The 111,838-nt window shown below is 72.4% G+C and carries 104 protein-coding genes, 6 tRNA genes and 4 pseudogenes (2 of these 114 running past the window's edge); 57 read left to right on the top strand and 57 right to left on the bottom strand.

Annotated elements, in window-relative coordinates; all coding sequences use genetic code 11:
* The 3 genes in view from ACQEVZ_RS37235 to ACQEVZ_RS37225 are tightly spaced (each overlapping or abutting the next) and all read right to left on the bottom strand, a layout consistent with a single transcriptional unit that may run on beyond the window.
* On the bottom strand, window positions 1–820 hold the 5' end (the start) of the coding sequence (locus ACQEVZ_RS37235) for a xanthine dehydrogenase family protein molybdopterin-binding subunit (RefSeq protein WP_433375295.1). The gene continues 1,295 nt to the left of window position 1, outside the view; only the first 820 of its 2,115 coding nucleotides appear in the window; its start codon is at window positions 818–820; its stop codon lies beyond the left edge, outside the window.
* The gene (locus ACQEVZ_RS37230) at window positions 817–1,803 is read right to left on the bottom strand and encodes an FAD binding domain-containing protein (RefSeq protein WP_433375293.1); all 987 of its coding nucleotides are present in this window, start codon (window positions 1,801–1,803) and stop codon (window positions 817–819) included. The genes ACQEVZ_RS37235 and ACQEVZ_RS37230 overlap by 4 nt, the downstream gene beginning before the upstream one ends.
* Complete coding sequence (locus ACQEVZ_RS37225) at window positions 1,800–2,318, bottom strand: (2Fe-2S)-binding protein (protein ID WP_344503645.1); 519 nt, start codon at window positions 2,316–2,318, stop codon at window positions 1,800–1,802. The genes ACQEVZ_RS37230 and ACQEVZ_RS37225 overlap by 4 nt, the downstream gene beginning before the upstream one ends.
* Window positions 2,319–2,435: 117 nt before the next feature.
* On the opposite strand from ACQEVZ_RS37225, the gene ACQEVZ_RS37220 reads away from it, so the two are divergent.
* Window positions 2,436–3,107 carry a class I SAM-dependent methyltransferase gene (locus ACQEVZ_RS37220; protein WP_344503382.1) on the top strand — a complete coding sequence of 224 codons (672 nt, stop codon included), beginning with the start codon at window positions 2,436–2,438 and terminating at the stop codon, window positions 3,105–3,107.
* Between the two features lie 43 nt (window positions 3,108–3,150).
* Complete coding sequence (locus ACQEVZ_RS37215) at window positions 3,151–4,086, top strand: zinc-binding dehydrogenase (RefSeq protein ID WP_433375289.1); 936 nt, start codon at window positions 3,151–3,153, stop codon at window positions 4,084–4,086.
* Here the strand turns inward: ACQEVZ_RS37215 and ACQEVZ_RS37210 are convergent.
* A complete protein-coding gene (locus ACQEVZ_RS37210; protein WP_433375286.1) occupies window positions 4,072–4,503 on the bottom strand; it encodes a rhodanese-like domain-containing protein in 432 nt (143 codons plus the stop codon). The genes ACQEVZ_RS37215 and ACQEVZ_RS37210 overlap by 15 nt on opposite strands.
* A 71-nt stretch (window positions 4,504–4,574) precedes the next feature.
* On the opposite strand from ACQEVZ_RS37210, the gene ACQEVZ_RS37205 reads away from it, so the two are divergent.
* The 5 genes from ACQEVZ_RS37205 to ACQEVZ_RS37185 are packed head-to-tail and all read left to right on the top strand — an operon-like array spanning window position 4,575 to window position 8,670.
* The gene (locus ACQEVZ_RS37205; protein ID WP_344503379.1) at window positions 4,575–5,543 is read left to right on the top strand and encodes a helix-turn-helix domain-containing protein; all 969 of its coding nucleotides are present in this window, start codon (window positions 4,575–4,577) and stop codon (window positions 5,541–5,543) included.
* 11 nt (window positions 5,544–5,554) lie between these two features.
* A complete protein-coding gene (locus tag ACQEVZ_RS37200; RefSeq protein ID WP_344503378.1) occupies window positions 5,555–6,349 on the top strand; it encodes an ABC transporter permease in 795 nt (264 codons plus the stop codon).
* Entirely contained in the window at window positions 6,342–7,124 is a 783-nt protein-coding gene (locus tag ACQEVZ_RS37195; RefSeq protein WP_433375282.1) for an ABC transporter permease, read from the top strand. Before ACQEVZ_RS37200 ends, ACQEVZ_RS37195 begins: the two co-directional genes overlap by 8 nt.
* Entirely contained in the window at window positions 7,121–8,041 is a 921-nt protein-coding gene (locus ACQEVZ_RS37190; protein WP_433375278.1) for an ABC transporter ATP-binding protein, read from the top strand. Before ACQEVZ_RS37195 ends, ACQEVZ_RS37190 begins: the two co-directional genes overlap by 4 nt.
* Window positions 8,038–8,670, top strand: coding sequence for a maleylpyruvate isomerase N-terminal domain-containing protein (locus ACQEVZ_RS37185; RefSeq protein WP_433375275.1), 633 nt, complete (start codon window positions 8,038–8,040; stop codon window positions 8,668–8,670). The genes ACQEVZ_RS37190 and ACQEVZ_RS37185 overlap by 4 nt, the downstream gene beginning before the upstream one ends.
* A gap of 172 nt (window positions 8,671–8,842) precedes the next feature.
* Here ACQEVZ_RS37185 and ACQEVZ_RS37180 read toward each other — a convergent pair whose 3' ends face one another.
* Window positions 8,843–9,709: a transposase gene (locus tag ACQEVZ_RS37180; protein WP_433377181.1), complete on the bottom strand. Its 867-nt coding sequence runs from the start codon at window positions 9,707–9,709 to the stop codon at window positions 8,843–8,845.
* A gap of 234 nt (window positions 9,710–9,943) precedes the next feature.
* Here ACQEVZ_RS37180 and ACQEVZ_RS37175 point away from each other — a divergent pair.
* From ACQEVZ_RS37175 to ACQEVZ_RS37140, 8 genes and pseudogenes are all read left to right on the top strand, one after another.
* Window positions 9,944–10,126, top strand: a pseudogene (locus ACQEVZ_RS37175) (transposase); the annotation flags it as partial.
* Between the two features lie 77 nt (window positions 10,127–10,203).
* The gene (locus ACQEVZ_RS37170) at window positions 10,204–10,326 is read left to right on the top strand and encodes a hypothetical protein (RefSeq protein ID WP_433377307.1); all 123 of its coding nucleotides are present in this window, start codon (window positions 10,204–10,206) and stop codon (window positions 10,324–10,326) included.
* 211 nt (window positions 10,327–10,537) lie between these two features.
* Entirely contained in the window at window positions 10,538–11,503 is a 966-nt protein-coding gene (locus ACQEVZ_RS37165) for a LacI family DNA-binding transcriptional regulator (protein WP_433375272.1), read from the top strand.
* On the top strand, window positions 11,500–13,104 hold the full coding sequence (locus tag ACQEVZ_RS37160; protein ID WP_433375269.1) for an FAD-dependent oxidoreductase: 1,605 nt from the start codon (window positions 11,500–11,502) through the stop codon (window positions 13,102–13,104). The genes ACQEVZ_RS37165 and ACQEVZ_RS37160 overlap by 4 nt, the downstream gene beginning before the upstream one ends.
* 26 nt (window positions 13,105–13,130) lie before the next feature.
* Window positions 13,131–14,411, top strand: a complete 1,281-nt coding sequence (locus tag ACQEVZ_RS37155) for an ABC transporter substrate-binding protein (protein ID WP_344503372.1) — start codon at window positions 13,131–13,133, stop codon at window positions 14,409–14,411.
* A complete protein-coding gene (locus ACQEVZ_RS37150) occupies window positions 14,408–15,292 on the top strand; it encodes a carbohydrate ABC transporter permease (protein ID WP_433375265.1) in 885 nt (294 codons plus the stop codon). The genes ACQEVZ_RS37155 and ACQEVZ_RS37150 overlap by 4 nt, the downstream gene beginning before the upstream one ends.
* Window positions 15,282–16,112 carry a carbohydrate ABC transporter permease gene (locus ACQEVZ_RS37145; RefSeq protein WP_344503370.1) on the top strand — a complete coding sequence of 277 codons (831 nt, stop codon included), beginning with the start codon at window positions 15,282–15,284 and terminating at the stop codon, window positions 16,110–16,112. The genes ACQEVZ_RS37150 and ACQEVZ_RS37145 overlap by 11 nt, the downstream gene beginning before the upstream one ends.
* A gap of 13 nt (window positions 16,113–16,125) precedes the next feature.
* Window positions 16,126–17,115: a LacI family DNA-binding transcriptional regulator gene (locus tag ACQEVZ_RS37140; RefSeq protein ID WP_433375260.1), complete on the top strand. Its 990-nt coding sequence runs from the start codon at window positions 16,126–16,128 to the stop codon at window positions 17,113–17,115.
* 131 nt (window positions 17,116–17,246) lie between these two features.
* Here ACQEVZ_RS37140 and ACQEVZ_RS37135 read toward each other — a convergent pair whose 3' ends face one another.
* Together ACQEVZ_RS37135 and ACQEVZ_RS37130 are read right to left on the bottom strand one after the other, a co-directional pair.
* The gene (locus ACQEVZ_RS37135; protein WP_344503368.1) at window positions 17,247–17,603 is read right to left on the bottom strand and encodes a histone-like nucleoid-structuring protein Lsr2; all 357 of its coding nucleotides are present in this window, start codon (window positions 17,601–17,603) and stop codon (window positions 17,247–17,249) included.
* A gap of 289 nt (window positions 17,604–17,892) precedes the next feature.
* On the bottom strand, window positions 17,893–18,225 hold the full coding sequence (locus ACQEVZ_RS37130; protein ID WP_433375256.1) for a TIGR02611 family protein: 333 nt from the start codon (window positions 18,223–18,225) through the stop codon (window positions 17,893–17,895).
* Window positions 18,226–18,680: 455 nt separating this feature from the next.
* On the opposite strand from ACQEVZ_RS37130, the gene ACQEVZ_RS37125 reads away from it, so the two are divergent.
* Window positions 18,681–19,112, top strand: coding sequence for an SsgA family sporulation/cell division regulator (locus ACQEVZ_RS37125; protein WP_344503366.1), 432 nt, complete (start codon window positions 18,681–18,683; stop codon window positions 19,110–19,112).
* A 237-nt stretch (window positions 19,113–19,349) separates the two neighbouring features.
* Here the strand turns inward: ACQEVZ_RS37125 and ACQEVZ_RS37120 are convergent, their stop codons facing one another.
* Window positions 19,350–19,637, bottom strand: coding sequence for a DUF4873 domain-containing protein (locus ACQEVZ_RS37120; protein WP_433375253.1), 288 nt, complete (start codon window positions 19,635–19,637; stop codon window positions 19,350–19,352).
* Window positions 19,638–19,684: 47 nt separating this feature from the next.
* On the opposite strand from ACQEVZ_RS37120, the gene ACQEVZ_RS37115 reads away from it, so the two are divergent.
* Entirely contained in the window at window positions 19,685–20,584 is a 900-nt protein-coding gene (locus ACQEVZ_RS37115) for an AurF N-oxygenase family protein (protein ID WP_433375250.1), read from the top strand.
* Window positions 20,585–20,826: 242 nt separating this feature from the next.
* Here the strand turns inward: ACQEVZ_RS37115 and ACQEVZ_RS37110 are convergent, their stop codons facing one another.
* From ACQEVZ_RS37110 to ACQEVZ_RS37095, 4 genes are all read right to left on the bottom strand, one after another.
* Entirely contained in the window at window positions 20,827–21,471 is a 645-nt protein-coding gene (locus ACQEVZ_RS37110) for a class F sortase (protein ID WP_433375247.1), read from the bottom strand.
* A gap of 18 nt (window positions 21,472–21,489) precedes the next feature.
* Window positions 21,490–22,365, bottom strand: coding sequence for a DUF4397 domain-containing protein (locus tag ACQEVZ_RS37105; RefSeq protein ID WP_433375244.1), 876 nt, complete (start codon window positions 22,363–22,365; stop codon window positions 21,490–21,492).
* A gap of 240 nt (window positions 22,366–22,605) precedes the next feature.
* Window positions 22,606–23,541, bottom strand: a complete 936-nt coding sequence (locus ACQEVZ_RS37100; RefSeq protein ID WP_433375241.1) for a CAP domain-containing protein — start codon at window positions 23,539–23,541, stop codon at window positions 22,606–22,608.
* A gap of 106 nt (window positions 23,542–23,647) precedes the next feature.
* Entirely contained in the window at window positions 23,648–24,259 is a 612-nt protein-coding gene (locus ACQEVZ_RS37095) for a TetR/AcrR family transcriptional regulator (protein ID WP_344503360.1), read from the bottom strand.
* A gap of 108 nt (window positions 24,260–24,367) precedes the next feature.
* Here ACQEVZ_RS37095 and ACQEVZ_RS37090 point away from each other — a divergent pair, with 108 nt between their 5' ends.
* Entirely contained in the window at window positions 24,368–25,036 is a 669-nt protein-coding gene (locus ACQEVZ_RS37090; protein ID WP_344503359.1) for a pentapeptide repeat-containing protein, read from the top strand.
* On the opposite strand, the gene ACQEVZ_RS37085 is transcribed toward ACQEVZ_RS37090, so the two are convergent.
* From ACQEVZ_RS37085 to ACQEVZ_RS37075, 3 genes are all read right to left on the bottom strand, one after another.
* Window positions 24,981–25,439 (bottom strand): STAS domain-containing protein, encoded by a 459-nt coding sequence (locus ACQEVZ_RS37085; protein WP_344503358.1) that lies wholly within the window; start codon window positions 25,437–25,439, stop codon window positions 24,981–24,983. The genes ACQEVZ_RS37090 and ACQEVZ_RS37085 overlap by 56 nt on opposite strands.
* Before the next feature lie 73 nt (window positions 25,440–25,512).
* Complete coding sequence (locus tag ACQEVZ_RS37080; RefSeq protein WP_344503357.1) at window positions 25,513–26,013, bottom strand: hemerythrin domain-containing protein; 501 nt, start codon at window positions 26,011–26,013, stop codon at window positions 25,513–25,515.
* Between the two features lie 67 nt (window positions 26,014–26,080).
* Entirely contained in the window at window positions 26,081–26,635 is a 555-nt protein-coding gene (locus tag ACQEVZ_RS37075; protein WP_433375234.1) for an O-methyltransferase, read from the bottom strand.
* A 51-nt stretch (window positions 26,636–26,686) separates the two neighbouring features.
* On the opposite strand from ACQEVZ_RS37075, the gene ACQEVZ_RS37070 reads away from it, so the two are divergent.
* Complete coding sequence (locus ACQEVZ_RS37070) at window positions 26,687–27,400, top strand: hypothetical protein (RefSeq protein WP_344503355.1); 714 nt, start codon at window positions 26,687–26,689, stop codon at window positions 27,398–27,400.
* Between the two features lie 15 nt (window positions 27,401–27,415).
* Here the strand turns inward: ACQEVZ_RS37070 and ACQEVZ_RS37065 are convergent, their stop codons facing one another.
* From ACQEVZ_RS37065 to ACQEVZ_RS37040, 6 genes are all read right to left on the bottom strand, one after another.
* Window positions 27,416–28,669 carry a serine hydrolase domain-containing protein gene (locus tag ACQEVZ_RS37065; RefSeq protein WP_433375230.1) on the bottom strand — a complete coding sequence of 418 codons (1,254 nt, stop codon included), beginning with the start codon at window positions 28,667–28,669 and terminating at the stop codon, window positions 27,416–27,418.
* A gap of 186 nt (window positions 28,670–28,855) precedes the next feature.
* On the bottom strand, window positions 28,856–29,431 hold the full coding sequence (locus ACQEVZ_RS37060) for an ATP-dependent Clp protease proteolytic subunit (protein WP_363403981.1): 576 nt from the start codon (window positions 29,429–29,431) through the stop codon (window positions 28,856–28,858).
* Window positions 29,432–29,737: 306 nt separating this feature from the next.
* Window positions 29,738–31,615, bottom strand: a complete 1,878-nt coding sequence (locus ACQEVZ_RS37055) for a propionyl-CoA synthetase (protein WP_344503352.1) — start codon at window positions 31,613–31,615, stop codon at window positions 29,738–29,740.
* Window positions 31,616–31,625: 10 nt separating this feature from the next.
* Entirely contained in the window at window positions 31,626–31,904 is a 279-nt protein-coding gene (locus tag ACQEVZ_RS37050) for a DUF6295 family protein (RefSeq protein ID WP_344503351.1), read from the bottom strand.
* Between the two features lie 2 nt (window positions 31,905–31,906).
* The gene (locus ACQEVZ_RS37045) at window positions 31,907–32,656 is read right to left on the bottom strand and encodes a dienelactone hydrolase family protein (RefSeq protein WP_354895289.1); all 750 of its coding nucleotides are present in this window, start codon (window positions 32,654–32,656) and stop codon (window positions 31,907–31,909) included.
* 1,076 nt (window positions 32,657–33,732) lie between these two features.
* Window positions 33,733–36,291 (bottom strand): FHA domain-containing protein, encoded by a 2,559-nt coding sequence (locus tag ACQEVZ_RS37040; RefSeq protein ID WP_433375225.1) that lies wholly within the window; start codon window positions 36,289–36,291, stop codon window positions 33,733–33,735.
* Window positions 36,292–36,397: 106 nt separating this feature from the next.
* Between ACQEVZ_RS37040 and ACQEVZ_RS37035 the strand changes: the two genes are divergently transcribed.
* The 16 genes from ACQEVZ_RS37035 (at window position 36,398) to ACQEVZ_RS36960 (ending at window position 52,075) form a co-directional block, all read left to right on the top strand.
* Window positions 36,398–37,570, top strand: a complete 1,173-nt coding sequence (locus ACQEVZ_RS37035; protein ID WP_433375222.1) for a S8 family peptidase — start codon at window positions 36,398–36,400, stop codon at window positions 37,568–37,570.
* Window positions 37,571–37,700: 130 nt separating this feature from the next.
* Window positions 37,701–38,270, top strand: a complete 570-nt coding sequence (locus tag ACQEVZ_RS37030) for an RNA polymerase sigma factor (RefSeq protein ID WP_344503347.1) — start codon at window positions 37,701–37,703, stop codon at window positions 38,268–38,270.
* A gap of 139 nt (window positions 38,271–38,409) precedes the next feature.
* On the top strand, window positions 38,410–38,856 hold the full coding sequence (locus ACQEVZ_RS37025; protein WP_354895295.1) for a hypothetical protein: 447 nt from the start codon (window positions 38,410–38,412) through the stop codon (window positions 38,854–38,856).
* A 50-nt stretch (window positions 38,857–38,906) separates the two neighbouring features.
* Entirely contained in the window at window positions 38,907–39,314 is a 408-nt protein-coding gene (locus ACQEVZ_RS37020; protein WP_344503345.1) for a VOC family protein, read from the top strand.
* Window positions 39,305–39,377, top strand: a tRNA-Ala gene (locus ACQEVZ_RS37015). Before ACQEVZ_RS37020 ends, ACQEVZ_RS37015 begins: the two co-directional genes overlap by 10 nt.
* A 21-nt stretch (window positions 39,378–39,398) precedes the next feature.
* Window positions 39,399–39,474: transfer RNA gene (locus ACQEVZ_RS37010), tRNA-Gly, on the top strand.
* Window positions 39,475–39,509: 35 nt separating this feature from the next.
* The gene (locus ACQEVZ_RS37005) at window positions 39,510–40,769 is read left to right on the top strand and encodes an SDR family NAD(P)-dependent oxidoreductase (protein WP_433375217.1); all 1,260 of its coding nucleotides are present in this window, start codon (window positions 39,510–39,512) and stop codon (window positions 40,767–40,769) included.
* On the top strand, window positions 40,763–41,875 hold the full coding sequence (locus ACQEVZ_RS37000; protein ID WP_433375214.1) for a gala protein: 1,113 nt from the start codon (window positions 40,763–40,765) through the stop codon (window positions 41,873–41,875). Before ACQEVZ_RS37005 ends, ACQEVZ_RS37000 begins: the two co-directional genes overlap by 7 nt.
* Entirely contained in the window at window positions 41,872–43,470 is a 1,599-nt protein-coding gene (locus ACQEVZ_RS36995; RefSeq protein WP_433375211.1) for an ankyrin repeat domain-containing protein, read from the top strand. Before ACQEVZ_RS37000 ends, ACQEVZ_RS36995 begins: the two co-directional genes overlap by 4 nt.
* On the top strand, window positions 43,467–44,882 hold the full coding sequence (locus ACQEVZ_RS36990; protein ID WP_433375208.1) for a hypothetical protein: 1,416 nt from the start codon (window positions 43,467–43,469) through the stop codon (window positions 44,880–44,882). Before ACQEVZ_RS36995 ends, ACQEVZ_RS36990 begins: the two co-directional genes overlap by 4 nt.
* 27 nt (window positions 44,883–44,909) lie before the next feature.
* Window positions 44,910–46,298: a hypothetical protein gene (locus ACQEVZ_RS36985; protein WP_433375205.1), complete on the top strand. Its 1,389-nt coding sequence runs from the start codon at window positions 44,910–44,912 to the stop codon at window positions 46,296–46,298.
* A 210-nt stretch (window positions 46,299–46,508) separates the two neighbouring features.
* Entirely contained in the window at window positions 46,509–47,696 is a 1,188-nt protein-coding gene (locus ACQEVZ_RS36980; protein WP_344503339.1) for an AAA family ATPase, read from the top strand.
* 326 nt (window positions 47,697–48,022) lie between these two features.
* On the top strand, window positions 48,023–49,198 hold the full coding sequence (locus tag ACQEVZ_RS36975) for a vWA domain-containing protein (RefSeq protein ID WP_354895308.1): 1,176 nt from the start codon (window positions 48,023–48,025) through the stop codon (window positions 49,196–49,198).
* Between the two features lie 65 nt (window positions 49,199–49,263).
* On the top strand, window positions 49,264–49,944 hold the full coding sequence (locus ACQEVZ_RS36970) for a YqeB family protein (protein WP_433375200.1): 681 nt from the start codon (window positions 49,264–49,266) through the stop codon (window positions 49,942–49,944).
* On the top strand, window positions 49,941–51,419 hold the full coding sequence (locus ACQEVZ_RS36965; RefSeq protein ID WP_433375197.1) for a histidine kinase: 1,479 nt from the start codon (window positions 49,941–49,943) through the stop codon (window positions 51,417–51,419). The genes ACQEVZ_RS36970 and ACQEVZ_RS36965 overlap by 4 nt, the downstream gene beginning before the upstream one ends.
* Entirely contained in the window at window positions 51,416–52,075 is a 660-nt protein-coding gene (locus ACQEVZ_RS36960) for a response regulator (RefSeq protein ID WP_433375194.1), read from the top strand. Before ACQEVZ_RS36965 ends, ACQEVZ_RS36960 begins: the two co-directional genes overlap by 4 nt.
* Window positions 52,076–52,179: 104 nt before the next feature.
* Here the strand turns inward: ACQEVZ_RS36960 and ACQEVZ_RS36955 are convergent, their stop codons facing one another.
* On the bottom strand, window positions 52,180–53,109 hold the full coding sequence (locus ACQEVZ_RS36955; RefSeq protein WP_354895317.1) for an SDR family oxidoreductase: 930 nt from the start codon (window positions 53,107–53,109) through the stop codon (window positions 52,180–52,182).
* An 83-nt stretch (window positions 53,110–53,192) separates the two neighbouring features.
* On the opposite strand from ACQEVZ_RS36955, the gene ACQEVZ_RS36950 reads away from it, so the two are divergent.
* The gene (locus ACQEVZ_RS36950) at window positions 53,193–53,810 is read left to right on the top strand and encodes a TetR/AcrR family transcriptional regulator (RefSeq protein WP_344503332.1); all 618 of its coding nucleotides are present in this window, start codon (window positions 53,193–53,195) and stop codon (window positions 53,808–53,810) included.
* Window positions 53,811–53,868: 58 nt separating this feature from the next.
* Window positions 53,869–54,783, top strand: a complete 915-nt coding sequence (locus ACQEVZ_RS36945; RefSeq protein WP_344503331.1) for a proteasome assembly chaperone family protein — start codon at window positions 53,869–53,871, stop codon at window positions 54,781–54,783.
* A 219-nt stretch (window positions 54,784–55,002) separates the two neighbouring features.
* Here the strand turns inward: ACQEVZ_RS36945 and ACQEVZ_RS36940 are convergent, their stop codons facing one another.
* Window positions 55,003–56,994 carry an FAD-dependent oxidoreductase gene (locus tag ACQEVZ_RS36940; protein ID WP_433375189.1) on the bottom strand — a complete coding sequence of 664 codons (1,992 nt, stop codon included), beginning with the start codon at window positions 56,992–56,994 and terminating at the stop codon, window positions 55,003–55,005.
* 75 nt (window positions 56,995–57,069) lie between these two features.
* Here ACQEVZ_RS36940 and ACQEVZ_RS36935 point away from each other — a divergent pair, with 75 nt between their 5' ends.
* Complete coding sequence (locus ACQEVZ_RS36935; RefSeq protein WP_344503644.1) at window positions 57,070–57,909, top strand: phosphoribosylaminoimidazolesuccinocarboxamide synthase; 840 nt, start codon at window positions 57,070–57,072, stop codon at window positions 57,907–57,909.
* A gap of 58 nt (window positions 57,910–57,967) precedes the next feature.
* Here ACQEVZ_RS36935 and ACQEVZ_RS36930 read toward each other — a convergent pair whose 3' ends face one another.
* The 5 genes and pseudogenes from ACQEVZ_RS36930 to ACQEVZ_RS36910 form a co-directional block, all read right to left on the bottom strand.
* Complete coding sequence (locus ACQEVZ_RS36930) at window positions 57,968–58,642, bottom strand: Rv0361 family membrane protein (RefSeq protein ID WP_433375186.1); 675 nt, start codon at window positions 58,640–58,642, stop codon at window positions 57,968–57,970.
* Between the two features lie 106 nt (window positions 58,643–58,748).
* The gene (locus tag ACQEVZ_RS36925) at window positions 58,749–59,819 is read right to left on the bottom strand and encodes a D-alanine--D-alanine ligase family protein (protein ID WP_344503322.1); all 1,071 of its coding nucleotides are present in this window, start codon (window positions 59,817–59,819) and stop codon (window positions 58,749–58,751) included.
* Window positions 59,812–60,924: an alanine racemase gene (gene alr, locus ACQEVZ_RS36920; protein ID WP_433375182.1), complete on the bottom strand. Its 1,113-nt coding sequence runs from the start codon at window positions 60,922–60,924 to the stop codon at window positions 59,812–59,814. Before alr ends, ACQEVZ_RS36925 begins: the two co-directional genes overlap by 8 nt.
* A 57-nt stretch (window positions 60,925–60,981) precedes the next feature.
* Window positions 60,982–61,722, bottom strand: coding sequence for an ABC transporter permease (locus tag ACQEVZ_RS36915; RefSeq protein ID WP_433375179.1), 741 nt, complete (start codon window positions 61,720–61,722; stop codon window positions 60,982–60,984).
* A 53-nt stretch (window positions 61,723–61,775) separates the two neighbouring features.
* Window positions 61,776–62,438, bottom strand: a pseudogene (locus tag ACQEVZ_RS36910) (ABC transporter ATP-binding protein); the annotation flags it as partial.
* A 133-nt stretch (window positions 62,439–62,571) separates the two neighbouring features.
* On the opposite strand from ACQEVZ_RS36910, the gene ACQEVZ_RS36905 reads away from it, so the two are divergent.
* Window positions 62,572–64,401 (top strand): sensor histidine kinase, encoded by a 1,830-nt coding sequence (locus tag ACQEVZ_RS36905; RefSeq protein ID WP_433375176.1) that lies wholly within the window; start codon window positions 62,572–62,574, stop codon window positions 64,399–64,401.
* On the top strand, window positions 64,365–65,006 hold the full coding sequence (locus ACQEVZ_RS36900; protein ID WP_344503318.1) for a response regulator transcription factor: 642 nt from the start codon (window positions 64,365–64,367) through the stop codon (window positions 65,004–65,006). Before ACQEVZ_RS36905 ends, ACQEVZ_RS36900 begins: the two co-directional genes overlap by 37 nt.
* On the opposite strand, the gene ACQEVZ_RS36895 is transcribed toward ACQEVZ_RS36900, so the two are convergent.
* The 5 genes from ACQEVZ_RS36895 to ACQEVZ_RS36875 all read right to left on the bottom strand — a co-directional run bounded on the left by ACQEVZ_RS36895 (window position 64,974) and on the right by ACQEVZ_RS36875 (window position 71,723).
* A complete protein-coding gene (locus ACQEVZ_RS36895) occupies window positions 64,974–65,915 on the bottom strand; it encodes a WxcM-like domain-containing protein (RefSeq protein WP_433375172.1) in 942 nt (313 codons plus the stop codon). The genes ACQEVZ_RS36900 and ACQEVZ_RS36895 overlap by 33 nt on opposite strands.
* On the bottom strand, window positions 65,915–66,880 hold the full coding sequence (locus tag ACQEVZ_RS36890; protein ID WP_433375169.1) for a glycosyltransferase family 2 protein: 966 nt from the start codon (window positions 66,878–66,880) through the stop codon (window positions 65,915–65,917). The genes ACQEVZ_RS36895 and ACQEVZ_RS36890 overlap by 1 nt, the downstream gene beginning before the upstream one ends.
* Complete coding sequence (locus ACQEVZ_RS36885) at window positions 66,868–67,980, bottom strand: DegT/DnrJ/EryC1/StrS family aminotransferase (RefSeq protein WP_433375166.1); 1,113 nt, start codon at window positions 67,978–67,980, stop codon at window positions 66,868–66,870. The genes ACQEVZ_RS36890 and ACQEVZ_RS36885 overlap by 13 nt, the downstream gene beginning before the upstream one ends.
* Window positions 67,977–70,238, bottom strand: coding sequence for a hypothetical protein (locus tag ACQEVZ_RS36880; protein WP_433375163.1), 2,262 nt, complete (start codon window positions 70,236–70,238; stop codon window positions 67,977–67,979). The genes ACQEVZ_RS36885 and ACQEVZ_RS36880 overlap by 4 nt, the downstream gene beginning before the upstream one ends.
* Before the next feature lie 141 nt (window positions 70,239–70,379).
* Window positions 70,380–71,723, bottom strand: coding sequence for a hypothetical protein (locus tag ACQEVZ_RS36875; RefSeq protein WP_433375160.1), 1,344 nt, complete (start codon window positions 71,721–71,723; stop codon window positions 70,380–70,382).
* A gap of 96 nt (window positions 71,724–71,819) precedes the next feature.
* On the opposite strand from ACQEVZ_RS36875, the gene ACQEVZ_RS36870 reads away from it, so the two are divergent.
* Window positions 71,820–72,839: an ROK family protein gene (locus tag ACQEVZ_RS36870; RefSeq protein WP_433375157.1), complete on the top strand. Its 1,020-nt coding sequence runs from the start codon at window positions 71,820–71,822 to the stop codon at window positions 72,837–72,839.
* Here the strand turns inward: ACQEVZ_RS36870 and ACQEVZ_RS36865 are convergent.
* Window positions 72,836–73,402: a hypothetical protein gene (locus tag ACQEVZ_RS36865; protein ID WP_433375154.1), complete on the bottom strand. Its 567-nt coding sequence runs from the start codon at window positions 73,400–73,402 to the stop codon at window positions 72,836–72,838. The two genes, ACQEVZ_RS36870 and ACQEVZ_RS36865, sit on opposite strands and share 4 nt — an antisense overlap.
* Before the next feature lie 56 nt (window positions 73,403–73,458).
* Here ACQEVZ_RS36865 and ACQEVZ_RS36860 point away from each other — a divergent pair, with 56 nt between their 5' ends.
* The gene (locus ACQEVZ_RS36860; protein WP_433375152.1) at window positions 73,459–74,358 is read left to right on the top strand and encodes a pirin family protein; all 900 of its coding nucleotides are present in this window, start codon (window positions 73,459–73,461) and stop codon (window positions 74,356–74,358) included.
* Here ACQEVZ_RS36860 and ACQEVZ_RS36855 read toward each other — a convergent pair.
* The 5 genes from ACQEVZ_RS36855 to ACQEVZ_RS36835 all read right to left on the bottom strand — a co-directional run bounded on the left by ACQEVZ_RS36855 (window position 74,355) and on the right by ACQEVZ_RS36835 (window position 80,683).
* Entirely contained in the window at window positions 74,355–77,276 is a 2,922-nt protein-coding gene (locus tag ACQEVZ_RS36855; protein WP_433375150.1) for an RICIN domain-containing protein, read from the bottom strand. The genes ACQEVZ_RS36860 and ACQEVZ_RS36855 overlap by 4 nt on opposite strands.
* Window positions 77,277–77,365: 89 nt before the next feature.
* Window positions 77,366–78,313, bottom strand: coding sequence for a hypothetical protein (locus tag ACQEVZ_RS36850; RefSeq protein WP_354895359.1), 948 nt, complete (start codon window positions 78,311–78,313; stop codon window positions 77,366–77,368).
* Between the two features lie 70 nt (window positions 78,314–78,383).
* Entirely contained in the window at window positions 78,384–78,947 is a 564-nt protein-coding gene (locus tag ACQEVZ_RS36845; protein ID WP_363403911.1) for a sigma-70 family RNA polymerase sigma factor, read from the bottom strand.
* 73 nt (window positions 78,948–79,020) lie between these two features.
* A complete protein-coding gene (locus ACQEVZ_RS36840) occupies window positions 79,021–79,647 on the bottom strand; it encodes a hypothetical protein (protein ID WP_433375145.1) in 627 nt (208 codons plus the stop codon).
* A gap of 19 nt (window positions 79,648–79,666) precedes the next feature.
* Window positions 79,667–80,683 carry a potassium channel family protein gene (locus ACQEVZ_RS36835; RefSeq protein WP_433375142.1) on the bottom strand — a complete coding sequence of 339 codons (1,017 nt, stop codon included), beginning with the start codon at window positions 80,681–80,683 and terminating at the stop codon, window positions 79,667–79,669.
* 86 nt (window positions 80,684–80,769) lie between these two features.
* Between ACQEVZ_RS36835 and ACQEVZ_RS36830 the strand changes: the two genes are divergently transcribed.
* The 5 genes from ACQEVZ_RS36830 to ACQEVZ_RS36810 all read left to right on the top strand — a co-directional run bounded on the left by ACQEVZ_RS36830 (window position 80,770) and on the right by ACQEVZ_RS36810 (window position 85,921).
* On the top strand, window positions 80,770–81,882 hold the full coding sequence (locus ACQEVZ_RS36830; protein ID WP_354895365.1) for a polysaccharide pyruvyl transferase family protein: 1,113 nt from the start codon (window positions 80,770–80,772) through the stop codon (window positions 81,880–81,882).
* On the top strand, window positions 81,879–83,318 hold the full coding sequence (locus tag ACQEVZ_RS36825) for an FAD-dependent oxidoreductase (RefSeq protein WP_433375138.1): 1,440 nt from the start codon (window positions 81,879–81,881) through the stop codon (window positions 83,316–83,318). Before ACQEVZ_RS36830 ends, ACQEVZ_RS36825 begins: the two co-directional genes overlap by 4 nt.
* 79 nt (window positions 83,319–83,397) lie before the next feature.
* Window positions 83,398–84,399, top strand: a complete 1,002-nt coding sequence (locus ACQEVZ_RS36820) for a hypothetical protein (protein ID WP_433375135.1) — start codon at window positions 83,398–83,400, stop codon at window positions 84,397–84,399.
* 347 nt (window positions 84,400–84,746) lie between these two features.
* Window positions 84,747–85,394 (top strand): 4'-phosphopantetheinyl transferase family protein, encoded by a 648-nt coding sequence (locus tag ACQEVZ_RS36815; protein ID WP_433375132.1) that lies wholly within the window; start codon window positions 84,747–84,749, stop codon window positions 85,392–85,394.
* Complete coding sequence (locus ACQEVZ_RS36810; protein ID WP_433375129.1) at window positions 85,391–85,921, top strand: HD domain-containing protein; 531 nt, start codon at window positions 85,391–85,393, stop codon at window positions 85,919–85,921. Before ACQEVZ_RS36815 ends, ACQEVZ_RS36810 begins: the two co-directional genes overlap by 4 nt.
* Here the strand turns inward: ACQEVZ_RS36810 and ACQEVZ_RS36805 are convergent.
* From ACQEVZ_RS36805 to ACQEVZ_RS36770, 8 genes are read right to left on the bottom strand one after another with little or no spacing between them, the layout of a single operon-like run.
* Entirely contained in the window at window positions 85,906–87,273 is a 1,368-nt protein-coding gene (locus ACQEVZ_RS36805; RefSeq protein ID WP_433375126.1) for a rhamnulokinase, read from the bottom strand. The genes ACQEVZ_RS36810 and ACQEVZ_RS36805 overlap by 16 nt on opposite strands.
* Complete coding sequence (locus tag ACQEVZ_RS36800) at window positions 87,270–89,255, bottom strand: bifunctional aldolase/short-chain dehydrogenase (protein WP_433375123.1); 1,986 nt, start codon at window positions 89,253–89,255, stop codon at window positions 87,270–87,272. Before ACQEVZ_RS36800 ends, ACQEVZ_RS36805 begins: the two co-directional genes overlap by 4 nt.
* Window positions 89,252–90,430 (bottom strand): L-rhamnose isomerase, encoded by a 1,179-nt coding sequence (gene rhaI, locus ACQEVZ_RS36795; RefSeq protein WP_354895377.1) that lies wholly within the window; start codon window positions 90,428–90,430, stop codon window positions 89,252–89,254. The genes ACQEVZ_RS36800 and rhaI overlap by 4 nt, the downstream gene beginning before the upstream one ends.
* On the bottom strand, window positions 90,427–90,750 hold the full coding sequence (locus ACQEVZ_RS36790; RefSeq protein WP_344503297.1) for an L-rhamnose mutarotase: 324 nt from the start codon (window positions 90,748–90,750) through the stop codon (window positions 90,427–90,429). The genes rhaI and ACQEVZ_RS36790 overlap by 4 nt, the downstream gene beginning before the upstream one ends.
* 11 nt (window positions 90,751–90,761) lie before the next feature.
* Window positions 90,762–91,814 carry a rhamnose ABC transporter substrate-binding protein gene (rhaS, locus tag ACQEVZ_RS36785; protein ID WP_344503296.1) on the bottom strand — a complete coding sequence of 351 codons (1,053 nt, stop codon included), beginning with the start codon at window positions 91,812–91,814 and terminating at the stop codon, window positions 90,762–90,764.
* A gap of 52 nt (window positions 91,815–91,866) precedes the next feature.
* Window positions 91,867–92,883, bottom strand: coding sequence for an ABC transporter permease (locus tag ACQEVZ_RS36780; RefSeq protein WP_344503295.1), 1,017 nt, complete (start codon window positions 92,881–92,883; stop codon window positions 91,867–91,869).
* A complete protein-coding gene (locus ACQEVZ_RS36775; RefSeq protein WP_433375117.1) occupies window positions 92,880–93,899 on the bottom strand; it encodes an ABC transporter permease in 1,020 nt (339 codons plus the stop codon). The genes ACQEVZ_RS36780 and ACQEVZ_RS36775 overlap by 4 nt, the downstream gene beginning before the upstream one ends.
* Window positions 93,896–95,407, bottom strand: coding sequence for a sugar ABC transporter ATP-binding protein (locus tag ACQEVZ_RS36770; protein ID WP_344503293.1), 1,512 nt, complete (start codon window positions 95,405–95,407; stop codon window positions 93,896–93,898). The genes ACQEVZ_RS36775 and ACQEVZ_RS36770 overlap by 4 nt, the downstream gene beginning before the upstream one ends.
* 115 nt (window positions 95,408–95,522) lie before the next feature.
* Here ACQEVZ_RS36770 and ACQEVZ_RS36765 point away from each other — a divergent pair, with 115 nt between their 5' ends.
* The 4 genes and pseudogenes from ACQEVZ_RS36765 to ACQEVZ_RS36750 all read left to right on the top strand — a co-directional run bounded on the left by ACQEVZ_RS36765 (window position 95,523) and on the right by ACQEVZ_RS36750 (window position 100,131).
* A complete protein-coding gene (locus tag ACQEVZ_RS36765; protein WP_433375113.1) occupies window positions 95,523–96,566 on the top strand; it encodes a LacI family DNA-binding transcriptional regulator in 1,044 nt (347 codons plus the stop codon).
* Window positions 96,567–96,569: 3 nt separating this feature from the next.
* Window positions 96,570–97,295, top strand: a complete 726-nt coding sequence (locus tag ACQEVZ_RS36760) for a (Fe-S)-binding protein (protein WP_344503291.1) — start codon at window positions 96,570–96,572, stop codon at window positions 97,293–97,295.
* Window positions 97,292–98,746 (top strand): annotated as a pseudogene (locus ACQEVZ_RS36755) (LutB/LldF family L-lactate oxidation iron-sulfur protein); the annotation flags it as partial. The gene ACQEVZ_RS36760 and the pseudogene ACQEVZ_RS36755, both read left to right, overlap by 4 nt.
* A 764-nt stretch (window positions 98,747–99,510) precedes the next feature.
* Window positions 99,511–100,131 carry a LutC/YkgG family protein gene (locus ACQEVZ_RS36750; protein WP_433375110.1) on the top strand — a complete coding sequence of 207 codons (621 nt, stop codon included), beginning with the start codon at window positions 99,511–99,513 and terminating at the stop codon, window positions 100,129–100,131.
* 649 nt (window positions 100,132–100,780) lie between these two features.
* On the opposite strand, the gene ACQEVZ_RS36745 is transcribed toward ACQEVZ_RS36750, so the two are convergent.
* The 4 genes from ACQEVZ_RS36745 to ACQEVZ_RS36730 form a co-directional block, all read right to left on the bottom strand.
* On the bottom strand, window positions 100,781–101,707 hold the full coding sequence (locus ACQEVZ_RS36745; protein WP_433375107.1) for a type II secretion system protein GspK: 927 nt from the start codon (window positions 101,705–101,707) through the stop codon (window positions 100,781–100,783).
* Window positions 101,708–102,159: 452 nt separating this feature from the next.
* Window positions 102,160–102,612, bottom strand: a complete 453-nt coding sequence (locus ACQEVZ_RS36740) for a hypothetical protein (protein WP_433375104.1) — start codon at window positions 102,610–102,612, stop codon at window positions 102,160–102,162.
* 32 nt (window positions 102,613–102,644) lie between these two features.
* On the bottom strand, window positions 102,645–103,160 hold the full coding sequence (locus ACQEVZ_RS36735; RefSeq protein ID WP_354895397.1) for a M15 family metallopeptidase: 516 nt from the start codon (window positions 103,158–103,160) through the stop codon (window positions 102,645–102,647).
* 25 nt (window positions 103,161–103,185) lie between these two features.
* Window positions 103,186–104,001 (bottom strand): cyclase family protein, encoded by an 816-nt coding sequence (locus ACQEVZ_RS36730; protein WP_363403873.1) that lies wholly within the window; start codon window positions 103,999–104,001, stop codon window positions 103,186–103,188.
* A gap of 246 nt (window positions 104,002–104,247) precedes the next feature.
* Between ACQEVZ_RS36730 and ACQEVZ_RS36725 the strand changes: the two genes are divergently transcribed.
* From ACQEVZ_RS36725 to ACQEVZ_RS36715, 3 genes are all read left to right on the top strand, one after another.
* Complete coding sequence (locus ACQEVZ_RS36725) at window positions 104,248–105,114, top strand: DUF929 family protein (protein WP_433375099.1); 867 nt, start codon at window positions 104,248–104,250, stop codon at window positions 105,112–105,114.
* A 2-nt stretch (window positions 105,115–105,116) separates the two neighbouring features.
* A complete protein-coding gene (locus ACQEVZ_RS36720; RefSeq protein ID WP_344503283.1) occupies window positions 105,117–105,581 on the top strand; it encodes a vitamin K epoxide reductase family protein in 465 nt (154 codons plus the stop codon).
* 80 nt (window positions 105,582–105,661) lie between these two features.
* Complete coding sequence (locus ACQEVZ_RS36715) at window positions 105,662–106,366, top strand: YcnI family protein (RefSeq protein ID WP_433375091.1); 705 nt, start codon at window positions 105,662–105,664, stop codon at window positions 106,364–106,366.
* 137 nt (window positions 106,367–106,503) lie between these two features.
* Here ACQEVZ_RS36715 and ACQEVZ_RS36710 read toward each other — a convergent pair whose 3' ends face one another.
* The gene (locus ACQEVZ_RS36710) at window positions 106,504–107,097 is read right to left on the bottom strand and encodes a TlpA family protein disulfide reductase (protein ID WP_433375088.1); all 594 of its coding nucleotides are present in this window, start codon (window positions 107,095–107,097) and stop codon (window positions 106,504–106,506) included.
* A gap of 176 nt (window positions 107,098–107,273) precedes the next feature.
* On the opposite strand from ACQEVZ_RS36710, the pseudogene ACQEVZ_RS36705 reads away from it, so the two are divergent.
* Together ACQEVZ_RS36705 and ACQEVZ_RS36700 are read left to right on the top strand one after the other, a co-directional pair.
* Window positions 107,274–108,085 (top strand): annotated as a pseudogene (locus tag ACQEVZ_RS36705) (site-specific integrase); the annotation flags it as partial.
* Window positions 108,086–108,285: 200 nt separating this feature from the next.
* Window positions 108,286–109,320: an IS630 family transposase gene (locus ACQEVZ_RS36700; RefSeq protein ID WP_433362362.1), complete on the top strand. Its 1,035-nt coding sequence runs from the start codon at window positions 108,286–108,288 to the stop codon at window positions 109,318–109,320.
* Between the two features lie 316 nt (window positions 109,321–109,636).
* Here ACQEVZ_RS36700 and ACQEVZ_RS36695 read toward each other — a convergent pair.
* The 4 genes from ACQEVZ_RS36695 to ACQEVZ_RS36680 form a co-directional block, all read right to left on the bottom strand.
* Window positions 109,637–109,711, bottom strand: a tRNA-Val gene (locus ACQEVZ_RS36695).
* Between the two features lie 36 nt (window positions 109,712–109,747).
* A tRNA-Cys gene (locus ACQEVZ_RS36690) sits at window positions 109,748–109,818 on the bottom strand.
* Between the two features lie 17 nt (window positions 109,819–109,835).
* Window positions 109,836–109,908 (bottom strand) — tRNA-Gly (locus ACQEVZ_RS36685).
* 100 nt (window positions 109,909–110,008) lie between these two features.
* Window positions 110,009–111,055 carry a CapA family protein gene (locus ACQEVZ_RS36680; protein ID WP_344503642.1) on the bottom strand — a complete coding sequence of 349 codons (1,047 nt, stop codon included), beginning with the start codon at window positions 111,053–111,055 and terminating at the stop codon, window positions 110,009–110,011.
* Between the two features lie 84 nt (window positions 111,056–111,139).
* Between ACQEVZ_RS36680 and ACQEVZ_RS36675 the strand changes: the two genes are divergently transcribed.
* A tRNA-Gly gene (locus ACQEVZ_RS36675) sits at window positions 111,140–111,215 on the top strand.
* Between the two features lie 56 nt (window positions 111,216–111,271).
* Here the strand turns inward: ACQEVZ_RS36675 and ACQEVZ_RS36670 are convergent.
* Window positions 111,272–111,838, bottom strand: partial view of a hypothetical protein gene (locus ACQEVZ_RS36670; protein ID WP_433375085.1) — the end only. Its footprint extends 1,131 nt past the window's final position; 567 of the gene's 1,698 nt are visible here — the last part of the coding sequence; its start codon lies off the right edge, out of view; its stop codon occupies window positions 111,272–111,274.

The following is a 111,838-nucleotide window of genomic DNA, read 5'->3' as shown; positions in this document are numbered from 1 at the left end:
CGAAGACCTGCTGCCGGGTCAGCGACAGCTTCACCGGCCGGCCCACGAACCGCGCCGCCATCGCCGCGAGGATCGTGTTGGCCGCGGTCGCCGCCTTGCCGCCGAAGCCGCCGCCGACGTGCTCGTTGACGACGCGCACCGCGGACGGCGGCAGCTCGAACAGGCCGGCGAGCACGTCGTGGACCGACGTGGAGGCCTGGGTCGCGTCGAACACGACGAGGCAGCCGCGCTCCCAGAACGCGGTCGTCGCGTGCGGCTCCATCGCGCAGTGGTGCTCCGCCGGCGTGCGGTAGGTCGCGTCGACCCGCACCGCCGAGGCGGCGAGCCCGGCGTCGACGTCGCCGATCGCGGACCGGGCCGGGTAGCCGGCGTTGACCTGCACCGGCTGGTACAGCGCGGGATGGTCGATCCGCAGCACCGTGTCGGCGATGGTCCCGCCCTCGCTGACCCGCACGAGATCGGCGCCGGCCCGGGCGGCCTCCGGCGACGTCGCGACGACGACGGCGACGACCTGCCCCCGGAACGAGATGCGCGGCGACTGCAGGAGCAGCAGCTCCGGATCGCCGATGGGCTCCAGGCGGGGCGCGTTGCCGTGCCACAGGACCGCCAGGACGCCGTCCTCCGCGAGCGCCCGCGACGTGTCGACGCCGGTGACGACCCCGCGGGCGACCGTCGACTGCACCACCCACGCGTAGGCGGCGCCGGGCACCGGATGGTCGATGGCGTACGGCGCGCGGCCGGTGACCTTGTCCCACGCCTCGACGCGCGGGCTCGCCACCCCGATCGCGGGTGGCGCCGTCCTTCTCACCGCGGTGGTCACCAGCTGGCCTCCGTCATCCCCCGCAGGACCCCGACCGTCAGGTTGCGGATCAGGGGCACCTTGTACGCGTTGTCCCGCAGCGGTCTCGCCGCGGCGAGCTCCTCGTCCGCGGCCCGTTCGAAGCTGTCGACGGTCGCGGTCGCGCCGCGCAGCATCCGCTCCGCCGCGTACGCCCGCCACGGCCGGTGCGCGACCGCCCCGTACGCCAGCCGGACGTCCCGCACGATCCCGTCGCGGACGTCCAGGGCGGCGGCGACCGACCCGGCGGCGAACGCGAACGACGAGCGGTCGCGGACCTTCCGGTACGTCGACAGCCGCGCGATCGGGCTGGCCGGCAGCACCACGGCGGTGATCAGCGCACCCGGCGGGAGGTTCGTGTCGCGTTCCGGCCGTTCGCCGGGCAGCCGGAAGAACTCGTGCACGCTCATCTGCGCGGGCCCGTCCGGCGTCAGCAGCTCGACCCGGGCGTCGACGAGGACCAGGGCGACCGCGAGGTCCGACGGGTTCGTCGCGACGCACTGCGGGGAGGCGCCGAGGATCGCGAGGTCGCGGTGCTCGCCGTCGCGGGCGTCGCAGCCGGACCCCGGCTGCCGCTTGTTGCACGCCTTGGTGACGTCGGTGAAGTACCGGCAGCGGGTGCGCTGCAACAGGTTCCCGCCGAGGGTGGCCCGGTTGCGCAGCTGCGCCGACGCGCCGGACAGCAGCGCCAGGGCGACCGCCGGGAACCTGGTCCGCACCATCGGGTCGGCGGCGAGGTCGCTGTTGGCGGTGAGCGCGCCGACGCGGATCCCGCCGTCGGGCAGCTCCTCGATGTCCCGCAGCGGCAGGCCGGTCACGTCGACGAGCAGGTCGGGCGTGGTGACGCCGAGCTTCATCAGGTCGACGATGTTGGTGCCGCCGGCGAGGAACGCGGCACCGGGGTGCGCCATCTCCGCGACGGCGGACCCGGCCTCGCCGGCCCGCTGGTAGGCGAACGGTCTCATCGCGCGGCCACCCCGATCGACGACTGGATCGCGGCGACGATGTTGGTGTACGCGCCGCAGCGGCAGAGGTTGCCCGACATCCGTTCCCGGATCTCGTGCTCGTCCAGCGTCACGCCCTCCTGTGCCGACCCCTCCCCAAGGGCCTCCTCGAGCATGCCGACGGCGGAGCAGATCTGGCCGGGCGTACAGAAGCCGCACTGCATCGCGTCGTGCGCCACGAACGCCTCCTGCATCGGGTGCAGCGCCGGGCGCTCGTCCGGCGGCGCCGCCGTGTGGGTCGCGGTGCGGCTGCTGAGCCCCTCGACCGTCGTCACCTCGGCGTCCTGGCAGGTGACGGCGAGGATCAGGCAGCTGTTCACCCGCCGGCCGTCGAGCAGGACCGTGCACGCGCCGCACTGGCCGTGGTCGCAGCCCTTCTTCGTGCCCGGCAGCTGCAGCTGCTCGCGGAGCACGTCGAGCAGGGTCGCCCGGTTGTCGGTCCGCAGCTGCTGCGGGTGACCGTTGACGCTGAGCATGACGTCGCTGGTGAACTGGCTCTCCACGGACGACCTCCTGCCCAGCCGGGCCCCACCCATGCACGCCCCACCCTTCGGGGTCCGCGAAGTCACCCGAACTGTGGGACCGTGAGTGGTGTGAACGGCGCAGTCACCCGGGACGGCTGTCCCGTCGACCTGTATCGCCTGCTCCCGGCGACCGGCGAGCCCGCGCTCGTCCATGCGGCGGTCCCGCCCGGCGCGGAGATCCTCGAGCTGGGGTGCGGCGCCGGCCGGCTCACCCACCCGCTGACCGGCCTCGGCCATCCGGTGACGGCCGTCGACAACTCCGCCGAGATGCTCGCCCACGTGCGCGGCGCCACCACCGTCCTCGCCGACATCGAGACGCTCGACCTCGACCGGCGGTTCCCGGTGGTCCTGCTGGCGAGCCACCTCTGCAACACCCCCGACGACCGGCTGCGCGGCCGGCTCCTCGCCGCCTGCCGCCGGCACCTCGACGCGGCCGGCCGGGTCGTGGTCCAGTGGCTGCCGCCGGCGTGGTTCGACCGCGTGTTCGCCGACATGCGCCCCGTCAGCGGCCGCATCGGCGACATCGAGGTGACCGACAGCCCGCTCTCCCACGACGGCACGGTCCTGCAGGCGATGTGCACGTACCGCGACACCGGGTCGCCGGACGCCGCCGTGTGGACACACCGCTTCGCCACCCGCCGGCTGAGCCGCGCCGAGCTGCACGCCGCCCTGACCGGCGCGGGCCTGCGCTTCGAGCGCCACCTCGACCCCGGACGGCGCTGGTTCACCGCGGTGCTGTGACGCCCTTGACCTCAACGTCACTTCATGTTCGACGCTGGTGCGCATGAAGGCGATCGAGGTCGCCCGCTTCGGCGGGCCGGAAGTCCTGCAACTGCGTGAGGTGCCCGACCCGGTCCCGGGCGACGGCGAGGTGGTCGTCGAGGTCGAGGCCGCCGACACCCTGTGGCTGGAGACCCAGGTCCGGGCCGGCCGCAGCGCCTACTTCCCGGTGACGCCGCCGTACCGGCCGGGCGTCGGCGTCGCCGGCACCGTCGGCGGCCGGCGGGTCCTCGCCCGGCTCGGGCACGCCGGCGGCGGCTACGCGACCCGGGTCGCCGTCGTCGCCGCCGATCTCGTCGACGTGCCCGGCGGGGTTGGCCCGCGGGAGGCCGCCGCGATCCTGCACGACGGCGTCACCACCCTGGCGTTGCTGGACGTCGTGAAGATCGTCGCCGGCGACCGGGTGCTCGTCACCGCCGCCGCGGGCGGGATGGGCGCGCTGCTCGTCCAGGCCGCGAAGGCCGCCGGCGCGACGGTGGTGGCGGCGGCCCGCGGTGCCGCCAAGCTCGGTGCGCTGCGGACGCTCGGCGCCGACGTCGTCGTCGACTACAGCGTCGCCGACTGGACGGACGCGGTGTGGGAGGCGACCGGCGGGCTCGACGTGGTCCTCGACGGCGCCGGCGGCGACTACGGCCGCGCCGCGTTCGACCTCGTCGTGGAGGGCGGCCGGTTCTCCGCGCACGGCACCCCCGCCGGCGCGTTCGCCACCGCCGACCCCTCGGTCGCGCGGTCCCGCGGCGTCACCGCGACGGGGATCGACGAGGTCCAGCTCCCCCCGGAGCGCTTCCGCGCCTACCTGGCCCGCGCCCTGGACGACGTCGCCGCCGGGCGGCTCGCGCCCCTCATCGGCCAGGCGTTCCCGCTGGCCCGCGCCGCCGACGCGCACGCCGCGATCGAGTCGAGGACGGCCGTCGGCAAGACGGTCCTAACAGTCACATGAGACGGCCCAGCGCGGGGCGGTCAGCTCGTCGGCGGGGCGCCGGTCGGGCCCGGCCGGCGACACGAACGTGAAGCCTTCCCGCACCCAGTACTCGTAGCCGCCGAGCATCTCCTTGACGTCGTAGCCGAGCTTCGCGAACTCCAGGGCCGCCCGGGTGGCGCCGTTGCAGCCCGGGCCCCAGCAGTACGTGACGACCTGGGTGCCGGGCGGGACCAGCTCGGCGGCGCGGCCGGCGATCTGCGCCGTCGGGAGGTGCACGGCGCCCGGCAGGTGCCCCTGCGCCCAGGCCTGCGCGCCGCGCGAGTCGACGACGACGTAGTCCGTGGTGCGGGCCTCCAGCGCGGCGTGGACGTCGCTGACGTCGGTCTCGAAGCGCAGGCGTCCGGCGAAGTGCTCGATGGCGGCGGTGTTGGTCATGCGTTCATGGTGTCGCCGCCACCGGGCGGCGGAACAGTGGCGTGAATGCCACCCTCCGCTAAGATACCGCCATGCTCGACGTCTCCGTTCTGGTGTATCCGGGCATGTCGGCCTTCGAGACCGGGATCGTCACGGAGGTGTTCGGGCTGCCCCGCCCGGAGTTCGACCGGCCCTGGTATCGCCTGGTCGTGTGCGCGCCGAGCGCCGCGCCGGTGCCGATGATCGGCGGGGCGACGCTCACCACCCCGTTCGGCCTGGCGGACTTCGCCGCCGCCGACACCGTCATCGTGCCCGGCGTCGCCGACGTGCACCGGGACCCGCCGGCCGCGGTCCTCGACGCGCTGCGCGCCGCGCACGACCGCGGCGCCCGCATCCTGTCGATCTGCTCCGGCGCGTTCGCGCTCGCCGCCGCCGGGCTGCTCGACGGCCGGCGCGCCACCACCCACTGGCGCTACGCGGACCTGCTGCGGCGCCGGTTCCCCGCCGTCCACGTGGACCCCGGCGTCCTCTACCTCGCCGACGGCGACGTGTGGACGAGCGCCGGCAGCGCCGCCGGCCTCGACCTGTGCCTGCACGTCGTGCGCGCCGACCACGGCGCCGCGATCGCCAACGCCGTCGCCCGCCGGCTCGTCGTGCAGCCGCACCGCGACGGCGGCCAGGCGCAGTACATCGAGGCGCCGATGCCCGCCGACGTCGGCGACGACCGGATCGCCCGCAGCGTCGACTGGGCCCTCGCGCACCTCGCGGAGCCGCTCAGCGTCGACGTGCTGGCCCGGCAGGCGCACATGTCGCCGCGCACCTACCTGCGGCACTTCACCCGCACCACTGGCACGAGCCCGATCCGCTGGCTGATCCGGCAGCGGGTCCAGGCGAGCCTGGCGCTGCTCGAGTCGACGGACACGCCGATCGAGCAGATCGCGGCGGCGGTCGGGTTCGACACACCGGTCACGTTCCGGCACCACTTCGCCGCGACCATGCGCACCTCGCCGTCGGCGTACCGGCAGGCGTTCCGGACAGAAAGGAGCGCCGCCGGCAGGTAGGGTGACGCGCTGTGCGCCTCTGGTTGACGCTCGTCGGCATCGGCTTCCGGCGATGGTCGACCTACCGGCTCGCGGCGTTCGCGGGCGCGTTCACCAACAGCGTCTTCGGGCTGATCCGCGCCGGGGTCGTCACCGCGACGGTCGCCGTGGCCGGCGGCACCCTCGGCGGCTACGACACGCTGGCGGGCGTCACCTACGTGTGGCTCGGGCAGGCCCTCATCGGCCCGGTCTACTTCTTCGCGTGGAGCGAGCTGGCGCAGCGCATCCGCTCCGGCGACGTCGCCGTCGACCTGGCCCGCCCCGTCGACCCGATGCTCGCCTACCTCGCCGCCGACCTGGGCCGGGCGGCGTTCGTGTTCCTGCCCCGCGGCCTGCCGCCGCTCGCCGTCGGCGCGCTGGTGACGGGGCTCGCCCTGCCCGGCGACCCGCTCGGGTACGCCCTCGGGGTGCTGAGCGTCGCCCTCGCGGTCGTGGTGTCGTTCGCGTGCCGCTGGCTGGTCAACCTGACCGCGTTCTGGCTGCTGGACCTGCGCGGCCCGATGACGCTGTACCTGCTGGTCACCAACATCCTGTGCGGCCTCGCGGTGCCGGTGCACTGGTTCCCCGGCTGGCTCGCCGCCGTCGCCGCCGCCAGCCCGTTCCCGTCGATGCTGCAGACCCCGATCGACGTGCTCATGGGCCACGCCGCCGGCTGGGACGCGGTGCGGCTGCTGGCCGTGCAGGCCGCGTGGGCCGCCGCGCTGCTCGCCGCCGGCCGGGTCGTCTTCGGCTTCGGCACGCGCAAGCTGGTGATCCAGGGTGGCTAACCCGTACGTGGTGCTCGTCCGGCTGCGGATGCGGGCGCAGACGGTGTACCGCGGCTCGTTCGCGGTCGAGATCCTCGCCAGCCTCGGCGCGACGGTCAGCGGCTTCGGCGAGCTGTACGTCATCTTCGCCAACGTGCCCGCGCTCGGCGGCCTCGACTTCGCCGCCGCGGTGCTCGTCTTCGCGATCGGGCACGTCTCGTTCAGCCTCGCCGACCTGGTCGTCGGGCACCTCGACGCGCTGCCGACCTACCTGCGGGCCGGCACGCTCGACGCGTTCCTGCTGCGGCCGCTGCCGGTCCTCGCCCAGCTGATCACCGCCGACATCTCGTTGCGGCGTTTCGGCCGTACCGTCGCCGGCACCGCCATCGCCGTCATCGCCCTGGCTTCGTCCGATGTGGACTGGACGCCGGCGAAGGGTGCGCTGCTCGCGGTGACCGTCTGCTCCGGCGCGGCCCTGTTCGCCGCGTTCTTCGTCGGCGCCGCCGCCGTGCAGTTCTGGCTCGTCGAGGGCACCGAGTTCACCGCGTCGTTCGTGTACGGCGGCAACTACGCCGCGCAGTTCCCGGCGAGCGTGTTCGCCACGCCCGTCCGCGTGCTCTTCACGTTCGTCGTGCCGGCGGCGTTCGTGGCCTACCTGCCGGTGCTGACCCTGCTCGACCTGCCGGGCGGGGGCGCCCTCGGCTGGTGCTCGCCCGTCGCCGCCGCGGCGGTCTGGATCGTGGCGCTGCTCGGCTGGCGGGCGGGCCTGCGGCACTACACGGGAGCGGGATCGTGAACATCATCTCCGTGTCGAACCTGAGCCGCGCGTTCGGCGCGAAGACGGCCGTGGACGACCTCTCGTTCGACGTCCCGCGCGGCGCCGCCGTCGGCTACATCGGCGCCAACGGGGCCGGCAAGTCGACCACCATCAAGATGCTCACCGGCATCCTCAAACCCACCTCCGGCACGGCACTGACCTGCGGCCTGGAGCCGCTGCGGCAGCGCCGGCAGCTGGCCCGCCGCATCGGCGTCGTCTTCGGGCAGCGCAGCCAGCTGTGGTGGGACCTGCCGCTGCGCGACTCGTTCCGGGCCCTCGGCGCGATCCACCGCCTCGCCCCCGACGCGGTGCGCGCCCGCACCGGCGAGCTCGTCGACCGCCTGGACCTCGGCGACTTCGTCGACACCCCCGTCCGTCAGCTGTCGCTCGGCCAGCGCATCCGCGGCGAGGTCGCCGCGGCGCTGCTGCACGGCCCGGAGCTGCTCATCCTCGACGAGCCCACGATCGGCCTCGACGTGCTCAGCAAGGAGCGTCTGCGGGTGTTCCTCACCGAGCAGCGCGCCCAGCACGGCACCAGCCTGCTGCTGGCCACCCACGACATGGGCGACGTGCGCCGCCTCACCGAGCGCATCCTCGTCGTCGACCACGGCCGGCTCGCCTTCGACGGCACGCTCACCGAGCTCGCCGGCCAGGTCGGCGCCGAACGCATCGTCGTGCTCGACCTCACTGAGCCCGCCCCCGATCTCGTCGGCGTCCCCGGCACCCGCCTGGTCGGTGTCGAGGCCGGCGGCCTGCGCCAGCGGCTGTCGTTCGCTCCCGGCGAGACGACGGTCGCCGCTATCCTGTCCGTCGTGGCGTCGCGCGCCCAGGTGCACGACCTGACCATCGAGGAGCCCGACATCGAAGCCGTGGTGCGGAGGTTGTACGCGTCGTGACCACCCCTTCCGACGACGTCCTGGTCTCGGTGGCGCTGGCCCGGGAGGCCCTCGCCGGCGTCCCCGACGACGGCTGGGACCGCCCCGCCGGCACCCTCACCTGGACCTGCTGGGAGGTCGTCGAGCACGCCGCCGACGACCTGTTCGCCTACGCGGCCCAGATCGGTGTGCCCGACCCGCCGGTGACCGCCTACCTGCCGATCGCCTACCGCTCCCAGTACGACGGCGGCCCCGTCAGCACCGTCTTCGTCGAGCGCTCCGGCGGCACCCTCGGCCTGCTCCGCACGCTGTCCGCCTGCGCCGCGATGCTCGCCGGCGCCGTGACCCTCGCCCCGCCGTCGCGCCGGGCGTACCACCCGTACGGCGTCAGCGACGCCCCGGGCTTCGCCGCCATGGGCGTCGTCGAGGTCCTCGTCCACACCTTCGACGCCGCCGCCGGCACCGGCGTCGCCTGGACCCCGCCCGCCGACCTGTGCGCCCGGGCCCTCGACCGCCTCTTCCCGGGCCTGCCCGACCACCCGGACCCGTGGGAGCTCCTGCTGTGGGCCACCGGCCGCCGCGCCCTCCCCGACCACCCGGCCCGCTCCGAGTGGCGCTGGGACGGCCGCCCCCTCCACGAACGCGACTAGGTGACTGGTGTTAAACGTGGGCTGATCGGACACGTCGATCAGCCCACGGTGTGTCCGGGCCGGGAACTGGTTCCGGCATGGTGCGCGGGGTCCGTTGGCTGGTAAGGGTTGTCGGGGCTTCTGGCGGGCTGTGGGTGTTTGGCGGGACGGATGATGCTGGGTTCTCATGTCGTCAGGTGAGAGCCCAGCCGCGGTGTGGGGCGTGGACCAGGCCGAGCGTGGCGAGCCGGGCGAGGTTGACGGCGGCGGCGAGGAGATTGAAATCGGCGGCGATGCGGGCCCGGCCGCGCATGCGGGCGTGGCGGCCGCCGTGGCGGCGGCGCATGAGATGGGCGATTTTGCGTTCGACTTTCGGGCGGGTGGCGCGATAGTCGGACTGCCAGGCGGGATCTTGCTGGCGGATGCGGGCGGCAGCAAGGTGGCGTTCCCAGTGGCTGATGGTGATCTGACGGCCTGTTTTGGAGTCGGTGCACTGGGCGCGCAGCGGGCAGGTGGTGCAGGCGCGGCCGAAGTCGGCCTTGCCGGCGTGGCGGTCGTGGCCGCGGACCGGCCGGATCGGGATGGTCACGTCGTTGGGGCAGGTGACCTGCTGGGTGCCGAGGTCGATGGTGAAGCGGTCTTTGGTGAACTTGCCGGCGGGTGCGTTGGGTGGCTGGACCTTGGTCTTGGCGTCGATGCGGTGGGTGTGCAGGTGGTCGAGGACCTCGCCGGCGCCGTAAGCGGAATCGCCGTAGACCGCGGCGTCGCCGGTTGGTTCGCCGGCTGGTTCGGTGAGGTCGGCGATGAGACCGGCGGCGGGCTCGGCGTCGCCGGTGTTGCCGGCGGTGACCGCGGTGGCCGTGATGAGCTCGCTGTCTGGGTCGACGGCGATGTGGCCTTTGTAGCCGTCGAAGCCGCGGTGGCTGGTCTTGTGCCCGTGCCGGGCTTCGGGATCGACGGTGGAGATGACCCGGTCCGGGGCGACCTTCCGGGCGATGCGCAGCACCCCGTCACGGCCGGTTTCCAGGTCCTGGCCGAGCACGGTAGCGAGGAGCCGCATGGCCTGGGCGAGGGGTTCGGGCAGGTCTTGACGCCCGTCGAGAGCCGCGAGGAGCGCGTGACCGTCTCGGGCGCGGGAATCGATCAACGCCTCGCGGGCGGGCTTGTCATCCCAGTCGATGATGGGCTTGGCTGAGCTGGCGTAGTCGTCGCCGGCGGTCAGGACCGCCCCCAACGGCTCAGCTGGACCGGGCTGCGTGGCGGCGGCGAGCAGGCCGCGGGGAGGCCGGTGCGGGACCACCGCACCGTGATCTCCGGCATCCTGTTCCGTGAACGCACCGGCGTCCCGTGGCGGGACCTACCCGCCCGGTTCGGCAACTGGAAGACCATCTACCAGCGCAAACGACGCTGGGCTCTGGACGGCACCTGGCAACGCATCGCCGAACGGCTGCGCCTGGACGCCGACCGCCGCAGCCGACCCCTCAGCCGGACCCTCACCGCCGGGCAACGCCACGACCGCATCGGCTGCCCGGCGGTCATGGCAGGCGTGCCTTCATGTACCTGGCCACCATCGACGTCACCACCATCAAAATCTGGCTCCGCGACCTCACCACCCGAGATCCAAGAGACACGGCCTTGGTGGCTGAGCGTCTCGCCACCGGTGTGACGCAGGCGTGACGGCTCGCCGACGGCCCTGTGTCTTCGAGATCGCGGCCACGCTCCCCGTGTCTGTCAGGCCCGAGCCACCGCGGGGAGTTCGCTGATAATGCGTATTAGTCACTGACGCGAACGGGTAACGAAACCTCCCCCGGCGCTTGACGGCGCTGCCCGGGCGAGCGCAGGATTCGAGCCCTGAAGGTGCTGATACGCATTAGCGAAGGGGATCGTCGTGGGGCGTCGGGTCACGCAGCGGGACATCGCGCGGATGACGGGCGTCAGCCAGGCGACGGTCTCGGTGGTGCTGAACGACCGGGCGGACAGCGAGATCCGGATCGCGCCCGAGACGCGGCAGCGGGTGCTCGACGCGATCCGCGCCACCGGCTACGTGGCGGACGTCGTCGGCCGCCGGCTGGCGGACCGCAGCAACCGGATCCTCGGGGTGTTCACCTACGAGCCGGTGTTCCCCAGCACGACCGCGGACTTCTACCACCCGTTCCTGGTGGGTATCGAGCAGCGGGCCGAGCAGGTGGGGTGTGACCTGCTGCTGTTCACGTCGGGGCCGCACCGGATGCGGCTCGCCGACGGGTGCATCGTGCTCGGGCGGTTCATCGGGAAAGAGGAGCTGGCGCGGCTGGTCGGCGAGCACCACCCGTTCGTGAGCGTCGGGCGGCGGGACTCGCCGGACGTGCCGTACGTGGGGGCCGACTACGGGGGCGCGACCGCCGCGCTGGTCGCGCAGGCCGTCGCGCTGGGGCACCGGAGGTTCGCCTACGTCGGCACCGGCGGGCCCGCCGAGTCGCACCTCGACAGGCTGCGCGGGTTCGCCGACGCATGCCTGGCGGCCGGGGTGCACGCCACCCACCAGCTGCGGTGGACGCCCCAGGACGACGTCACCGCGATCTTCCTGGAGGAGCCCGCCGACGCGGCCGAGCTCATCACCAACCTCCGCGACCACGGGCGGGACGTGCCCGGCGACGTGTCGGTGGTGGTGCTCGGCGAGCCGACCAGGGCCGGCGCCACTCCCCCGCCGCTGGACGTGACGAGGTTCCGCACACCGCGCAGCGAGATGGGCCGGCAGGCCGTGGACCACCTGACCGAACTGGTCAACGGGGCGCAGGGCCGGCAGACGTTGCTGGCCTGCGAGCTCGTCGCGGGTGAAACCCTGAAAACAGCAAGATCGAGGAGAGACACGTGAAGGAGATCACGGCGGACGTGCTCGTCGTGGGCGGCGGGCTCGGCGGGGTGGCGGCGGCGCTCGCCGCGCTGCGGGCCGGGCGGACGGTCGTGCTCACCGAGGAGTTCGACTGGATCGGCGGCCAGCTCACCAGCCAGGCCGTGCCACCGGACGAGCACTCCTGGGTCGAGCAGTTCGGCGTGACGGCCAGCTACCGGGCGCTCAGGGACGGGATCCGCGACTACTACCGCCGGTACTACCCGCTGACCGACGCGGCCCGGCGGTGGGTGCACCTGAACCCCGGCGCCGGCGGCGTGAGCCGGCTGTGTCACGAGCCCGCGGTGGCGAAGGCGGTGCTGGAGGCGATGCTCCAGCCGTACCGTGGCGGCGGCCGGCTCCGCGTGCTGCAGCCGTGGAAGGCGACGGCCGCCGAGAGCGACGGCGACCGGGTCACGTCCGTGACCGGCAGGCACCGCGACACCGGCGAGCAGACGGTCGTCACCGCGCGGTACGTGCTGGACGCGACCGAGACCGGCGAGCTGCTGCCGCTGACCGGCACCGAGTACGTGACGGGCTTCGAGTCGCAGGACGACACGGGCGAGCCGAGCGCACCGGCGACGGCGCAGCCGGCGAACATGCAGGCGGTCTCGGTGTGCTTCGCGATCGACCACGTCGACGGCGACCACACCATCGACCGGCCCGACTCCTACGGGTTCTGGCGGGCCTACACGCCGCCGTTCTGGGGCGGGCCGCTGCTGTCGTGGCGCTCGCCGCACCCGCGGACCCTGGAGATCTCCGAGCGCAGCTTCACGCCCAACCCCGACGACGACCCCCTGGGCGTCGTGGCCGACCAGCGGCTCAACCCGGGCGACGCGAACCTGTGGACGTTCCGGCGGATCGCGGCCCGCAACCTGTTCACGCCGGGCGCGTACGGCAGCGACATCTCGCTCGTCAACTGGCCGATGATCGACTACTTCGAGGCCCCGGTCATCGACGTCCCGGACGCGGACGAGCAGCTGGCGCGCGCCCGGGAGCTGTCGATGTCGGTGCTGTACTGGCTGCAGACGGAGGCCCCGCGACCCGACGGCGGCACCGGCTTCCCCGGCCTGCGGCTGCGCGGCGACGTGACGGGCGGCAGCGACGGCCTGGCCCAGGCGCCGTACGTGCGCGAGTCGCGGCGCATCCTCGCCGACTACACCATCGTGGAGCAGGACCTGTCCCACGCGGTCCGCGGCGACAAGGGCAGCGTCACCTACGCCGATTCGGTCGGGGTCGGCATGTACCGCATCGACCTGCACCCGTCCACGGGCGGCGACACGTACATCGACGTGCCGTCCAGCCCGTTCCAGATCCCGCTCGGCGCGCTGCTGCCCCGCCGGGTGGAGAACCTCCTGCCGGCGGCGAAGAACCTCGGCACGACCCACATCACCAACGGCTGTTACCGCCTGCACCCCGTCGAGTGGAACATCGGCGAGGCCGCCGGCGCCCTGGCCGCGTTCTGCCTGAACGAGGGCACCACTCCCCGCGCCGTCCGGGAGGACCCGTCCCGGCTCGCCGACTTCCAGTCCCGGCTCACCGCCGACGGCGTCGAGCTCGCCTGGCCCGACGTCACCGCGTACTGAAGACACCCCACCTTCTGGAGACCCCCATGCGACTGAAAGCATCGCTGGCAATCGCCACCGCGGCCCTGCTCGGCCTCACCGCGTGTGGCTCGGGCGACAAGGAAACGCCGAAGGACACCGGACCGGTTTCGTTGCGCATGACGATCTGGACCGCCAACGAGGCGCACCTGAAGCTGTTCAACGAGATCGCCACCGAGTACAAGGCCGCCCACCCGAACGTCACCGAGATCAAGTTCGACTCGCTGCCGTTCGACACGTACACCACCGCGCTGACCACCCAGATCGCCGGCGGCAACCAGCCCGACCTCGCCTGGATCCTGGAGAACTCCGCGCCCGACTTCGTCTCCTCCGGCGCGCTCGTCCCGCTCGACGACACGCTGAAGAAGACGCCGGGCTATCAGTTCGAGGACCTCGGCGCCAGCCCGATGAAGCTCTGGCAGAGCCAGGGGAAGTTGTACGCGTACCCGTTCTCGACCTCGCCGTTCGGCATGTTCGTCAACAATGACCTGGTGAAGAAGGCGGGCAAGCCCACGCCCGCGGAGCTCATCGCGGCCGGGAACTGGAACTGGGACACCGCGCTGCAGACCGCGTCGGCCGTCAACGCCGCCACCGGCAAGGCCGGGCTCGTCGTGCGGGACTTCGACTACAAGTCGTGGCAGAACCTGGCCAGCTTCTGGGGCGGCTGGGGCGCGCAGGCGTGGAGCGCCGACGGCAAGACCTGCGGCTTCGACAAACCCGAGATGGTCGAGGCGATGACGACGCTGCACAAGGCGATCTTCACCGACAAGGCCCTGCCGGGCCCGGGCGTCACCGCCGACTTCTTCGCCGGCGACGCGGCCATGACGATCACCCAGATCAGCCGCGCGTCGCTGCTGAAGAACCAGTTCGGCTGGGACCTGGTGCCGCTGCCGAAGGGCAAGGTCGGCGACTACGCGGTGTTCGGCCAGGCCGGCATCGGGGTGTTCAAGAAGGGCAAGCACGCCACCGCGGCGCAGGAGTTCCTCGCGTTCATGACCAGCCCGGCGAACTCGGCGAAGCTCGCCGCGTACTTCCCGCCGCCGCGCACGTCGCAGCAGACCGCCGAGACGCTCGCGAAGACCAACCCGCTGCTCAAGCCCGAGCAGCTGCAGAAGGTCGTCGTCGACGGCATCACCAAGGGCGCGGTCGGCCCCAGCCACGCCGGGTTCGCCGAGCTGTCGCAGAACGTCCGCGCGAGCCTCGACCCGCTGTGGCAGCCGCAGGCCGACGTCAAGGCGGTGCTGTCCGGCGTGTGCGCGAAGATCTCCCCGCAACTGGCGAAGCAGTGAGGCTTCGGTCAAAGACCGCGGACCGGCTGGCTGGGTGGCTGTTCATCGCCCCCCAGCTGGCCGGCTCGGCCGTCTTCGTCTTCGCGCCGCTGTGCCTCGTCCTCTGGTACAGCCTGCACGAGTGGAACGTGCTCGCCGGCAGCTTCGAGTTCGTCGGCGGCGACAACTACCAGGCCCTGCTCGACGACCCGACCCTGCCGTCGGTGCTGCGCTCCACCGCGATCTTCTCCGTCGGCCTCGTGGTGTTCAACCTCAGCCTGGCGCTGCTGCTCGCGGTGCTGCTGAACCAGCGGCTGCGGGGCCTCGCGGTGTACCGGACGCTGTTCTTCTCCCCCGTCGTCGTGTCGCTGGTGGCCTGGACGATCGTGTGGGGCTTCCTGCTGCAGTCCAACGGCGGCGTCAACGGACTGCTGCAGACCGTCGGGATTGAGGGGCCGAACTGGCTGCGGACCGGGCCGACCGCGATGGTGTCGGTGATCGCGGTGCAGGTGTTCAAGAACGTCGGCCTGAACATGGTCCTCTTCCTGGCGGCGTTGCAAGGTGTACCGGGTGAGCTGTACGAGGCCGCCCAACTGGACGGCGCGTCGGCGTGGACCCGGTTCCGGCGCATCACGGTGCCGATGATCAGCCCCACGATCCTGCTCACGTCCATCATCACCGTGGTCGGGTCGCTGCAGGTCTTCGCCCAGATCGCCGTCCTCACCCAGGGCGGGCCGGGCACGTCGACGACGGTGCTCGTCTACTACCTCTACCAGCAGGCGTTCCAGTTCCATCACTTCGGCTACGGCTCCACCCTGGCCATCCTGCTGTTCGTCATCGTGCTCGCCCTGACGCTCGTGCAGTGGCAGCTGCGCCGGAAGTGGGTCGTCCATGAGCAATAAGGCCAAGGTGCTGGTGTACGGGCTGCTGTCGGTGCTCTGCGTGCCGTTCGTGTTCCCGACCTGGTGGATGGTGACGTCGTCGTTCAAGTCGACGAGCGAGATCTTCACGTACCCGCCGAAGCTGCTGCCCTCCGAGTGGCACTTCGGCGCGTACCGGGAGGTGTTCCGGCTGCAGCCGTTCGCGGAGCAGTACTGGAACAGCCTGTACATCGCGGCGGTCGTCACCGTGGGCACCATGGCGGTCGCGTCCCTGGCCGGCTACGCCTTCGCCCGGATCCAGTTCCCCGGGCAGAACGCGATGTTCGTGGTCGTGCTCACCGGCCTGCTCATCCCGAGCGAGGTGACGATCGTGCCGCTGTTCCAGCTGTTCAACCGGTTCGGGCTGATCGACACGCACTGGCCGCTGATCCTGGTGCCGATCTTCGGCGCGCCGAGCGTCCTGGCGACGTTCATCATGCGGCAGTTCTTCGTGACGCTGCCGAAGGAGCTGGAGGAGGCGGCGCGCGTCGACGGGCTCGGCCGGTTCAACACGTTCCGGCTGATCGCCCTGCCGCTCGCCCGCCCGGCGCTGGGGGCGGTCGGCATCTTCACGTTCCTCAACAGCTGGAACCTGTTCCTGGAGCCGGTGGTGTACCTGTCGAGCAAGGACAAGTTCACGCTGCCGCAGGCGTTGACGCAGTACGTCGACGCGTACGGCGGGCCGATGTGGGACGTCCAGCTGGCCGCCGCGTCGCTGACCGCGCTGCCGGTGCTCGTGGTGTTCGTGCTCGCCCAGCGCCAGTTCGTCGAAGGGCTCGCCCACACGGGACTCAAAGGGTGATACACCTTCCAGCGTGAGCAGAAGGGTCACGCAGCGGGACATCGCGCGGATGACGGGGGTCAGCCAGGCGACGGTGTCGCTGGTGCTCAACAACCGCACCGGTGACGACGTGCGGATCGCGCCCGAGACCAGGCAGCGGGTCCTGGACGCGATCCGCGCCACCGGTTACGTCGCCGACCCGGTGGCGCGGCGGCTCGTCTCGGGGCGGAACCGGATCCTCGGGGTGTTCACGTACGAGCCGGTGTTCCCGAGCACGGCGGCGGACTTCTACCATCCGTTCCTCGTCGGCATCGAGCAGCGGGCCGAGCAGGTCGGCTGCGACCTGCTGCTCTTCACGTCGCGGGCCGACAGCCGGCGGATCTTCCACGCCGACAGCCGGATCGGGATCGCCGACGGCACGATCCTGCTCGGGCGGTGGGTCGACCGCGACGACCTGGCCCGGCTCGTCGGCGAGGGGCACGCGTTCGTGTCCGTCGGCCGGCGCGACGACGCCGGCGGGCCGGTCCCCTACGTGGGCGCCGACTACCCCGCGGCGGTGGCGGCGCTGGTCGAGCGGGCCACTGGGCTCGGACACTCCCGGATCGGCTACCTGGGGACCGGTGGGCCCGCGGAGTCGCACGCCGACCGGCTCCGGGGCTTCTTCTCCGCCGGCCCGGCGGCAGTCGTACACCTGCCGCCGCCGTCGACCGGATGGCTGGACGCGATCGGGCGGGAGCGGCTCACGGCCGTGTTCCTGGAGGAGTACGCCGACGCGGTCGCGCTGGTGGCGGCGGCCCGGGAGCGGGGGCTGGCGGTGCCCGGGGACCTGTCGGTGGTGGCGCTCGGCGAGCCCAGCGGCCTGGCGCCGGTCGACGGGAGCATCACCGGGCTGCGGATTCCGCGCCGGGAAATGGGCTGGCAGGCCGTGGACCAGCTGACCGAGACGATCGAGGGCGGTGGTGCCGTGCAGCGGTTGCTGCCGTGCACCGTCCATCCGGGCGCGACACTTAGCCGCATATTGTGATCGAGCCGCGACCCCGTTGGGGCCGCGGCTCGTTCGCGTTTTCACCGGAATGCGACGCTGCATCGACCGGTTTCTCAACCCGTGGAAATCCTGTGCCGATCCGGCGCCGATCCGCAGCCGGTTGATCGTGTTTAGCGGCCGGCCTCGGCGTGGTAGCGGTCCACCACGTCCTGCTTGATCCGGCCCCGGTCGGAAACGTCGATACCCTTGGCCTGCGCCCATTCCCGAATGGCACGGTTCTGGTCGCGGTCGCCGCGGGTGACGCCCCGGCCGCGCACCTCGCGGCCGCGCACGGTGCTCACCACGCCGCCCCGCCCGATCTTCGTCGCGGCGGCGACGAACGGGGCGACTGCGTCGCGGAGCTTCGCCGCGTTGGACGCGGACAGGTCGATCTCGTACTGCACGCCGTCGAGCGCGAACACGATGCTCTCGGCGGCGGGCTTGCCGTCGATGTCGTCGATCAGCTCGTGGATGACGCGTTTCGCCATGGGTGGCCTTTCTTCAGGTGCTGCCAATGCGTGCCGCATCACCGACACGTGCGTGCCGCATCATTTGGACACGAACCAAGATACTCAGCGGGATAGTACGCCCCGATCGGGGCGACATTACTCCCACCGTACCGTTTTCGCTCACCCCTCGCTGAATCAGACCGTCACGAAACGCATACAACATGAAACGCGCACAATCGGTTAAGGTCGGCGAACCCGCGGCCGCCGAGTCACCCCGCCCGGATGTGCTTGCCTCATCCCCGGCGCTCGCATGATCGCTGTCGTGAAGTCAGGCGAGCATCCGGAGCGACAGCAGCAACGCCGCACCAACGACGAGCAGCAGTCCTCCGACGGAGACGATCCGCACCAGCCAGGAACCCTCCCGTACCAGGCGGGTCCAGCGCTGCAACTGCCGTTTCGTGAATTTCAACAGCCGCCGCGCCCAGTGGAACTCCATCGCCAGGATCGCCAGCCCGCCGAGGATGATGAGCCATCCCGGCCCCGGCAACGGCAGCAGCACCACGCCGACGGCGATGACCAGCGTGCCGGCGAACGCGACCACGATCTTCACGCCGAAGCGGCCGATCCGCGTCGCGTAGAGACGCTCCCGCCAGCCCAGCAACCGGTCGGCGATCCGCCGCCACCGGCCACCGGGCCCGAGGGCGCCCCGCAGGTCGGCTTCGGGCTCACTACCCGCTTCGGCGGCCAGGTCCGGCGCAGCGACACGCCGGAAGTCACCCTGGGGAGAGCCAAGCCGTCCGGAATCAGGCGTAACGCCCGACCCGTCCGCCTCACTGTCGCGCAATTTCCGTTCCCATCACTGGATAACCCGTCACTCCCACGAACCACTGGACGTTACCCGAATGAATTGACGTACGACCCACACGTCACGTCAAGGACCCCGGTCACGCACTGAAAACCGGACATCGCGCGCACGTTGTTCGGTTGACGGCAAATCGGGCCCAGAAACACTACAGAGTGAGATCGTAGAATCACTACGCGTAACACTGGGAATCGCCTCAACATAAGAGAGGCGGGGCACGGCATGCTCCGCAGCGGTGCCGGGGGGAGTACGACATGAGCGCTATCCGACCATCGACCGTCGAGGTCGAGACATCCCTACGACTCGTCGCGCCCGACGCGACTGCTTTGCCGGTGCGAGCCAGCTTGCGCTACGACCCGAACGACCCGTACGCGGTCCACGTCCTCTTCCACGCCGAGTCGGCGGGAGGCGAGCCGGTCAGCTGGTCCTTCGCGCGTGAGCTGCTCTTCACCGGTCTGGACGAGCCCGCCGGCATCGGCGACGTCCGGGTCTGGCCCTGGAACGGCCCGCGCGGCGACTTCGTCGCACTGGCACTGTCCTCGCCGGACGGCAACGCACTGTTCGAGGTCCCACGCAGCGTGCTGGTGCGATTCCTGCGCCGGACGTACAGCGTCGTGCCGCGCGGGCACGAGACGGACCACCTGGACGTCGACAACGCCGTCAGCCGGCTGCTCGCGGGGCGCTGACCTCGCAACCGCCCACGGGCCGGCCCCGCAGTTGCCAGCGGGGCGCCCCACGGCACAGCCACCGACCGCGAACCGCACCACCGGGACCGCGTCAACCGGGCGCCACACCGACGACCACCCTCCGCGAGCAGCCCGCCAGCTGCCGAGGGCCTGGCCGAGGCGTGGCGCCCGACGTTTCCGCCGCCGTCCCATCGGGTTTCCTTCCCTGTGCACCATGGAATTCGGGCTTCCTTCCCTTCATTCCATGGTGCACGGCGGAGCGCCGGTCCCGCCGAAGCGGACATTGCCCCACGGGTCGATCTCCAGCAGGCGGGCCGGCACGGCGTCGGCGGGTGCGCACCGCAGCAGCACGTCACGGCGGCCCGCGCGCACCAGCGCCGGCACCGCCGGACCGCCGGCCATCCGCCCGCCCCAGTGGTAGCGGCCGTCCAGCGGCTGGAAGTGCCCGCTCAGGTGCAGCTCAACGGCGTGGGCGGCGCCGTCGACGAGCAGCTCGGCCTTGACCGGTCGCGGTTCCTCAGGCATGGTACTGATGAGTACCAAGTCCTGCCGGCGCCGTCAAGGGAGCTGCGATGCCGACGACCGACACCCCTCAGACGGCGCGCGAGGCGACCGCGGCGCGGCTGCTGAAGATCTCCGCCGGCACGTCCTACGACCCCGACGTCGACATCGACTGGCGGGCGCCGCTCGACCCGGGCCGCATGTACGCGCCCGAGCACCGGCTGTCGCTGGCCGGCACCCCGTTGTGGGACGGGCTCACCCGCGAGCAGCGCGTCGAGCTGTCCAAGCACGAGGTCGCGAGCATCGCCAGCGTCGGCATCTGGTTCGAGATGCTGCTCATGCGGCTGCTGCTGCGCCACGTCAGCGACCAGGATCCGCGGACCGGTCACGTGCAGTACGCGCTCACCGAGATCGGCGACGAGTGCCGCCACTCCATCATGTTCGCCCGGATGATCGAGGCGTTCGGCACCCCCGCGTACCGGCCCGCACCGCTGGAGCGCGCGCTGGGCAAGTACCTCGGCGCGACCGCCGGCGGCGTGCAGACCTTCGCCGCCGCGCTCATCGCCGAGGAGATCCTGGACGCCCTGCAGCGCGAGGCGATGGCCGACGACAGCCTCCAGCCGCTGGTGCGGATGGTGTCGCGGATCCACGTCGTGGAGGAGGCCCGGCACATCCGCTACGCCCGCGACGAGCTGGCCCGGCAGGTCGCCGGTGCCGGCCCGATCAGCCTGGCCTACTCGCGGTTGATGATCGGGCGGGCCGCCTGGACCGTCACCCACTCGCTGATCCACCCGGGGGCGTACGCGGCGGTCGGCCTCGACCCGGCCGAGGCCCGCGCGGTGGCGTGGCGCAACCCCGCGTTCCGGGAGACGCTGCGCTGGTCCGCCGAGCGGATCACGACGTACCTGCAGGAGCTCGGACTCGTCGCCGGCCCGGCCAGGCGCCTGTGGCGGTCCTCGGCCCTGCTGTGAGAGCCGGCATTGCCGTCTCGCTGCGGGGCCGGCCTTGCTGCGGGGCCGGCCTTGCTGTGAGAGACGCAGATCACGGGACGGCGGGTGGTGGGCGCGCTACTGTTTGGTGAGTCGGTGTGCTGTGTGTCCCCGGGCCTCACCACACTGCCTTCACGGAATACCGTTCGGCTGGAGCCGTGATGCGCCTATCGCCGCGAGGCGACCTGGCACACCGACCTTAAACTTTCCCCGCCCGCTGAGCCTCAGCTCAGCACCGCGTAGACCACCACGTTCTCGCGGTAGGAGTGCCTGGCGGTGTCGAACTCGCCACCGCAGGTGATGAGCCGGAGCTCCGGCAGCGGCGTCGGGCCGTAGACCTTGGCGCTGGGAAACCTGGCCTTCTCGTAGTGCTCGCGGGCCGTCACCTTGAATGTGAGCCACGCGCCGGCGCGCTGGACCTCGACCCGGTCGCCGGGTTTCAGCTCGTGCAGCTTGTAGAAGACCGCCGGGCCGGTGCGGGAGTCGACGTGGCCGGCGAGGACCGCGGGGCCCGGGTCACCCGGGACGGTGCCGGCGGCGAACCAGCCGGCCTCGTCGTACACCTTGGGGCTCTGCAGCTCGCCCTTCGGGTCGACCTGGAGGGACTCGAGGCCGGTGTCGACCCCGAGCGACGCGATCCGCAGCCGGGTCGGCGGCGTGTCCTGCCCGGTATCGCCCGGCAGGTCCAGGTCGATGCGGTGCGGGACGATCCAGGTCGACTCGCCCGCGTCGATGTCGATCCGGCGGCCGACGAGCGTCGCCGCGCCGGTGAAGACCGGCGCGGCGAGCGCGAGGACGCAGGCGACGAGGGTCAGGGTCCGGCGCCGCGGCGTGCGGTGCCGGACGACCCGGCCCGCCGACCTGACCATGTGCCGTTCCCCGGTGCGTCAGAGCTGGGTCGGGACCCGGTGGCGGCGGCGCAGGACCAGCAGGCCGGCCGAGGCGAGGACCACCAGCAGCGCGGCGGAGCCGAACGTCAGCCAGAGGCCGGTGCGGTCCGGGTCGCCCGCGGTGCCGCCGGCGCCCGTGTCGACGCCGCCCGCGGGCACGCCGTTGCTGGTCGCGTCGGTGCGCAGCTGGGCGGTGAGGCCGTTCTTGCCGTCCAGGACGATCAGCGAGTAGACGCTGCCGGCCTGCAGCGGGGCGGTGACCGTGGTCGCGGCGGTGGTCACGCTCGGCGGGGTGAGCCGCAGCGTCCACTTGCCGGGGTCGACCAGCTGGTAGTCGGTCGTGGAGGCGAACTGGACACCGCCCGCCACCTTCGCGCCGCCCGCGATCGACACGTCCAGGACCGGCTCCTTCACCGACGCCTGCACGACGCGGACCTTCGCCTTGCCCTGCTCCGGCAGCGCCAGGTCGTCGGGGATGACGCGCAGGCCGAGGTCGGTGAACTTGCCGACGCCCGCCACGGTGTACGCCTTGCCCTCCACGACGGTGGCCTGGGTGCTCAGCACCGGCGGGCTGTCGGCGGCGGCACCCTTGGTGCGCATCGCGACCGCGTACGTGCCGGGCGCGAGCGGCAGGTACTTCGACACCACGCCGTAGCCGACCGCGTCGAACTTCTGCGTCGCCATCGACCCGCTGACCGAGCTCAGGTACACGTCGACGGCGGGCGTGTCCGGCGACAGGTGCGCGAGGCGGACGTAGCCGACCCCGGCGGCCGACGCCGGCGAGGCGCCGGCGAACGAGAGGCCGAGGCCGATGAGTGCCGCCGCGGAGAGCGCCGCGGTCCGTCGCCGCAGTGAAGCACCGATCACGATCATGTCCCTTTGCTCGATGGACCACCAGGAGGGATGGTTCGAGGGTACGTACCCGAGCGAGGGAAACTGAGTAATCCGTCCGGGCACCATAAGCACTGACCGATGTGCACGATGCCGAACGGGGCGGCGAAACACAACCGCTGGACGGTCCTTTTCCGCTACTGGGCGGTCACTGATCGGTAACGATCACTGTCTCGGCCCGCCTTGCCATCTCGGGCCGACTCACTGTCTCGGGCCGCCTCGCTATCTCGGGCTGCCGAAGTCCTGGGTCCAGATCGGGGTCTTGCCCTGGTACGCCAGCCCGACGCCGAGGTCCTTGAGGCCGCAGTTGAGGATGTTGGCCCGGTGGCCGGAGCTGTTCATCCAGGCCTTCATGACGTCGGCGGGCGTCTTCTGGCCCTTCGCGATGTTCTCCGCCGCGCCGGACCACTTGTAGCCGGCGTTCGTGATGCGGGTCGCGAAGCTGGTGCCGTCCTGCGACGTGTGCGAGAAGTAGTCGTTGGCGGCCATGTCCTGCGAGTGCTTGCGGGCCGCGGTGGCGAGCTTCGCGTTGTAGGCCAGGGGCTTGCAGCCGGCCTTCGCCCGCTCGGCGTTGACGATCACGAGGACCTGCTGCTCGTACGAGAGGTTCCCGGGCGCGGCGGGGGCGGTCGTCTTCGGCTTCGCGGGCGGCGTGGTCTGCGCCTTCGTCGGCGTGACGCTCGGCGGCGCGGCGCTGCTGGCCGCGGCCTCGGGCGTGGCGCTCGCGTCCCCGCTCCCGGCGGCGGCGGGGTCGCCCGCGTTCGCCGGGTCGCCGGTCGCGTCGCCCGCCACGGAGGTGCGGGCCGCGTCGCCGGTGTCGCCGTCGTGGCCGAGCAGCACGGCACCGCCGAACGCGGTCGCGCCGACCACCAGCAGCGCGGCGACCCCGACGCCGACGATCACGGCGAGCCGGGTGCCGCGGCGGTGCCTGGGCCCCTGCGCGTCCGCGGCGTCGTCGCCCTGGCCCTCGCCGTACGGCGCGCTCCCGTAGCCGTAACCGTCGCCCTGGCCGTAGCCGTCGGCGGAGCCGTAGCCGCTGCCGAAGCCGGCGTCCCGGCCGTCGCCGTAGGGCGTCCGGGGGTCGCCCTGCGGGGCGCCGCCGTAGGCGGGGCGGGCGGGTTCGGTGTTGCGGGCGTCGTACGGGCCGAACGCGGACACCAGCTGCCTCCTGAGGCACAGACGACTCAACCGCACCGAAGCCTATGAGCCGCGCCGCCGCCGGACCCAACCAGCGATGCCGATTTCACGACGATCTAAGCGAAACTTATGCCTCGGTCGCGCTGAGCAACGCCGTCACCCCGCGGCGCAGCACCCCGGTCGCGGCGGGCACGTCCAGGTGCAGCTCGTCGCGCAGCATCGACCACGACGCGAAGGTGGTCGCCACCGTGAGCGCGTGCAGGGTCTCCTCCCGGCTGTCGCCGGTGCGGTCCAGCTCCTCGGCGAAGAGTTTCTCCAGCTCGTCGCGGGCGTTCGTCACGTACCAGGTCCGGTTGTGCCGCAGCGCCGCGGAGAACGGCTCCCGCAGGCGGGCCGCCCGGGCCGCCGGCGCGATGAGCTCCAGCAGCCTGGCCCGCTGCTCGCAGTACGCCTCGATCCGCCGGGGCAGGGGCAGGTCCGGCGGGACGGGCCGGTGCTCGGCGGTCTGCCGCTCCATCAGGCGCGCGCCGGCCGCCGCGAACAGCCGCTCCATGTCCTTGAAGTTGGTCCACAGGGCCCGCAGCGACACCCCGGCCCGCTCCGCGATCCGCTCCGCCGTCGGCTTGAGGTCGCCCTCCTCCAGCAGCGCGAGGTGCGCGTCGACGATGGCCCGCCGGGTCCGCTCGGCCCGCAGCGTGCGCCCGTCGACCCGCCGCTGCCCGACCGCTGCCTCACTCACGCCAGCACCTCCGCTCGCCGCTCATTCGCGCCACCCCTGTTTCGCGGTCCCTGCACGGTGCTCCGTACCGCTCATGACTGATCAGCCTACGTGTGTACGGTGAGGTGCGTGGCACTGCGGACCGTGCACGAACTCGACATCGATCTCCCCGTCATCGACCAGGGTGAGCTCGAGCCCGTCAGCGCGCCGTGGGGAGGCAATCTCAACGATGCCCACGTGCAGACCGGGCGCGCCATCCGGACCACGCTCATCGATGCCCGCCTGCGCCGCTCCCACCTGGAGAATCTCGACCTCAACGGGGTCGTGTGGGAGGACGTGACGGTCTCCGGCTGCCGTTTCGAGAAGGTCGACTTCACCGCGGCGCGGCTGACCGGACTGACGTTCGAGCGGGTCCACTTCGTCAACTGCAAGCTCACCTGGGCGCACATCGCCGAGTCGCGGCTCGGTGACGTGCTCTTCGAGGGCTGCCGGCTGGACGCGGCGAACCTCGACGACATCACGACGATCGGTCCGACCGGATTCGTCGGATGCGTCCTGGTCAACACCGTCTTCCGGGACTGCGTCCTGCCGCATGCGGCGATGTCCGGCTGCCGGCTGCGGCAGATGTCTTTCGAGAGCTGCGACCTGCGCGGCGCCGACCTGCGCGGCAACCAGCTGTCGGAGGTCAGCGGCGTGAGCAGCCTGCGAGGCGTGACGATCGAGCCGGCGCAGCTGCCGGGCCTCACCGACGCGGTGATGCGGGACCTCGGCGTGATCGTCCGCGGGCCGAAGGGTTGACCCGCCAGCGGGGGCGGCGGCGCTGCGGGGGGACCGGCTCGTCGACGCACGCGGCCGGCCCGCTCGCCACGACCGGGGCCGCGAGCAGGTCGCGCGGGTCCGCCTCGACCGCGCCCTCGACGCTGGCGAAGGCGGCGATCCCGTCCATCCCGGCGGCGACCTGCGCCCACGACCGGATCGCCGGCGACGGCGCGGCGAGGCGCAACTCCCCGCCGCGCTGCCAGGCGAGCTCGGCGACCCGCACCAGCAGGGCCGCGCCGGCGGTGTCGCACACCGTCACCTCGGACACGTCCAGGACGAGCCGCGGCTCGGCCGCGACGAGGCAACCGACGAGCACCGGCTCGACGGTCTCGACGGTCCCTTCCACGAGCAACCCGTGCAGGGCAAGCACCACGGCGTTCATCGCTGTCGACGGTACCGGCAGACCCCGGCCCAATCGTCTCCTTCGGTCGGATGACCCCGCCCGGGCCGTCCCGTCACCCGCGGATCGCCTCCAGCGTCTTCTTCAATGCTTTCGGTGCGGTCGGGGTCGTCGGTGCGTCCGGGCGGAGCTGCTGCATGCGGGCGCCGAGCTCCTGGAGCTGGGCGCGGCTGAGCGCCTCACGGACCCTCGGGAACCACCCGTGCTCCTCCTCGTCGATGTGGTGCGTGACACTCTCGATGAGGACGGTGACCTTGGCATCGAAGTGCTCGTGGTCAGGCTTCATCTTGGCGAGCTCCATGCACAGCACGTCGGCGACGTGATGCTCCTCGTACGACTCGAGGATCTCCTCGTCGAGGTCCGGCACCAACCGGCGGACCTCCGGATACATCACCTCGTCCTCCAGGTACGTGTGCACGGTCAGCTCGGCCAGGATCTGCTTGACGATCCGCCCCTTCGCCCCCGCCGGTCCGTGCTCGGCTGCCTGGAACTCCTTGAACAGCCGCTTGACGTTCTTGTGGTCTTCCTTCAGCACGACGATCGCGTCGGTGGACATCGGGTCTCCTCCTGGGCGCAGCCTGACTGATGTCCGCATACCCGCCCATGAGCAGCACAAACGGGTCCTACCGGCGGGTGCTGACCACCATGCCGGAGCCGTGGTCGAGCTCCACGGAGACGAGATCGGGGTGAGACGTCAGCACCCGGCGTACGCCGGCCTGGCGGGCCTTGAAGTCCTCGGGCCAGTCGTCGACGACCCGCATGTCGTCGACCACGAGGATGCCGCGCGGCCGCAACGCGGCGATGGTCAGGTCGAGCCCTTCGATCTTGCCGCCCTGGGCGTCGGCGAAGATCAGGTCGAACATGCCCACGGCGGACGGCAGGAACGCCAGCGCGTCGGCGACCCGCAGGTCCACATAGGACGGCCAGGTCTCCCCCGCCGCGACCGCCGCCACCTTCTCGTCCAGCTCGAGCGACGTCACGGTCGCGTCGGTGCGCTCACCCAGGCCGGCGACGAGCCAGGCGACGCCGACCCCGGCGCCGGTGCCGAGCTCGAGGATGTGGCCGCCCGGGCGGATGCTCGCGGCGAGCACGGCAAGGAGCCGGCCGACGGGCTGTTCGCAGGACATCGGGAAGCCACTGGTCTCGGCACGCTGATACGCGGCATCGACGAGATTCATGGCACCGACCCTACCGAACGGTGCCCGGCGGGCCGTGCGAAGCTGACCTCCGTGAAGTCACCCCGGATCCTCACCCTCGCCACCCTGCTGGCCCTCGCGGCGCCGGCGGCCCTCGCCGGCTGCGGCTCCTCGGGGGACTCGCCCTCCACCGGCGGCAAGGGCGGCGGCGCGCAGACCGCCACCAACGCGTTCGAGGTGAAGGACGACGTCAGCGTCGTCGAGATCGACAGCGCGGGCGGTGCGATCACCGTGAAGGTCGGCTCCGGCCCCACGATCAAGGTGACGGAGACGTCGACCTTCAAGGCCGACAAGCCCGGCCGCAAGCAGACCGTCGAGGGCGGCGAGCTGGTCCTCGCGTCGACCGGCTGCGCGAGCGGCGACTGCTCGATCGCGTACACGGTGGAGATCCCGTCGACGCTCAGCGTGCGCCTCGACAGCGCCGGCGGCACGGTCTCCCTCAACGGCCTCACCGGGATCATCGACGTGTCCACCGACGGCGGCGCGCTCACCGGGGCGGGCCTGGCCCCGCCGGAGCTGACCGCGCGCACCGGCGGCGGCGCCGTCGACGTGGCCGTCACCCAGTCCCCCGACCGCATCGACCTCGACAGCGGTGGCGGCGACGTGTCGCTGAAGCTCACCGCCGACGGCTACGCACTCGACGTCCAGCTCGACGGCGGGAAGCAGTCCGGCACCGTGAAGTCCGACGCGGCCTCCGTGCACAAGGTGCACGTCATCACCGGCGGCGGCAGCCTCACCTTCAAGTAGTTCTTGTTCAGTCTTTCAGTCGGTCAGTGCGGAGTAGATCAGCTGGCGCAGCTGCGGCCGGATCGGGTGGGTGCTCGACGGCAGCAGCTGCGTGTAGAACGCCACCGTGAGCCGTTCCGCGGGGTCGATCCAGAAGGCGGTGCTGGCCGCGCCGCCCCAGTAGTACGTGCCCGGCGTCGACGGCGTCCTGGCCGGGACGGGGTCGCGGACCACGGCGAACCCGAGTCCGAAGCCGATCCCCTCGAACGTCGTCTCGGCGAACCCGCCCGTCTGCAGCCGGTCGAGGTCGACCCCGCCGGGCAGGTGGTTGCGGGTCATGAACCGCACGGTCCGGCTGCTCAGCAGCCGCTCCCCCGCCGTGCCGTCCCGGCTCGTCGTGCCCTCCCGCAGCAGCATCGCGGTGAACCTGTCGTAGTCGGCGGCGGTGGAGATCAGCCCGCCGCCGCCGGACTGCATGGCCGGCTCCTCCAGCGCGTACTTGCCGATGGCGTCGAACCTGGTCGCCTTGCCGCTGGCGGGGCTGGGCACGTAGAGCGCGGCGAGCCGCTTCGCGTCGTCACCGTCGGGGTCCACCGACCAGCGGGTGTCGGCCATGCCGAGCGGCTCGAAGATCCTGGTCCGCAGGAAGTCGCCGAGGCTCTGGCCGGACACCACCTCGACGAGCCGCCCGAGCACGTCGGTGGACACCCCGTAGCCCCACCCGGTGCCGGGCTGGAAGAGCAGCGGCAGCGCCGCCCAGTCCCGGCTGGCCTGCGCCAGGTCCACGCCCGTCTTGGCGAGGACGTCGTACCCCGCCTTGCGGTACAGCGCGTCGACGACCGAGGTCTGCAGGAACCCGTACGTGAGCCCCGACGTGTGCGTCAGCAGGTGCCACACCCGGATCGGCTCGACCGCCGGCACGGTGAACGGCGCGGAGGCAGACCCCCGGTCGTACACCTGCGGCGCCGCGAACTCGGGCAGCCACCTGCTGATCGGGTCGGTCAGCTCGAACCGCCCCTCCTCCCAGAGCATCATCGCGGCGACCGAGGTGATGGGCTTCGACATCGAATAGATGCGCCACAGCGTGTCGGGCTCGACCGGCAGCCCGGCCTCCATGTCCCGCCACCCGTACGTCGAGGCGTGCGCCACCCGCCCGTCCCGGCTCACCACGAGCTGCCACCCCGCCAGCCGCCCGTCGTCGACGTACCTGGCGAAATGCTCGTCCAGCCCAGCCAGCCGCTTCGCGTCGATGCCGACCTGCCCGGGCGCGACCTCAGGTTCGATGCTCACGCCCGGCAGCCTAAACGCGACCTCAGCTCCGCGCGAGATGCGGAACCCACACCCGAGCCGAACCGGCGGGCGGTTCCGTGCCGGTGCGGCTGGGTGGTGGACCGGTCCGCGCTGCCTCGGCCCGTTGCGCGACCTTGCCTCTGCAGGGGCGGGTCGGCGTGGGCCAAGGCGGCGACGGCGGGCGGGTCAGCTCACCGCGAGCTGCTCCGCTCCCGCGACGACCTTGTCCACGAAGCCGTAGTCGACGGCCTCCTGGGCGGTGAACCAGCGGTCGCGGTCGGAGTCGGCCTCGATCTGCTCATACGTCTGGCCGGTGTGCTCGGCGATCAGGCGCTGCATGGTCTTCTTCGTGAAGAGCATCTGCTCGGCCTGGATGGCGATGTCGGAGGCGGTGCCGCCGATGCCGCCGGAGGGCTGGTGCATCATCACGCGGGAGTGGGGCAGGGCATAGCGCTTGCCGGGGGTGCCGGCGCTGAGCAGGAACTGCCCCATCGAGGCGGCCATGCCCATCACGACGGTGGAGACGTCGTTGGGGACGAAGCGCATGGTGTCGTAGATGGCCAGGCCGGCGCTGATGACGCCGCCCGGGGAGTTGATCCAGAAGCTGATGTCCTTCTCGTTGTCCTCGGCGGCGAGGAGGATCAGCTGGCCGCAGATGCGGTTGGCGCTCTCGTCGTTGACCTCGGTGCCGAGGACGATGATGCGCTTGGTGAGCAGCCGGTCGAACACCGCGCTGTCGAAGGGGATCTGCGTGTCTGCCATGAGCGGCGTCCTTTCCCGGGGCTTTCCTCGACCGTAGTGATCGCACCCCGGGAAGGGAGCCCTGGTTCGCTGTGAGCGTGTTCGCTGTCAGCGTGCTCGATGCACGCCAAATGCTGATATTTCCGGTTTAGCGGGCGCGCAGCGCCTGATAAACCGGAAGCCCGCGGGAGCGCAGCGCCTGGCAAGCCGGAATCGCGGTGGCTTGGAGCACCTGAGAAGGCCGGCAGTGCGCGGGCGCAGAGCGCCTGGCAGAGCCGGAAGCACGCGGAAGCAGAGTGCCCGGTAAGCCGGAGCACAACGGGACGCTCATTCGGGGCGCAGGATCGGGCGCAGGGTGTCCAGGACCGACGGGTCCTCGATCGTGGACGGGACTGCCGGGTCGGCGCCGGCGGCGATGCCGCGCATCGTCTTGCGCAGGATCTTGCCGGAGCGGGTCTTCGGCAGCGCCGGCACGACCTGCACGCGGCGCAGGGAGGCGACCGCGCCGATGCGCCGGCGTACCGACGCGACCAGCTCCTGCTCGATGACCTCGTGCTCGGTGTCGATGCCCGCCTTCAGCACCACGAACCCGCGCGGCACCTGCCCTTTGAGCTCGTCGTCGACGCCGATGACCGCGCATTCGGCGACGGCCGGGTGGGCGGCCAGCACCTCCTCCATGGAGCCCGTGGACAGCCGGTGCCCGGCGACGTTGATGACGTCGTCGGTGCGGCCCATGACGTAGAGGTAGCCGTCGTCGTCGAACCGGCCGCCGTCGCCGGTCAGATAGACGTCGGGGAACGCGCTCAGGTACGACTCGACGAACCGCTCGTCGTCGTGCCACAGGGTCGGCAGGCAGCCCGGCGGCAGCGGCAGGCCGATGACGATCGCGCCGTCGACGCCGGCCGGGGCGGGTGCGCCGTCCGGCTGCAGGACCCGCACGTCGAAGCCCGGCACCGGCACCGACGGCGAGCCCGCCTTCGTCGGCATCGGCTCCAGGCCGCGCAGGTTCGCCGCGACCGGCCAGCCGGTCTCCGTCTGCCACCAGTGGTCGACGACGGGGACGCCGAGGGTGGCACCGGCCCACTCGTAGGTCTGCGGGTCGAGCCGCTCCCCCGCCAGGAACAGCGTGCGGAGCGAGTCCGTCCTGTACCGGGCGGCGAAGCTGCCCGACGGGTCCTCCTTGCGGATCGCGCGGATCGCGGTCGGCGCGGTGAACAGGGCCGTCACGCCGTGCTGCTCGATGACCCGGAAGAACGCGCCCGCGTCCGGGGTGCCGACGGGCTTACCCTCGTACAGGACGGTCGTGGCGCCGGCGAGCAGCGGGCCGTAGACGATGTACGAGTGGCCGACGACCCACCCCACGTCGGACGCCGCCCAGAACACGTCGCCGGGCCCCGTGGCGTACACGTTGGCCATCGACCAGGTCAGCGCGACGGCGTGCCCGCCGTTGTCGCGCACGATGCCCTTCGGCCGGCCCGTCGTGCCCGACGTGTACAGGATGTACAGGGGGTCGGTGGCGGCCACCGGTACACACGCCGCCTCCGCCGCACCGTCGAGGGCGTCCTCCCAGGTCAGGTCGCAGTCCTGCAGCACGCCGGGGGCCTGCGGCCGCTGGAGGACGACGCAGCGGTCGGGCCGGTGGGTGGCCTCGGCGAGCGCGGCGTCGAGCAGCGGCTTGTACTCCACGACGCGGCTGCCCTCGATCCCGCACGACGTCGCGACGACCACCTTCGGCCGGGCGTCGTCGATGCGGGCGGCGAGCTCCTTCGGCCCGAACCCCCCGAACACGACCGAGTGCACCGCGCCGAGCCGCGCGCACGCGAGCATCGTGATGACCGCCTCCGGAACCATCGCCATGTAGACGACGACCCGGTCCCCCTTCTCGACCCCCAGCTCGCGCAGCGCTCCCGCGCACCTGGCGACCTCGTGTCGGAGTTCGCGCCAGGTGTACGAGCGGAGGGTGCCCGTCACAGGACTGTCGTAGATGAGGGCCGTCTCGTCGGCGCGCCCGGCGGCGACGTGCCGATCGACGGCGTTGTAGCAGGTGTTGAGCTCGGCGTCGGGGAACCAGCGGTAGAACGGCGGGCGGTCGCCGTCCAGCACCCGCATCGGCATGCGGTCCCAGTCGACCCCGGCGGCGGCATCCCGCCAGAACCCGTCGGGGTCGGTGAGGCTGCGCTCGTACGTGTCGCGATAGGCGCCCATCCCTCGATGCTTACACCGGAGCGCTCCGGCTGGCCAGACCTGCCGGTGCATGGTCGAGCGCGGCCTGGATCGCGGCCACCAGCGCCCTGGCCGCCTCCTCGGTCAGCTCGACCGCGACCCGCGCCGCCGGCCCCCGCGCCGGGTCCGCGAAGTCGATGTTGAGCGTGTGCCCGAACGGCGCGTGGTGCGGGTGGTCGACGTACACCGCCGCCCGCGTCACCCCGAACCAGCCGTCCGGCCCTTTCGCGCTGCCCTCGATCTCGACGGTCTCGGTGTCATACGTGCACATGCTCAGGCCTCCAGCCGCTTGCCGCCGAGGTGCCGGTCGAAGAACGCGAAGATCCGCTTCCACCCGTCGACCGCCGCCTGCTGCCGGTACCCCGGCCGGTCCGGCGAGAAGAACCCATGCCCCGCCCCCTCGTAGCTGTGCCGCTCGAACTGCTTGCCGTGCTCGGCGAGGATCCCGGCGAGCCGCTCGACCTCCGCCGGCGCGGGGTTCCTGTCGTCGACGCCGAACAGCCCGAGCACCGGGCACCCGAGGTCAGGCAGCCGATCCTTGATCGACGTCATCTTCAGCCCCGTCGACGCCGCCGGCGGCTCCAACGCGAACGCCCCGTAACAGTCCACCGCCGCGTCCAGCGGCATCGCCGTCGCGACCAGCAGCGCCTGCCGCCCACCCGAGCAGTGCCCTATCACCCCGACCTTGCCGTTGTGCCCGTCCATCGCCCGCAACGCGTCCGCCGCGGTCCGTACGTCCTGGATGACCTGCTCGTCCGGAATCCCGCCCTGCCCCCGCACGAACGCCGAAGCATCATCCGGCGACGCCCCCGGCGCCTCCCGCCAGAACAGGTTGGGGCAGATCGCGAGGTACCCGTTCACCGCGAACCGCCGCACCATCTCCTTCGTCGACTCGTCCCACCCCGGCAGGTGATGAATCACCACAACCCCCGGAAACGCCCCCGGCCCAACCGGCCGGGCCTGGTAGGCCTGGATCTTCTCGTCACCGACGTACACCGTCTCGGCACGAATCGCATCAGACATACCCCCAACGTACTGCCGCCCCCACTCACCTCGACGCCACCGCCCAGCGTGGTGATCAAAGGAGGATTCCGGCCGCGGTGACAGCCAGATCCGTCCTTCGATCTACGTCCCCACCAGCCGCCGCGACCACCGCCACCACACAGGACGACCCGACAAACAGCCCCGCCGCAGGCCCCCCTCCCCCAACACAAGGCCACACGCATCGACCGACCACATCCCCGCGGCGAGGACAAAAATCGGGCGAAACAGCGCACTGATCACCAAAAGGCCCGACACAGCGCGAGCCAGCACGGAGCAGCACGGCCAGGGCACAGGGCAGCTCAGTGCAGGACGGCACGGATCGGATCGAAGTCGCGCAGACTCGACCCACGCGGGTGCCCTGCACCGCCTGGCCGACCCTGCGCCGAGCCACTGCCTGGGTCGGCGCCACGGAGGTCAAACGCCTGCCCACGCCGGCCGGCTGGGGCGGCACGACCCGAACCTGGGCGACGCAGGTCGAAGCCGGGCACCGGTCCAGCCCATACCGCGCCCACCGAAGCGTCACCCACGAAGCGAACCACGCGGCGACCAAACCGCGACCGGCCAGCCCCACGGCGGGGAGCGACACGGACCGCGCAGGTCGAAGTCCGGCCGCCGGTCCGGCCCAACGCCGCGTTGGGCGAAGCAACGCCGACGACGCGGCGCGACACCCAGCCATGCCACCCAATGGCAATCGACGCGGCAGCCGACCCAAGAGCCACGCAACGCCGCACCCCAGCCGGGACCACGCAGCGGCAGACGAAGCGCGACGGCCAACGCCACGCCCAGCCGGAGCCACGCAACGACCAGCGACACGACGCGGCGGCCAGCTGAGCAACGCCGCACCCGGACGGAGTCACACGGCGGCTGCGTCCGGAGCCAGCTCACCGACCGCGGCTAGGGCGGCGGGCGAGGTGACGCAGCCCGCCTCACCCAGCACCGCCGCGCCCAGCCACGCCACGCGGTGGTTGGCGGGGCTGGTGAGGCGGTGCTGGGTGAGGGTCGCGGCGCGGGGCGAGTGAAGTGGACGGGACGGGCGGCGGGTCTTGGGTTGGGGGTTACTGGCGGCCGGGCTCCAGGCGGCGGAGGGCCAGGCGGGCCAGGGCGATCAGAGCGGTGATGTGGAGCAGGAGGATCAGGACCGAGCGCCACCAGGCGCCGGTGTTGTGGGCCCAGAGGGTGTCGTCGAAGGGGATCATCGACGTGAGGTCGACGGTGGAGGCGCCGGCGGCCAGGCCCCAGCGGGTGGGGAAGAGCCAGGCGATCTGCTGGAGGACGGTCTGGCCTTCGAGCTCGAAGAGGCCGCCGGAGAGGACGAGCTGGGCCATCACGACCACGACCAGGACGGGGGTGGTCTGCTCGGTGGTCTTGGCGAGGGCGCTGACGAGCAGGCCGAACGCCATGGAGGCGAGGGCCACCAGGGCGACGGGGATGCTGATCTCCAGGAGCCAGTGCTCGGGGAAGATCAGGGGGGCCTTGGGCGGGTTCTTGCCGAGGAGGGCCAGCCAGGTGAAGAGGGCCGTCTGGCCGACGATGATGATGGAGAAGACGAAGACCTTCGAGGCGAGGTAGGCGCCGGCGGAGAGGCCGACGGCGCGTTCGCGCTTGTAGATGGTGGCCTCGTTGACGATCTCGCGGATCGCGGCGGCGGTGCCCAGGAAGGCGGCGCCGACGGCCAGGACCACCAGGAGGCGCTGGGCCTCGAGGCTGATTCTGCCCGTGCCCGGGGCGAGACCGTTGTCACCGGGGACGGTGCGGGTCAGCAGGGCCAGGGCGAGCGGCAGACCCAAGGTGAACAGGGCAAGGCCGCGGTCGGCGCCGATGACCCAGAACATGCGCAGGCACAGGGTGAGGAACTGCCGGACCGGGGCCGCCGGGTGCAGGGCTCTGCTGCGCAGTGACGCACCGCCGAGCTTGACCCGCGCCCGCCCGACCGCCCGCGCCGGCTTCCCAGACGACGAACCAGGCGACGAACCAGCCGACGAACCAGCCGCGGCGGAAGCAGCGGGACCAGGAGCAGGGGCAGGGGCAGGGGACGCCGGCCGCTGCGGCATGGTCTGTTCCGCGGTCTGCGCGTCCACACCGGTCTCGGACGGAGCCGGGTCGCGGGGCTGCGGGACGGTCACGCGCTCGACCGCGGCGGGCTTCGGCAGCGGCGCCTCGGCGATCTGGGCGGTCACATACTTCGTGTAGAGCTCCGAGCTGCGATACGTCCGCATCCAGTGGTCGGCATTGGTCGTGACCTCGCGGAACACCTCGGCGTAGTCCTCGGCGCCGAAGAAGGAGAGCAGCTCGCCGGGCGGGCCGAAATAGCCCATGCGGCCGCCGACGGTCAGGACGAGGACGCGGTCGCACAGGTCGAGGTGCATGACGTTGTGGGTCACGACGGCCACGGTGCGGCCCTTGTCGGCGAGGTCGCGGAGCTCCTCCATGACCTCCTTGTCGAGCGCCGGGTCGAGGCCCGACGTCGGCTCGTCGAGGAACAGCAGCGACGGCTCGGTCAGCAGCTCCAACGCGACCGAGACGCGCTTGCGCTGGCCGCCGGAGAGCTTGTCGATGCGCATCTTGGCGCGCTCGGTGAGGTTGAGGGTGCGCAGCACCTCGGCGACGCGGCCGCGGCGCTCCTCGCGCGGCACGTCGTCGGCGAAGCGCAGCGCGGCGGCGAAGCGCAGGGCGCGGCGGACGGTGAGCTGGCGGTGCAGGACGTCGTCCTGCGGGACCATGCCGATGCGGTAGCGCAGCTCGGCATAGTCGGCGTAAAGGTCGCGGCCGTCATATCGGACCGTGCCCTGGGTGGCGGGCCGCAGCCCGGCGACGGCCTTGATGAGGGTCGACTTGCCGCAGCCGGAGGGGCCGATGACGCCGAGCAGGCTGCCCTCCGCCAGGGCGAAGCTGACGTCGTCGAGCAGGATCGCGTCCTTGATGCGCACGGTGAGGTCGTCGGCGATGAGGGAGGACGGGCCGGCGTCCTCGAACTCGTGCAGGCGCATCCCGTCGAAGATGAACTCGTGCCGGCCGATGGAGATCATGTCGCCGGGCTGCATCGCCTGGCGGGCGACCTGCTTGCCGTTGTGGAACGTGCCGTTGCGACTGCCGAGGTCGACGACCTCATAGCCGGTCGGGGTGCGGCGCAGCTCGGCATGGTTGCGCGAGGTGCGCAGGTCGGTGAGGACGATGTCGTTGTCAGGGCCGCGGCCGAGGCGGATCAGCGCCGCCGCGTCGTGCAGGGCCGCCTCCCGCTGCGCCGGCGGCTGGGCCGCGGGGACCGGCTCGGCGATCGTGACGACCTTGAACGCGACCTTGGGACCGTCGGCGGCGCCGAGGTGCACCGCTCCCCCGTCGACGGCGGCGACGAAGGCGGCCTTCTCCCCGTCGACATACGTCCCGTTGCGGCTGCCGAGGTCGCGCAGGAACCAACCGTCATCGTTCCAGATCACCTCGGCGTGCCGGCGGGAGATCAGGGTGCCCTCGACGACCAGGTCGTTGGCCGCGTCGCGGCCGATGGTCACGGTGTCGTCGGGCCGCACCAGTGAGCGTGCCTCACCGGCGGGGCCGGTGACGGTCACTTCGAGGACGGTGAGCTCGCGGGTCACGGTCTGCTGGTCATTGCTCGCCACGGCCATCATCATGCCGCCCACGTACGACAGAAAACAGCCGGGGATTCTTGTATCAGGAAGCTGACTTCCTCCCTCTAGTTTCCAGACCACGTGAGGAGGAGAGCCCATGGCACCAGCGGACGCCCGTTCGGAGCAGTGGCGGTCGCGACGCGCCCGCAGGCTCGCCGGGCTGGGGTGGGTGCGTCGCGAGGACCGGGCGGACGGCACTCCGGTGCGGTTCGTCGCGGACGAGCTCCTGGTGCTCGACGACCACTTCGCCACCGCTCGTCAGGCGTTCATGGAGCAGGGGTTCACCGTCCGGGACATCGTGGAGGAGGGGGATGTCCCGGAGGGGTTCCGGCGGGTGCGGTTGCCTGGCCTGGACGTCGCGCGTGCCGCGAGGCGGGTGCGGGTCCAGGCCGAGGCGGCCGGTGACACCAGGGTGGCCGCCGGGCCGAATCACGTGTTCGTGTCGACGCCGTTCGAGCACGCGGGGCCGTATGGACCGCCGCTCCCGGCGGCGCCGGGGCACCTCACGGTGCGTGACCGTGCGGTGCCGGAGGTCGAGGTGCTGGTGCTGGACACGGGGGTGTGGCTCAACAGCCCGCTGCCCAAGGACCGGTATGTCACCGACGACTACGAGTCCAGCATCCAGGGCGACGAGGAGGTGCGCGACGGTGACGTCGGGCATGCCAACTTCGTCGCCGGGGTGCTGGTCGCCAGTTCCGCACACGTCCGGCCACGGGTGGTGAGGATCGTCGACACGCACGGGGTGTGCCGGGAGACCGACCTGATCGCGGGGCTCCGGCAGGCGTACGACCATCAGCTCATCAACCTGTCACTGGGCGGTTACACGCTCGACGACCGGCCGCCGGTCCTGCTGACGGCGGCGCTGACGGAGTTGCTGGGCAGCGGCGACCGGGTGGTGGTCGCCGCGGCAGGCAACGACGGGCAGCACGACCGGCCGTTCTGGCCGGCGGCGTATGCGGGGACCAGCGCGTCGTGGCGGCGGCGGGTGGTCGCGGTCGCGGCGCACGACGGCCGGCGGATCAGCGACTGGAGCAACACCGGCACGTGGATCACGCTCGTGGCGCCGGGCGCCGACGTCACCAGCACGTTCGTGCACCACGAGGACTTCGGCGACGGCTGGGCGCGGTGGAGCGGGACCTCGTTCGCCGCGCCGTTCGTCGCGGCGGCGATCGCCGACGCGTTGCCCGGTGCCGGCTCGGCCCGGCTGGCGGCGGAGGCGGTCATCGCCGGCGCGTCCCGCCGGTATGGCCGCTACGCGGGTCTGGCGTGATCGTATGCGCCACGGCTGGGGGCAGCGGTGCCACACCGGGAGCATTACCAGGGGGAGGGGGGTGACGGGGTGCGGCACACAGGTCGCCGCACCCCGTCACCGGCAGGTCGCGATGATAGCCTTCGAGACCATGGCTGAGCCTGAAAACGCCGAGCTCCTGAGGGCGGCCGCCACCGGCGACCAGAAGGCCTGGGAGTCCATCGTGGACAGATATGCCAACCTTGTCTGGTCGGTCGCGCGCAGCTTCCAGCTCGGCCGTTCCGACGCCGCCGACGTCAGCCAGGCGACCTGGTTACGGCTGGTCGAGCACATCGCCGACGTCCGTGACGCGGACCGGCTCGGCTCGTGGCTGGCCACCACCGCCCGGCGGGAGGCGCTCGCGCTGCTGCGCCGCGGCGGGCGGGACGTGCCGGCCGGCTCGGCCACCGACTTCATCGGGATCCTCGGCGGCGCGCTCGCCGGCGAGGACGAGGAGCTCGACGCGGGGGTGCTGCGCGACGAGCGGGACAAGGCGCTGTGGCACGAGTTCCGTTCACTGTCCGGCCCCTGCCAGCAGTTGTTGCGGGTGCTCATCGCGGACCCGCCGCCGAGCTACGCCGAGGTGTCGGCCGCCCTCGACGTGCCGGTCGGCAGCATCGGACCGACCCGGCAGCGCTGCCTCGGCACGCTGCGACGCAGATTGGGCTCGACGACGACATGAGACCACGACGGACCACACCACAGGCGCACCGCGACATGAGGCCACGACGGACCACACCACAGGCGCACCGCGACATGAGGCCACGACCGACCACACCAAAGGCACAGACACAGACACAGTCACAGGCAGGGCCGACCCGATGATCGGGGAGGAAGAGGTGCTCAGGGCATTGCGCGACATCGCGGGCCGTCACGACCCGGTGCCCGACGACGTGCTCGCGGCGGCCCGGGCCAGTATCGGCTGGCGTGACCCCGACGCGGCCCTGGCCGAGCTGACCGCCGACTCGGCGCGGGAGCGGCTCGTCGCGGTCCGTGGTGGCGGCTCGCCGCGGCTGCTGTCGTTCTTCGGCGGCTCGCTGACGATCGACGTGCAGGCGACGACCCGCGCGGGCGCCGTCGAGGTGGTCGGCACGGTGTCCCCCGCGGTGCCGGCCAGGATCGTCCTGGAGTCCCCGACGGGCAGCCACGAGACCGACGTCGACGACGAGGGGCGTTTCCGCTTCCAGGGTGTCGTTGCGGCGTCTGTACGGCTGCGGTGCGAGCCGGCCGACGGTGCGCCCGTCCACACGGAATGGGTGCTGCTCTAAGAGGGGCAATTCGCCGCGAGACGGACACTTCCGGCGGTACCCTGCAAGGCATGCCGATCGATCACGTGCAGATCGTGTCCATCCCGGTGAGCGACCAGGACCGGGCACGCGACTTCTACGTCAACGCGCTGGACTGGGAGCTGGTGAGCGACAACGACTCCGGCGACCGCCGGTGGGTCGAGGTGGCCCCGAAGCACGGCCAGACCGCGTTCACGCTCGTCACCTGGTTCGAGACCATGCCCCCGGGCTCGCTGCGCGGCATCGTGCTGGACACCGACGACATCGAGAAGACCTACGAGGAGCTGTCCGAGCGGGGCATCATCTTCGACGGACCGATCGAGGAAGGGCCGTTCTCGCGGGTCACGAGCTTCTCCGACCCCGACGGCAACACCTTCGTGCTGCACCAGCTCTACCAACCGCGCACGAGGGTACTAAGCTACCCGCCGGCAGGGTCGTAGCGCAGAGGTCGTCGCGCCCGCACAGCACGCTGGAGGACGTCGGTTCGATTCCGACCGGCCCTGCCCCTCTATGCTCGTCCCCGGTGGGCCGTAGCGCAGAGGTCGACGCACCGCTTTGCCAGAGCGGAGGACGCCGGTTCGATTCCGGCCGGTCCACCCACACGCTTCCTTGCGGACAGGGGCTAGGCTCTGCCAGTGCCTCGTCTGGACCCCTCCGACGTCGCGGCGTGCCTGCGTGTGCTCGCCGCGCTCAACGGCGCGGACGACGACGACCCGTCGGCACAGGCGGTCCGTGAGGCGGTCGTCAGCTCGTACAAGAGCCGCAAAAAACACCAGAAGAGCGCGCGCAAGGCGGAAAGCGCCGCCCACGACCTGCAGGTGCTGACCAGGGCCACGGAGCAGGACGAGGAACTGCTGCGGGCCCGGCGGTGCTACGTGTGCAAGCGGCACTACCGCACGGTCAACCGGGCGTACCCGCTGATGTGCCGGCCCTGCTCGACCGGCAACACGGCCCGCCGCACGGCCCGCTGCGACCTGCGCGGCCGGCGCGCGATCGTCACCGGCGGGCGGATCAAGATCGGCTACCAGACGGCGCTGAAGCTGCTGCGCGACGGCGCCGACGTCATCGTCACCACGCGCTTCCCGCACGACGCCGCCCGCCGGTTCGCCGCGGAGAGCGACTTCGCCGACTGGCGCGGCCGGCTGCGGGTGCACGGCGTCGACTTCCTCGACCTGCCCGCCGTCGTGGGCCTCGTCGACGCGGTCACCGAGCAGTGGGGCCACCTCGACATCCTCGTCAACAACGCGGCCCAGACCATCTCCCGGCCGGCCGAGTACTACCGTGCCCTGCGGGCCGCCGAGACGGCGGCGCTCGGACCGGGCACCCCGGAGCGGGTCCCCGCTATCAGGTCCACAGTGGACTTCTTTCCACCCGGCATGGTGGATGAGACCGGTGAGCAGCTCGACCTGCGCCCCGTCAACAGCTGGGTGCTGCACCTGCACGAGGTCACCCCGCGGGAGTGGATGGAGGTGCAGGTCGTCAACGCGTTCGTGCCGTTCATGCTCACCGCCCGGCTGCGCCCGCTGATGCTCGCCTCGCCGCACCCCGACCGGTACGTCGTGAACGTCTCGGCGATGGAGGGCAGCTTCAGCCGCCGCAACAAGACCAGCCGGCACCCGCACACCAACATGGCCAAGGCCGGCCTCAACATGCTGACCCGCACGATCGCCGAGGACTACGCCCGCGACGGCATCCACGTCACCAGCGTCGACACCGGCTGGGTCACCGACGAGCGGCCGCAGGGCACCAAGGAGGCCTTCCACGAGGCCGGCTTCCGGGTGCCGCTGGACGTCGTCGACGGCGCCGCCAGGGTGTACGACCCGATCGTCCGCGGCGTGCACGGTGACCGGATCTCCGGCGTCTTCCTCAAGGACTACCAGGTGGTGCAGTGGTAGACATCGCTTGCCCGGTGCTCGCGGCGCCGGCCGTGCCGCAGGCCGACCTCGCCGACCTGTCTCCCCTCCTCCAACGGCTGCGCGACCCCGAGCCGGTCCGGGAGACCGAGCGCTTCCCGCTCGGCACGCTGCAGCCCGACGGCCGGGTCGACCTGTGCAAGCAGGGGCTCGGCGCGGCCGGCGTCACCCAGGTCCTCGACCGGGTCGTCGGCTCCCCGCACGCCGTGCACCTGCTGCTGGGCACCAACGGGCTCGGCGCCCCGGGGACCGCCGCCCTCGCCGAGGGCCTGCCGGAAGGGCACCGGGTCGAGACGCTGTACCTCGGCTGCAACGCGATCGACGCGGCCGGCGCCGCACCGTTGTTCGAGCGGCTCGCCGCCGACGACCGGGTGCGGGCGCTGTGGCTCAAGCGCAACCCGCTCGGCGACGAGGGGGTCGCCGCGCTCGCGGAGACGCTGCGCCGCAACACGACCATCGACACCGTCGACCTCGTCAACACCGGCCTGACGACCGCGGGCCTGGCGGTGCTCGTCGACGCGCTCGCCGCCCGGCCCGCCCCGGTGACCCGGGTGTTCCTCGGCGGCAACGGCCTCGGCCCGTCGGCGGGTCCGCTCCTGCGGCGGCTGCTGCGCGACGCCGGGGTCCGCGGCCTGTTCCTGGCCGCGAACCGGCTGGGCGACGACGGCGTCCTGCCGGTCGTCGAGGCGATGCACGGCGGCCACATGACGCTGGGCCTGGGCGGCAACGGGCTCACCACGGGCACCGTCACCGCGCTCGCGCCGCGGCTGCACCTGCTGGACAGCCTGGACCTGAGCCGGCCCCAGTCGCTGCGGGTGCTCGGCGCCACCGACAACCAGGTCGGCGACGACGGTGCCGCGCTCCTCGCCGCCGCGCTGCCCGGCACCCGGCTGCGCCGCCTCGACCTGCGCCACACCGGCGTCGGCGGCCGCGGCGCGAAGGCGCTCCTCGCGGCGCTCCCCCAGACCGCCCTGACCCGCCTCGCGCTCGGCCCGGACGTCCCGCGCCGCGTGAAGCGGGCCATCAGCGCGCTGCTCCCGGCCGCCGACAGCCAGCCGGGCAGCGAGATCGTGAGCGTGTACCGGTGACGGCCCTGACCCGAGCGGGCGCCGGCAACTGGCGGCGGATCCGGCGCTGGGCGACGCCCCCGTCGATGATCCGGGCGGCGACCCAGGCCCGGCTCGCCGGCGACTGGCGGGCCGCGTGCGCCGCCGCCAACGTCGACGTCGAGCTCGACGAGGGCCAGGCGAAGCTGTTCGAGGACGACCTCGCCCACTTCGCCCCGGACCTGCTGCGCTGGCACCTGCCGCGCAAACCGGCCCGCGGCGACACCCACCTGGACGCCCGGCAGGTCGTGCACCTGGCCGGCGACGGGCCGGCGCTGTACGTCGGCGGCACTCGCCTCGGGTTCGGCTCGCAGCGGCTGCGGCTGTTCGCCACCGACGAGCCGCTCGACAGCGACGACTGGGACGACTGGGAGTGGGACGACGGCCCGCGGCCGTTCCACGCGCTGCACGACTACCGGACCCGCCGGCACCTCTGGGACGCCCGCGAGTCCGGCCGGCTCCTCGAGGGCTGCGGCTGGACGCACCTGCCGTTCCACGACCCGGCCGGCCGCCCCCTGCCGGAGGCGGCGTGGGGTGCCACGGAGCGGGTCCTGGCGCTGCACGACGCCGGGCGGTTCCGGGAGGCGTGGCAGGCCGCCGGCGCCGACGTGCCCGAGCTGCCGGACGACGGCAGCCACTGGAACACGCGGATCCTGCGGCGGCTGTGGCGCGGGTTCCTCGGCGAGCACCTCGCCGTCCTCGACGCCGCCCGCGCCCGCGGCACCGACGCCGTCGGGATCGTCTTCGGCTGGAACTACGTGCTGAAGCTGACCGGCTTCACCGACCAGCGGCTCACCGGCGAGTGGGTGGGCACCGGCTACCGGGACCGCGACGCCGACTGGCACCTGGACACCCGACCGTACGAGCGGCCCATCGACGCCGAGCTCGTCCGCACCGGCACGATCCCCGCGTCGTGGCTGCACCCGCTCGTGCACGCCGCGTTCTTCCCCGAGGCCGTGGCCCCTTCGCCGCGGGTGGGCGCGACGGCGGTGCCCGAGGCGCGGCTGCGCTGCCGTGACGGCGCGTGGCATCACGTACGGATGGCCGGCGGCCGCTTCGAGATCCCCCACTCCGACGAGGAGCGCCGCCGCGAGCAGGCCCTCCTCGCGCTCGGCGGCGAGGTGCACGGCTGCATCGCCGCCGAACGGAACTGGCGCGAACCCCACGCGAAGCTCCCCCGCGCCCTGCACGAGCTGCGCCGCGACCTCATGCTGCGGGCCCAGCAGGGCGACCTGCCCGGCGTCGTGGAGCTGCTCGACGCGGGCGTCGACCCGCACGCCCGCGACCCGCACGGCCGGACGCTGCTGCACCACATCAGCGGCCTGATGGCGGCGCCGGACGACCTGACCCTGTTCGACCGGCTGATCGGCCTCGGGCTCGACGTCCACGCCCGCGACCGGCGGGGCATGACGCCGCTGCAGACCGCCGTGTACGACACCGGATCCGCCAGGCTCGTCCGCGCCCTGCTCGCCGCCGGGGCCGACCCGGACGGCGAGGACGACAACGGCGTCTCCGTCGCCGACACCCTGGACCGGTTCGGCCGCCCCGAACTGAAAACCCTGCTGCAGTCGGGGTGAGGACGCTGCGCACGGCGCGGCGGTTCGCGGTGCCCCGCTGGATGATCGAGCGGGCGACGCGGTGCCGGCGCGCCGGGGACTGGCGCGGCGCGTGCGACGCGGCCGGCGTCGACGCCGGCCTCGACCTGGCCCGGATCCGGCGCGACCACGGCGCCGCGGTCGCCGCCGCGGTCGAGGACGACCTGCTGCACCTCGCGCCGGACCTGCTGCGCTGGCACCTGTTCCAGGCGCCGGCGCCGGTGCCGGGTTCGGTGACCCTCGCGGTGCACGGGCCGCACGCGCTGCGGGCCCGGTGGCGGCACCCCGGCACCCCCAGCCAGCGGCTCGAGCTCGAGTTCGCCGGCCTGGACGGCGACCAGCGGTTCGCGTTCGACGGGGCCCGCGAGCGGTGGGACAGCCGGCGCACCGGTGAGCTCCTCGACCGGTGCGGCGGCTACGACGGGCACCTGCCGTTCCTCACCGCGTCCGGCGACCGGCTGCCGGAGGCGGCGTGGGGCGGCCCGGAGCGGATCATCGCCCTGCAGGACGCCGGCGACTGGGCCGCCGCCTGGACGCTCGCCGGGTTCGACGTCGGGCCGCTGCTCGCGACGACCGGCAAGGGGTACTGGGTCGGCAGGGCGCTGCGCGACCGCCGGCACGACCTCACCGGGCTGCGGACCGCCGTCGCCGCCGTCTTCGCCGGGGGACGGGCCCGGGCCGGCGTCCCGCTCGGGCTCTCCCCGGACACCTCGCTGACCGTCGACGCCGACCTGCGGGTCTGGTACGGCACCTCGTCGCCCCTGCCACCGATGGTGCCGGTCGTGCGCGCGGAACGGGCGGTGGACTTCGATCTCGTACGCCACGGGATCCTGCCGCTGGAACACCTCCACCCGCTCGTCGGCGACGCGCTCTTCCCCGGCCTCGCCGGGCTCTTCGACGGGCCGCCCGAGACGGTCCCCGACATGGCGCCGGTCCGGGTGCGCTGCCAGGGCGAGTGGCACATCCTCGGCGGGCACGAGCACACCCCCGACGAGACCCGGCGGGAGCTGGCGCTGCGGGCGCTCGGCGGGGCGCCGCTGCGCGGGTGCTTCGCCGCCCGGGCCGGCTGGCGCGACCCCGACGCGTGGACGCCGAAGGCGCTGCGCCTGCGCCGCCGCGACATCGTGCTGCACGCCGTCAACGGCGACGGGCCGGCGATCGCCGCGTGGCTCGACGCCGGGCTCGACCCGCACCTGCGCGACCACCACGGCCGCACGCTGCTGCACCTGCTCGCGTGGCTGCCGGACCCCGCACCGGTCGTCGCACGGCTGCGGCACGCGGGCCTCGACCCGCACGCCCGCGACAAGACCGGCCTCACCCCGCTCCGGCACGCCCTCGACCTCGGCGGCACACCCGCGGCGATCCGGGCCCTGGAGGAGCTGGGCTGCACATGACGCGGGCCCTGGTGGGGGCGGTGTCCGATGTGGCGGCGTGAGCTGGCGGCCGCGCGGTGGACGCGGCGGGTCGGGGTGCCCGCGTGGATGATCGAGGCGGTGGCCGAGCGCCGGGACGCCGACGACTGGCGGGGTGCGTGCGCGGCGGCCCGCGTCGACATCGACCTCGACCTGGCGGGGATCGGGCGCGGCGACGGCCGGGACGTCGCGGCGCGCGTCGAGGACGACCTGCGGCACGTCGTGCCGGACCTGCTGCGCTGGCACCTCGACCCGGCGCGGCCCGACACCGTCCTGAACGGTTACGGCGCCCGCGCGCTCATCGTGTCGCGGCGCGAGCCCGAGCGGCTGTCGCTGCGCTACGGCGCGGTCCCGGCCGGCTCGTCGCGCAGTTCGCTGATGTACAGCCGGGCGCTGTGGGACGGCCGGTGCACCGGCACCCTCGGCAGCGGGAGGCCGGTGCCCTTCCTCGACGGCGCGGGGAACCGGCTGCCGGCGGAGCGCTGGGGGCTCGCCGAGCACGTCATCACGCTGCAGGACGCCGGGGACTGGATCGGGGCGTGGCGGCTCGCCGGATTCGACCTCCAGCCGCTCCTGCAGCGCCGGGCCGACCTGCGCGCATCGGTCCGCACGCCGTCGCGGGGGCCGGCCCGCAGGACGTGGCGGCTCGACCTGACCGGCCTGCCCGCCGCGATCCGGTCGGCCGGGGCTTCGGAGGCGCTCATCGACCACGTCGACGGGGCGTACACCACCCTGATCCGCGACACGACGGTCGGCGGCTCACCCGAGGCGGCAGGGCTGCGGCTGCCGGCGCCGCTCGTCGAACGCCCCGTCGACGCCGACCTGGTCCGCCTCGGGATGCTGCCGGCGAGCGCCCTGCACCCGCTGGTCGGCGCGGCCCTCTTCCCCGGGCTGCGGTGCATGCCGCCGTCGCCGGTGCCGGACACGGGCCCCGTCCGGGTCCGCCGCGACGGCGCCTGGCGGCTCACCGACCCCGCGGACGCGGGCTGGCACGACCCCCTGGCGGCGCTGCCGAAGCAGCTCCGGTTGCGTCATGCGGCGTTGGTACGACTGGCGCGTCACGGCGACGCACCGGCCCTGTCGGCGTGGCTGGCGGCGGGCGGCGACCCGTACTTCCGCGACGGCAACCGGCGGACGATGCTGCATCTGCTCGCGTGGGTGCCGGACGCCGAGACGCTGCTCCTCGACCTCCTCGCCGCCGGGCTCGACCTGGAGGCCCGGGACGCGGCGGGCATGACGCCGCTGCTGTTCGCGGTCGGGCACGGCGGGCCCGCCGGGACGGTCCGGGCGCTGGAGACGATGGGCGCCGACGTGAACGCCGTCACGTTCGCCGGTCTCGGGTGGGCCGATCTGGCGCGGGCCTCGGGGCGGCTCGACGAGCTGTCGTTCCTGGGGTGATTGGGTCGCGCGGTTCCTGGGTTTTTGGTCGTGCGTTCCTGAGGTAACTGGGTCGTGCGTTCATGGGGTAACTGGGTCGTGCGTTCATGGGGTAACTGGGTCGTGCGTTCATGGGGTAAGTGGGTCGTGCGTTCATGGGGTAACTGGGTCGTGCGTTCATGGGGTAAATGGGTCGCGGAATTGTCGTACCCGGCGGATACCGTGTCGCGCATGACCGCAGAACCAACGGCGCTGACCCTGCTCGCCGCCGCCGACGAGCTGCTCGCCGCGACGCGCTCGACCCGCGTGGAGCGGCGCGACAACACCCAGCTCGAGGCCCTGGCGCTGGCCGTCTCCGCCAACCTTCCGGTCCTGCTCTGGGGCGAGCCCGGCATCGGCAAGTCCTCGGCGCTGCAGCAGCTCGCCGACCGGCTCGACGTGCCGATGGAGACGGTCATCGCCAGCATCCACGAGCCGTCCGACTTCGCGGGCCTGCCCGTCGTCGGCGACGACCCCGCCACGCAGGGCGTGCCGATGGCCCCGCCCGACTGGGCCGTCCGGCTCGCCAAGCGCGGCTATGGTCTGGTCTTCTTCGACGAGCTGTCCTCCGCCCCGCCCGCCGTGCAGGCCGCGCTGCTGCGCGTCGTCCTGGAGCGGCGCGTCGGCAGCCTCGAGCTCCCGCCCGCGGTCCGTGTCGTCGCCGCCGCCAACCCACCGTCGAGCGCCGCCGACGGCTGGCACCTCAGCCCACCCCTGGCCAACCGGTTCGTCCACCTGCACTGGACCCACGACCCCGCAGTCGTCGCCCGCGGCCTCGCCGGCACCTGGCCCACCGCCGACATCCCCCGCGTCGACCCGCGCAAGGGCGCGTCGGCGCTCGCCAGGGCCCGCGGCACGCTGTCCGGGTTCCTCACCGCCCGCCCCGGCCTCGCCCACCACCTGCCCGCCGACGCCGAGGCCCGCGGCGGCGCCTGGCCGTCCCCGCGCACCTGGGAGATGGCGCTGCGCCTGCTCACGTTCGGCATGGCCAGCGACGCCACCCGCGCCGCCCTGTCCACCGCCCTCGTCGGCGCCATCGGCGACGGCGCCGGCCTCGAGCTGGTCAACTACCTCGACGAGCTCGACCTCCCCGACCCCAACCGCGTCCTCGCCAACCCCGACGCCTTCCAGCTCCCCGCCCGCGGCGACCGCCAGCTCGCCTTCCTCACCGCCGTCGTCTCCGCCGTCCAGAGCAACACCACCCGCGAGCGCTGGGAAGCCGGCTGGACCGTCCTGAGCAAGGCCGTCGAGGCCGGCGTCCCAGACGTCGCCGCCCGCGCCGCCGCCGACCTCGCCGCCATGCGCAAACCCGCCTGGCCCGTGCCCGCCACGATCGACGCTTTCATCGACATCCTGAGCCTCTCCGGCGCCCTCCGATGACCACCCCACTCCCAGCGGGCGCGGTGGACCCACCACTCCCAGCGGCCGCGGCCGGTCCCCCACCGCCAGCGGATGCGGTCGGGCCTCCATGCACCGCGGTGGTCGAGCCGGGGCATCCTGACGCGGCGCCGCCGGCATCCAGCTCCCCTACACATGCGCAACCTGTGCCACCCGCACCCGTCCAGACGCACCTGCCCGCGGCGACACAGCCACCACCGTCCGTACACGCGACACCGCAAGCGACGCCGTCCGCCACCACGACACCGCAGGCAACGCCGGCGGCACCGTCCGTTCCTGCTGGGCCGTCGGTCGGGGCGGCGCAAGCGTTGGATCGGACGAAGCTGCTCGCGGCGCGGTACAAGGCGGCGATGCTGCGGCCGTATCTGGCGACGGCGTTGTACGCGTTGTCGGTCGTGCCGAGCCGGCACCTGGCGACCATGGGGGTCGACCGGCGGTGGCGGTTGTACGTGTCGCCGGAGTTCGTGGACGGGCACGGTGTCGAGGAGCTCGCCGGGGTGTGGGTGCACGAGGTGGCGCACCTGCTGCGGGACCATCACGGGCGGGCGGACCGGCTGCCTGCGGGCGACCGTGGCGACCACCTGCGGGTCAACCTCGCGCAGGACTGCGAGATCAACGACGACCTGGTCGCGGACAAGCTGGTGCTGCCGGCGTCGCGGGTGGAGCCGGCGACGTTCGGGCTGCCGGAGGGGCGGCTGTTCGAGGAGTACCTGGCCGGGATACCGCACACGCACTCGCACGACGTGCAGTGCGGGTCGGGCGCGCACGGCATCCCGGTCGCGGGTGAGGTCGGTGACGCCGCGGGACCCGGCGTGCGGGACGTGGAGGCGGTGGCGATCCGCCGGCAGACCGCCGACGCGATCCGGGCGCACGTGCGGTCGCGTGGCACCGTGCCCGGGGGCTGGCAGCGGTGGGCGGACGAGATCGCCGAGCCGGTCGTCGACTGGCGGCGGCTGCTGACCGGGGCGCTGCGGCAGGCGGTGGCGTGGGCGAGCGGCGCCGTCGACTACACGTACGCGCGGCCGGGGCGGCGGACCGGGGCGATGCGCGGGGTGGTGCTGCCGAGCCTGCGCCGGCCGCTGCCGCGGGTCGCGGTGGTCGTCGACACGTCGGGCTCGATGGGCACCGACGACCTGGCGGCGGCGCTGAGCGAGGTGACGGGCGTGCTGCGGACCGTCGGCATCCGCGGCAACCGGGTCACCGTCGTCGCCTGCGACGCCGACGTGCACGCGGTGACGCGGGTGGTGAAGACGGAGCAGGTCGAGCTCGGCGGTGGTGGCGGCACCGACATGCGGGTCGGGATCGCGGCGGCGCTGCGGTCGCCGGACAAGCCGCAGATCGTGGTCGTCCTCACCGACGGCGGCACGCCGTGGCCCGACGAGCCGACGGGGTGCCGGCTCATCGCCGGGCTGATCGGGCCGAACCCCCCGCTGCCGCCGTCGTGGGTGGAGTCGGTGCACATCACACCGACCAATGGCGGCTGATCCAGGTGTACGCGACAACTTTCGGAGACTGTCCCGCCACGGTCCGGCTGCCTACCGTGAGGTGTATGGCTGAACACGAGCTGGGGCTGTCCCGCACCGACAAATGGCTGATCGGCGCCGGGTTTCCGCTGGCCGGGGTCGCGGTCGGCTGGGCGCTGCCGCTGCTGGCGCGCTGGCTGCTGAGCCTGCCGTGGGTGCCGTTCGGGGGGCCGATCCGGCTCGTGGCGGCGCTCGACCACGGGGTCGGACAGGTCGCGATGATGGCCGCCGGGCTCCTGCTCGGGGTGGTGTTCGTGATCGTCGCGGTGCACGAGACGCTGCGGGTGACGGTCGCCGACAGCGAGCTGCGGCTGCGGCTCGGCGACGCCGCCTGGGTCGTGCGCCGGGAGGACGTGTCGGCGGTGTTCGTCGACGGGCGGCTGCTCGTCGTGCTGGACCGGGACTCGCGGCAGGTGGTGCGGGAGCGGCTGGAGCGGGCCGGTGACCGGCAGGTGGCGGAGGCGTTCCAGGCGCACGGCTACCCGTGGCAGAAGCAGGACCCGTTCGGGGAGCTGTTCCGGCGCTGGGTGCCCGACCTGCCGGACCTGCCGGCCGCGGTCAACGCGGTCCTCGCCGCCCGGGCGGCGGCGCTGACCAGCAAGAGCACCACCGACGCCGCCGAGCTGCGCGACGAGGTCCAGAAGTTGGGGTACACGGTCCGCGACGACGGCACCACGCAGCACTGGCGTCCCCTGGTGCGCTCGTGAAGGCGCGCAACCTCGTCGTCGACGCGACCGTCTTCGTCATCTCGGCGCTGACGATGGTGGTCGCCGCGGCGTCCGGCCTGGACAGCGGCGCCCTCAGCGACGAGCGGTGGCTGCTGTCGACGGCCGTGACCGTGCCGGCGTTGGTGCTGATCTGGTGGCGGCGGCGGTGGCCCGTGCAGGTGGCGCTTCTGCTGCTCGTCCCGGCGGCACTCACCGATTTCGTCGGCGGGGCGGCGACGATCGCGGTGTTCACGGTCGCGGTGCACCGGCCGTTCCGGGTGGCGCTGGGGGTCGCTGTCGCGCACCTGCTGGTGCCGGTCCCGCTGATGATCCGCTATCCGGACCCTGACTTCCCAGTCGTGGGCAACGCCACGGCCGCGGCGCTGATCATGTGCATCGTCCTGGCGTGGGGGTCGACGGTGCGGGCCCGGCGGGAGCTGATCGCGTCGCTGCGGGACCGGGCCGTGCGCGCCGAGGCGGAGGCCGAGCAGCGCGCCGACCTGCTGCGCGGGCTGGAGCGGGAGCGGATCGCCCGCGAGATGCACGACGTGCTCGCCCACCGGATCTCGCTGATCAGCCTGCACGCCGGCGCCCTGGAGATCCGCCGCGACCTGTCGCAGGAGCAGGTCGCCGAGGCGGGCGGCACCATCAGGGCGAGCGCGCGCCAGGCGATGGAGGAGCTCCGGGAGATCCTCGGCGTGCTGCGCAGCAGCGACGACGACGAGCTGCGGCCGCGCCAGGACCTCGCCGACCTGGACGAGCTGATCGAGGAGGTCCGCAGGGCCGGCACCCCCGTCGACCTCGACAACCGGCTCACCGCCGGCGGTGACGCGGGGCCGGAGACGCTGCCCGCGGCGGTGAACAGGACCGCGTTCCGCCTCGTGCAGGAGGGCCTGACCAACGCCCGCAAGCACGCGCCCGGCGCCGCCGTCGCGGTCCGGCTCGACCGCACGAGCCAGGGTGAGCTGCACGTGTGGCTGCGCAACCCGCTGCCGGCCGTCCCGGTGCGGCCCGCGCTGCCGGGGTCGCGGTCGGGTCTCGTCGGCCTGGCCGAGCGCGTCACCCTGGCCGGCGGCCGCCTCGAACACGGCCCCCGCCGCACGACCCCGCCCCCACGGCACGCCACGTCGCCGCAGCCCGGCGCGGCCCAGCAGCCCGGCAAGGCACAACAACCCGGCAAGGCCCAGCAGTCCAGCGCGGCTCAGAAGCTCGGCAAAGCGCAACAGTCCAGCTCGGCACAGCAGCCCGGCGAGGCACAACAGCCCAGCGCGGCACAACAGCCCAGCGCGGCACAACAGCCCGGCGCGGCACAACAGCCCAGCGCGGCGCAACAGGCCAGTGCGGCACAGCAGGCCGGCGGAGTCCGGCAGACAGGCTCTGATCCGCGGGCCGGCGGCGGGCATGGGCACGGCGGGGCGGGGGACGGTGGCGAGGTCGGGTTTCACCTGGAGGCGTGGCTGCCGTGGCGGGGATGATCCGGGTCGTGGTCGTCGACGACGACGCGCTGGTCCGGGCCGGGCTGGCGATGGTCCTCGGCGGGGATCCTGAGCTGGAGCTCGTCGGGGAGGCGGGCGACGGCGTGGCGGCCGTCCAGGTGGTCCGGGCCAGCCACCCCGACGTGATCCTCATGGACATCCGGATGCCGCGGATGGACGGGCTCGCCGCGCTCGAGGCGCTGCGGGCCGGCGGGGTGCCGGGGGCGGTGGTGGTGCTGACGACGTTCGACACGGACGAGCACGTGCTGCGGGCGCTGCGGCTCGGGGCGCACGGGTTCCTGCTCAAGGACACGCCGCCGCTGGCGATCCTGGACGCGGTGCGACGGGTCGCGGCCGGCGAGCAGATGCTGTCACCGTCCGTGGTACGGCGGCTCGTCGACCACGTGGTCCGCGACGACACCGCCGAGCGGCGCGCGGTCGCTGAACGGGCCCTGGACGCGCTGACCCCGGCGGAGCGCAAGGTCGCCGACGCCGTCGCCGACGGCCGCTCCAACGCCGAGATCAGTGCCGCGCTGCTGATGAGCGTGGCCACCGTGAAGACGTACGTGTCGCGCATCCTCGGCAAGCTCGGCTGCACCAACCGCGTCCAGATCGCCATCATGGTCCACGAGACACGCACGACCCGCGGCAGCTGACCACCCGCGCCCGCGACCGCACGGCCGGCGACCGCCCGGGTCGCGACCGTCCGGGCGGCGGGCACGCCGGGCGTCGGCGGTCCATCGCGGAAGCCGCGTGAGGATCAGCGGTGGTAGCGGTCGGCGATGAAGCCCGGGGTGGGTGGCTCAGCGGGCGCGCCCGTGGCGGGCAGGCCGTGGGCGGTGTTGGCGCCGAAGCCGCGACGCAAGGTGCGGACCTGCTCCTCCATGGCGGGGACGCTGGTGCGCGCCTGGCGTTCGATGACGCGTTCGGACAGGCGGCTGTTGAGGAAGGTGCGCAGCCAGTACACGACGGCGACGCTGCGCGGGACGAAGACCTTGCGGCGGCGGTGTTCGAGGGCGGAGACGAACGCCTCGGCGCAGCGCTCCACCGACGTGGTCGAGCCCAGTGGCGGCGGCAGCTTGCGCAGCGTCTCGCGGAAGGTTGGCATGTCGTCCTGGGCGTCGCGGACGAGGTCGGTGTCGATCCACGACGGGTGGGCGGTGCCGACGCGGACGCCGTGGTGGGCGACCTCCAAGCGCAGGGCGTTGCCGAAGTGCTCGACGCCGGCCTTCGACGCGCAGTACGGCGCCATCCCCGGCAGCGCGGCGAACGACGCCGCCGACGCGACGATGAGCAGATAGCCGCGGGACTCGATGAGGTGTGGCATGACGGCGGCGGCGGTGCGCATGACGCCGACGAGATTGACCTCGACGGTCCGTACCAACGCCTCGATGTCACCGGTGGCGACGGTGCCGCGGCTGGCGACGCCCGCGTTGGCCAGGACGGCGTCGATGCGGCCGTGGGCGGAGACGGCACCCTCGACAGCGGCTGCGAGACTGGACTGGTCGGTGACGTCGCAGGGGAACCAGGCCGCGTCGAGGTCGGCCGCGACGGCGGCGAGGCGGTCGGGTTCGAGGCCGGCGAGGACGACCTTCGCGCCGCGGGCGGCCGCGATGCGGGCGGTGTGCTCCCCGATCCCCCTGGCGGCACCGGTGATGAGCACCACCTGGCCGGACAAGCTGTGCTGCACCGTGGGCCTCCCGTCGGCGGTACCGTCCAGTACCAGGCAAACTAACACCCACGGACATTCTGGCGAAAGGCCGAGGCAGGCGCATGACGAGCACGAGAACCGCCGAGGAGGTCCGCGAGGCGCTGACCGGCGGGCTGGCGGCGGCGATCGCGGACAAGGGCTACGCGGCGACGACGATCGCCGACGTGGTCATGCACGCGCGGGTGTCGAAGCGGACGTTCTATGAGCACTTCACCGACAAGGAGTCGTGCCTCATGGCGCTGTACGAGCAGGGCTGCGTGCACCTGCTCGCCGTCGTGCGCAGCGCCGCTGGTGGTGGCGGCGGCAGCTGGAAGGCCATGGTCAACCACGGGGTGACCGCATACCTGAACGCGTTGGAGAGCATGCCGGCGGTCACCCGCACGCTGCTCGTGGAGATCCAGGCGGCCGGCCCGAAGGCGTACCGGCTGCGGCAGCAGATGCAGCGCCGGTTCGCCGATACGCTGGTAGAGGTGGTCGATGCGGCGCGGGCCGCCGACCCGGCCATCCCCGAGCTGTCCCAGCTGCTCGCGATCGCGCTGGTGGGAGGGGTGCACGAGATGATGCTGCAGGTCTCCGACCCGTACACGGGCGCCGGGCCGTCGTTCACGTCCCTGGCGCCGGCCGTCGACGAGCTGGTCTACGCGATCCTCACGAATCCCTGGTCCGCCGGGATGGAATGATCGAGCGCACCCGCGGGTTGCGTTTCTTGCAATCGTTGTTCAAGGAGGCTGCGTTCCGGTGCTCAACCCCAGCGAGCTCTACACGCTCACCGAGGACCCGCCGGCCGTCGACCGGCCGGTGCTCGTGCACGCGCTGACGGGCTTCGTCGACGCCGGCAACGCGAGCCGCCTCGCCCGCGAGCATCTGCTGACGATCGGCTCGCCGCGCACCGTGGCGACGTTCGACCTCGACCAGCTCTACGACTACCGCAGCCGGCGCCCGGCGATGCTGTTCGTCGAGGACCACTGGGAGCACTACGAGCAGCCGCGCCTGCTCCTGCGCGTCCTGCGCGACGCGACCGGCACCGAGTTCCTGCTGCTCGACGGCCCCGAGCCGGACCTGCAGTGGGAGCGGTTCACGGCGGCGGTCATCGAGCTGATCGAGCGCTTCGACGTGCGGGCGACGGTCGGCCTCACCGCGATCCCGATGGCCGTGCCGCACACCCGCCCCACCGGCGTGACCGCCCACGGCACGAGCCGGGACCTGATCGCCGGGTTCGAGCCGTGGCTGCAGCGCGTCCAGGTGCCCGGCAGCGTCGGCAACCTCCTCGAGTTCCGCATCGGCCAGCAGGACCGCGACGCCTTCGGCTTCGCCGTGCACGTGCCGCACTATGTGGCGCAGGCGGAGTTCCCGTCGGCGGCGGAGAAGCTGCTCTCCTGCGTCTCCGAGGCGACCGGCCTGCAGCTGCCCACCGAGGAGCTGCACGCCGCCGCCGAGTCGGTCCGCGCCGAGATCGACGTGCAGATCGCCCAGGCCGACGAGGCCGCGTCGCTGGTCCGGGCGCTGGAGGAGCAGTACGACGCCTACACCCGCGGCCGCCAGGGCAACAACCTCCTGGCCGACTCCCCCGCCCCACTCCCGACCGCGGACGAGATCGGCGCGGAGCTGGAGCGTTTCCTCGCCGAACAGACCCGCAACGACGAGAACCCGTAGCCCCTCCGTCACGGTTCGCAACGCCGTCCCCCGCCGTTCCGCCCCTGGTGGAAGCCCGGAAACTACGGTCCGTCACGACCCCGGAGATCGATTTGTTGGGCGGGGGTAGGGTTGCTTTTGCAGCGGTCACCCCGGCACCCAGCGGTCGAAGCCGTGCCCGCCAGGGTCAGAAGCCATGCCCACCAACGGCGAGGAAGCCCAGCCGGCGGGCACCTCGGGTCAGGCGCGGACGAATCTGGCGGCGTCGGCGATGACGTAGCCGTTGGTTTGTTCGGTGCGGATCAGGACCGAGCCGGCGCTGCCGGCGGTGAACTGGAAGGTGCCGAGGGGCACCCACTGGCTGCCGGAGGTGCGCTGGTCGACGGTGTGCGTGGTGACGCCGCCGGTGTGGACGACGTCGACCGGGACGTTGCTGGCCCGGTTCGCGTGGGCCGTCCAGCGCAGCTGGACCGTCCAGGCGCCCGCCGACGGCAGTGACGGGGTGAAGCGGAGGCGGTTCACGCCCTTCGCGGTGTTGTTGTCGTGCTCGTAGTCGCTGCCGTAGTAGCCGGCGATCGAGGTGCTCGGGAGCCAGGTGCCGGCGCGGGTCACGCCGGTGCCGTGGGAGTCGATGATGACCTCCGAGCCCGCGGAGATGTCGATGCGCTGGCTCAGGTCGCGGAGCAGGGACTGCAGCGTGGAGATGTTCACCTGCTGGACGGGCACGCCGGTCGTCAGGGCGAGCCGGGCCGCCACCGCCGCCGACTGGCCGAGGACCATGAAGACGGGTTCCATGCGGATCGAGCCGTACGCGATGTGGCTCGCCGACAGGCAGACCGGGACCAGCAGGTTCGCGCACTGCGCCTCCACCGGGACGATCGAGCGGAAGCTCACCTGGTACGGGCCGGGCACCCCCACCTGCACGTCGCCCTCGTTCTTCGCGACGCCGGAGACCACGAGCCGCTGGCAGTTGTGCGAGTCCATCGTGTAGCTGGCGAGGCCCACCGAGTCGGGGACGGTCGCGGCGCCCCGGCAGTTGTGCTCGGTCATGACGTACGAGGAGACCATCCGGCGGGCCTCCCGCACGTACAGCATGGGCGGCCAGAAACCGGTCGCGCCGAACTCGTCCGGTGCGGGGCCCCAGGCCGCCGTGGCGGAGCGGATCGTCGCCAGGACGCGGGGGTCGTTGGCCAGGAACCACATCAGGCCCTGCTGGTAGGTGCGGTGGTCGGCGACGATGGCGTCCCGGACGGCGAACGAGGCCGTCGGATAGCTCCACGAAGCACCGATGTGGTCGGTGGAGAAGGCGCCGTCGTTGTTCGAGTCGGTCTTGCCGCCGCCGACGTCGACCGTGTTGAAGAAGGGTCCCGCGTAGCCGGCCTCGATGTAGCGCAGCAGCAGCGCGTAGCGGCCCGCGTCGTAGCCCGCCGGGCGCTGCCACGGGAGCCGGTCCGCGGCCCTGGTCAGGCACATGCGGAAGTTGTACGCCTGGATCCGGCCGTCGGCGGTGCCGTTCGGGGCGAGGGCCGCGGCGGACACGCCCGGGAGCAGCCCGCTGCCCGGGTTTCCCGGAGTCACATACGGGTCGACCGGCTTGACGAACTGGTGCTTGTCGCGCAGCTGGACGCCGTTGATGCTCTCGCCGTAGGCGGCGTTGCCCTCGCGCCCGAGGGTCGTCGCCACGCCGGCCTTCGCCATCAGGTCGCCCTCGTAGCTGGCGTCGACGTACATGAGCCCGCGGTACACCTGACCGTCCTCGGTGGACAGTTCGACGATGCGGTTGCCGGCCTTCGTGACGGTGGCGAGCTTCCGGCCGAGCTGGACGGTGACGCCCGCCTCGGCGAGGAGGTCGGCGAAGACGGCGGCGGCGACGTGCGGCTCGAACTTGAACCGCGCCGGCGACGTCGGCGTGACCGGCGTGCCGGCGTACTTGGCGTGCACGCGGCGGTAGAACTCGTGCGACAGCCCGCCGATCGCGGCCGTGTTGCCGGTGTCGGTGGCGCCGAGGCCGGCGGTGGTCATCCCGCCGACGTGCGTGCCCGGGTCGATCACGACGGCGGTGCCGCCCGACCGGCGGAACTGGACGGCGGCCGCGAGTCCGCCGGGCGTCGCCCCGTAGACGACGAGGTCCGCGCTGACGACGGCCGCGGACGCGCGGACGCCGGGGCCGAGCACCACGGCACCGGTGCCGAGCGCGCCGGCGACGATGAGCTGGCGACGGGTCTGCGGCATGACAGGGCTCCTCCGGGCAACCACAAACGGAGGGGTCGCCGCACCCCTGAGATCGAAGGAAGTCTAGACGTTAGGCTGGCGGACGTGAAGTTGTTGCATTCGGGCAAGGTCCGCGACGTCTATCTCGACGGCGACGACCTGGTCCTGGTCGCGTCCGATCGCATCTCGATCTACGACGTGGTGCTGCCGACCCCGATCCCCGACAAGGGCGCGGTCCTCACCCGCCTGTCGCTGTGGTGGTTCGAGCAGCTCGCCGACATCGTGCCCAACCATGTGCTGTCCGCGACCGACGTGCCCGCCGAGTTCGCCGGGCGGGCCATCCGCTGCCGCCGCCTCGACATGGTGCAGGTCGAGTGCATCGCCCGCGGCTACCTGACCGGCCTCGGCCTCAAGGAGTACGTCCGCGACGGCGCCGTGAGCGGCGTCACGCTCCCGCCCGGCCTGGTCGAGGCCGACCGCCTGGAGCAGCCGATCTTCACGCCGACGACGAAGGAAGCCGTCGGGGTGCACGACGAGTTCATCACGTTCGACGACGTGGTCGAGCAGGTCGGCAAGGAGCAGGCGGAGGAGCTGCGCGACCTGACCCTGCGCGTCTACTCCCGCGGCCGCGACATCGCCGCCGAGCGCGGCATCATCGTCGCGGACACCAAGCTCGAGTTCGGCCGCACCGCCGACGGCACCCTGATGCTCGCCGACGAGGTCCTCACGCCCGACTCGTCGCGCTTCTGGCCGCTCGACGAGTGGGTGCCGGGCCGCACGCAGTTCTCCTTCGACAAGCAGTCGGTCCGCGACTGGTCCCGCGACGCCGGCTGGGACCAGACGGCGCCCGGTCCGGAGGTCCCCGCCGATGTCGTCGAGCGCACCCGTTCGCGATATGTCGAGGTGTACGAGCGGCTGACCGGCCTCTCCTTCTGAACCTTCCGCAAGGCCACGGCTCGCGAACGGACCGTGGCCTTGCGGCGAGGACGGCAGGTCAGTCGTCCGTGCGGACGCCGCAGATCATCCAGTCGCCGTCCTCTTTGACGAGGGTCACGGAGATGTTCACCGACTGGGTGCGGTCCGATTCGGGGTCGTGCAGCGTCACCCGCGCGCGGACCTCGGCGGAGTTGCGGCCCTTGGTCTCGCTGAGGATCTTCCAGTCGATGGTGGTCTTGTCGTCGTCGTCGTCATCGACGTAGTCGTTGCCCCGGACCGCCTTGGGTCGCTCGGAGGAGCACACCATGTCGACGACGGCGGCACGGTCGCGGTCGTTGACCGCGTCGAGGTAGCGCTCGGTCACGTCGGTCGGGGAGTCGACGAGGACCCGCTGGACGAAGAACCAGCCGCCGACGACCACGACGAGCAGCGCGAGGAACGCGCCGGCGATGAGCAGCACCCACTTGCCGGACCCGGACTGCTGACCACCGGCCCCAGCAGGCTGGAACTGCCCGGTCGGCGGCTGGAACTGGCCGGTCGGCGGCTGGAACTGCGCGGGCGGCTGGAACTGGCCGGTCGGGTCGTAGCCCTGGTACTGCGCGGGCGGCTCGTACGGACCAGGCGCCGGCTGGTACTGCGCGGGCGGCTGGTAGGGCTGCTGCGGCGACGGGTACTGCGGCGGTGACGGCGGCTGGTAGGGCTGCTGCGGATCTCCAGCTGGTGGATACGTCACCGGCACTTGCCTCCTAGAACCGTCAGACAAACCGTCACAACGCCCGTCGACACCATGGGACGGCCATCGTATCGAGGCCGTCCCACCGCCGCCGACCCGGAAAGGCTCAGGACTCCAGCGCGGGCTTCGGCTGCCGGGCCAGTGCGGTCGCGATGAGGACGTCGAGCAGCGCCGGATAGTCCAGCCCAGCGACGCGGAACATCTGCGGGTACTGCGAGACGGCGGTGAAGCCCGGGAACGTGTTGACCTCGTTGATGACCGGCTCCGTGCCGTACCGCAGGAAGAAGTCGACCCGCAGCAGCCCCCGGCATTCGAGGGAGCGGAACGTGCGCACCGCGAGGTCCTGGAGCCGCTCGATGATCGCCGGCTCCAGCTTCGCCGGGATGTCGAAGATGGTGGTCGGGTCGAGGTACTTGGCCTCGTAGTCGAAGAACTCGTGCTTGTCGGGGAAGCTGATCTCCAGCGGCGGCCCGACCTGCAGGGAGCCGTCGGGGTGCTCCAGGACGCCGAGGTCGACCTCGCGCCCGTGCACCATCTCCTCGACGAGGACCTTCGCGTCGCTGGCGCGGGCCTCGGCGAGCGCGTCGTCGAGCTCGGCCCAGTCGTCGACCTTGGACACGCCGAGGCTCGACCCGGCCCGGGACGGCTTGACGAACACGGGCAGCCCGAGCCGCTCGCGTTCGGCGGGCGTCACGGTGCCGGTGCCGCCGCGCAGCACGACGCCGTCGGCGACGGGCAGGCCGTCGGCGACGAGGAGCCGCTTGGTGAACTCCTTGTCCATGCCGGCGGCGCTGGCGAAGACCCCGCTGCCGACATACGGCAGGCGGACCATCTCCAGGACGGACTGGATCGTGCCGTCCTCGCCGTACGGGCCGTGGATGGCGGGGAAGACGACGTCGCACTCGCGCAGCGCCCCGATCGCCTCGGCGAGGCTCGCGAGGGCCGGCACGTCGGTCTCCTTGGTCAGGTCGAGCAGCCCTTCCAGGTCGAGGGCCTCCGGCGAGCCGGCGTCGGGGCCGAAGACCCACGTGCCGCCGGGGGTGATGCGCACGGGCACCACGTCGTAGCGGGACCGGTCGAGGAACCGCACGATGCTGAGGGCCGACTTGCACGAGACCTCGTGCTCGCCGCTGCGCCCTCCGAAAACGACGGCGACGCGGACGCGAGGATCAGCCATGCACGTGCTCCTTACCGATGTACGTTCGCGGGACGCGGGCGCCGATGCCCGTCAAGATCTCGTGCGGGTTGGTCTGCGCCCAGGCTGCCCACTCTTCCACGGTCGGCTCGGCCCCGTCGCCCGGGCCGAACAGCACGATCTCGTCACCGAGGGCGACGTCGAGGTCACCGGCGTCGGCGACGAGCTGGTCCATCGCGACCCGCCCGGCGATCGGGCACCGCCGGCCGCCGATCGCGACGGCGCCGCGGTTGCTCAGCAGGCGCGGCACCCCGTCGGCGTATCCGGCCGGGACCAGGACCATCGTGGTGTCGCGGTCCGTCACGTACTGGTGGAGGTAGGACACGCCGGTGCCGGGCGGGACGCGCTTGACGTTGACGGCGCGGGCCCGCAGCGTCATCGCCCGCCGGAGCCCTGCGGTCACCCCGTCGATCGGCTCGACACCGTACAGCGCGAGCCCGGCCCGCACGAGGTCGTAGTGGGTGGCGGGCAGGTCGACGATCCCGGCGGAGTTCGCGAGGTGCCGCAGCTCCGGCTCCAGCCCGGCCTTCGCGGCGACGGCGAGGGCCTCGTCGAACCGTTCGAGCTGGAGCGCGACCGACGGGTTGCCGGGGTCGTCGGCGGCGGCGAGGTGCGACCAGATCCCGCGGACCCGGATCGTGCCGCGCCGCTCCAGGTCGGCGGCCCGCGCCACCAGGTCGGGCCAGTCGGCCCAGGCGACCCCGTTGCGGGTCAGCCCGGTGTCGACCTTGAGGTGGACGGCGGCGCCGGCCGGCATCGCCTCCAGGTGCCGCGGCGTCGACACGGACAGGTCGACGTCGTTGCGGACGGCCCACGCGAAGTCGTCGCCGGCGCCATACAGCCAGGCGAGCGTCGGCGCGCCGATCCCGCCGTCGCGCACCGTGCGGGCCTCGGCGATGGAGGTGACGCCGAGCCAGGTGGCGCCGCTGGCCAGTGCCGCGCGGGCGACCGGTAGCAATCCGTGACCGAAGCCGTTCGCCTTGACGACGGCCATCGTCTGGGCGCGCGGGGCGGCGAGACCGGAAAGGAGCCGCGTATTGTGCGCCACGGCGTCGAGATCGACGACCGCCTCTGCCACTGGTTGCACCCGGCACCCCCTTGTCCCGCCGATCATAGTGGTCACCGTGCGTCACCGCAGTGTCGGTTAACCGGCACGGTACAGGCGGACGGACAGTCCACCTGCGATCAGGCAGGTGGCGGCGAGCACGGCCAGGTGCAGCGGGCGCGGGGTGTCGCCGGCCCACGCGGCCTGGACCGCCTGCCGGAACGCGCCCAGCGGCGTCCAGTCGCCGATGCGGCGCAGCACCGGCGGGAGCTGCTCGACCGGCACGTACAGGCCGGCGAAGAACGCGGACGGGAACCACAGCACGAAGGCCCAGCCGGTCGCGGTCTTGGGGCTGCCGGCCGCGGCGGCGACGAGCAGCCCGACGGGGAACAGGCCGAGGACGCCGAGCAGCAGCACGGGCAGAACCAGCGACAGGTCGGGCAGCCGCATGTCCATCAGGGTGACGCCGACGGCCAGCGTCAGCACGGTCGACACGACCACGACGGCGCCGTTCATGAGGACCTGCGCGCCGAGCATCGCCGACGGTCTCACCGGGGTCGTCGCGAAGCGGCGCAGGATGCCCTTCTCCCGGTACGTGGTGAGCACCACCGGCAGCATGAAGAACGCGACCATGGCGAGGGACACCATGACCGACATCGACGGCAGGACGGTGTCGATGCCGCGGTGCCCGCCGAGCGCGGCGTCGGGGACGCGGGTGCCGGGCGACCAGCCGAAGACGAGCAGCAGCGCGACCGGCAGCAGCACCGTGAACAGCGGCGGCGTCACCTCCCGGAGCATGAGCCGGGTCTCGACGATCGTCAGCCGGGCCAGGGTACGCATGATCAACTCTCCAGAGGGGACGTGAGCGAGACGAAGGCGGACTCCAGCGAGTCGGCGTGGCCCTTCAGCCCGGCCGGGGTGTCGACGGCGACGGTGCGGCCGGCGTCGATGACGGCGATCCGGTCGCAGAGCCGCTCCGCCTCGTCCATGAAGTGGGTGACGAGCAGCACGGTGACGCCGCGGTCGCGGACGTCCTCGATGAGCCGCCACGTCTCCCGGCGGGCGTGCGGGTCGAGGCCGGTGGTGAGCTCGTCGAGGACCGCGACCTCCGGCGAGCCGACCAGCGCCAGCGCGATCGACATGCGCTGCTGCTGCCCGCCGGAGAGCCGCCTGTACTGCTGGTTCGCGTGCTCCGCCAGGCCCAGGGACGCCAGGAGCGTGGCCGGGTCGGCGGGGTCGCGGTAGAACGAGGCGAACAGCTCCAGGGCCTCGCGGACCCGGATCCGGTCCGGCAGCCGCGACTCCTGCAGCTGCACGCCGAGCCGCTCGCGCAGCGCCGGGTCGCGGGGGTCGCGGGGGTCGCGGCCGAGGACGCGGGCCGTGCCGCCGTCCGCGGACCGCAGCCCCTCGATGATCTCGACGGTGGTGGTCTTGCCGGCGCCGTTGCGGCCGATGACGCCGAAGATCTCGCCGCGCTCGACGGTGAACGACACGTCCCGGACCGCGTGCCGGTCGCCGTAGCGCTTGCGCAACTGGTGGACCTCGATGACTGCCATGCCGTCGATCGTGCGGAAGCGGGCGGGCGGGCAGAATGACGCTGGGCACCGGACGGAGGTGCACCTAGCCCCACCCCGGAGACGGCGGCCAGGGCCGATGTGGAAGGCGGACCGTGACCCGAGACTGGTCGGCATGACCTGGGTGAGAGGTGTGGCGCGCAGCGGGGTGCTGCTGGGTGTCGCCGTCGTCGTGTTCGTGCAGTTCCTGCTGTCGCTGGTGATGCTGTTCCCCGGGGTCCTGCTGGGCCTGGTCTTCCTGATCCCGCCGCCGGTGCTGTACGGGCGGCGCCTGACCAACCGGTGGCGGGCGATGTTCGCCGCGTGGACCGGGCGGGCGGTGCCGGAGCCGTACCGGCCGCCGCCGGCGGACCCGGAGCCGGACGCCGACGGCATGTACCGGCACGACGCGACCCTCTACAAGACGCCGCGCTTCCCGAGGTTCTTCCAGCGCCTCGACTGGCTGATGAAGGACCCGGCGACGAAGCGGGACCTGACGTGGCAGCTGCTGTTCCCGTTCGTCGTCGTCGCGCTCGTGCCGGTGGGGCTGCTGGTGGCGCCGTGGACGGTCCGCGCCGTGGGGGTGTGGTCGGCGTGGATGCTGGCGCCGATGGACCCGGCCCGGGCGGCCAGGAAGCTGACCCGCGGTGCGCGGACCCAGCGGCGGCTCCTGGCGTGGGGGCGGGCCGGGCTGCTGGTGTGCTGCGCCGCGCTCGAGGTGGTGCTGCTGGCGTTCAGCCTCGCCTGCTTCACGCTCGGTTTCGGTCTCGGGTTCATCTTCACGATCCCCGTCGCGGTCTCGCACTTCCGCTGGATGGCGAACCTGCGCCGGCAGTTCGCGCAGTGGGGCGGGGTGGAGGTGCCGCGCCCGTACGAGCCGGAGCTGCGCCCGCACCGGCGCCCCGACGGGATGCTGCAGGTGCGCAACAACCTGTACAAGACCGAGTCGATGGCCGGGTTCAACGCCCGCTGGCTGTGGTTGTGGCACGACGTCGCGTCGTGGCGGGACCTGGTGTGGCTGGCCGTCGACCCGGTCGTCACCGTCGTGCTGCTCGGGCCGCCGGTCGCCGCCGGGGTCTACGGCGCGTTCGGCCTGGCGCTGCCGTGGCTGTGGACGACCGTGTTCGACGCGGAGTGGTCCGCCTGGTACGGCGCGTGGGACGGCGAGCGGACCGCCGGCCTGATCATGGGGGTGTGCCTCGTCGCGGTCGCGCTCGTCACCGCCGGGCAGCTCGTCACCGTCCACGCGCGGTGGACGGCGCTGCTGCTGCGCCCGACCCGCGAGGCGGCGCTGCGCCGCCGGGTGGAGCAGCTCACGCGCAGCCGCGCGGACGCCGTCGACGCGCAGGCCGCCGAGGTCCGCCGGATCGAGCGGGACCTGCACGACGGCGCGCAGGCGCGGCTGATCGCGGTCGGCCTCACCCTCGGCGCCATCGAACGGCTCATGGACACCGACCCGGCCGCCGCCAGGCGCCTCGTCAAGCAGACGAAGGAGACCGCGGCGGCGGCCCTGGAGGAGCTGCGGGACCTGGTCCGCGGCATCCACCCGCCGGTGCTGTCGGAGCGCGGCCTCGCCGACGCGGTGCGGGCCCTCGCCCTGGACCTCAGCACCGACACGGCCGCCGACGTGACCGTCACCGGGACGCTGCCGGGCCGGCCGCCGGCGCCGGTGGAGTCGGCCGCCTACTTCGCGGTCAGCGAGCTGATCGCGAACGCGACCCGGCACGGCGGCGCCGCGAAGGTCACCGTCGACCTGGGCCACGAGCACGGGCTGCTGCGGGTCGTGGTCGCCGACGACGGCACCGGCGGCGCGGACCCGTCGCGGGGCACCGGCCTGCGCGGCATCGAACGCCGGTTGGGTACCTTCGACGGGACCCTGGCCCTGCACAGCCCGCCCGGCGGGCCGACCGTCGCGACGCTGGAGCTGCCGTGCGTGTTGTCCTCGCCGAAGACCTCTACCTGCTGAGGGACGGCATGGTCCTGCTGCTGCAGAGCCACGGTTTCGAGGTCGTCGCCGCCGTCGACACCGGCCCGGCGCTGCTCGCGGCGCTGCTGGAGCACCGCCCGGACGTCGCGGTCGTCGACGTGCGGCTGCCGCCGAGCTTCACCGACGAGGGGCTGCAGGCGGCGCTCGCCGCCCGCCGGGAGGTGCCGGGCCTGCCGGTGCTGGTGCTGTCGCAGCACGTGGAGCAGCTGTACGCGCGGGAGCTGCTCGCCGACGGCACCGGCGCGGTCGGGTACCTGCTGAAGGACCGCGTGTTCAACGCCGACCAGTTCGTCGACGCGGTCCGCCGGGTCGCCGCCGGCGGGACCGTGATGGACCCGACGGTCATCGCGAAGCTCGTCGCCCGGCCGTCGCCGGCGACGGGCACGCTGACTCCGCGGGAGCGGGAGGTGCTGACGCTGATGGCGGAGGGCCGCTCCAACGCCGCGATCGGCAAGCAGCTGTTCCTCAGCGACAGCGCCGTCGGCAAGCACATCGCCAGCATCTTCGCCAAGCTCGACCTGCCGGTGTCCGACGACGACAACCGGCGGGTCCTAGCCGTGCTCGCTCACCTGCAGAGCGGCTGAGACGAACTCCGCGTGGTCGCGGATGTAGTCGGCCGCGTCGTAGTAGTGCGAGGCGAAGACCAGCAGCGCCGCGTCCGGCGAGTAGCGGAACTGCGTCGCCCAGGTCATCGGCGGCAGGTACAGGCCGGTCGCGGGGCTGTCCAGGAGGAACTCCTGCCGGACGACGCCGTCGTCGGCGACGACGCTGCAGCGGCCCTTCACGCAGATCAGGAACTGGTGGCACTCGCGGTGCGCGTGCTGGCCGCGGACCTTCTCGTTCGGCACGTCGAAGACGATGAAGTAGCGCTTCACCGGGAACGGGATGTCCCGCTCGAACTCCCCCACCGACAGGTCGCCGCGCAGGTCGTGCACGTAGTCGAGGCGGTGCACGGTGACCCCGCGGACCTTGGTCGAGTTGACCCGCTCGCCGGTCTGGGTGTCGTGCGGCTCCGCCGGCACCGGCGCGGCGTCGACGTAGCCGGTGAGCCGCGCCGGGTTGCCGACGACGATCGCGTACGGCGGCACCGACCGCGTGACGACGGCGCCGGCGCCGACCATCGCGTGCCGGCCGATGGTGACCCCCGGCAGGATCGAGGCGTTCGCGCCGATCGACGCGCCGGTCTCGACCGTCGTGCGGGCGAAGGCATCCGGGTACTGGCGGCTGCGCGGCATCCGGTCGTTGGTGAACGTGACGTTGGGGCCGACGAACACGTCGTCCTCCAGGGCCACGCCGTCCCACAGCTGCACGCCGCACTTGACGGTGACCCGGTCGCCGACGACGACGTCGTTCTCGACGAACACCCCGTCGCAGATGTTGCAGTCGGCGCCGATCCGCGCGCCCGGCAGCACGTGCGCGAACGCCCAGATGCGGGTGCCGTCGCCGATGGCGGTGCTCTCGCACAGGGCGTTGGGGTGGGTGAAGTACGACATCAGCGCTGTCCTCCCTGCCGGACCACGATCTTCTGCGCGCCCGCGTACTGCAGCTCCCACGCCACGACGGCGAGGGGGCGGCGTTTCGTGTTCTCGTAGCCGCGCCACGCGTAGGAGCCGACGACGCCGAGGCCGAGCGCGTTCACGCCGCCGAAGAACAGCACGACGAGGATCGTGGCGGCGTAGCCGGGCACGTCGAACAGGCCGGCGAGGCGCGCGGACAGCACGACCGCGCCGAGCACCACCGACACCAGCAGCCCCAGCACCCCGGCCGCCATCAGCAGCCGCACCGGCAGGTCGGTGAACGCGAAGACGCTGTCCATCAGGTACGTGACCTTCTTGCGCAGCGTCCAGCCGGAGCTGCCGCTCATGCGGGCCCGCCGGGTGTAGGCGACCTGCTTGCGCCGGAACCCGAGCCAGAACAGCATCGCGACGAGCGACGTGTTCGCCTCCTCGCAGGCGAGCAGGCAGTCGCGGAACGCCTGGTTGCAGCCGAACATGTCGACGCCGCCGCTGGGCATCTCGCGCACGACCATCCGCCGGTACAGGCCCCAGAACAGCTTCGACGCGATCCTGCCGCCGAGCGGGTCGGCGCGGCCCTCGCGGGTGCCGACGACGACGTCGAACTCGTCGGTCGCGAGGGTCCGGAAGAACTGCAGCGCGAGCTCCGGCGGCTCCTGCAGGTCGGCGGCCATGACGGCGAAGTACTCGCCGGTGGCGTGCTGCAGGCCGACCCGGATCGCGGCGAATGACCCGAAGTTGCGCGACAGCAGCACCAGCCGCGCCGGGAACCGCTGCGTGGGCAGCAGCGACTGCAGCAGCTCCGCGGACCGGTCGGGGCTGCCGTCGACGACGAAGACCGCCTCGAGCGCACCGCCCAGCGCGTCGTGCAGGTCGCCGACCGCGGCGAGCAGGTCGTGGATGGTGCCCTCGTTGCGGTACACGGGGACGATCAGGGAGTACACGGCTGGCCCTTCCAGTTCTCGGTGCCGGCGCCGAACGCGTTCACGGCGGCGGCGACCCGGTCGACCTGCTCGGCCGGCAGCTCCGGGTGACACGGCAGGCTCAGCACCTCGGCGCACAGCCGCTCGGTGGCCGGCAGCTCGAGCCCGGCGAACCGGTCGCCGTGCACCGGCTGGCGGTGGTCGGGCAGCGGGTAGTGCACGTCGTGCGCCACGCCGTGCGTGCGCAGGTGCGCCGACAGCGCGTCCCGGTCGGCGCAGCGCAGCACGTACAGGTGGCCGACGTGTCCTGGCGCGTCCACCTCCGGCAGGGTCAGCTTCGGGTGCCGGATCGCGGCGCGGTACCGGGCGGCGACCGCGACCCGCGCGGCGTTCCAGCCGTCCAGGTGCGGCAGCTTCACCGACAGGACCGCGGCCTGCACCTCGTCGAGGCGGCTGTTGCGGGCCGGGCCGGTCACCTGGTGGTACTTGCGGTCCCAGCCGTACTGCCGCAGCCGCCGCACCCGCTCGGCCACGCCGGCGGAGGCGGTGACGACGGCGCCGCCGTCGCCGAGCGCGCCGAGGTTCTTCGTCGGGTAGAAGCTGAACGCGGCCGCGTCGCCCCACGAGCCGGCGCGCCTGCCGTCCCGGGACGCGCCGTGGGCCTGCGCGCAGTCCTCGACCACGGCCGCGCCGTGCCGGGCGGCGACCTCGAGGATCGCGGGCAGGTCGGCGAGCCGGCCGTACAGGTGCGTGACGAGGACCGCGTCGAACGTCTCCCGGTCCAGCAGCGCCGGGTCGAGGGTGGCGGTGTCCTCGTCGACGTCCACGTAGACGGGTTCGGCGCCGAGGGCGAGCAGCGCGGTGGTGCCGTAGCCGCCGGCGTTGGCGACGAGGGCGACCCGGTCGCCGCGGCCGATGCCGACCCCGGCGAGGGCGAGCTCGATCGCGTCGGTGCCGTTGGCGACGCCGACGGCGTGCGGGACCCCGCAGTAGGCGGCGAACGCCTCCTCGAACCCGGCGACCTCCCGGCCGAGGACGAACCACCCGCTGTCGATGACCCGCCGGACGGCGTCGGTGAGGGCGCCGGCGAGCGGCGCGTGGTGGGCGGCGAGATCGTTCATGTCACCTCATAGACCGTGAGCTTTCCGGCCCGGAACCGCTCCTGGGCGTGCGCGCCCAGGTCGCCGACCGGTCCGGCGGTGGTGTCGGCGACCAGCCAGCGGACCTGGTACCGGTCGCGGAGGACCCCGATCGTCGCGGGGCCGGGGTCGGTGAACGCGGCGTCGTTCCCGGCGAGCCGCGCGGGGTCCCAGAAGGCGGCGAACCAGGGCAGCACCCCGTCGGCGGCGGCACGCTCGTACGTGCTGTTGGTGAAGCCCCAGCCCTCGACGAGGACCCGGTGGCCGCTCGCCGCGGCGAGGGCGAACCGCCGGTTGTCGCACAGGCCGCCGGCGGGTGTCATCCCGAAACAGTGCGCGTTGGTGGCGAGCAGGTCGCCGGGCGCGGCGTGGCGCCGCAACCAGCGGCCGGCGTTCCACGTGTCGCGGTCGATGGCGCTGGTACGGCCGTCGGGCGCGACCTGCTCGGAGAGGGGGACGGCGCGCCAGCCGCCCCGGGCGGTGTCGGTGACGACGGCGGCGGTCTGGTCGTAGGCGGTGGGCAGCCCGAACCCGGCGCACATCGCGATCGCCACCGCCTGGATCCGCCCGTCGCGGCGGATCAGCCCGGCGGCGACGACCACGACGGCGAGGACGGCGAGGACGGCGTACGGGCGGCCGAGCTCCCACCCGAGCCGGTCCCCCGCCGGCCGGGTGCCGTCGACGGTGCGCAGCAGGAGGACGACCGAGGTGCCGGCCACCGCGGCGAGCGCGAGGAGCCCGCCGCGCGCCCAGGTCATCGTCCCGACGACCGCGGTGAGCCCGGCGACGGCGGCGAGCGCGAGGTACGGCCGGGCGGACACGATCAGGTAGGACTGGGAGCCGCCGGGGTGCCCGAACAGCAGCACGCCGGCCATGCCTTCGGCGCCGATCGCGGCGAGCAGCAGCACCGGCGCGTCCAGGACCCGCCGGCCGAGGGCGAGGCCGCCGCCCCAGATGAACAGCCAGCACAGGACGGTGATCCCGGCGGCGACCCAGGCGTGCGCCGCCGGGGTGCCGGGGCCGGTGTAGCCGGTCCAGGTGCCGGCGACGGTCGCGAAGCCGCTCATGGTCGCCAGGGGCTCGACGACGAGGCTCTGGTTGGCGCCGCCGCCGTACAGCAGGACCGTCGAGGCGACGGTGAGCACGCCGGTCACGACGGCCGCGAGCAGCGCCGGCCGGTGCAGGCCGCGGCGGGCGGCGAGCTGGACGGCGACGACGAGGACGAGCGCTCCGGTGAGCAGCGGCAGGTACGGCGCCTTCGCCCCGGCGAGCCCGGCGAGCAGCAGCACGAACAGCGCCCACCGGCCCTTGGCGGAGCCGCCCTGCTCGACATCTTCAGCGCCGTCGAGGATGTCGAGCAGGAGCAGGACGGCGGCGGCGAAGAGCAGGGCGCCGAACGTCTGGGTCGGGCTGGTCCAGGCGATCAGGCGGTAGACGGAGCCGTCCTCGTAGGGCCCGAAGCCGAACCATCCGTCGGGGTGCGGCCAGCCGTACGGGTCGGGGGCGAGGACGAGCATCGTGACGACGGCGGCGGCCGGGCCGGTCCACCAGCGGCCGACGATCCGCCGGGCGAGGACCGCGACGAGCAGCAGCGTCCCGGCGAACATCGGCAGCGGGGTGAGCCGGACCAGCAGCGCGAGCGGGTCGATGCCGGTCACCCAGTTGGTGGCGGCCATCTCCGGGTAGACGAACCAGTGGTAGACGAGCGGCTCACCGGACACCCAGGGCGCCTGCATCGGCATGTGCTGCTTCGCCTCGGCGATGAGCGCCAGGTGGAACGGGGTGTCGGCGTCGAGCGGGCCGCTGACGGGCCAGCCGAGGCCGTGTGAGCGGAACAGGCGGACGCTCCGCAGGCAGAACAGGCCGACGACGGCCAGCATCGACCAGGACCACAGCGCGGGGGCGCGCTCCCCGGAGCCCCGCCAGGCCTTGCGCAGCCGCGGCACGAGCAGGGACGCGCCGATCATCCCGGCGGGCCAGGCGAGCACCAGCAGCGGCACCCCGGCGGCGCGGGCGGCGACGTACGTGAGGACCTCGGCGACGTAGCCGACCGCGGCGCCGGCGACGACATCGGCGACGAGCCAGCCGGACCGGCCCAGCAGCGTCCGCCACAGCAGCAGGCCGGGCAGCACGACCCCGGCGGTGAGCCAGCCGGCGAACGCGAGCGTGGTGGGCAGCGCCACCCCGTAGAACCGCAGCGTGAACGCGATCCCGGTGAGGCCGGCGGCGAGCGGGAGCAAGGACGCCAGAGCGGCGCCGCGCGGCCTGCGGCCGGGGGTCGCGGATGGCTCGTCCGGACCTGCGGCCGGGTCACGTATCGCGTCCAATGTCGTGGTCACTGCACCGCCCAACGCCGTGGGCGCCGGACGCGTCGCGCCGTTTCACCCGTTCGCGGCGCACACCGCCGGGGTCGCCGGCCCGGGCGGCAGCGGGTGCGCGACCCCCAGGGCCGCCACCGCGGCCACGGCGGCCACGGCGGCCGCCAGGACCAGCACGACCGCCACGAACCGGATGACCCTCGGGCGCGACTCGCCGGCGACCCCGGCCGGGCCGGTCACCAGCGCGCACCCGGCCACCGCGAGCAGCACGAGGGGCAGCGCGAAGCGGGTCTCGGTGGCCGACGTCATCAGCGACGCGCAGACACCCGCGGCGAGGATCGCGAGGGTCCGCGCCCCCGGAGTGCGGCACGCGGCGACGATCCCGGTGGCGACGATCAGCACGACCGGCACCGTCAGCTCGTAGTGCTCGGCGCTCGCGGCGGCGCTGTACGGCGTCGACCACGACCACGCCAGGGCGGCGGCGACCTTCTCCGCGAGGAACAGCGCCGACTCCGGCAGGTTCGTCAGCAGCGCCCGGACCAGTCCGCCGGTCGAGGCGGCCAGGCGCCCGTCGACCGCCGCCGCCATCGACGGGTCGCAGTAGAACTGCTGCGGTGCCCCCACCGCCGGTTCGATCGTGTCGTAGCGCACGATGTACGACGCGTAACCTGCCTGGAACCCGGCGAGGTCCGCCGTGCCCGGCGGCGTCGGCCCCGGCACCGATCCGCGCAGCGCGTTGAACGCCACCTGCGGCAGCGACCCGGCGACCACCCCGGCCGCGAACCACAGCGCTGGCCGCCGGCGGGTCACCACGACGATCCCGCCGAGCGCGGCCAGGGGCAGCAGGTAGGCGGGCCGCAGGTTGACCGTCGCGCCGGCGGCCACCCCGGCGAGCCCCAGACACCACGCCGGGCCGAGACGCAGTGAGTCGGAACGCAGTGAGTCGGAACGCAGCGGGTCGGGTCGCAGTGCCAACCACACCGCGGTCAGGAAGGCGGCGACGGCGGGCAGGTCCATCAGTGGAAACGGCGCGAACCTCGCCGCGACGAGCCAGGTCAGCGGCGCGCACACCCACACGGCGGCCGGGCGGGCGGCGATCCGGGGCAGCAGGAACCCGCCGACGAGCGCGACCAGCAGCGCGTTCTCCAGCAGGACGGCGTACCGGCCGGCGCCGGTGACCAGGTGCTCGGCGAGCGCGGCAGGAGCGTAGACCAGCGGTGTCAGGGCGCCGCGGAAGTCGAGGTCGCCCACCCGGACCGTGTCCGCGCCGGTGAAGAGGGCGAGGGAGCCGTCGAAGTAGTGGGCGGCGTCGTAGACGAACCCAGCGGCCGGCCCCTGCGCGACGGTCGCCGCGAGCAGCGCCGCCGCCGGCCACCACCTGACGAGGTGCCCTTGCCGCTCCAGCACCGCCATGAGGATCCGAACGATCGAGGTGCCCGCCGGGTCACGGGGTGCGGTACCGTGTTCGCCGCTGACGTTCGATCCCGGTGAGGAGCACGATCGATGGGCACGGCAGAGGACTGGGTCGTCGTCGGCCTGGACAACGGCGGCACCGCCAACAACGCCACCGTGCTCTCCCACGACGGGGCGTTCCTGGTCGACGGACTGGTCGAGGTCCCGAGCCGGGTCCTGGAAGGGCCGGCGGTCGCGGTCGAGGCCCTCGCCGGCGCGTTCGACAACATCCTCGCGGTGACGAAGACCGACCGGTCGCGGGTCGCGGCGGTCGGCCTCGACACCCCCGGCCCGGCCACCGCCGGCGGGGTCATCTCCTCGAAGGGCTCGACGAACTTCTCCCAGCAGGCCTGGTGGGGCTTCGACTTCCGCGGGGCCCTGGAGCAGCGGCTCGGGCTGCCCGTCGTCTACAACAACGACGGCAACGCCGCCGCCCTCTACGCGCACCACGTGCACTTCGGCGCCGCCGCGACGCAGCGGTCGTCGGTGTCCGCGATCGTCGGCACCGGGCTCGGCGGCGGCGTGATCGAGCAGGGCAACGTGGTCAAGGGTGCCGCCGGGATGGCCGGCGAGCTCGGCCACGTCCACATCCCGATGCACGGCCTGCTCGAGGAGGGGCAGCCGCTGCCGTCGTGCGGCTGCGGGTTCCTGGGCGACGTGGAGAGCGTCAGCTCCCTCACCGGCATCGTGCGCAACCTGCTGCCGTACTGGCTGACCCGCTTCCCGGACCACCCGCTGCACCGGGCCGACTCGATGAAGGCCGCCGCGAAGCAGGTCCGGTCCTTCGCCGAGCAGGGCGACGAGCTGGCGCTGCGCATCTTCGACCAGCAGGCGATGGGGCTGGGCCGGCTGTTCACGATCGCGGCGAACTTCACCGACCCGGACTGCTACTTCGTCGGCGGCGGCGTCGTCGAGGCCGCGGCGCACTTCCGCGAGTGGTTCCTGGCGCGGGTGCGCGAATACACGCTGCTGCGCGAGGAGCAGGCGGCGGTCGCCACGTTCGCCCTCGTGCCGGACCGCGACATGGCGGGCGCCCGGGGCGCCGCGATCGCGGCGGCGGCGAGCCTCTAGAGCTGCTCCACTGGGGCGGGCGCGCGGGCCACGTCGGCCCCGACCTGGTTGAGGACGCCCTTGTCGTCGCGCTGCCAGCGGCGGCCCCGGCTGTCGGTGAAGCGCAGCTCGACGTGCATGTCGGCGGACGGGGCGAGCCGGATCGTCCCGTCCTCGTTGATCCGGTCCCGCTCGACGGGCCCGTCGGTGTTCTCCTCGTCGAACCCGGCGTACACCTCGGGCTGCTCGGCCGGCGGCACGATCCGGACCCTTCTGATCGCCGTCCAGGCGGCGGGCGGGTCCCGGAACACGATCTCCAGGTCGTAGACGGGTGTCTGGCCGGCGTTGCGGATCGCGGCGCCGACCACGCCCCGCGTGATGATCTTCTCGAACGTCTCGCGCTCGCTGACCGCCCACGCGCAGACCCGCTCGGCGTCGGCGCGCGCCTCGGCCAGCTGATACGCGGCGAGCAGGCCGGCGGCACCGGCCACCGCGCGCTGGACGCCCCGCAGCGCCTGGAAGGCGACGAACACGGCGGCACCAGCGGCGAGCGTCGCCAGTACCGCCACCACCAATGCCATCACATCGGACAAATTACCCGTCCGTGGTTGCCGCCGGGCGCCGGAGGGAGAATCGGACGATGGAACTCCTCGAAGGCCGGGACGTGCCGCTGGGCCGCTACTCGGTGGTGCGGCGGACGCTGCCCAACAAGGTCCGGCGGACCGTCGGCGCGTGGTGCTTCCTCGACCACTTCGGGCCGGAGGAGGTCACGGGAAAGCCGGGGATGCGGGTCCCGCCGCACCCGCACATCGGGCTGCAGACGGTGACCTGGCTCTTCGACGGGGAGATCCGGCACCGCGACAGCCTCGGCTCCGACGTGCTGATCCGCCCCGGCGAGCTCAACATCATGACGTCGGGGCGCGGCATCGCGCACTCGGAGGACTCCCCCACCGAGAAGCCGCCGCTGCTGCACGGGGTGCAGCTGTGGGTGGCGCTGCCCGACGGCGCGCGGTGGCAGGAGCCCCGGTTCGAGCACCTGGAGGATCTCCCGGTCGCGGAGGCGGCAGGTGTACGGATGACCGTCGCGGTCGGTTCGCTGGGCGGGGTCACATCACCGGCGGTGGTGCACAGCGAGCTGGTCGGCGCCGAGGTGCGCCTCGATGCCGGTACACCGGCGGAAATCGCGATCGATCAGACCTATGAGCACGGGGTGGTCGTCACCGACGGCGGCGCGCGGGTCGAGGGGGTCGACGTGCCGCCCGGCTCGCTGCTGCACCTGCCCGAGGGCCGCTCGTCGCTGCGCCTCGCGTCGGAGGGCGGCGCGCGGCTGTTCCTCGTCGGTGGCGTGCCCCTCGACGAGGACCTGGTCATGTGGTGGAACTTCGTCGCGCGCTCCCACGAGGAGATCGTGGAAGCGCGCGACGAGTGGCAGGCGGGATCGTCACGGTTCGGGGTCGTGCCGGGTGGTCAGGAGCCGCTGCCGGCGCCCGCGTTGCCCACCACCCGGCTGCTGCCCCGGCCGCGCGCGCGAGCGAGCTAGAGCAGCCGCCACAGGTGGTCGGCGGTGCCGTTGTCGTCGAACTGCACGACCTGCGCCGAGTTGGCCGTCGACATGCCCGAGACGCCGAGCACCTTCATGCTGTGCTGCACCTGGATGCGCACCCAGCCGTCGCCGTTGTCGATGAGCCGCCACAGGTGGTCGGCGGAGCCGTTGTCCTCGAACTGCTGGACGAGCGCCGAGTTGGCCGTCGACATGTTCTGCACGGCGAGCATCTTGCCGCTGTTCTGGTTCACGATCTTGAACCAGCCGCCGCCGGCGTCGACGAGCCGCCAGTTGTGGTCGGCGGTGCCGTTGTCGTCGAACTGCACGACGTTGGCGCTGTTCGCCGTCGACATGCCGTCCACGCCGAGGACCTTCAGGCTGTTCTTGTTCTGGATCCGCTTCCAGGTGATCGGAGCGGTGCTGCCCTCGACCCGCATCTCCAGGATGCCGCCGGAGACGCCGGCCTTGAGCTGCACGACGACCCGGATCGCGGTGGTGGTGACGCTGGTGAAGGTGACCCGGTTGAACGTGTTGAGCGCCGTGCCGGCCGCCGACGCGCCGGACACCGCGACCCAGGCGCCGCCGGCGTTGCGGTACTGCACCTGCCACGACTGCGGGACCCGGCACTGGCCGGTGCCGGTGTCGTCGAACCAGTACACCGACACGGCGTTGGTGGTGATCGCGCTGGAGTAGGTGAGCTGCGCCCACTCGCTGGTGCCCAGATGGCTCCAGAACGTCAGCCGCGGGATGCTCCCGTCGGCGGAGCTGCTCGGGACCTTGCCGTCGTTGAGGGCCGCGACGGTGTCGCCGGGGTTGCAGTACGACGCGGACGGCGTGGCCGGGATGACCCAGTCGACCGCGTCGGCGCCGTCGCTGACCCGCGGGAACGTGGTGATCCTGACCCGCTGCGCGCCCATCGGCAGCAGCTGCACGGTCTCGTTCGGCTGGGTGGAGCGGGCCGGGCTCTGCTGCAGCGTGCGGACGACCCCCTCGGCGTCCGCCTGCCAGTTGGGGATCTTCCGGGCGGTGACGCTCAGCGAGATGGGCGCGCCGTCGCGGGTGAACGGGTTCGCCGCCAGCGGGCCCGGCTTGCGGGTCACCGTCACCTGCGGGTTCGCCGGGTCGATGAGCAGCCCGTAGTTCCACGGCGAGTTCGCGTACACCTCGTTGGTCGGCCACGCGTCGGTGCCACCGATGCGCTGCCAGCGCTCAGCGATCGACAGCGAGAACGTCAGCGGGCCGTTGTCGACGCTGACCGCGTTGCCGTTCTTCGCCCAGGTCCGCACGGTGGTGCGCATCGGCAGCGTGACGGTGACCTTGTCGCCGTTGTTCCAGGTCTGGTCGACGATGACGAACGAGCCCGCCTCGACCGTGCCGGTGACCACGGTGCCGTTCACCCGCACGACCGCGCCGGTGCTCCACTTCGGGATCCGCAGGTACAGCGGGAACGCCACCGCCCCGGGGGTGCCCATGGTCAGCGTGATCGTGTCGCTGAACGGGTAGTCGGTGTCCTCGGTGACGGTGACCGTGGTGGCGTTGGCGCCGACCTTCGCGGTCACCTGCGAGTTGCCGTACATCGCCGCGCACAGGCCCTTGTCCCAGGTCGCGAACCACAGCTCCTGCGCGTAGTACGGCCAGCCCATGCCGTAGTTGTGCGGGCAGCAGCGGTAGTTGTGGATGCCGAGCATGTAGGCGAGCATCGGGAAGCCGTTCTGGAACTGGCCCTGGGTCAGGGTCGCGTTCGTCAGGCCGATGCTGTTGGCGCACGTGATGTAGTGGATGCCCTGCTGCGCCGGGTCGAGCGAGGCGGGCAGCAGGTTGAACGCGAGGTCCTCGCACCGGTCCAGCCAGATCGAGTCGCCCGTCATCCGCGCGAGCATCTGGTGGCTGTGCATGAACTCGACGATCCCGCAGGTCTCGAAGCCCTGGCGCGGGTCGGTGTACCCGGGGCGGCAGTTCTCGTCGCCGGCGAACCCGCCGCCGGCGAACCCGCCGCCGGGGAAGTCGCCGTACAGCCCCATCACGGTGTCGTAGTCGCGGTACGTGGCGGCGGGGAACTTCGGGTCCGGGTCGAGCAGGCCGAACTGCGCCGGCTCGCGGAAGCCCTGCGCCAGGTTCACGTTGTGCCAGTTGGGGATGCCGTTGGTGTAGTCCGCGGAGCCGGCGTGGATCTTCCGCACCAGGTCGAGCAGCCAGGTCTCGCCGGTACGGTTGAACAGCCAGTACACGCTGTCGATGTTGTCGCCCCAGCGCAGGGCGGCCCAGCTGCGGTTGAACACGGCGGCGGGCTGCGCGTTCTGGAACTGGAAGTACTTGCGCATGAACGTGTTGACCCGGTTGTCGGGTGTGCCGTTGCGCTCGTTGTACTCGGCGTGCGAGCGGATCGCGTCCAGCAGCGGCATGTGCGGCCAGAAGTCCGGGCCGCCCTCCAGGCTCGTCCGTAGCGCGTTCGGCCCGAAGAAGCCGTCGGCGGCCTGGTTGGCGATGATCCCGTCGATCCACTGGCGGGCCAGGGTCAGGATCCGGGTGTTGCCGGTGACGTAGCCGAGGTCGCCGAAGCCGCGCAGCCAGTAGGGCAGCTCCTCCCAGGCGCCCTTGGTCTTGTCGACCCAGCCGTTGCCGGAGTACTGCAGGTAGTCCGACACCTCCGTCATCCGGCCGCAGAGACCGTCGGCCTCGATGTTGAGCTGTGTGCGGAGCCAGCCGCGGGGCTGGACCGCGCCCGGTGGCAGCTTCAGGAACGCGGTCGCCTTCAGCGGGGCGAGGTTCGGCCAGTAGTGACCGCCCCGGGCTCCGGGCGTGACGGTTTTCGCCGTGCGCACCGCTGCGCCGGCGGGGCTGGCAACCGCGGTGGACAGGGCGATCGCGCCGCCGGTGAGGGCGACACCGCTCGCGACGAACGTTCTGCGGTCCATGGACCGGACTCCTTTGCTCCTGGCGGGGAACATCGATGCCCGATTATGCGCAGTAACGCGCCTTTATGAAAGAACCCGTTGGATTTTGTTTACTTATCGTCTTCGCTTGTGCGGTCTTTCACCGGCGTCCTGTACCAGCTCGTCGCGCCGCCGGCCATCAGCCCGAGACCGCCGGCGAGCGCGGTGGCGACCGCCCACCTCGACCAGCCGGGGCCGGCGAGGCCGCCGTTGCTGAACACGCCCGCGTCGGCGAACCCGGTCATCACCGCGAGGCACGCCCCGCCGATGGCGGCCACGAGGTTCGCGGCGCTCCTCCTCAGCGCCAGCAGCCCGGCCGCCGCGAGCACCCCGACGCCGGTGAGCAGCGGCCACAGCCTGGCCAGGAGCTGGGTGCCGAGGTTCTCGGCAGGCGACGTGGCCAGCTGCGCGCTCACCACGATCCAGGCCACCACGACCGCGCCCGCCACCCCGGCGACGACCGCCAGGGCGATCCGTGACCTGGGCGTCGCCAACCCGATCGCCACCGCCGCGAGCAGCGCGCCGGACCACCACCAGCCGGTCGCCGGTGGCTCCGCCTTGGCGATGACGCCGCGGATGATGCCGGGCGTGGTCCCGTCGATCTCGAGGGGGACGCTCCACGCCCTGGCGGGCAGCTCCCGCGCCCGCTCGTCGTGCCAGCGCACCGTGCGCTGCCGGGACACCTGGTGCCACTGCGGCGCCGCGGTCGCGGCACCTTTGACGGTGCCGGTCAGGGAGCGGCTGGCCGCCCAGGTCGGGGAGCCCCGGTTCTCGGCCACCCCGTCCCCGGAGATCCTGAGGAACGGCTCCCCCTGCATGCCGAGCACGACGACCGTGCGGTCCGAGGCGCTGCGCAGCTCCAGGCGGGCCCCGCCTTCGACCGCCCGGACGGTGACCCCCGGCTCGGACACCGAGTCGACGCGCACCACGTAGTCGACGGCGGCAGGGGCGTCGGCACCGTGCGCGCCGGCCGGTGCGACGTACCCGAGCGCGGCGAGGACCCCCAGCACCACGGCCACCGCCGCTCGTGCCGCCGTTCGCGTCTTCTGCCTGCCGTTGCTGTGTGTCATCGCTTACTGGTGCTGCGTGTCATCCGGCTCGGGCGGCGGCGATCGCGGCGACCAGGTCGGCGCGGGCACGGGCGACCCGGGACCGGATCGTGCCCACGGGGACGTCTTCGATCTCGGCCGCTTCGGCATACGACAGCCCGAGCACCTGCGTCAGCACGAACGCCACCCGCCGCTCCGCCGGCAACCCCGCCACCAGGTCGGCGGCCGCGTGCAGTCCCGCGTGGTCGCCCCCGGCCAGCTCCTCCGGCTCCGCCGCGACCCGCGCCTCGAGCCGCCGCCCCCGCACCGCGGCCCGCACATGGTCGGCACACGCCCGCCGCGCGATCGCGAGCACCCACGTGCGCGCGCTCGACCTTCCGGCGAACTCCGGCAACGCCCGGAACGCCCGCAGGTAGGTGTCCTGCGTCACGTCATCGGCATGCCCCACCCCGACCAGCGCGGCGACGAACCGCCACACCTCCGGCTGTGTCAACCGGACGAACGCCCCGGCCCCGCCCCGGTCACCGCCACGGGCCGCCAGCAGCGCCGCCGTCGCCGGGTCCGACGCCGGGTCAGCTGCCTCCACGCCGGCCTCACCAGTCACGCGAGGAAGCGTAACGCCCTTTCCCGCCAACGCCCCCACCGCCTCGCCCACCGTCCCACCCAGTGACCATCGTCTACGTCTTCGTCCTACCTCGGCGCCGGCGCACCACCTCGGCCCCGATCAGACCCGCGATGCCCAGCACGGACAGGGTGACCCACAGCGGCGCAAGACTCCCCGCCGATGACCCGGCCTCGCCACCCTGGCCGTCGGCCGTGGCACCGGTCGCCGGAATCAGGCAAGCCACCTCAACTGCCTGCACACTGGCACCGGTACTGCCGGCCGACGGAACAAGCGCCTGGCAATGCCCTTCAACGGGCGCCCCGAGGTCGATCGCGACCCGCCACGTCCCGGCGGGCAGCACCCCGCTCCACGTCTGCGTCCCCCGCTCGTCCCCCGTCTGCGTCAGCCGCTCCCCCACGATCGCAGACGCCGGCCCGCTCCCCGGAACTCCGGCCGACGCCCCCGCAGGCCCAGCGGACAGCGTGACCACCATCGGCTCGTTGATCGGATGCCCGTCCTGCCACTGAGCAGTGATCCACACCGACCCCCGCCCATCCGAGTGAATGGTGACGGACGCCCCACCATGCGCCCCCGCCGGCGAAGCCCACCCGAACACCAGCACCGCCCCCAGCACCACCCCCGCCAGCAGCCTCCGCCCCACCGAACGCCCCCGCCCCACCCCCATCGCGAGCACCCTCATCAGATCCCGACCTGCCGGGTCACGGCATTGCGGGGACGGCCTGGGGGCGGTCGTCGCGGACGTAGACGACCATGTCGCCGGTCTGGATGGTGGTGCCTTCGGGGTCGGCGAGGGAGAGGACCTTGCCGCGGCGGAACAGGGCGATGACCAGCTCGGTCAGCTCGCGCGGCGAGGAGCCGACCTCGTCGCGGCGGGCGGAGCGCATCGCGAGGGCCATGCCCTGGCCGGGGGTGAGCAGGTCCTCGACGACCTCGATGAGCGGCGGGGCGGTCGTCGACAGGCCGAGCAGCCGGCCGGCGGTGGCGGAGGAGACGATGACGTGGTGGGCGCCGGACTGGCGGAGCAGTGGCGCGTTCTCCGCCTCGCGGGCGGCGGCGATGATGGAGACCTTGCCGGCGGTCAGCTGGCGGACGGTGAGCGTGACGAGGACCGACGCGTCGTCGCTGTCGGTGGCGATGATGATCGCCTTGGCCTCCTCGACGCGGGCCTCCTTGAGCACCGTGGAGCGGGTCGCGGAGCCCTCGACGACGACGAGGCCGTCGGACTGGGCCTGCCGGACGGCGGCCGGGTCGGTCTCGACGACGACCACCTGCGCCCGGTCCAGCCCGTTCTCCACCAGGGTGCCGACGGCCGCTCGGCCCTTCGTGCCATAGCCGCAGACGATGACGTGGTTCTTCACGCGCTTCCTCCACCGCTGCAACCTGAGGTTGGTGCGGTACTGCTCGGTCAGGACTTCGAGGGTGGTGCCGACCAGGATGATCAGGAAGAGCACGCGGGCCGGGGTGATGATCAGGACGTTGGCGAGGCGGGCCGTCTCCGACACCGGCGTGATGTCGCCGTAACCGGTGGTGGAGAGGGTGACGACCGCGTAATAGAAGCAGTCGAGGAGAGTGAGACCGTCCTCGTTGACGTCCCGGTAGCCGTCGCGGTCGGCGAAAATGACCAGCACGATCGCGGAGACGAGCAGGACCGCGAAGGCGAGCCGGGCGCTGATCGCCCGCAGTGGCCCCCGCCGCACAGCCGGAAACTGGATCACGTGCTTCGCTCCACGGATTGCCCGAATGGTCGAAACCCACCATACGGGCCAGGTATGACAGAACCATGCCTGGGTAGCGAGCCGCAATGACGAGAGTGGGCGTGCTCGGCTCGTACGGTGGCTGCAACCTCGGCGACGAGGCCATCCTCACGAGCGTCCTCGCCGACCTGCGGGCGCGCCGCCCGGACGTCGACGTCCTGGTGTTCTCGCGGGAGCCCGGGCACACGGCGGCGGCGCACCCTGACGTCGAGGTCGCCCCCTGGGAGGGCGTGAGCCGGGACCGGACCGCGGCCGAGCTCCGGCGGCTCGACCTGCTGATCCTCGGCGGCGGCGGCATCCTGTACGACACGGAGGCCCGCCGCTACCTCAGGGTGGTGCGCACGGCGCAGGAGCAGCGGGTGCCGGTCTTCACGTACGCGCTGGGCGCCGGTCCGCTGACGGAGGAGATCGACTGCGCCATGGCCCGCGACGTGCTCGCGCAGGCGGTCGAGGTGACCGTCCGGGACGAGGAGTCGAAGGTCGCGCTCGAGGAGGCGGGGGTGACCTGCCGCGTCTCCGTGACCGCCGACCCGGCGCTGCTGCTGACGCCGGAGGAGTTCGACGCCGGGCTGCTGAGCGACTCGCTGCCACACGGGCGGCGGGTCGTCGGCATGAGCGTCCGCGAGCCGGGCCGCGCCGCGCAGCACCTCGACGCCGACGGGTACCACCAGCTGCTCGCCCACGTCGGCGACTTCATCGTGCACCGGCTCGACGCGTCGCTGCTGTTCGTGCCGATGGAGCGCTCCGACATCCAGCACGCCCACGCGGTGCTGGCCCGGATGACGGCGGCGGAGCACTGCCGGGTGCTGCACGGCGACTTCCGGCCGGGCCAGGTCCTCGGCCTCATGAAGCACCTGGAGCTGGCGGTCGGCATGCGGCTGCACTTCCTGATGTTCGCCGCGCTGGCGGGCGTGCCGCTGCTGGCGTTGCCGTACGCGGGGAAGGTCTTCGACTTCGCGCAGCGCATCGGCGCGCCGGTGCCCCGCGGGGTGGTCCGGGAGGCCGCCGGCCCGCTGCTCGCCCAGGTCGACCGGCTGTGGGACGAGCGGCCGCAGCGCCTGGACGAGACCGCGTCGCGGGTCGCGGCCCTCAAGCAGCGCGCCACGGAGACCGGCCGCCGTCTCGACGCCCAGCTCGAACGGACGAAGGTGGCGGCATGAGCGAGCCGGAACGCAACGAGGGCAACAACCTGACCGCGTTGGCGAAGCCGGCGGACCCGCACCGCGTACACCTGCCGCCGAGGACAGCGGAGTACGGCGGGCACACCGAGGTGCTCGTCGTCGGCGGTGGCCCGGCCGGGTTCGGCGCGGCGATGGGCGCGGCCGCCGCGGGCGCCGACGTCGTGCTGGTCGAGCGCTACGGGTTCCTCGGCGGCAACGCCACCGCGGCGCTCGTCATGCCGCTCATGAGCTTCCACAACGAGATGAAGCAGGCCGTCGGCGGCGAGGACAACCGTCTGCTGCCGACCGACCACGGCGAGGGCGAGCCGGTCGTCGCCGGTGTGCTGTGGATGCTGCTGGACCGCCTGGTCAGAGCCGGTGGGGCGATCAGGCCGGCCCCGGACACCGGCTACACGGTGCCGTTCGATCCCGAGGTGTTCAAGCTCGTCACGTACGACATGCTCGGCGGCTCGGGCGTGAAGCTGCTGCTGCACGCGTTCGCCTCCGACCTGATCACGCTGCCGGACTCGTCGCGGGTGGTGTTCGAGACGAAGTCCGGCCCGGTCGTCATCGACGCCGACGTGGTCGTCGACTGCACGGGCGACGGCGACCTGGCCGCGTCGGCGGGCGCGCCGTTCGAGGTCGGCCGCCCCGAGGACGGTCTGACCCAGCCGATGACGCTGATGTTCCGGATCGGCGAGATGCAGCGCGACGGGTTCGCTTCGTACGTACAGGAGCATCCGGATCAATGGAAGGGCGTGCACGGCCTGTGGGACCTGATCCGGGCCGCGCGGGACGCCGGCGAGCTGGACCTGCCGCGCGAGGACATCCTCTTCTTCGCCACGCCGCACTCCGGTGAGGTGTCGGTGAACTCGACCCGCTTCGGCGGCCTCGGCATCAGCGTGTGGGACCTCACCCGGGCCGAGCTGACCATGCACCAGCAGCTCGACAGCATCTCGCGGTTCCTGCGCACGAGGGTGCCCGGCTTCGAGTCCTCCTACGTCATCCAGAGCGGCGTGCAGGTCGGCGTGCGGGAGACCCGCCGCGTGCTGGGCGACTACCAGCTCACCGGCCAGGACGTCCTCGACGCGCGGAAGTTCCCCGACGTGGTGGCGCGCGGCGCGTACCCGGTGGACATCCACAACCCCAACGGCCCCGGCACCATCCTGCGGCGCCTCCCGCAGGGCACCTCCTACGACATCCCGCTGCGCACGCTGCTGCCCCGTGACGTGGACCGCCTGCTCGTCGCGGGCCGCTGCATCTCCGGCGACCACGTGGCGCACAGCTCCTACCGCATCATGCCGATCTCGATGGCGACCGGCCAGGCGGCGGGCGTGTGCGCGGCCCTGGCGGCGCGGGCCGGCAAGCCGCCGAGGGAGATCCCTGTCACGCAGGTTCAGCGTGTACTGCGAGCGCAAGGCGCCTCGCTGAGCTGACCGTACCGACGGCATCACGCTGCGTCCATTTCGAGGGAACGGGGTCGCTCCGATCCGCACGATGCGTCAGGATCGATCCATGGTTCTGGCTGTCTCGCACCGGCCGCAGTCCACCACGCGCCGCGACCTCGCCGCGGCGCTCGCCACGCTGTGGCTCACCAGTGGCCTGTACCTGGACGGCTGGGCGCACTCGCACGTGCCGGAGCTGGAGACGTTCTTCACCCCGTGGCACGGCGTGCTCTACAGCGGCTATGCGGCGCTCGCCATCGCCATCGTGCCGTCCGTGCTGTGGCGCGGCCGCCCGGCCGGCCCGGTCCGCGACTGGGTCCCCGCGGGCTACGGCCTCGGCCTGCTCGGCGTCGTCCTCTTCGCCGTCGGCGGCGTGGTCGACATGACCTGGCACACCCTGTTCGGCGTCGAGGTCAGCCTGGAGGCCCTCCTCAGCCCGCCGCACCTGCTCCTCCTCACCGCCGGCACGCTCATGATCACCACGCCGGTCCGCGCCGCCGCCGCCCGCCGCGCCGCACCGTCCCTCGCCGGCGACCTGCCCGTCCTCCTGAGCCTGCTGAGCGCGGTCGGCGTCGCGGCCTTCTTCCTCAACTACCTGTCGCCGTTCACCGACGCGCCGGCCGCCTTCAACGGCTTCCGCAACGGGCAGGCGTTCGGGCTCGCGCAGTACCTCGCCTTCACGGTGCTCGTCGTCACCGCCTGCCTGTTCGCCTGGACCCGTCTCGGCCGCGTCCCCGCCGGCCTGGTCACGGTCGTGGTGGCGGCGGCCTCGATCCCCGACGGCGTGTTCAACGACTTCGCGCACCTCGCCGCCCAGCTCTGGCCACTGCTCGGCGCCGTCCTCGCCGACCTCGCCGTCCAGTGGGTCGCCGCCCAGCGCCCCGACCTGGTGCCGGTCACGCTCGGCGCCCTGGTCCCACCGCTGATCTGGTCCACGCACCTGATCGGCGTCCAGCTCTCGCTGGGGGTGGCCTGGACGGAGGAGCTGTGGTCGGGCGTCGTCGTCCTGACCGCCCTGGCCGGTGCCGCACTCGGCGGCCTGTCAGCCCCATCGACCAGGCCCGCCGCCTGAGCCCGCCGCCGATGCTCCTCGGCTGGGGACCGTCCGGCCGCCCGGCCTGGGAACCGGCCGACGTCCACACTCTTGGGTGCGGTCATCGCTTGATCTCTCCTTCGCGCTCTGGTCAGTTCGAAGGATCAAGCGGTGACCGTCTCCATACCCTCAACCACGGCCGGCCCGCGGGATCGGCTCCGCGTCCTCCTCGAAGGGCCTGCCCGCCTGGATCCGCCCGCCCTGGAATGGGATCGATGCGCACCCTCGGTGCCCGGCGTCGGGTCAGGGGCGGCGCGACAAGGTTGTGGCCGGCGGGCAGGACGAGCGCGGCGGGGAGGGGTGGTGGCGGGGTAGAGTTCCGGGTCGTGCGGGACCTGTTGCCAGAGATCGTCGTCGTTGAGGTGGCCGGGGAGGACGACTGGACGGGGGTGCTGCTGCCCGACGAGGCGGCCGGGTTGTCGCCGCGGGCGGTTGACGGGCGGCGGCGGGAGTACACCGCGGGGCGGGTGTGTGCACGGCGGGCGCTGAGCCGGGTCGGGGTGCACGGGGCGCCGGTGCTGTCGGCGCCGAGCCGGGCGCCGGTGTGGCCGGCGGGGACGACCGGGAGCATCACGCACACCAAGGGCTACTGCGCGGTCGCCGTCGGGCGGGTGCCCGAGCTGCGGGCCGTCGGGATCGACGCGGAGCGCAGGACGGTGCTGCCGGCGAACATCGTCGCGTCGATCTGCCTGCCGGAGGAGATCGCCTGGTGCGCGGAGCGGGCGGATGAGCCGTGGTGGCCGGCGGTGCACTTCAGCGCCAAGGAGACGGTGTACAAGATGTGGTCGCCGATCATGGGGACGTGGCTCGACTTCCACGACGCGAGGCTGAGCATCGACCCGGTGAACGGGACGTTCGAGGCGGCGATCCTGCCGGAGAAGCTCGACCAGGAGCCGGGGGCGCCGGCGGTGTTCCGGGGCCGGTTCGCGGTGGAGCCCGACCTGATCCGCACCGCCGGCTACATCACGCGATGATGGACGACCTGCGCCCGCTGCCGGCGGAGGTGGCGGCGCTCCTGCGGCGGGTCGGCGCGCCGCCGCGGCTCGCCGCGCACCTGCGGCTGGTGCACGACGTCGCGGCGCAGCTCCTCGACTGGCTGGCGGCACACGCGCCCGGGCTGGTCGTGGACCGGGCGGCGGTGCTGTTCGGGGCGGCCACCCACGACATCGGCAAGACCCTGCACCCGGAGGAGCTGGCGGGCCCCGGCAGCGCGCACGAGGCCGCCGGCGCGCGGATGCTGGAGGAGTTCGGCGACCTCGCCAGGTTCGCGGCCAACCACGCGCGGTGGGACCGGCCCGACGCGACCCCGGAGGAGCTGCTGGTCACGCTCGCCGACAAGGTGTGGAAGGGCAAGCGGGTCGACGACCTCGAACGCCGCGTCGCCGGCCTCCTCCCGGGCGAGCCGTGGGAGGCGTTCATGGCGCTCGACGACGAGCTGACCCGGATCGCCGACACGGCCGACGAACGCCTGGCCTTCCAGAACGCCTACCCCACGGCCTGAGCGGCGCGGGGCTCGTACCGGCGGGAGGACCGCAGCAGGGCGCGCATCGACGGCAGGTCGGCGGGGATCAGGCCCAGGGCACGGGCCTGGACGAGGATGTTGCCGAGGGCGCCGGCCTCGACCGGGCCGGCCTCGACGGGCAGCTCGCAGGCGTCGGCGGTGAGCTGGCACAGCAGGGCGTTCTGCGCGCCGCCGCCGACGAGGTGGACGACGTCGACGGGGCGGCCGGTGAGGCGCCGGGCGTCGTCGATCGCGCGGCGGTACGCGAGGGCGAGGCTGTCCAGGATGCAGCGGGTCATCGCGTACGGGTCCGCGGGCGCCGGCTGGTCGGTCTCCTTCAGCGCGGCGGCGATGCGGGCCGGCATGTCGCCCGGGGCCAGGAACCGCGGGTCGGTGGCGTCCACGACGCTGCGCCGGGCGGGCGCCGCGGCCGCGCCCGACAGGAGGTCGGACAGCGTGACAGCGGGTCCCCAGGCGCGCATGCACTCCTGCAGGAGCCACAGGCCCATGACGTTGCGCAGGTACCGCACGGTGCCGTCGACGCCGGTCTCGTTGGTGAAGCCGGCCTCGAAGCTGCCGGTGGTCAGTACCGGCGACGGCAGCTCGACACCGACGAGGGACCAGGTGCCGCAGGAGATGTACGCGAACCGGTCCGTGCGCGCGGGGACGCCCACGACGGCGGAGGCGGTGTCGTGCGAGGCGACCGTCGTCACCAGGGTCTCGGGGGCGTGCAGCATCGGCCCCGCGACGGTGCCGGGGTCGCGCAGCGGCGGCAGCAGCGACGCCCGGATGCCGAGCCGCGCCACCAGCGGCAGGTCCCAGGCCCCGCCGCCGGCGGTGAGCAGGCCGGTGGTGGACGCGTTGGTGCGTTCCGCGCCGATCGTGCCGCTGAGCCAGTACGTGATGAGATCCGGGATCAGCAGCAGCGTGCGCGCGGTGTCGAGCTGTGCGGTGCCGCCGGCCGCGAGGAGCTGGAACACGGTGTTGAACGGCTGGTTCGCGATCCCGGTCGCCGCGTAGTGCGCAGCGGCCGGGACCGGCGAGACGACCGTGTCGGTGCGGGCGTCGCGGTAGTGGACGGGGTTGCCGAGGAGCCGGCCGTCGCCGTCGAGCAGCCCGTAGTCGACGGCCCACGAGTCGACGCCGACGGACTGGACCGGGCCGGCCGCGTCCAGTCCGTCGAGGATCCCCTGGTACAGGCCGAGGATGTCCCAGTGCAGGGTGCCCTGGACCTGCACCGGGGTGTTGGCGAAGCGGGCGACCTCGGTGAGGTGGACGGTGCCCGACCCGACCGAGCCCACGATCACCCGGCCGGACGAGGCGCCGAGGTCGACGGCCGCGAGGCGGTTCATCGCAGGAACGCCGCGGCCACGCCCGCGTCGACCGGGACGTGCAGGCCGGTGGTGTGCGACAGCTCGCCGCCGACCAGGGCGAACACGGCGTTCGCCACGTGCGACGGCAGGACCTCCCGCTTCAGGATCGTGCGCTGGGCGTAGAACGCGCCGAGCTCGGACTCCGGGACGCCGTAGACGGCGGCGCGCTGCGCGCCCCAGCCGGAGGCGAAGATGCCGGAGCCGCGGACGACGCCGTCGGGGTTGACGCCGTTGACCCGGATGCCGTGCTCGCCGAGCTCGGCGGCGAGCAGCCGCACCTGGTGCGCCTGGTCGGCCTTGGTCGCGCCGTACGCGACGTTGTTGGGCCCGGCGAAGACGGCGTTCTTCGAGGCGATGTAGACGATGTCGCCGCCCGTGCCCTGGTCGATCATGACGCGGGCGGCCTCGCGGGCGACGAGGAACGACCCGCGGGCCATCACGTCGTGCTGCAGGTCCCAGTCGTCCACGGTGGTCTCCAGCAGCGGCTTGGAGATGGACAGGCCGGCGTTGTTGACGACGAGGTCGACGCCCCCGAACGCGAGGACCGCCTCGGCGAACGCCGCCTTGATCGCCGCCTCGGACGTCACGTCGGCGGTGACGGCCACCGCCTTGTCGGAGGTACCGATCTCGGCGGCGACCGCGGCGGCCGCATCGGTGGCCCGGTCGGCGACGACCACGCAGGCGCCTTCCGAGGCCAGCCGCAGCGCGATGGCCCGCCCGATCCCGGAGCCGCCGCCGGTCACGAACGCGACCCGCGACGCGAGCGGCCGGGGCGCGGGGCGGCGGGCGAGCTTCGCCTCCTCCAGGGCCCAGTACTCGATCCGGAACTTCTCCGACTCGGGGATCGGCGCGTAGGTCGACACCGACTCGGCGCCGCGCATCACGTTGATCGCGTTGACGTAGAACTCCCCCGCGACCCGCGCGGTCTGCTTGTCGGCGCCGAACGAGAACATCCCGACGCCGGGCACCAGCACGATCGCCGGGTCCGCGCCACGCATCGCCGGCGAGTCCGGGGTGGCGTGCCGCTCGTAGTAGGCCGCGTACTCGGCGCGGTACGCGGCGAACTGTTCTTCCACGGAGGAGGATGTCAGCACGAGCGGCCGCACCTTGGTCCGCAGGAAGTGGTCCGGGCACGAGGTCCCCCGCGCTGCGAGGTCCTCCAGGGCGGCCCGCGACACGAAGTCCAGCACGACGTCGGTGTCGGTGAAGTGCCCGACCTGCGGCCGGTCGCTGGACGCCAGCCCGCGCAGCACCGGCATCAGCTCCGCCGCCCGCGAGCGGCGCTCTTCCAGCGGCAGCGGCGGGTGTACGACCGGCCCGAACGGATCCGGTCGGCCACGGGCGGCGAGGAACTCGGTCGCGGTCCGGATGATCTCCAGGGAGTTCGCCTCGCACTCGTCCGACGTGGCGCCCCACGCCGTGATCCCGTGCCCGCCGAGGATGACGCCGATCGCCTGGGGGTTGGCCCGGTGGACGGCCGCGATGTCGAGGCCGAGCTGGAAGCCGGGCCGCCGCCACGGCACCCACAGCACCCGGTCGCCGAAGCACTCCTTCGTCAGCGCCGGCCCGTCGGCGGCGGTGGCGAGGGCGATGCCCGCGTCGGGGTGCAGGTGGTCGACGTGCGCGGCCTCCACCAGGCCGTGCATGGCGGTGTCGATCGACGGTGCGGCACCGCCGCGGCCGTGCAGGCAGTAGTCGAACGCGGCGACCATCTCGTCCTCGCGCTCCACCCCCGGGTACACGCCGGTGAGCGCGCGCAGGCGGTCCAGGCGCAGCACGGCGAGGCCCGCCTCGGTGAGCGTGCCGAGGTCACCGCCGGATCCCTTGACCCACAGGACCTCCACGTCGCCGCCGGTGACGGGGTCCGCGGCGAGGCCGACGGCCGAGGTGTTGCCGCCGGCGTAGTTGGTGTTGCGGGGGTCGGCGCCCAGGCGGCGGGAGCGGGCGATGAGGTCCTTCACGCGCCCCACCCGGCCTGCGTGCCGCCGACCCGCTCGGCGCGGACCTTCTCCAGGTACCCGGACCGCTTGTACGCGCCGATCGGGTCCGGGTCGAGGCCCATGTCCTCCCGAACCGAGCGCAGCAACGGCCGCACGTCGGTGTTGTACGCGTCCATGAGGACCTCGTTGGCGCCCAGCACGTCGCCCTCCAGCTGCGCCGCGCGCAGGGCGGCATGGTCGACGAGCAGCGCCTTCGCGGTCGCCTCCTGCACGTTGAGCACGGACCGGATCACCGCCTGGATCTTCGGCTCCAGGTTGTGGCACTGGTCGAGCATGAACGCGATCCCCTTCCCCGTCAGCGCGTCGTCGAGCACGATCTCGTGCATGATCCGGAACAGCTGGAACGGGTCGGCGGCGCCGACCATCAGGTCGTCGTCGGCGTAGAAGCGGGAGTTGAAGTCGAAGCCGCCGAGCTTCCCGGCCCGCAGCAGGACCGCGACGATGAACTCGATGTTGGTGCCGGGCGCGTGGTGCCCGGTGTCGATGACGACCTGCGCCCGCTCCCCCAGCGTGAGGCAGTGCGCGTAGGCGGTGCCCCAGTCGGGCACGTCGGTCATGTAGAAGGCCGGCTCGAACAGCTTGTACTCCAGCAGCATCCGCTGGTCGGGCCCGAGCCGGTCGTACGTCTCGCGCAGCGCCTCGGCGAGGCGGTCCTGCCGGGTCCGCACGTCGTCCTGGCCAGGGTAGTTGGTGCCGTCGGAGAACCACAGCTTCAGGTCCCGCGAGCCGGTGCGGTCCATCACGTCGACGCACTCCAGCAGGTGCCCGATCGCCTTGCGGCGGATGCCGGGGTCCGGGTTGGTGACGCTGCCGAGCTTGTAGTCGTTGTCCTGGAACACGTTGGTGTTGATGGTGCCGAGCGCGACGCCGAGGTCCCGGGCGTGGCGGGCGAGGTCGGTGTAGTCGTCGACGAGGTCCCACGGGATGTGCAGCGCCACGGTCGGCGCCACGCCGGTGAACCGGTGCACGGTCGCCGCGTCGGCGAGCTTCTCATACGGGTCCCGGGGCACGCCCTCCTGCGGGAACACCTTGAACCGGGTGCCCGAGTTGCCGTATGCCCAGGACGCCGTCTCGATCCGCTGGCCGCGCAGCTGGGCCGCGACACGCGTGCGCGTCTCCGGGGCGAGCTCTGTCATTGCAACGCTCCAAGCTGGTGGTCGAGGTTGAACACCTCGTCGAGGACGACGAAGTGCCGACCGTTGATGAAGAACTCCGCCATCTCCGCCTGCCAGCGCCGGTCGACGTCGGTGGCGTCCATGGCGGCCTGCGCGGCGGCGAAGTCCTCGGTGAGGAGATAGCCGACGAGCAGGCCGTCGTCGCGGAGGAAGAGCGAGTAGTCGTGCCAGCCCGCGTCCCGCAGCGCGGCGAGCATCTCGGGCCAGACGTGGGCGTGGCGGCGCCGGTACTCATCCAGCCGATCGGGTTTGACCTGGAGGGTGAAGCAGACCCGGCGCACGCCGAACCCCCTTAGAAGTTGAACTGGTCCACGTTGGAGGCGTTGAACGTGAACGGGTCACCGAGGAGGATGGTGCCGTCCTTGCCGACGGTGAACTCGCCGAGCTTGCCGGCCTTGAACTTGTCGCCCTCCTTGCCCTTGATGACGCCGGAGGCGAGCGACGCGCCCGCGTAGGCGGCCAGGTAGCCGAGGTCGGCCGGGTTCCACAGCGCGAACGCCTTGACGGTGCCGTCCTTGACGTAGGCCTTCATCTGGTTCGGGGTGCCGAGACCGGTGAGCTGGACCTTGCCCTTGTACGTGGAGCCGGACAGGTACCGGCCGGCGGCGGCGATGCCGACGGTGGTCGGCGAGATGATGCCCTTCAGGTTGGGGTGCTTGGCGAGCAGGCCCTGCGCCTCCTGGAAGGACTTCTGGTCGTCGTCGTCGCCGTAGACGGTGTCGACCAGCTTGAGCTTGCTGTACTCCGGCTTCGCCAGCTCGGTCTTCATCATCTCGATCCAGGCATTCTGGTTCGTGGCGTTGGCCGTCGCCGACAGGATCGCGATCTCGCCGCCGTCGGCGCCGATCGCCTCGGAGATGAGCTTGATCTGGACCTTCGCGATGCCCTCGGAGGTCGCCTGGTTGATGAAGAGGTCGCGGCACTCGGGCTTGGTGTCGGAGTCGTACGTGACGACCTTCGCGCCGGCCTTGCGGGCCTCGTTGAGGGCGCCGCAGATGGCGTCCTTGTCGTTGGCGGACACCGCGATCACGTTGGTGCCCTGCTGCGACAGCGTGTTGATGTAGCTGACCTGCGCCGACGGGCTGGCCTCGGACGGGCCGGTCTCGGTGTAGGAACCCTTGAACTCCTCGACGGCGACCTTGCCGCCCTTGTTGTCGGAGGTGTCGAAGTACGGGTTGTTGACCTGCTTCGGCAGGAACGCGACCTTCAGGCCGCTCTTGATGGTGTCGGAGGTGGCGGTGCCGGTGTCGCCGGTGCTGCCGGTGTCGGAGTCCTCGGCGCAGGCGGTGGTGCTGAACGCGAGCGCGGCGGCTACCGCGACCGCGATGAGCTTGCCAGCTCTCATGGGATTGAATCCTTTCAGCGGGGGTCGCGCGGAAACGGGGGTGGGGGTGTCGTTACGTGGTGCGTCGCCGGCGCAGGCGCTCGCGCGCCATGCCGATGACGTTCGGCCCGACGACCGAGGCGATGAGCAGCGAGCCGGTGATGATGGTGAGGGTGTTCGCCGGCACGTTCGCCAGTTGCAGGGCGTTGCGCAGGGTGCTGAGCAGCAGGACGGCGCCGATGACGCCGATCATGCCGCCGCGGCCGCCGAAGATGGAGACGCCGCCGAGCAGGACCGCCGCGACGACCGCGAGCTCCAGGCCGTTGCCGTTGTCGGCGCGGGCGCTGGCGAACCGGAACGTCCAGAAGACCCCGGCGAGCGACGCCATCGTGCCGGTGGCGACGAAGAGCCAGAACTTGGTGCGGGCGACCGCGATCCCGGCGAAGCGGGCCGCCTCCGTGTTGTTGCCCATCGCGTACAGGCCGCGGCCGACCGGGGTGGCGTGCAGCAGCACCCCGAACAGCACCGCGAGGACCGCGACGACGATGATCACCCACGGGATCGTGAGGCCGGGGATGGGGTCGATCGCGGCGTCGGTCCAGGCGACCGGGTAGTCGGCGACGGCCTTGTCGCCGAGGACGACGTACGCGAGCCCCCGGTACAGCGCGAGGGTGCCGATCGTGACCGCCAGCGACGGCAGCCCGAACACGGTGACGAACAGGCCGTTGACGGCGCCGAGGACCGCGCCGAGCAGCAGGCACAGCGCGATCAGCAGCGGCAGCGACGTGACCCCGTGCGCCCACAGGTCACCCATGACGGCGCAGGTGAGGCCGAGCGTGCTGGCGACGGACAGGTCGATCTCGCCGGTGATGACGACCAGGGTCATCGGCAGCGCGATGATCGCGATCGGCACGACCTCCAGGGTCACGAACCGCCAGAACCGCGGGCTGGCGACGCCGTCGATGGTGGCGGCGCCGACGACGGCGACCAGGACGAGGGCCACGAGGACCACGACGTCCCAGGAGACCACCAGGCTTCTTCTCCCGGGCGCGGCCGGCGCGGCCTTGGCCGTGGTGCTGAGCTCGGTCATTTGCCCGGGCCTCCCTGCAGGCTGCGTGCGACGCGGAGCGACAGGACCCGGTCCAGGCCGATCGCCGCGAGGATGAGCGCGCCGATCGCGGCCCGCTGCCAGAACGGGTTGATGCCGAGCACCGGCAGGGCGCTGGCGATCGTGGTGAGCAGCACGGCACCGAGCGCCGCGCCGTAGACCGAGCCGCTGCCGCCGAAGATGGCGACCCCGCCGACGACGACCGCGGCGACGACGTTGAGCTCCAGGCCGAGGCCGGCGTTGGCGTCGAGGGTGCCGAACCGGGCGACGTACAGCACCCCGGCGAGCCCGGCGAGCGCGCCGCTGGCGGTGAACGCGGCGAACACCCGCCGGCCCACCCGGATGCCCGAGAGCCGCGCCGCGGCCGGGTCGGAGCCGATCGCGTACAACTCCCGCCCGCTGCGATAGGAGCGCAGGTAGAACCCGGCGCAGAGGACGACGACGACCGCGAACAGGGTCAGCACCGGCACGCCGAGGACGGTGGCGGTGCCCATGCGCAGGAACCCGTGCGGGATGTCGGCGGCGTTGATCTGCTTGCCGGTCGCCCACCGGTAGTCGATGCCGCGGAAGACGTACAGCGTGCCGAGCGTGACCACCAGCGCCGGCACCCGGGCGGCGGCGATGAGAGCACCGTTGACCGCGCCGCACACCGCCCCGAGCGCCGTGCCGGCCAGGAGCACCACCGGGATCGGCAGCCCGGGATGGTCGAGGAACAGGGTGCCGGTCGCGAACGCCGACAGCCCGAGCACCGAGCCGACGGACAGGTCGACGTTGCGGGTGACGACCGCGATCGCCTGGCCGGTCGCGAGGATCGCCAGGATCGTCGAGCCGAGCAGCAGGTCCTTGACGCTCTGCGCGTGCAGGAACCGCGGGTTGCTGATCGCGGTGCCGCCGATGAGCAGCACCAGTGCCACGAGGATGCCGAGCTCGCGGACCAGGAACACCCGGTGGGTGAGCTTCGAGGTCTTCACCTCTGCTCTGTCGAGCACGGCGGTCATGTCGCCTGTCCTGTCGCCGCCAGCATCACGGACTCCTCGTCGGCTCGGGTACGGGGGATGTCGGCGGCGAGCCGCCCTTCGTGCATGACGAGGACCCGGTCCGCCATGCCGAGGACCTCGGGCAGCTCGCTGGAGACCATGAGCACGGCGACGCCCTGGTCCGCGAGCTCGCTGAGCAGCCGGTGCACCTCGGCCTTGGTGCCGACGTCGATGCCGCGGGTCGGCTCGTCGACGATGAGCACCCGCGGCGCCGTCGACAGCCACTTCGCCAGGACGACCTTCTGCTGGTTGCCGCCGGAGAGGGTGGCGACCGGGTCGCTCAGCCTGGCCGCCTTCACCTGCAGCCGCTCCGTCCAGGTGCGGGCGTCGCGGCGCTCCGACGGGCCGAGGAGCAGCCCGATCCGGCTCAGCGACCAGCGCCGTGGCAGGGTCGCGTTGCGCTCCACCGACAGCTCCATCACCAGGCCCTGCTGCCGGCGGTCCTCGGGCACGAGCGCGAGGCCGGCGGCGATCGCCGCGGACGCGCTGCCCTTCTGCAGCGGCCTGCCGTCGACGCGGACCTCGCCGGCGTCGTGCCGGTCGATGCCGAAGACGGCGCGGATCACCTCGGAGCGGCCGGCGCCGACGAGCCCGGCGAGGGCGACGATCTCGCCGCTGTGGACGGTGAACGACACGTCCTGGAAGACGCCGGCGCGGGTGAGCCCGTCGACCTCCAGCCGGGCCTCGCGGACCTCGGCGGTGCGCTGCGGGTACATGGTGGAGACCTCGCGGCCGACCATCCGCCGCACGACCTGGTCGACGGTGAGCGCGTCGGCGGGGTCGGTGGAGACCCACTGGCCGTCGCGCATGACGGTGATCCGCTGGCAGAGCGAGAAGACCTCGTCGAAGCGGTGCGAGATGAACAGCACCGCGGCCCCGGCGTCGCGCAGCGACCGGGCGACGGCGAAGAGCCGCTCGACCTCGACCCCGGACAGCGCGGCGGTCGGCTCGTCCATGACCAGGATCCGGGCGTCGAACGACAGCGCCTTGGCGATCTCGACCAGCTGCTGGTCGGCGATCGACAGCCCGCGGGCCGGCCGGTCCGGGTCGAGGTGCACGCCGAGCCTGGCGAACAGCTCGGCGGACCGGGCCCGCATCGCGGCGGTGTCGACGCGGCGCAGCGAGCGCAGCGGCTGCCGGCCGATGAAGATGTTCTCCGCGACGGTCAGGTCCGGGAACAGCGTCGGCTCCTGGTAGATGACGGCGATGCCGGCGTCGCGGGCGTCGGCGGGGCCGCCGAGCCGCAGCGGCTGCCCGTCGAGCGTGATCGTGCCGGTGTCGGGGGCGTGCGCGCCGGCCAGGATCTTCACCAGCGTCGACTTGCCCGCGCCGTTCTCCCCGACGAGGGCGTGCGCCTCGCCGCCGCGCAGCTCCAGGCGCACGTCGCGCAGCGCGGCCACGGCGCCGAACGACTTGCTCACGCCCTCGAGAACCAGCACCTCGCCGTCCTCCCTTGTGAAACGTTTCATGCGATGACTACAGTGACGGTAGAAGCAGACCGTCGATGGCGTCAAGAGTTTCAATGGCGTTACCGGTTTGATACACCCTCTTCGAGTTGACACGTTTCAGAGGTACGGGAGATCGATGTCCACCACGACCGGCATCAAGGAGGTGGCCCGCCGCGCGGGCGTCTCCATCGGCACCGTCAGCAACGTGCTCAACCGTCCCGAGCTGGTCGCCTCGTCGACCCGGCAGCGGGTCCTCGACGCCATCGCCGAGCTGGGCTACGTGCGCAACGACTCGGCGCGGCAGCTGCGGGCCGGGCACAGCCGGCAGATCGCGCTCGTCGTGCTCGACGTGACCAACCCGTTCTTCACCGACGTGGTCCGCGGCGCGGAGGCGGCCGCCGAGGAGCACGGCGTCATGGTCGTGGTCTGCAACAGCGGCGAGGACGCCGGCCGCGAGCACCGCCATCTCGACCTCCTCGAGGAGCAGCGGGTCCGCGGTGTACTGATCACGCCCGTCGACGAGTCGCCGAACTCGCGCCTGGAGCTGCTCATCCAGCGCGGCACCCCGGTCGTGCTGGTCGACCGCGGCACCGGCCGGCACAGCCGCTGCTCGGTCGCGGTCGACGACGTGCTCGGCGGCCGGCTCGCCGGCGAGCACCTCGTGGAGCAGGGCCACCGGCGGATCACGTTCGTCGGCGGGCCGGCCTCCATCACCCAGGTCCGGGAGCGGCACGCCGGGATCTCCGCGGCCGTGGCCGGGAAGGCCGAGCTCTCGGTGGTCCCCACGCCCAACCTCACCGTCGCCGCGGGCCGGGCGGCCGCCGCCGAGATCGACGCCGCGGCCGGCTCCACGGCGGTCTTCTGCGCAAACGACCTCGTCGCGCTCGGCGTGCTGCAGGGCCTCACCCAGCGGGGCATCCGCGTGCCGCAGGACGTGGCGATCGTGGGATATGACGACATCGAGTTCGCCGCGGCGGCCGCGGTGCCGCTATCCTCCGTGCGACAGCCTCGGGAACAGCTCGGTCGCACCGCCACGGCCCTGCTGCTCGAGGAGATCGAGGACGACGGCCGCCATGAGCACCGCCACGTGGTGTTCCAGCCGGAGCTGATCGTCCGCGAGTCGAGTGGCCGGCCCCGCACCCGCCGGTCATCTCAGCGGGATTCTCTGAAAGGGCGGTGATCGATGCGTGTGGCACTGTTCGTGACCTGTCTCGCCGACGCGATGTTTCCGCAGGTCGGCCGGGCCACGGTCGAGCTGCTGGAGCGGCTCGGCCACGAGGTCGTCTTCCCCGAGGCGCAGACCTGCTGCGGCCAGATGCACATCAACACGGGCTACCAGCGCGAGGCCGTCCGCCTGGTCGAGCACCAGGTCGACACGTTCGCCGGCTACGAGGCGATCGTCGCGCCGTCGGGCTCGTGCGTCGGCTCGATCCGCCACCAGCACGCGGCCGTCGCCCGCCGGGCCGGCCGGGTCGCGCTGTCGCACCGGGCGGAGGAGCTCGGCGAGCGCACCTATGAGCTGTCGGAGTTCCTCGTCGACGTCCTCGGCGTCACCGACGTCGGCGCCCGCTTCCCGCACCGCGTCACCTACCACCCGACCTGCCACTCGCTGCGCATGCTGCGGGTAGGCGACCGGCCGCTGCGGCTGCTGCGCGCGGTCCGCGACATCGACCTCGTCGAGCTGCCCGGCGCCGACCAGTGCTGCGGCTTCGGCGGCACGTTCGCGCTGAAGAACGCCGACACGTCCGCGGCCATGCTCAGCGACAAGCTCCGCAGCGTCCTGTCCACCGGCGCCTCGGTCGTCTCGGCCGGCGACTCGTCCTGCCTCATGCACATCGGCGGCGGCCTGTCCCGCCTGTCCACCGCTGCCCGGCCCGTGCACCTCGCAGAGATTCTGGCGGCGACATGACCTCCGTGTTCCTTGGGATGCCGGTGTACGCGCCGCGAGGTGTCGGCGCGTTGCGTGGCTCAACGTCCTTCCCGGTCGCGGCCCGGACGGCGCTCGCCGACGACCAGCTGCGGCGCAACCTGGGCCATGCCACGAGCACCATCCGCGGCAAGCGCGCCGCCGTCGTGGCCGAGGTGCCCGACTGGGAGGAGCTGCGCCTCGCCGGTGAGGCGATCAAGGGCTACGTCATGGCCCACCTCGACACCCTCCTCGTCCAGCTGGAGGAGCAGGTGACCGCCCGCGGCGGCACCGTGCACTGGGCCCGCGACGCGGTCGAGGCCAACGCGATCGTCCTCGACCTGGTCCGCGCGACCGGCGCCACCGAGGTCGTCAAGGTCAAGTCGATGGCGACGCAGGAGATCGGGCTCAACGAGGCGCTCGCCGAGGGTGGTGTCACCGCGTGGGAGACCGACCTGGCGGAGCTCATCGTGCAGCTCGGCGACGACAAGCCGTCGCACATCCTGGTCCCCGCCATCCACCGCAACCGCACCGAGATCCGCGACATCTTCCGCCGCACGATGCCTGCCGCCGCCTCGCTCTCCGACGATCCGCGCGAGCTGGCGATGGCCGCCCGCGCGTACCTGCGCGAGAAGTTCCTGACCGCTCGGGTCGCGGTGTCGGGGGCCAACTTCGCGGTCGCCTCGACCGGCACCCTCGCCGTCGTCGAGTCCGAGGGCAACGGCCGCATGTGCCTGACCCTCCCGCAGACCCTGATCACGGTCATGGGCATCGAGAAGGTCGTCCCCACGTGGACCGACCTGGAGGTGTTCCTGCAGCTGCTGCCCCGCTCGTCGACCGGCGAGCGGATGAACCCCTACACGTCCCTCTGGACCGGCGTCACCCCCGGCGACGGCCCGCAGGACTTCCATCTCGTCCTGGTCGACAACGGCCGCACCGCCGTCCTGTCGGACCCTTCGGGCCGGGCCGCCCTGCACTGCATCCGGTGCAGCGCCTGCCTCAACGTCTGCCCCGTCTACGAACGCACCGGCGGCCACGCCTACGGCTCCGTCTACCCCGGCCCGATCGGCGCCGTCCTCAGCCCCCAACTCACCGGCGTCGAGGACAACGCCTCCCTCCCCTACGCCTCCAGCCTCTGCGGCGCCTGCTTCGACGCCTGCCCCGTCCGCATCGACATCCCCTCGATGCTGGTACACCTGCGAAACCGCCACGTGGAAGCGCGCGCCGCTTCCCCGCTCCCCTCCCCCGAGGCCATCACCATGGCCGCCATGTCCTGGGTGATGTCCCGCCCGGCCCGCTTCCGCAGCGCCGAACGCCTCCTACGCCTCGGCCGCCTCCTCGGCCGCCGCACCAACCACATCACGACCCTGCCCCCACCCCTCTCCGCATGGACCACCTCCCGCGACCTCCCCCGCCCCCCGGCCCAGTCCTTCCGCGACTGGTGGCGCACCCGCCCCGCACCACCTTCAGATGCCCGCCCCACCTCGCCCGCCGACCCCAACTCACCCGCCAACCCCGGTCCCGGCCTGTCTTCTGCCCCCGGTCCAACCTCGCCTCCTGCCCCCCGCTCCAGCCCGCCTTCTGACGCCCACCCAAACTCACCCGCCAACCCCGGTCCCAGCCTGTCTGCCGCCCCCGGTCCTACCTCGCCTCCCGCCCCCCGCTCCAGCCCGCCTTCTGACGCCCACCCCAACTCACCCGCCAACCCCGGTCCCGGCTCTCCTCCTGACCCCCGCTCCGGCCCACCTCCTGTTGCCCAGCCCGATCTGCCCGCTGACGCCCATCCCGGCCCGGCACCTGACTCCCTGCCCGCCGACCCCCACCCCGGCCCGCCGTCAGACGCCCGGACCGGCTCGGCTTCTGACGCCCAGCCCGGCTCGCTTGCCGACCCCCAGCCCAGCTCGCCGTCAGACGCCCGGACCGGCTCGGCTTCTGACGCCCGGACCGGCTCGGCTTCTGACGCCCAGCCCGGCTCGCTTGCCGACCCCCAGCCCGGCTCGCCTGCCGATCTCCTTCCGGGCCCGCCTGCTGACCTCCGCCCCGGGCCGGCTTCTGAACCGCTTCCCGAGCCGTCATCTGATCCTGGTCCCGGCCCCGCTTCTGACCTCCGCCCCGGTTCGCCGGCTGATCCCCGGCCGGGGTCGCCCGCTGATGGCCGTCCTGGTGAGTCTTCTGATCAGCGGCGTGACCTCCCCCATCTCGATGCGCAGGAGGGCCGATGACTGACGCCCGCGCCGACGTGCTGGCTCGTATCCGGGCCGCGCTCGGGCCCGACCCGGCCGTGCCCGCCGTGCCACGGGACTACCGGCGCGTGGGGGCGGTGCCGACCGGCTCCCCCGAGCTGCTGTCCCTGCTCGCCGACCGCCTGACCGACTACAAGGCCACGGTCGTCCCCACCACCCCCGCCACGCTCGAGACCGACCTGCGCGCCGCCCTCACCGCCACCATGCCTCCCGGCGGCCGGCTGATCGTGCCGCCGGCCCTGCCGTTCGAGCTCCCCGGCGCCCACGTCGACGACGGCACCCTCACCCCCGCCGACCTGGACACCTTCGCCGGCGTCGCCACCGCCTGCGCCGCCGCGTGCGCCGAGACCGGGACGATCGCCCTCGACGGCAGCCCCGACCAGGGCCGCCGCGCGATCACCCTCGTCCCCGACCGCCACTTCTGCGTGGTCCGCGCCGACCAGGTCGTCCGCACCGTCCCCGACCTGCTCGCCCGCCTCACCCCGACCCGCCCCCTGACCCTCATCAGCGGCCCCTCCGCCACCAGCGACATCGAACTCAACCGCGTCGAAGGCGTCCACGGCCCCCGCACCCTGGTCGTCCTCCTCGTCCACTAGCACCCCCGCCGCGCCCAGAACCACCCCCGACCCAGCTGAAGCAGCCCCCAGCGCCGGCGAAGCTCCGCCCGACCCGACCGAAGCTCCTCCACGAACTGCGTCGACCGGGGCGGCCCTCGGTGGAAGTGCGTCGAGCACGAGATCGATCGGGAAGAGTGCCAGCTGGACCGCCGCGACCCGCATGCGGGCAGCTGGTCGGCGCGATCGTCGGTGAAGACACGCAACGTGCGGGACCACAACAGCCGGCCGGGCAGTGGACCAGTCAGCAGGCCGGGCAGCGCGCGAAACCGCAGCAGTGGGCCGGGCAGTGGGCGGAGCCACGGCAGCAGGCCGGTCAGCGGGCTGGGCTGCGAACCGAGCTGCGGTGTGCGGCCTGTTGGACGGTGGCGGGCGGAGGCGGGCCAGCTTCAAGGCGTGGCGGGCGGTGAGTCCGTGCGTGCGCGCCTCAGCGAACTCGGCCCTGGCCCGCCGGCGTTCCTCGCGGCGACGGGCGTGCTGGCCGGCCACCAGATCAGATCGACACGTCTCAGACAATGGCAGAGCGAACATGCGCCGCCTCCCCCGATTGGCGCTGCCCCACCATTCTCCCTCCCGCGCAACGCCGAATCCAGTCGCGTCACGCTGTGCGAGGGAGCCGGCACACGCCGGATCAGTACCGGCGAGGGGGTGTGAGGGTCAGGCGGTGCTGGATGCGGTCGAACTGGTGCCGGGACAGCTGGGCGGTCGTGGCGAACTCGGAGAGGCTGGTGAAGCCGCCGCGGCGGTGGCGTTCGGAGAGGACGTACGCGACGCGGGCGGCGTCGAAGTCGTCGAGGGTGGCGAGCAGCGTGGCGTCGGCGGTGTTGACGTCGACAGACGCGGCGGTCGGCGTCCAGGGTGTCGGGGCGGGCCACGGGGTGGTGGAGGTCGACGGGATCGGGTCGACCGTGAACTGCTGCGACGTGAACCCGCCGGACTGGGCCGGAAAGCCGGCCGACGGCGTGGCCTGCGGACCGAAGCCGGCGGGCGGCGACTGCGCGGGGAAACCGGCCGCCGGCGTCGCGTACGGATTGAACCCGGCGGGCGGGGTCGCCTGGGCAGGGAAACCGGCCGGCGGCACGGAGTACGGCACCGCGGACGCCGGACCCACCGGCGAACCGAACGCCGCAGGCGAACCGAAGGCGGCCGGAGACCCGAACGCCGCGGGCGACCCGAAGGCGGCCGGGGAGCCGAAGGCAGCGGGAGAGCCGAACGCCGCCACGGCGCGGCGCTGCTCCAGCCAGCGGAGCCAGTACACGTTGAGCACGAACGAGTGCACGACGCACACCACCCACAGCACGAGCCACAGCGCCGCGAAGCCGCCGCCGCTGGAAGGATCGTCCGGCACCGTGGCCTTCTCGGACAGGACGACCATGGCGGTGCCGATGAGGAGGTACCCGACGCCGCAGCCCCACCACGCCGGCTTCCGGGCGCGCAGGCCGACGAGGACCAGGCCCGCGCCGCTGAAGCAGCCGAACCCCAGGATCGAGATGAGGACCCACCAGCTCTGCAGGAGCTTCCAGCCGAAACTCGGGCGGGCGGCGGGTGCCGGATACATCAGGTCCTCCTGTCAGGCCGGGCGGCCAATGCATCGACGCTGGTCGCCCCGCGAACACTAACAGCGGGCGGCCCAGGCCGTTGCCCACAGCACCGCCCACCAGAACGACGATCGGGAACACACAGCCGACCGGGGTCAGGACGCACCCACCCAAGCCCACGCCGTCGTCCACAGCGCGACGGCGAAGGCCGCGCCGACCAGGACAGGCCGACAAACACGGCGGCGGCCACACCGTACAAGAGCAACACCGCGACGAAGACAGCACCGGCCATCAGGACAAGGATCACGGCCGCCGTGGCCAGCAGCGCACCGATGATCGTGGCTACGAACGACCGGACCCCGACCGCCGCACGGCCCGACCCACTGATCACCGCCAACGAAGGCCACGGCCCCGTCGAAGCCACGGCGCCGTCGAGCTGAACCGGTGGCTCACCCACGACCGCTGACCGGGGTCAGGACGCACCCGCCCAGGCCCACGACGCCGTCCACAGCGCGGTGGTGAAGGCCGCGCCGACCAGGACCAGCATCGTCCAGGCGCGTAAGCGGAGGGCGCGGCGCAGGCCGGGACGCTCGGCGGGCAGCGCGAACACCCGGGTCGGCCAGTGCCGCCAGGACACGTCGGCGAACACGGCGGCGGCAGCGCAGTACAAGAGCAACACCGCGATGAAGGCAGCACTGCCCGTCAGAGTGAGGATCGCGGCGGCCGTGGCCAGCAGGGCGGCGACGATCGGGACGACCTTCCAGCGGTTGCCCTGGGCGAGCAGCGTCAGCAGCTCCTCCAGCTGGTCGTCGCCGAGCCCGGCGCGGGCCAGCTTCGGCTGGACGACCAGCAGGCTGTAGCCCATCGAGCCGCACCACATGGCGGCCAGGCCGAGATGCGCGGTGAGCAGCAACGACAACACCATGCCCGGCAGCGTAACCGCCGGGTACGACAACTTCAGGCGGTGAACTTCCAGTGCCACGGCTCGCGGGGCGTGTTCTCGGTGAAGCCGAAACGGCCGCCGTTGGCCCGCATCCAGGCCTGCGCCTTGGCGTCGAGGTCCAGGTCGACGGCGAGGCCCCAGCCGTGGTCGCTGGTGCCGGGCTTCGCCGCCAGGCCGCCCTGGGAGTAGAGGCCCTTGCGGCGGGCGAGGTCGACCTGCTCGTCATAGCTGCGGTACGAGTCCGTGATCCCGATCTTCACGCCGTCGCGCTGCGCCGCGCGCAGGAGGCTCTCGAGCGCGGCCGCGGCCGGGGCGGCGAGGCGGTGCCCGGTCGAGCCGACCTCGGCGAGCGCCGTGACGGGGATGCGGCCGTTCTCGTAGCGGTCCTGCAACGACGTCGCCGCCGACAACGCGGAGGCGAAGGACGACTCCGGCGCGGCCTGTACAGCAGGAGGCGGGGTCAGGGCGGCGAGCTGCGAGCGGATCTCTGCCATCCGGGTGGCGATGCCGGTGATGCCTTCCACACGCACCGCATCGGCACCCGGAGGCGCGACTTTAGTGAGGAAGGACGCCGTAGATGAGCGCGGTCGACCCGGAGCCCTTCGCGTTGATGAAGCCGCCGCACAGGATCGACCCGCCGGTCGCCGGGAACTTGGCCAGGTTCGCCAGGATCTCCAGGCTGATGCGGTGCCGCCGGTACACCAGCAGCGACGCCCTGAAGTCGGGGTCGGTGCCCAGGTCGGGGCCGAACGTGTCGATGCCGGTGCCGCCGTTGCGCCCGATCCGGCCGGTGTCGATGAACCACTGGACCGTCTCGGGTGCGAAGCCCGGCTGGTGCAGGACCCCGTCGGCGTCGAGGTTCGGGAACGCGTCGGTCCCCCACTTGTACTCCCAGCCGGTCCACATGATGATCATCGACTCGTCGGGGATGCGGCCGTGCCGGCGCTCCCACTGCTTCACGTCGTCGACCGTCAGCGCGTAGTCGGCGTTGCGGGCGCACTTGTCCCGCACGTCGATCTTGACCGCGGGCAGGAACAGGTCGTTGGGGTCGAGGTCGTCCGCCAGGGGCTCGCCGGCGTTGAAGTGCCCCGGCGCGCCCCAGTGCGTGCCCGTCGCCTCGCCCTCGCGGACGTACTGCAGGTAGTAGCCCTCGTTCTCGATGGTGGCGATGGTCTCCAGCTCGAACGCCGGGTCGCCGGGGTAGATGTTGGTCGTCGCCGGGTCGTTGACGTGCGACAGGCTGATCAGCCGGGTCTTGCCGGGCTTCAACGCTGGGCCCCCGCTCTCGGCCGCCGCCGCGGTGCCGGCCAGGCCCGCGGCGCCGGCGACCGCACCGCTCGCCGCCGCTGTCAGAAGATGTCGTCGCTGCATGGTCTTTAGCCCCTCGCGTCCGTGTCCAGGTGCCGACAAGCCACATTGCACCGCCGCACCGGCCCGCGCAAGATCTGCCGCTGTACCTGGCGTGGCGGGGCCTTCGACCCAGTGCGACGGACGCGCGTCTGCCTAAATTCAGCCACGGAGGGAACCAACGGGCGGGTCCGATACGACTAATAGACAGACGAGTGGGGGTTGCGCGTGTCGAAGCGCCAGCGGGACTCGCGCGAATACGCGCGACGGATGCGACTGATCCAGGAGCGGGCGACCGCCAGGCGGGGCAGGATGCGCAAGGCGACGGCCGCGATCACCGCCGTCCTGGTCGTGTTCGCGGTCATGATCGTGGCCAAGCTCGGCGGCGCCGGGGGGCCCGAGACCAAGCCCACACCGGCCTTCCCCACCGGCGAGGCGGCCGCCGCGATCGTCGCGCAGTTGACGTCCGTGCCGCCCGCGGTCCTCGACCAGGTCGGCGTCGGATCCGCCGAGATCCTGCCGAAGGCGGTCACCGGCCAGCCGGTGCTCACCGAGGGCGGCAAGCCCCTGGTGCTGTATGTCGGCGCCGAGTACTGCCCGTTCTGCGCCGCGCAGCGCTGGCCGGTGGTCGTCGCGCTGTCCCGGTTCGGGACGTTCAGCGGCCTGACGATCACCGCTTCGGCGTCCGACGACGTGTACCCCGACACGCCGACGGTGTCGTTCCACGGCAGCACGTACACCAGCGACGTGCTCACATTCCAGGGCGTCGAGACCAGCGGCAGGACCCGCAAGGGCGGCTCGTACACGCCGCTGGACCAGCTGACCCCCCAGCAGGCGCAGCTGGTGCAGAAGTTCAACGCCCCGCCCTACGTGGACGCGAAGTCCGCCGGATCGATCCCGTTCGTCGACTACGCCAACCAGGCGATCACCTCCGGCGCGACGTTCAGCCCGGAGCTGCTCGCCGGCATGACCGCCGAGCAGGTGACCAAGGCGCTGTCCGACCCCGGCAGCGAGATCGCGAAGGCGGTCAACGGCAACGCCAACGCGATCACCGCCGTGCTGTGCAAGGTGACCGGCGGCAAACCGGCGAACGTCTGCACCTCCCAGGCCGTGACCGCCTTCCAGGGAAAGGTCTGAGCATGACCGAGACCACCACCGACCAGCTGGTGCAGCGGTGGGTGCCGCCCGTTTCGCTGGTGCTGTCCGTGCTCGGCCTGGGCGTGTCCGCGTACCTGACGTATGAGCACTTCACGTCGTCGACGACCCTCGCCTGCCCGGACACGGGAGCGCTCAACTGCCTGAAGGTCACCACCAGCGAGCAGTCCGCGGTGTTCGGCATCCCCGTGGCGGTGCTGGGTCTGCTGTACTTCGTCGCCATGCTCGCCCTGTCGGCGCTGTGGCGGACACCCCGACGGGACGTGCGGCTCGCCCGCCTCGCCTGTACCGGCGTCGGCGTGCTGTTCGTCGTCTGGCTCGTCTACGCGGAGCTCTTCACCCTCGACGCGATCTGCCTGTGGTGCACGGCGGTGCACGTCCTGGCGATCGGCCTGTTCGCCGTCACGGCGCTCGGCACGGCGTATGCCGACCCGGCGGATTTAGCGTAGAACCGCGGGGAACTTTCCGGCGGTCCGGGGCGACTACCCGGTTGACCTTGTCGTTCCTGCCCGAGAGGACAGCCCGCATCATGCGCCTGACCCACGTGGTCCGCGCGGGTGTCGCCGTCGCCGCGGCCGCCGCCGCTGCACTCGCCTTCCCCGCCGCCGCCTCCGCTCACGTCACCGTCAACCCCAACACCGCCACGCAGGGCGGCTACACCAAGGTGACGTTCCGGGTGCCCAACGAGCGCGACGACGCCTCCACCACCAAGCTCGAGATCGCGCTGCCCACCGACAAGCCGATCGCGTCGGTGTCGCTCAAACCGCTCCAGGGCTGGACCGCCGTCGCCGAGACCAGCAAGCTCGCCACACCGATCAAGACCGACGACGGCGAGCTCACCGACGCCGTCTCCAAAATCACCTGGACCGCGTCGGCCGGTGCGGAGATCAAGCCCCACCAGTTCCAGGAGTTCGACGTCTCCCTCGGCCCCCTGCCGACCACCGACCAGATCGTCTTCAAGGCCCTCCAGACCTACTCCACCGGCGAGATCGTCCGCTGGATCGACGAGCCCGCCGCCGGCGCCGAGGCCGAGCACCCCGCCCCCGTCCTCAAGCTCACCAAGAAGACCGACGCCACAGCCTCCGCGGCACCTGCCGCTTCGGTCGCCGCGAAGGACGATGACGGCGGCAGCGGCGACGGTACGGCCATCGGCCTGGGCATCGCAGGCCTCGTCGCCGGCCTGGCCGGCCTGGTCGTCGCCGTCCTGGCCCTCCGCCGCTCCCGGACGTCCTGAGGACAGCACCCCCGCTTGATCGAACAGCGGATCCGGTCACCACCACGACCGGATCCGCTTTTTGATCACCGCAGCCGCCGGCTCACAGGTGGCCCTGGGTCACAGTGGGAGCCAGTGCCCTGAGCGGTTGCTGCCAGTCACCCGGTTGCCACCGACTCCGCAGCGAGGGCTCGAACAGCGGCCTCGAGTTCGGTGCGGGTGACTTTGCGGCGAGCGACGGCTGCCACGTTGCCGGCCCGGTCAAGGACGACGGTGTTCGGGAGCGTGCGGGGCGAGATCGCGGGAAAGATCAGCGGAATCTCACCGGCCGGATCGAACAGGCTCGGGTAGGTCAATTGGTAGGCGTCGACAAACTTCCTGGCCTCGTCGCGGTCATCGTTGATGTTCACGCCGAGCATGCGCACGCTGAGGCCAGCCGTGGCGTCGGCGACGGCCTGCAGGTCCGGTGCTTCGTCACCGCAGGGCGCACACCAGGACGCCCAGAAGTTGACGACCACGACGGAACCGCGCCATTCGGCGAGGCGGAAGGCGCTGGTGTCGAGGAGTTGCCCGGTCAGCGCCGGCGCGGCCTGACGGCTCGCCGGCGGAACTTGGACGATGGCGGCAGCGGAGGGACGCGCTGCGACGTCCCCCGGGCCGCTTGTGGTGGCCGTGTCCTGCAAATACCACGCCGCCGCCAGGCCGACTGCGACGATTGTGCATGCAACAACGCGATGATGTGTGGACACCATGCCCCCTTGGAGGTCGACACACCTCTCGAATTTCGTGTAGACGGTAGCCCATCCCTGCCTCTCATCTGAGCCGCGCCGCCGGAACGCACGCCGTCGATCGCCGCCGCGTCAGGATCACGCTCGGTGCAGCGCTGCCGCCATCATCTGGTGTCTCAACTCAGCCTGACAGAGAGGGGCTCAAGGACCTGACCGCCACGGACGTTGACCGGTGGCTCGCCGACCGGGCGAAGGTCCTGAGCACGGCAACTCTGGGCAGCCTGTTCTCGTGCCTCAAGCGGGCGCTTCGGCGAGCGATGGCCCGCGGGCATGTGAGCCGCAACGTCACCGCGCTGTGCGACCTGCCGAAGGGGCAGCCGGGCAGGCCCTCGAAGTCGCTGACGATGGAGCAGGGCACCGCGTTGCTGGAGGCCGCCAGGGACACGCCGCTGTATGCCTACATCGTGCTGTCGCTGCTCACCGGCCTGCGGACCGAGGAGGTGCGGGCGCTCCGGTGGGAGTTGCTCGACCTCAAGGGACGCCCGGACGACACACCGCCGGTGCCGCCGTCGGTGTCGGTCTGGCGGTCCGATCGGGTGGGCGGGGACACCAAGACCCCGAAGTCCCGTCGCACGCTCGCTCTGCCGGCACTCTGCGTCTACGCGCTTGACCTGCACGGCCAGGAGCAGGACAAGGCGCGGCGGCGGGCTGGCGACTCATGGCACGAGACCGGCCTGGTGTTCGTGTCGGCCGTCGGTACGGCGCTCGACGCCGCGAACGTCCGGCGATCCTCCGCCGGGTGGTGAAGGCGGCCGGGCTGGCGGCCGACGACTGGACACCGCGCGAGCTACGTCACAGCTTCGTGTCGATCGCGTCCGCACACGGGATGACCCTGGAGCAGATCGCCGACATCGTCGGGCACGCGGGGACGAGGGTCACGGAGGCGGTCTACCGCCACCAGCTCCGACCGGTCCTGCTGAACGGCGCCGAGGTCATGAACCAAATGTTCGGCTTGCCTGGTGGGACGGCTGCAGCACGTAAGCCCCTGGACAACCACAGTGGTGGCGAGGTACTAAGCGGGTTGACAGAGGTTCTGCGCGTAACCAGGCGTGGGTGGGTCGCCAGGGGCGAAGACGACACGGCCTTGCCGGTTGTTGATGATTGGTGAAGAACCAGACACCACCACAACGAACCGGCAAGGTCGTGTCCATTATGCGCCCTGTCTGTGTATCCGCCGAGGTCTCCAGCAGCGCCCGGGCCCAGATCATGCACCTGCTGCACGGCCGGTGGCGTACCGCCACCCGCCTGATCATGGTCGTGCTGTCCACCGCCGGCATGTCCCCGGCCCAAATCGCCGACCTGCTGGACTACCACCCCGCCACCGTGCGCCGCTGGCTGCACCGCTACACCATCGACGGCATCCCCGGCCTACCCGACCGGCCCCGACCCGGACGGCCCCGCCTCGGCGGCCCAGCCCTCACCGCACGCATCACCACACTGCTCGCCAAGCCCGGGCCGTGGACCATCCAGCGAATCCGGCAGCAGCTGGGCAGACCCCAGGTCAGCCTGCACACCCTGTGGCGACGCACCCGCACGGTGGCCCAGTGGCGACGACCCCGCCTCGTCCCCAAAGGCGACCCCGACCACGACCGCGTTGTGGCGGGCATCCGCCGCCGCATCGCCCGGCTCCCGGCCGGATCGGTCGTCCTCGCCGCGGACGAGGCCCACCTCGACCTGCTCCCCACAGTGCGGGCCACCTGGACCCTGCACAGACGCCGCCACCGGGTCATGACACCGGGCAAGAACCGGCGCGCCACCATCTTCGGCGCCCTCGATCTGGCCACCGGCGCCTGGTGGTCGCTCTGGGCCCGCCGCAGCGCCGCCGGTTTCACCACCATGCTGCAACTGCTGCTGACCGCCTACCCCACCGCCCCAGCAGTGGCGGTCATCTGCGACAACGACAACATCCACCACGCCGCGAGGGTGCAGCAGTGGGTCAGCGACCACCCGCGGCTGCGGTTGTTGTACGGGGCTACGTACAGTCCGCATGACAATCCGGTGGAACGCGTCTGGGCTGCGCTCAAAGCGCAGTTGGCCAACACCGCGGTCACCTGGACCGAACGCATCCACCAAGCCCGCGTGTTCTTCCGGCGACGAACACCACAGCAGATGCTGACCACCGCCGCCGCATGGACCTCACCGTGGCTGCCCCGCAGTTACGCGCAGAACTTCAGGGAATCCGCTTAGAACCAGATGATGAAGGCTGACAGCTCGCCGCCCTCCCGTACCGCCGGGTTGGTTGCTGGAACAGCCGTCTTTTTCGCGCTGGCGGTGACGTCAGGCCACTGGCTGCCTGGGTACCCGGACTGGCAGAAAGCTCCGGCAGCCGCATTGGTCGGCGTGGCCGTGGGTGTGATCGTTCACCGCATCGTTCTTCGGCTGAAAGACCGATGACGGTGACGGCGTAGCGGCGGCCCCGGGCTGCTGCCGCGACGTAGACCCCCTGTATGACCCCTCGCAAACAAAAGGCCCGCTCTCGGAGATCGAGAGCGGGCCTTTTTGCTGGTGGGCGATACTGGGTTTGAACCAGTGACCTCTTCCGTGTCAAGGAAGCGCGCTCCCACTGCGCCAATCGCCCTAGCTTGGGGTGCCTCACCGTGGTGTGGCCTTTCCGAGGTGGGAACGGGATTTGAACCCGTGTACACGGCTTTGCAGGCCGTTGCCTCGCCTCTCGGCCACCCCACCGTGGTCACTTGTTCCCGAGCGGACGACGAGATTCGAACTCGCGACCCTCACCTTGGCAAGGTGATGCGCTACCAGCTGCGCTACGTCCGCACCGCCTGGCCTGTCTTGCACCCGGCGACGGATGCAAACTCTAGCCGACCGCCAACCGTCATGCCAAACCGGTATCCGGATCCGGCGCGTCGGGGTGGGGTCAGCCGGGTTGTGCGGTGAGGCCGGCGCAGGTCTGGAGGCTGTCGTACCGCTGGCTGAGCTTGGTGGCGGCGGCCCCGGTGAGCAGTTTGGGCTGGCCGGTGTCGGAGACGACGGCGGGCAGGAACTCCCGTTTGGTGACCTTGCGGTCCCGGACGGTCAGGCGCAGGACGCCGGTGTCGGTGCTCTTGGAGGTGCCGTACCAGAGGAAGTTGGCCATCCCGTAGGCGACGAACGTGGAGCCCAGCCAGCCCGATCCCTGCAAGGTGTGGGCGTGGGAGCCGATGATCAGGTCGGCGCCGGCGGTGGAGAGCTTGGCCGCGAAGGTCTTCTGGGCGCTGTTGGCGCAGCTGTTGCCTTCGTCACCCCAGTGGTTGAAGACGATGACGAGGTCGGCCTGGGCGCGGGCGGCGGCGACCGCGGCGGTGGCGCGGGCGGTGTCGAACGCCATGGCGATGCCAGGCTTGTCGGGGCCGGCGGCCCAGGTGGAGGCCAGCTCGCTGACCTGGTTGAAGCCGAGCACGGCGATCTTCACGCCACGGACGGTGGTCAGCCAGGGCCGGTACGCCTCGTCGATGGTGGCGCCGGCCCCGAACGCCGGGTAGCCGGCCTTGTGGACGGCGTCCAGGGTGTCGAGCAGCCCGACCCGGCCGTAGTCGAGGGTGTGGTTGTTGGCGATGCTGACCGCGTCGATCCCGGCCGCCTTGAGGGCCTCGATCGCGACGGGTGTGGTGCGGAAGTGGTACGTCTTCGGCTCCTCGGTCCCGCGGGACGTGATCGCCGTCTCCAGGTTGACGATCGTGAGGTCGGCCGAGGACAGCTGCGACGCGATCGGGCCGAAGGCGGTCGCCGGGTCCGCGAGCAGCTTGGCGGTCCGGTCCATGAAGTGCACGTCGCCGGCGAAGGCGAGCGTCAGGTCGACCGGGGTGGGCGACGGGGAGGCCGAAGCCGGCGCGGCGGTCGCCGGGGCGGACGACGGCGCCGGGGCGGAGGGCGCCGCGGTGGCCGTGCAACCGGCGATGAGCAGCAACGGCGCCGCGAACATCATGCGTCTCACGGAGTCACGCTATCGGGTGACCGCCCCCCCTCGGTGAACGCCGCGCGACGATGCGCTAGAGTCTTCACCAGCAACGCGGACGTAGCGCAGCTGGTAGCGCATCACCTTGCCAAGGTGAGGGTCGCGAGTTCGAATCTCGTCGTCCGCTCCAAGGAACAGGATTCAAGAACCGCCTTCGATGGACCACGGTCCGACGAAGGCGGTTTTTCAGTAGGGTAACGCCCTCCGCCGGGCCACCGGAATCGGTGTGGAAGGCGCCTTCGCCAGCAGCCACAGCGGGTTCGAGACGCCCGCGAGCGTGCCGTTCTTGAGCCGGACCTGCGAGCGCACGTAGGTGCCGGGCTGCAGCAGCACCGACGTGTCGGCCGTGATCTTCGTGGACGGTGAGAGGCCGCTGCCGAGCTTGCCGGTGACGACCTCCAGCTTCGCGCCCTTCGGCAGCTTCGTCGCCGTCACGTCGACCTTCACGGGCGCCGCGCCCACCAGGACCGCGCCCATGTAGGAGACACCGCCGACGCGGAGGTCGAGGGCGCCGCGGAACGAGACGAGGTCGGTGAACCAGGCCGCCCCGGCCGACAGGGCGCGCAGCAGGTCGGCGCGGCTCTTCGACGGGGACCAGACGTGGCTGACGAAGTGGTCCTCGTTGGCGGCCCAGTCGGTGGCGTCATGGTCATCGCTGCTGCCCAGCGCGGTGAAGAAGACGCAGTTGCGGGCGGCGACGTCGTACACCCAGAGCAGATCCTCGACCGGGTCACGGCCGATCTCGACGAGGTC

Source organism: Dactylosporangium sp. CA-152071, assembly GCF_050936335.1.
GTDB classification, from domain to species: Bacteria; Actinomycetota; Actinomycetes; order Mycobacteriales; family Micromonosporaceae; genus Dactylosporangium; species Dactylosporangium maewongense.
The sequence above is the reverse complement of the archived record's forward strand: the minus strand, read 5'-3'. Positions and strand labels throughout refer to the sequence as shown.

Coding starts and splice junctions, on each gene's coding strand:
- ACQEVZ_RS37230 (WP_433375293.1), bottom strand. CDS start 1,803: ATGAGACCGTTCGCCTACCAGCGGGCCGGCGAGGCCGGGTCCGCCGTC.
- ACQEVZ_RS37225 (WP_344503645.1), bottom strand. CDS start 2,318: ATGCTCAGCGTCAACGGTCACCCGCAGCAGCTGCGGACCGACAACCGG.
- ACQEVZ_RS37215 (WP_433375289.1), top strand. CDS start 3,151: ATGAAGGCGATCGAGGTCGCCCGCTTCGGCGGGCCGGAAGTCCTGCAA.
- ACQEVZ_RS37210 (WP_433375286.1), bottom strand. CDS start 4,503: ATGACCAACACCGCCGCCATCGAGCACTTCGCCGGACGCCTGCGCTTC.
- ACQEVZ_RS37205 (WP_344503379.1), top strand. CDS start 4,575: ATGCTCGACGTCTCCGTTCTGGTGTATCCGGGCATGTCGGCCTTCGAG.
- ACQEVZ_RS37180 (WP_433377181.1), bottom strand. CDS start 9,709: ATGCGGCTCCTCGCTACCGTGCTCGGCCAGGACCTGGAAACCGGCCGT.
- ACQEVZ_RS37170 (WP_433377307.1), top strand. CDS start 10,204: ATGTACCTGGCCACCATCGACGTCACCACCATCAAAATCTGGCTCCGC.
- ACQEVZ_RS37155 (WP_344503372.1), top strand. CDS start 13,131: ATGCGACTGAAAGCATCGCTGGCAATCGCCACCGCGGCCCTGCTCGGC.
- ACQEVZ_RS37145 (WP_344503370.1), top strand. CDS start 15,282: ATGAGCAATAAGGCCAAGGTGCTGGTGTACGGGCTGCTGTCGGTGCTC.
- ACQEVZ_RS37135 (WP_344503368.1), bottom strand. CDS start 17,603: ATGGCGAAACGCGTCATCCACGAGCTGATCGACGACATCGACGGCAAG.
- ACQEVZ_RS37125 (WP_344503366.1), top strand. CDS start 18,681: ATGAGCGCTATCCGACCATCGACCGTCGAGGTCGAGACATCCCTACGA.
- ACQEVZ_RS37120 (WP_433375253.1), bottom strand. CDS start 19,637: ATGCCTGAGGAACCGCGACCGGTCAAGGCCGAGCTGCTCGTCGACGGC.
- ACQEVZ_RS37115 (WP_433375250.1), top strand. CDS start 19,685: ATGCCGACGACCGACACCCCTCAGACGGCGCGCGAGGCGACCGCGGCG.
- ACQEVZ_RS37110 (WP_433375247.1), bottom strand. CDS start 21,471: ATGGTCAGGTCGGCGGGCCGGGTCGTCCGGCACCGCACGCCGCGGCGC.
- ACQEVZ_RS37105 (WP_433375244.1), bottom strand. CDS start 22,365: ATGATCGTGATCGGTGCTTCACTGCGGCGACGGACCGCGGCGCTCTCC.
- ACQEVZ_RS37085 (WP_344503358.1), bottom strand. CDS start 25,439: ATGAACGCCGTGGTGCTTGCCCTGCACGGGTTGCTCGTGGAAGGGACC.
- ACQEVZ_RS37080 (WP_344503357.1), bottom strand. CDS start 26,013: ATGTCCACCGACGCGATCGTCGTGCTGAAGGAAGACCACAAGAACGTC.
- ACQEVZ_RS37075 (WP_433375234.1), bottom strand. CDS start 26,635: ATGAATCTCGTCGATGCCGCGTATCAGCGTGCCGAGACCAGTGGCTTC.
- ACQEVZ_RS37060 (WP_363403981.1), bottom strand. CDS start 29,431: ATGGCAGACACGCAGATCCCCTTCGACAGCGCGGTGTTCGACCGGCTG.
- ACQEVZ_RS37055 (WP_344503352.1), bottom strand. CDS start 31,615: ATGGGCGCCTATCGCGACACGTACGAGCGCAGCCTCACCGACCCCGAC.
- ACQEVZ_RS37050 (WP_344503351.1), bottom strand. CDS start 31,904: ATGTGCACGTATGACACCGAGACCGTCGAGATCGAGGGCAGCGCGAAA.
- ACQEVZ_RS37045 (WP_354895289.1), bottom strand. CDS start 32,656: ATGTCTGATGCGATTCGTGCCGAGACGGTGTACGTCGGTGACGAGAAG.
- ACQEVZ_RS37035 (WP_433375222.1), top strand. CDS start 36,398: ATGGCACCAGCGGACGCCCGTTCGGAGCAGTGGCGGTCGCGACGCGCC.
- ACQEVZ_RS37030 (WP_344503347.1), top strand. CDS start 37,701: ATGGCTGAGCCTGAAAACGCCGAGCTCCTGAGGGCGGCCGCCACCGGC.
- ACQEVZ_RS37025 (WP_354895295.1), top strand. CDS start 38,410: ATGATCGGGGAGGAAGAGGTGCTCAGGGCATTGCGCGACATCGCGGGC.
- ACQEVZ_RS37020 (WP_344503345.1), top strand. CDS start 38,907: ATGCCGATCGATCACGTGCAGATCGTGTCCATCCCGGTGAGCGACCAG.
- ACQEVZ_RS36985 (WP_433375205.1), top strand. CDS start 44,910: ATGTGGCGGCGTGAGCTGGCGGCCGCGCGGTGGACGCGGCGGGTCGGG.
- ACQEVZ_RS36980 (WP_344503339.1), top strand. CDS start 46,509: ATGACCGCAGAACCAACGGCGCTGACCCTGCTCGCCGCCGCCGACGAG.
- ACQEVZ_RS36970 (WP_433375200.1), top strand. CDS start 49,264: ATGGCTGAACACGAGCTGGGGCTGTCCCGCACCGACAAATGGCTGATC.
- ACQEVZ_RS36960 (WP_433375194.1), top strand. CDS start 51,416: ATGATCCGGGTCGTGGTCGTCGACGACGACGCGCTGGTCCGGGCCGGG.
- ACQEVZ_RS36950 (WP_344503332.1), top strand. CDS start 53,193: ATGACGAGCACGAGAACCGCCGAGGAGGTCCGCGAGGCGCTGACCGGC.
- ACQEVZ_RS36940 (WP_433375189.1), bottom strand. CDS start 56,994: ATGCCGCAGACCCGTCGCCAGCTCATCGTCGCCGGCGCGCTCGGCACC.
- ACQEVZ_RS36925 (WP_344503322.1), bottom strand. CDS start 59,819: ATGGCTGATCCTCGCGTCCGCGTCGCCGTCGTTTTCGGAGGGCGCAGC.
- ACQEVZ_RS36915 (WP_433375179.1), bottom strand. CDS start 61,722: ATGCGTACCCTGGCCCGGCTGACGATCGTCGAGACCCGGCTCATGCTC.
- ACQEVZ_RS36905 (WP_433375176.1), top strand. CDS start 62,572: ATGACCTGGGTGAGAGGTGTGGCGCGCAGCGGGGTGCTGCTGGGTGTC.
- ACQEVZ_RS36895 (WP_433375172.1), bottom strand. CDS start 65,915: ATGTCGTACTTCACCCACCCCAACGCCCTGTGCGAGAGCACCGCCATC.
- ACQEVZ_RS36885 (WP_433375166.1), bottom strand. CDS start 67,980: ATGAACGATCTCGCCGCCCACCACGCGCCGCTCGCCGGCGCCCTCACC.
- ACQEVZ_RS36870 (WP_433375157.1), top strand. CDS start 71,820: ATGGGCACGGCAGAGGACTGGGTCGTCGTCGGCCTGGACAACGGCGGC.
- ACQEVZ_RS36860 (WP_433375152.1), top strand. CDS start 73,459: ATGGAACTCCTCGAAGGCCGGGACGTGCCGCTGGGCCGCTACTCGGTG.
- ACQEVZ_RS36855 (WP_433375150.1), bottom strand. CDS start 77,276: ATGGACCGCAGAACGTTCGTCGCGAGCGGTGTCGCCCTCACCGGCGGC.
- ACQEVZ_RS36840 (WP_433375145.1), bottom strand. CDS start 79,647: ATGAGGGTGCTCGCGATGGGGGTGGGGCGGGGGCGTTCGGTGGGGCGG.
- ACQEVZ_RS36830 (WP_354895365.1), top strand. CDS start 80,770: ATGACGAGAGTGGGCGTGCTCGGCTCGTACGGTGGCTGCAACCTCGGC.
- ACQEVZ_RS36825 (WP_433375138.1), top strand. CDS start 81,879: ATGAGCGAGCCGGAACGCAACGAGGGCAACAACCTGACCGCGTTGGCG.
- ACQEVZ_RS36820 (WP_433375135.1), top strand. CDS start 83,398: ATGGTTCTGGCTGTCTCGCACCGGCCGCAGTCCACCACGCGCCGCGAC.
- ACQEVZ_RS36810 (WP_433375129.1), top strand. CDS start 85,391: ATGATGGACGACCTGCGCCCGCTGCCGGCGGAGGTGGCGGCGCTCCTG.
- ACQEVZ_RS36805 (WP_433375126.1), bottom strand. CDS start 87,273: ATGAACCGCCTCGCGGCCGTCGACCTCGGCGCCTCGTCCGGCCGGGTG.
- rhaI (WP_354895377.1), bottom strand. CDS start 90,430: ATGACAGAGCTCGCCCCGGAGACGCGCACGCGTGTCGCGGCCCAGCTG.
- rhaS (WP_344503296.1), bottom strand. CDS start 91,814: ATGAGAGCTGGCAAGCTCATCGCGGTCGCGGTAGCCGCCGCGCTCGCG.
- ACQEVZ_RS36780 (WP_344503295.1), bottom strand. CDS start 92,883: ATGACCGAGCTCAGCACCACGGCCAAGGCCGCGCCGGCCGCGCCCGGG.
- ACQEVZ_RS36775 (WP_433375117.1), bottom strand. CDS start 93,899: ATGACCGCCGTGCTCGACAGAGCAGAGGTGAAGACCTCGAAGCTCACC.
- ACQEVZ_RS36770 (WP_344503293.1), bottom strand. CDS start 95,407: ATGAAACGTTTCACAAGGGAGGACGGCGAGGTGCTGGTTCTCGAGGGC.
- ACQEVZ_RS36765 (WP_433375113.1), top strand. CDS start 95,523: ATGTCCACCACGACCGGCATCAAGGAGGTGGCCCGCCGCGCGGGCGTC.
- ACQEVZ_RS36760 (WP_344503291.1), top strand. CDS start 96,570: ATGCGTGTGGCACTGTTCGTGACCTGTCTCGCCGACGCGATGTTTCCG.
- ACQEVZ_RS36750 (WP_433375110.1), top strand. CDS start 99,511: ATGACTGACGCCCGCGCCGACGTGCTGGCTCGTATCCGGGCCGCGCTC.
- ACQEVZ_RS36745 (WP_433375107.1), bottom strand. CDS start 101,707: ATGTATCCGGCACCCGCCGCCCGCCCGAGTTTCGGCTGGAAGCTCCTG.
- ACQEVZ_RS36740 (WP_433375104.1), bottom strand. CDS start 102,612: ATGGTGTTGTCGTTGCTGCTCACCGCGCATCTCGGCCTGGCCGCCATG.
- ACQEVZ_RS36730 (WP_363403873.1), bottom strand. CDS start 104,001: ATGCAGCGACGACATCTTCTGACAGCGGCGGCGAGCGGTGCGGTCGCC.
- ACQEVZ_RS36725 (WP_433375099.1), top strand. CDS start 104,248: ATGCGACTGATCCAGGAGCGGGCGACCGCCAGGCGGGGCAGGATGCGC.
- ACQEVZ_RS36720 (WP_344503283.1), top strand. CDS start 105,117: ATGACCGAGACCACCACCGACCAGCTGGTGCAGCGGTGGGTGCCGCCC.
- ACQEVZ_RS36715 (WP_433375091.1), top strand. CDS start 105,662: ATGCGCCTGACCCACGTGGTCCGCGCGGGTGTCGCCGTCGCCGCGGCC.
- ACQEVZ_RS36710 (WP_433375088.1), bottom strand. CDS start 107,097: ATGGTGTCCACACATCATCGCGTTGTTGCATGCACAATCGTCGCAGTC.
- ACQEVZ_RS36700 (WP_433362362.1), top strand. CDS start 108,286: ATGCGCCCTGTCTGTGTATCCGCCGAGGTCTCCAGCAGCGCCCGGGCC.
- ACQEVZ_RS36680 (WP_344503642.1), bottom strand. CDS start 111,055: ATGATGTTCGCGGCGCCGTTGCTGCTCATCGCCGGTTGCACGGCCACC.